Annotated in this window: 94 protein-coding genes, 3 tRNA genes, 4 pseudogenes and 1 riboswitch (1 of these 102 cut by a window edge); of the genes and pseudogenes, 57 read left to right on the top strand and 44 right to left on the bottom strand. The window is 61.1% G+C overall.

All coding sequences use genetic code 11. The features are described from left to right. The 6 genes from QEZ49_RS13000 to QEZ49_RS12975 form a co-directional block, all read right to left on the bottom strand. A protein-coding gene (locus QEZ49_RS13000) for an NAD-dependent formate dehydrogenase (protein WP_280387511.1) crosses the window boundary here: on the bottom strand, positions 1-553 show its start. The gene continues 653 nt to the left of window position 1, outside the view; the window shows 553 of its 1206 coding nt (coding positions 1-553); the start codon lies at positions 551-553; its stop codon lies off the left edge, out of view. Positions 554-858: 305 nt separating this feature from the next. Then, positions 859-1260, bottom strand: coding sequence for a hypothetical protein (locus QEZ49_RS12995; protein ID WP_280387510.1), 402 nt, complete (start codon positions 1258-1260; stop codon positions 859-861). A 230-nt stretch (positions 1261-1490) separates the two neighbouring features. After that, a complete protein-coding gene (locus QEZ49_RS12990) occupies positions 1491-1841 on the bottom strand; it encodes a hypothetical protein (protein WP_280387508.1) in 351 nt (116 codons plus the stop codon). 40 nt (positions 1842-1881) lie between these two features. Then, positions 1882-1957, bottom strand: a tRNA-Ala gene (locus QEZ49_RS12985). Positions 1958-2275: 318 nt separating this feature from the next. Further along, positions 2276-2350, bottom strand: a tRNA-Gly gene (locus tag QEZ49_RS12980). 127 nt (positions 2351-2477) lie between these two features. Continuing rightward, positions 2478-2894 carry a hypothetical protein gene (locus QEZ49_RS12975; protein WP_280387506.1) on the bottom strand — a complete coding sequence of 139 codons (417 nt, stop codon included), beginning with the start codon at positions 2892-2894 and terminating at the stop codon, positions 2478-2480. 257 nt (positions 2895-3151) lie between these two features. On the opposite strand from QEZ49_RS12975, the gene QEZ49_RS12970 reads away from it, so the two are divergent. The 6 genes from QEZ49_RS12970 to QEZ49_RS12945 all read left to right on the top strand — a co-directional run bounded on the left by QEZ49_RS12970 (position 3152) and on the right by QEZ49_RS12945 (position 9863). Then, positions 3152-3697, top strand: coding sequence for a prolyl-tRNA synthetase associated domain-containing protein (locus QEZ49_RS12970; protein ID WP_280387505.1), 546 nt, complete (start codon positions 3152-3154; stop codon positions 3695-3697). 188 nt (positions 3698-3885) lie between these two features. After that, positions 3886-4797, top strand: a complete 912-nt coding sequence (gene trxA, locus QEZ49_RS12965) for a thioredoxin (protein WP_280387503.1) — start codon at positions 3886-3888, stop codon at positions 4795-4797. Positions 4798-4846: 49 nt separating this feature from the next. After that, complete coding sequence (locus QEZ49_RS12960; RefSeq protein ID WP_280387500.1) at positions 4847-5524, top strand: LON peptidase substrate-binding domain-containing protein; 678 nt, start codon at positions 4847-4849, stop codon at positions 5522-5524. 85 nt (positions 5525-5609) lie between these two features. Next, a complete protein-coding gene (locus QEZ49_RS12955) occupies positions 5610-5822 on the top strand; it encodes a Trm112 family protein (protein WP_280388560.1) in 213 nt (70 codons plus the stop codon). Positions 5823-6008: 186 nt separating this feature from the next. Next, entirely contained in the window at positions 6009-8450 is a 2442-nt protein-coding gene (locus QEZ49_RS12950; RefSeq protein ID WP_280387499.1) for an ATP-binding protein, read from the top strand. Between the two features lie 444 nt (positions 8451-8894). Continuing rightward, positions 8895-9863, top strand: coding sequence for a GNAT family N-acyltransferase (locus QEZ49_RS12945; RefSeq protein ID WP_280387497.1), 969 nt, complete (start codon positions 8895-8897; stop codon positions 9861-9863). 59 nt (positions 9864-9922) lie between these two features. Here QEZ49_RS12945 and QEZ49_RS12940 read toward each other — a convergent pair whose 3' ends face one another. Together QEZ49_RS12940 and QEZ49_RS12935 are read right to left on the bottom strand one after the other, a co-directional pair. Then, positions 9923-11803, bottom strand: a complete 1881-nt coding sequence (locus QEZ49_RS12940) for an EAL domain-containing protein (RefSeq protein WP_280387495.1) — start codon at positions 11801-11803, stop codon at positions 9923-9925. Positions 11804-11964: 161 nt separating this feature from the next. After that, complete coding sequence (locus QEZ49_RS12935; RefSeq protein WP_280387493.1) at positions 11965-12774, bottom strand: response regulator; 810 nt, start codon at positions 12772-12774, stop codon at positions 11965-11967. Positions 12775-13321: 547 nt separating this feature from the next. Between QEZ49_RS12935 and QEZ49_RS12930 the strand changes: the two genes are divergently transcribed. Further along, positions 13322-14422, top strand: coding sequence for a HAMP domain-containing sensor histidine kinase (locus tag QEZ49_RS12930; RefSeq protein WP_280387491.1), 1101 nt, complete (start codon positions 13322-13324; stop codon positions 14420-14422). 47 nt (positions 14423-14469) lie between these two features. Here the strand turns inward: QEZ49_RS12930 and QEZ49_RS12925 are convergent, their stop codons facing one another. Then, complete coding sequence (locus QEZ49_RS12925; RefSeq protein ID WP_280387490.1) at positions 14470-16758, bottom strand: NADP-dependent malic enzyme; 2289 nt, start codon at positions 16756-16758, stop codon at positions 14470-14472. A 261-nt stretch (positions 16759-17019) separates the two neighbouring features. Here QEZ49_RS12925 and mutS point away from each other — a divergent pair, with 261 nt between their 5' ends. Together mutS and QEZ49_RS12915 are read left to right on the top strand one after the other, a co-directional pair. Further along, positions 17020-19968, top strand: coding sequence for a DNA mismatch repair protein MutS (mutS, locus tag QEZ49_RS12920; RefSeq protein WP_280387488.1), 2949 nt, complete (start codon positions 17020-17022; stop codon positions 19966-19968). Positions 19969-20055: 87 nt separating this feature from the next. Next, entirely contained in the window at positions 20056-22827 is a 2772-nt protein-coding gene (locus QEZ49_RS12915) for a [protein-PII] uridylyltransferase (protein WP_280387485.1), read from the top strand. 194 nt (positions 22828-23021) lie between these two features. Here QEZ49_RS12915 and QEZ49_RS12910 read toward each other — a convergent pair whose 3' ends face one another. Both QEZ49_RS12910 and QEZ49_RS12905 read right to left on the bottom strand, forming a co-directional pair. Next, positions 23022-24761 carry an OmpA family protein gene (locus QEZ49_RS12910; protein ID WP_280387483.1) on the bottom strand — a complete coding sequence of 580 codons (1740 nt, stop codon included), beginning with the start codon at positions 24759-24761 and terminating at the stop codon, positions 23022-23024. Positions 24762-24878: 117 nt separating this feature from the next. Beyond that, positions 24879-25541: a rhomboid family intramembrane serine protease gene (locus tag QEZ49_RS12905; RefSeq protein WP_280387481.1), complete on the bottom strand. Its 663-nt coding sequence runs from the start codon at positions 25539-25541 to the stop codon at positions 24879-24881. 235 nt (positions 25542-25776) lie between these two features. Between QEZ49_RS12905 and murJ the strand changes: the two genes are divergently transcribed. The 25 genes from murJ (at position 25777) to pnp (ending at position 53026) form a co-directional block, all read left to right on the top strand. Then, positions 25777-27351: a murein biosynthesis integral membrane protein MurJ gene (gene murJ, locus QEZ49_RS12900; protein ID WP_280387479.1), complete on the top strand. Its 1575-nt coding sequence runs from the start codon at positions 25777-25779 to the stop codon at positions 27349-27351. A 139-nt stretch (positions 27352-27490) separates the two neighbouring features. Continuing rightward, positions 27491-28549 (top strand): tryptophan--tRNA ligase, encoded by a 1059-nt coding sequence (gene trpS, locus QEZ49_RS12895; protein WP_280387477.1) that lies wholly within the window; start codon positions 27491-27493, stop codon positions 28547-28549. 135 nt (positions 28550-28684) lie between these two features. Next, positions 28685-29191 carry a universal stress protein gene (locus QEZ49_RS12890; protein ID WP_280387475.1) on the top strand — a complete coding sequence of 169 codons (507 nt, stop codon included), beginning with the start codon at positions 28685-28687 and terminating at the stop codon, positions 29189-29191. A 140-nt stretch (positions 29192-29331) separates the two neighbouring features. Then, the gene (locus QEZ49_RS12885) at positions 29332-29886 is read left to right on the top strand and encodes a NifU family protein (RefSeq protein WP_068462130.1); all 555 of its coding nucleotides are present in this window, start codon (positions 29332-29334) and stop codon (positions 29884-29886) included. A gap of 117 nt (positions 29887-30003) precedes the next feature. Then, the gene (locus QEZ49_RS12880; RefSeq protein ID WP_280387473.1) at positions 30004-30597 is read left to right on the top strand and encodes a malonic semialdehyde reductase; all 594 of its coding nucleotides are present in this window, start codon (positions 30004-30006) and stop codon (positions 30595-30597) included. Between the two features lie 55 nt (positions 30598-30652). After that, positions 30653-31348, top strand: a complete 696-nt coding sequence (gene tsaB, locus QEZ49_RS12875; protein WP_280387471.1) for a tRNA (adenosine(37)-N6)-threonylcarbamoyltransferase complex dimerization subunit type 1 TsaB — start codon at positions 30653-30655, stop codon at positions 31346-31348. 5 nt (positions 31349-31353) lie between these two features. After that, positions 31354-31839: a ribosomal protein S18-alanine N-acetyltransferase gene (gene rimI, locus QEZ49_RS12870; RefSeq protein WP_280387469.1), complete on the top strand. Its 486-nt coding sequence runs from the start codon at positions 31354-31356 to the stop codon at positions 31837-31839. A gap of 144 nt (positions 31840-31983) precedes the next feature. After that, positions 31984-32427 carry a Fur family transcriptional regulator gene (locus tag QEZ49_RS12865; RefSeq protein WP_173954723.1) on the top strand — a complete coding sequence of 148 codons (444 nt, stop codon included), beginning with the start codon at positions 31984-31986 and terminating at the stop codon, positions 32425-32427. 68 nt (positions 32428-32495) lie between these two features. Beyond that, a complete protein-coding gene (locus QEZ49_RS12860; protein WP_280387467.1) occupies positions 32496-33410 on the top strand; it encodes a lysophospholipid acyltransferase family protein in 915 nt (304 codons plus the stop codon). A gap of 182 nt (positions 33411-33592) precedes the next feature. Beyond that, positions 33593-34936 (top strand): tRNA (N6-isopentenyl adenosine(37)-C2)-methylthiotransferase MiaB, encoded by a 1344-nt coding sequence (miaB, locus tag QEZ49_RS12855; RefSeq protein WP_280388559.1) that lies wholly within the window; start codon positions 33593-33595, stop codon positions 34934-34936. 187 nt (positions 34937-35123) lie between these two features. Then, positions 35124-36044, top strand: a complete 921-nt coding sequence (locus QEZ49_RS12850; protein WP_173954760.1) for a PhoH family protein — start codon at positions 35124-35126, stop codon at positions 36042-36044. A 9-nt stretch (positions 36045-36053) separates the two neighbouring features. After that, a complete protein-coding gene (gene ybeY / locus QEZ49_RS12845) occupies positions 36054-36638 on the top strand; it encodes an rRNA maturation RNase YbeY (protein WP_280387466.1) in 585 nt (194 codons plus the stop codon). An 11-nt stretch (positions 36639-36649) separates the two neighbouring features. Beyond that, positions 36650-37762, top strand: coding sequence for a hemolysin family protein (locus tag QEZ49_RS12840; RefSeq protein ID WP_280387465.1), 1113 nt, complete (start codon positions 36650-36652; stop codon positions 37760-37762). Between the two features lie 65 nt (positions 37763-37827). Continuing rightward, entirely contained in the window at positions 37828-39531 is a 1704-nt protein-coding gene (lnt, locus tag QEZ49_RS12835) for an apolipoprotein N-acyltransferase (protein ID WP_348534827.1), read from the top strand. Between the two features lie 144 nt (positions 39532-39675). Continuing rightward, entirely contained in the window at positions 39676-40134 is a 459-nt protein-coding gene (locus QEZ49_RS12830) for a helix-turn-helix transcriptional regulator (protein ID WP_068462145.1), read from the top strand. A gap of 152 nt (positions 40135-40286) precedes the next feature. Next, positions 40287-41495: a methionine adenosyltransferase gene (gene metK / locus QEZ49_RS12825; protein WP_280387461.1), complete on the top strand. Its 1209-nt coding sequence runs from the start codon at positions 40287-40289 to the stop codon at positions 41493-41495. Positions 41496-41756: 261 nt separating this feature from the next. Continuing rightward, a complete protein-coding gene (gene trmB, locus QEZ49_RS12820; protein ID WP_280387459.1) occupies positions 41757-42446 on the top strand; it encodes a tRNA (guanosine(46)-N7)-methyltransferase TrmB in 690 nt (229 codons plus the stop codon). A gap of 245 nt (positions 42447-42691) precedes the next feature. Then, entirely contained in the window at positions 42692-43324 is a 633-nt protein-coding gene (gene rimP, locus QEZ49_RS12815; protein ID WP_068462151.1) for a ribosome maturation factor RimP, read from the top strand. A gap of 4 nt (positions 43325-43328) precedes the next feature. Then, complete coding sequence (nusA, locus tag QEZ49_RS12810; protein WP_280387457.1) at positions 43329-45023, top strand: transcription termination factor NusA; 1695 nt, start codon at positions 43329-43331, stop codon at positions 45021-45023. Between the two features lie 32 nt (positions 45024-45055). After that, positions 45056-45697, top strand: coding sequence for an RNA-binding protein (locus QEZ49_RS12805; protein WP_083509674.1), 642 nt, complete (start codon positions 45056-45058; stop codon positions 45695-45697). A 38-nt stretch (positions 45698-45735) separates the two neighbouring features. Beyond that, entirely contained in the window at positions 45736-48582 is a 2847-nt protein-coding gene (gene infB / locus QEZ49_RS12800; RefSeq protein ID WP_280387454.1) for a translation initiation factor IF-2, read from the top strand. A 175-nt stretch (positions 48583-48757) separates the two neighbouring features. Next, positions 48758-49159, top strand: a complete 402-nt coding sequence (gene rbfA, locus QEZ49_RS12795; protein WP_280387452.1) for a 30S ribosome-binding factor RbfA — start codon at positions 48758-48760, stop codon at positions 49157-49159. Positions 49160-49167: 8 nt separating this feature from the next. Then, positions 49168-50079 (top strand): tRNA pseudouridine(55) synthase TruB, encoded by a 912-nt coding sequence (gene truB / locus QEZ49_RS12790; protein ID WP_280387450.1) that lies wholly within the window; start codon positions 49168-49170, stop codon positions 50077-50079. 206 nt (positions 50080-50285) lie between these two features. Beyond that, a complete protein-coding gene (gene rpsO, locus QEZ49_RS12785) occupies positions 50286-50555 on the top strand; it encodes a 30S ribosomal protein S15 (protein ID WP_068462160.1) in 270 nt (89 codons plus the stop codon). A 260-nt stretch (positions 50556-50815) separates the two neighbouring features. Continuing rightward, positions 50816-53026, top strand: a complete 2211-nt coding sequence (gene pnp / locus QEZ49_RS12780) for a polyribonucleotide nucleotidyltransferase (protein ID WP_280387448.1) — start codon at positions 50816-50818, stop codon at positions 53024-53026. Between the two features lie 357 nt (positions 53027-53383). On the opposite strand, the gene QEZ49_RS12775 is transcribed toward pnp, so the two are convergent. Both QEZ49_RS12775 and QEZ49_RS12770 read right to left on the bottom strand, forming a co-directional pair. After that, on the bottom strand, positions 53384-53833 hold the full coding sequence (locus QEZ49_RS12775; RefSeq protein WP_280387447.1) for a nuclear transport factor 2 family protein: 450 nt from the start codon (positions 53831-53833) through the stop codon (positions 53384-53386). Between the two features lie 311 nt (positions 53834-54144). Next, positions 54145-54495 (bottom strand): hypothetical protein, encoded by a 351-nt coding sequence (locus QEZ49_RS12770; RefSeq protein ID WP_280387446.1) that lies wholly within the window; start codon positions 54493-54495, stop codon positions 54145-54147. A gap of 193 nt (positions 54496-54688) precedes the next feature. Here QEZ49_RS12770 and QEZ49_RS12765 point away from each other — a divergent pair, with 193 nt between their 5' ends. After that, on the top strand, positions 54689-55840 hold the full coding sequence (locus tag QEZ49_RS12765; RefSeq protein ID WP_280387444.1) for a glycerate kinase: 1152 nt from the start codon (positions 54689-54691) through the stop codon (positions 55838-55840). A gap of 116 nt (positions 55841-55956) precedes the next feature. Here QEZ49_RS12765 and aguB read toward each other — a convergent pair whose 3' ends face one another. Continuing rightward, positions 55957-56817 carry an N-carbamoylputrescine amidase gene (aguB, locus tag QEZ49_RS12760; RefSeq protein ID WP_280387441.1) on the bottom strand — a complete coding sequence of 287 codons (861 nt, stop codon included), beginning with the start codon at positions 56815-56817 and terminating at the stop codon, positions 55957-55959. A gap of 1 nt (position 56818) precedes the next feature. Next, entirely contained in the window at positions 56819-57841 is a 1023-nt protein-coding gene (locus tag QEZ49_RS12755; RefSeq protein WP_280387440.1) for an agmatine deiminase family protein, read from the bottom strand. 256 nt (positions 57842-58097) lie between these two features. Between QEZ49_RS12755 and QEZ49_RS12750 the strand changes: the two genes are divergently transcribed. After that, a complete protein-coding gene (locus QEZ49_RS12750) occupies positions 58098-59690 on the top strand; it encodes a Spy/CpxP family protein refolding chaperone (RefSeq protein ID WP_280387438.1) in 1593 nt (530 codons plus the stop codon). A 120-nt stretch (positions 59691-59810) separates the two neighbouring features. Here the strand turns inward: QEZ49_RS12750 and QEZ49_RS12745 are convergent, their stop codons facing one another. From QEZ49_RS12745 to fabA, 4 genes and pseudogenes are all read right to left on the bottom strand, one after another. Further along, positions 59811-60665, bottom strand: a complete 855-nt coding sequence (locus QEZ49_RS12745) for an aspartate/glutamate racemase family protein (RefSeq protein ID WP_280387436.1) — start codon at positions 60663-60665, stop codon at positions 59811-59813. Positions 60666-60707: 42 nt separating this feature from the next. After that, positions 60708-61593: pseudogene (locus QEZ49_RS12740) on the bottom strand (SDR family oxidoreductase). Positions 61594-61726: 133 nt separating this feature from the next. Beyond that, a complete protein-coding gene (gene fabB, locus QEZ49_RS12735; protein WP_280387434.1) occupies positions 61727-62959 on the bottom strand; it encodes a beta-ketoacyl-ACP synthase I in 1233 nt (410 codons plus the stop codon). Positions 62960-63041: 82 nt separating this feature from the next. Next, positions 63042-63584, bottom strand: a complete 543-nt coding sequence (gene fabA, locus QEZ49_RS12730; protein WP_068462184.1) for a 3-hydroxyacyl-[acyl-carrier-protein] dehydratase FabA — start codon at positions 63582-63584, stop codon at positions 63042-63044. A gap of 356 nt (positions 63585-63940) precedes the next feature. Between fabA and irrA the strand changes: the two genes are divergently transcribed. Next, complete coding sequence (irrA, locus tag QEZ49_RS12725; RefSeq protein ID WP_348534826.1) at positions 63941-64378, top strand: iron response transcriptional regulator IrrA; 438 nt, start codon at positions 63941-63943, stop codon at positions 64376-64378. Between the two features lie 172 nt (positions 64379-64550). Here irrA and QEZ49_RS12720 read toward each other — a convergent pair whose 3' ends face one another. Then, positions 64551-65045, bottom strand: coding sequence for an SH3 domain-containing protein (locus QEZ49_RS12720; RefSeq protein WP_280387430.1), 495 nt, complete (start codon positions 65043-65045; stop codon positions 64551-64553). 298 nt (positions 65046-65343) lie between these two features. Between QEZ49_RS12720 and QEZ49_RS12715 the strand changes: the two genes are divergently transcribed. After that, on the top strand, positions 65344-66342 hold the full coding sequence (locus QEZ49_RS12715) for a D-glycerate dehydrogenase (RefSeq protein WP_280387429.1): 999 nt from the start codon (positions 65344-65346) through the stop codon (positions 66340-66342). A 224-nt stretch (positions 66343-66566) separates the two neighbouring features. On the opposite strand, the gene QEZ49_RS12710 is transcribed toward QEZ49_RS12715, so the two are convergent. The 5 genes and pseudogenes from QEZ49_RS12710 to QEZ49_RS17280 form a co-directional block, all read right to left on the bottom strand. Then, positions 66567-67058, bottom strand: coding sequence for a DUF4189 domain-containing protein (locus QEZ49_RS12710; RefSeq protein WP_280387427.1), 492 nt, complete (start codon positions 67056-67058; stop codon positions 66567-66569). Positions 67059-67073: 15 nt separating this feature from the next. Next, positions 67074-67922: a molybdopterin-synthase adenylyltransferase MoeB gene (moeB, locus tag QEZ49_RS12705; protein ID WP_280387425.1), complete on the bottom strand. Its 849-nt coding sequence runs from the start codon at positions 67920-67922 to the stop codon at positions 67074-67076. A gap of 287 nt (positions 67923-68209) precedes the next feature. Next, the gene (locus QEZ49_RS12700) at positions 68210-68359 is read right to left on the bottom strand and encodes a hypothetical protein (RefSeq protein WP_280388592.1); all 150 of its coding nucleotides are present in this window, start codon (positions 68357-68359) and stop codon (positions 68210-68212) included. Next, positions 68298-68714 (bottom strand): substrate-binding domain-containing protein, encoded by a 417-nt coding sequence (locus QEZ49_RS12695; protein ID WP_348534814.1) that lies wholly within the window; start codon positions 68712-68714, stop codon positions 68298-68300. The genes QEZ49_RS12700 and QEZ49_RS12695 overlap by 62 nt, the downstream gene beginning before the upstream one ends. Before the next feature lie 85 nt (positions 68715-68799). Further along, positions 68800-68889 (bottom strand): annotated as a pseudogene (locus QEZ49_RS17280) (hypothetical protein); the annotation flags it as partial. Here QEZ49_RS17280 and QEZ49_RS12685 point away from each other — a divergent pair. Next, positions 68880-69353: a hypothetical protein gene (locus QEZ49_RS12685; RefSeq protein ID WP_280387418.1), complete on the top strand. Its 474-nt coding sequence runs from the start codon at positions 68880-68882 to the stop codon at positions 69351-69353. The pseudogene QEZ49_RS17280 and the gene QEZ49_RS12685 overlap by 10 nt on opposite strands. Positions 69354-69378: 25 nt before the next feature. Here the strand turns inward: QEZ49_RS12685 and QEZ49_RS12680 are convergent, their stop codons facing one another. The 6 genes and pseudogenes from QEZ49_RS12680 to coaBC form a co-directional block, all read right to left on the bottom strand. After that, positions 69379-70113: an MgtC/SapB family protein gene (locus QEZ49_RS12680; protein ID WP_280387417.1), complete on the bottom strand. Its 735-nt coding sequence runs from the start codon at positions 70111-70113 to the stop codon at positions 69379-69381. Positions 70114-70296: 183 nt separating this feature from the next. Then, positions 70297-72435 carry a family 2A encapsulin nanocompartment cargo protein cysteine desulfurase gene (locus QEZ49_RS12675; protein WP_280387415.1) on the bottom strand — a complete coding sequence of 713 codons (2139 nt, stop codon included), beginning with the start codon at positions 72433-72435 and terminating at the stop codon, positions 70297-70299. Further along, positions 72413-73366: a family 2A encapsulin nanocompartment shell protein gene (locus tag QEZ49_RS12670; protein ID WP_280387413.1), complete on the bottom strand. Its 954-nt coding sequence runs from the start codon at positions 73364-73366 to the stop codon at positions 72413-72415. Before QEZ49_RS12670 ends, QEZ49_RS12675 begins: the two co-directional genes overlap by 23 nt. A 353-nt stretch (positions 73367-73719) precedes the next feature. Beyond that, positions 73720-74721 (bottom strand): cysteine synthase A, encoded by a 1002-nt coding sequence (cysK, locus tag QEZ49_RS12665; protein ID WP_280387411.1) that lies wholly within the window; start codon positions 74719-74721, stop codon positions 73720-73722. Between the two features lie 236 nt (positions 74722-74957). Beyond that, positions 74958-75425 (bottom strand): annotated as a pseudogene (dut, locus tag QEZ49_RS12660) (dUTP diphosphatase); the annotation flags it as partial. A gap of 149 nt (positions 75426-75574) precedes the next feature. Further along, on the bottom strand, positions 75575-76813 hold the full coding sequence (coaBC, locus tag QEZ49_RS12655) for a bifunctional phosphopantothenoylcysteine decarboxylase/phosphopantothenate--cysteine ligase CoaBC (protein WP_280387409.1): 1239 nt from the start codon (positions 76811-76813) through the stop codon (positions 75575-75577). Positions 76814-77205: 392 nt separating this feature from the next. Here coaBC and QEZ49_RS12650 point away from each other — a divergent pair, with 392 nt between their 5' ends. From QEZ49_RS12650 to glpD, 4 genes are all read left to right on the top strand, one after another. Continuing rightward, positions 77206-77868, top strand: a complete 663-nt coding sequence (locus QEZ49_RS12650; protein WP_280387406.1) for a tetratricopeptide repeat protein — start codon at positions 77206-77208, stop codon at positions 77866-77868. 326 nt (positions 77869-78194) lie between these two features. Then, positions 78195-78548, top strand: a complete 354-nt coding sequence (locus tag QEZ49_RS12645; RefSeq protein ID WP_280387404.1) for a sodium/substrate symporter small subunit — start codon at positions 78195-78197, stop codon at positions 78546-78548. Between the two features lie 207 nt (positions 78549-78755). Then, entirely contained in the window at positions 78756-80660 is a 1905-nt protein-coding gene (locus QEZ49_RS12640) for a hypothetical protein (RefSeq protein ID WP_280387403.1), read from the top strand. A 24-nt stretch (positions 80661-80684) separates the two neighbouring features. Then, on the top strand, positions 80685-82184 hold the full coding sequence (glpD, locus tag QEZ49_RS12635) for a glycerol-3-phosphate dehydrogenase (protein ID WP_280387401.1): 1500 nt from the start codon (positions 80685-80687) through the stop codon (positions 82182-82184). A 74-nt stretch (positions 82185-82258) separates the two neighbouring features. On the opposite strand, the gene QEZ49_RS12630 is transcribed toward glpD, so the two are convergent. Continuing rightward, a complete protein-coding gene (locus QEZ49_RS12630) occupies positions 82259-84142 on the bottom strand; it encodes an AsmA-like C-terminal region-containing protein (RefSeq protein WP_280387399.1) in 1884 nt (627 codons plus the stop codon). 418 nt (positions 84143-84560) lie between these two features. Here QEZ49_RS12630 and QEZ49_RS12625 point away from each other — a divergent pair, with 418 nt between their 5' ends. Beyond that, positions 84561-85610: a succinylglutamate desuccinylase/aspartoacylase family protein gene (locus QEZ49_RS12625; RefSeq protein ID WP_280387397.1), complete on the top strand. Its 1050-nt coding sequence runs from the start codon at positions 84561-84563 to the stop codon at positions 85608-85610. A 57-nt stretch (positions 85611-85667) separates the two neighbouring features. On the opposite strand, the gene QEZ49_RS12620 is transcribed toward QEZ49_RS12625, so the two are convergent. From QEZ49_RS12620 to QEZ49_RS12605, 4 genes are all read right to left on the bottom strand, one after another. Beyond that, positions 85668-87422 (bottom strand): iron ABC transporter permease, encoded by a 1755-nt coding sequence (locus QEZ49_RS12620; protein ID WP_280387395.1) that lies wholly within the window; start codon positions 87420-87422, stop codon positions 85668-85670. A gap of 165 nt (positions 87423-87587) precedes the next feature. Then, entirely contained in the window at positions 87588-88103 is a 516-nt protein-coding gene (locus tag QEZ49_RS12615) for a hypothetical protein (RefSeq protein WP_068462213.1), read from the bottom strand. Further along, positions 88103-89146, bottom strand: coding sequence for a Fe(3+) ABC transporter substrate-binding protein (locus tag QEZ49_RS12610; protein WP_280387392.1), 1044 nt, complete (start codon positions 89144-89146; stop codon positions 88103-88105). Before QEZ49_RS12610 ends, QEZ49_RS12615 begins: the two co-directional genes overlap by 1 nt. A gap of 146 nt (positions 89147-89292) precedes the next feature. After that, a complete protein-coding gene (locus QEZ49_RS12605; protein ID WP_280387390.1) occupies positions 89293-90561 on the bottom strand; it encodes a HAMP domain-containing sensor histidine kinase in 1269 nt (422 codons plus the stop codon). A 257-nt stretch (positions 90562-90818) separates the two neighbouring features. On the opposite strand from QEZ49_RS12605, the gene QEZ49_RS12600 reads away from it, so the two are divergent. The 4 genes from QEZ49_RS12600 (at position 90819) to QEZ49_RS12585 (ending at position 96147) form a co-directional block, all read left to right on the top strand. Next, positions 90819-91190 (top strand): phasin family protein, encoded by a 372-nt coding sequence (locus QEZ49_RS12600; RefSeq protein ID WP_068462219.1) that lies wholly within the window; start codon positions 90819-90821, stop codon positions 91188-91190. 223 nt (positions 91191-91413) lie between these two features. Next, positions 91414-91490 (top strand) — tRNA-His (locus tag QEZ49_RS12595). Between the two features lie 293 nt (positions 91491-91783). Then, positions 91784-92001: riboswitch (cobalamin riboswitch) on the top strand. A 241-nt stretch (positions 92002-92242) separates the two neighbouring features. Next, positions 92243-94279 carry a TonB-dependent receptor gene (locus QEZ49_RS12590; RefSeq protein WP_280387388.1) on the top strand — a complete coding sequence of 679 codons (2037 nt, stop codon included), beginning with the start codon at positions 92243-92245 and terminating at the stop codon, positions 94277-94279. Between the two features lie 605 nt (positions 94280-94884). Next, on the top strand, positions 94885-96147 hold the full coding sequence (locus QEZ49_RS12585) for an MFS transporter (RefSeq protein WP_280387386.1): 1263 nt from the start codon (positions 94885-94887) through the stop codon (positions 96145-96147). A 55-nt stretch (positions 96148-96202) separates the two neighbouring features. Here the strand turns inward: QEZ49_RS12585 and QEZ49_RS12580 are convergent, their stop codons facing one another. Continuing rightward, a complete protein-coding gene (locus QEZ49_RS12580; protein WP_280387384.1) occupies positions 96203-97786 on the bottom strand; it encodes a glucan biosynthesis protein in 1584 nt (527 codons plus the stop codon). A gap of 368 nt (positions 97787-98154) precedes the next feature. Here QEZ49_RS12580 and QEZ49_RS12575 point away from each other — a divergent pair, with 368 nt between their 5' ends. Next, entirely contained in the window at positions 98155-98406 is a 252-nt protein-coding gene (locus QEZ49_RS12575; RefSeq protein ID WP_280387382.1) for a hypothetical protein, read from the top strand. A 118-nt stretch (positions 98407-98524) separates the two neighbouring features. Here the strand turns inward: QEZ49_RS12575 and QEZ49_RS12570 are convergent, their stop codons facing one another. Then, positions 98525-98851, bottom strand: a complete 327-nt coding sequence (locus tag QEZ49_RS12570) for a hypothetical protein (protein WP_280387380.1) — start codon at positions 98849-98851, stop codon at positions 98525-98527. A gap of 173 nt (positions 98852-99024) precedes the next feature. Next, a complete protein-coding gene (ubiG, locus tag QEZ49_RS12565) occupies positions 99025-99798 on the bottom strand; it encodes a bifunctional 2-polyprenyl-6-hydroxyphenol methylase/3-demethylubiquinol 3-O-methyltransferase UbiG (protein ID WP_280387378.1) in 774 nt (257 codons plus the stop codon). A 209-nt stretch (positions 99799-100007) separates the two neighbouring features. Between ubiG and QEZ49_RS12560 the strand changes: the two genes are divergently transcribed. From QEZ49_RS12560 to QEZ49_RS12535, 6 genes and pseudogenes are all read left to right on the top strand, one after another. Beyond that, positions 100008-101270 (top strand): aspartate kinase, encoded by a 1263-nt coding sequence (locus QEZ49_RS12560; RefSeq protein ID WP_280387376.1) that lies wholly within the window; start codon positions 100008-100010, stop codon positions 101268-101270. Positions 101271-101345: 75 nt separating this feature from the next. Further along, positions 101346-103634, top strand: coding sequence for a phosphoenolpyruvate--protein phosphotransferase (gene ptsP / locus QEZ49_RS12555; RefSeq protein WP_280387374.1), 2289 nt, complete (start codon positions 101346-101348; stop codon positions 103632-103634). A gap of 166 nt (positions 103635-103800) precedes the next feature. Further along, on the top strand, positions 103801-104553 hold the full coding sequence (locus tag QEZ49_RS12550) for a hypothetical protein (RefSeq protein ID WP_280387372.1): 753 nt from the start codon (positions 103801-103803) through the stop codon (positions 104551-104553). A gap of 156 nt (positions 104554-104709) precedes the next feature. After that, the gene (gene prfA / locus QEZ49_RS12545; RefSeq protein WP_280387370.1) at positions 104710-105795 is read left to right on the top strand and encodes a peptide chain release factor 1; all 1086 of its coding nucleotides are present in this window, start codon (positions 104710-104712) and stop codon (positions 105793-105795) included. Continuing rightward, positions 105785-106672: a peptide chain release factor N(5)-glutamine methyltransferase gene (gene prmC / locus QEZ49_RS12540; protein WP_280387368.1), complete on the top strand. Its 888-nt coding sequence runs from the start codon at positions 105785-105787 to the stop codon at positions 106670-106672. Before prfA ends, prmC begins: the two co-directional genes overlap by 11 nt. Before the next feature lie 398 nt (positions 106673-107070). Then, positions 107071-107259: pseudogene (locus QEZ49_RS12535) on the top strand (DUF4167 domain-containing protein); the annotation flags it as partial. Here the strand turns inward: QEZ49_RS12535 and QEZ49_RS12530 are convergent. Next, positions 107254-107655 (bottom strand): hypothetical protein, encoded by a 402-nt coding sequence (locus tag QEZ49_RS12530; protein ID WP_280388591.1) that lies wholly within the window; start codon positions 107653-107655, stop codon positions 107254-107256. The pseudogene QEZ49_RS12535 and the gene QEZ49_RS12530 overlap by 6 nt on opposite strands. Before the next feature lie 33 nt (positions 107656-107688). Here QEZ49_RS12530 and QEZ49_RS12525 point away from each other — a divergent pair, with 33 nt between their 5' ends. After that, the gene (locus QEZ49_RS12525) at positions 107689-108000 is read left to right on the top strand and encodes a hypothetical protein (protein WP_280388590.1); all 312 of its coding nucleotides are present in this window, start codon (positions 107689-107691) and stop codon (positions 107998-108000) included. Between the two features lie 106 nt (positions 108001-108106). Here the strand turns inward: QEZ49_RS12525 and QEZ49_RS12520 are convergent, their stop codons facing one another. Then, on the bottom strand, positions 108107-108874 hold the full coding sequence (locus QEZ49_RS12520; RefSeq protein ID WP_280387366.1) for an MOSC domain-containing protein: 768 nt from the start codon (positions 108872-108874) through the stop codon (positions 108107-108109). Between the two features lie 223 nt (positions 108875-109097). Between QEZ49_RS12520 and clpB the strand changes: the two genes are divergently transcribed. Continuing rightward, the gene (gene clpB / locus QEZ49_RS12515; protein WP_280387365.1) at positions 109098-111695 is read left to right on the top strand and encodes an ATP-dependent chaperone ClpB; all 2598 of its coding nucleotides are present in this window, start codon (positions 109098-109100) and stop codon (positions 111693-111695) included. 136 nt (positions 111696-111831) lie between these two features. Here clpB and QEZ49_RS12510 read toward each other — a convergent pair whose 3' ends face one another. The 3 genes from QEZ49_RS12510 to QEZ49_RS12500 form a co-directional block, all read right to left on the bottom strand. After that, entirely contained in the window at positions 111832-112602 is a 771-nt protein-coding gene (locus QEZ49_RS12510; RefSeq protein ID WP_280387362.1) for an AAA family ATPase, read from the bottom strand. Positions 112603-112838: 236 nt separating this feature from the next. Beyond that, positions 112839-114869 (bottom strand): M23 family metallopeptidase, encoded by a 2031-nt coding sequence (locus QEZ49_RS12505; protein ID WP_280387360.1) that lies wholly within the window; start codon positions 114867-114869, stop codon positions 112839-112841. Positions 114870-114924: 55 nt separating this feature from the next. Then, positions 114925-115287, bottom strand: coding sequence for a hypothetical protein (locus tag QEZ49_RS12500; protein ID WP_280387358.1), 363 nt, complete (start codon positions 115285-115287; stop codon positions 114925-114927). Between the last annotated feature and the right edge of the window lie 56 nt (positions 115288-115343).

Below are 115343 nucleotides of genomic sequence, written 5' to 3'. Positions count from 1 at the left end.
CCACGCAGTCGGCGATATTCCAGCCGCCCTTCTTCACCCATTCATACGACGGAAGATAATTGCGTACGAGCGATAGGATCATCATCACCACATGCTCGGCGACGCTGATTGAGTTTGAATATGTCACCTCCGCAACGGTAACGCCGTTCTTCATCGCGGCATCTAAATCAACGTGATCCGATCCGATGCCTGCGGTGATCGCCAGCTTCAGCTTCTTCGCTTTCTTCAGCCGCTCCTCGGTGAGATACGCAGGCCAGAACGGTTGCGAGATCACGATGTCCGCGTCGGGCAGCTCCTTTTCAAAAACCGAATTGGGGCCGTCCTTGTCCGAAGTCACGATAAACGTGTGCCCCTGATCTTCCAGAAACTTGCGCAGGCCAAGTTCGCCCGAAACGCTGCCTAGCAACTCGCCAGGCTTGAAGTCGATATCCTTCGGCGTCGGCAAGGTCTGCCCGCCCGGATAGTGATCGAGCTTCGGAATGTCGTCGCGGGCATAGGATTTCGGCTGCCCGTCGACGGGATCAGGATAAAGAACGGTGAGTATCTTCGCCATGAGTGCCATCCTCCGAGTTCGGATCTGAGGAAGCGTCTCGTTGCTATGGCTGTGTTCGCCGCAACGCCTGCGGTCCGATGGATGCTGTGAGCGCTTCCAGTAATGCGTGGGTCAAGGCCGACCAGATCACAGGCAAGGGCAGCCGCCCCGCGCATCATTGGACGTATGCAGCCGCACGCGGGAGACAAGTGCTGAGCGTGGCAATTCTACGATGAAGTCGATGGCGATGATTTAATCTGAATGCAGATTATTTGCGGCCATGGCCCCCGGAGGGGAAGTCGCCGGCTCAAAAAGAGAACCAGTTCTCAATGTACGCCCGGCATCGGCTTGCGCACGCGCAGCAGGTTCACCGGTCGCGCCTTTGCGGGCTTTGCCGCAGCGGCTGCCTGTGCTGCGGCGGGGGCTGCAGGCTGCTGTGCACTTCGCCGACGCAGAGACCACCATTTGCGTGCGGCCGGTGTTTCCTTGCTGTTCGATTCAAGGAAGGCGAGCACGGCGCGCACGTGGCCCACGAACTCGTCGCGGCGCGCATCACCGGAGCCATCGCCTTTCAGCATCAGCTTGCGCCAGCGGCCGGTCCATGTGCCGGGAAGTTGCTTGATCCAGCGGTTGGCCGCTTCAACCTTCACAAACGGCTCTTCGCTTTCCTCGGCGGCGTCCAGCACCACGCGCAAAGCAGCGATAACTGCATCGATATTGCCCGCCATCCTGCCCCTCCTCGCCTGACGTTCCCCAGCGGCAGTTTAGCGGCTTTCCAGCGCCAGTACACCGCAAGATGGGTGGGAATCGACGTAACGCACTGCAAATCCGTGTGAAAGTGACTTTTGGGGCGCGCCGGGTTGTCGGCTCGGGCTGGGACAGATCACTGAAGCCATTCAGGCACTGCCGCCAGCCTGCACATGCCGGGCAGATTATTGCGGCGCTCGCGGGATCTCTATCATCGTTGTTGGTATGCGCAGATCGCATGCAGCGCATGTTGCAGCGCGCCGTAGTGGCCAAGCTCAGGTAGCAGATGGCGCTCTGCATTCGGCAGCAGCGTCGCCAGCCGCTCCGACATTATCGGCGGTGTCCAGCTGTCGTGGCCGCCCGGCCAGATTACTGTTGGCGTCTTGACCCGTGTCTGCAGGCTCGACCACGGTTCCACATAGGCCAGAATTTCGCGCCGATAGCCGGCGCTGCCGTTCGCAAAGCATTGATTCAGAATGCCTTCCATCGTGCGCAGAAGCGTTCGAAAAATCAGCCCGCAGGGCTCAGGTCGCAAGGCGACCCGGCGCTTAGCGCCGCCCATATGCGGAGCGCCTTCAGGCGCGTGAGCTATACCAAGAATTTGGTGGAGCCGAGGGGAATCGAACCCCTGACCTCTGCAGTGCGATTGCAGCGCTCTCCCATCTGAGCTACGGCCCCGTTCGTTGGCGGATTTAGGATGTCGCGCCGAATCTTGTCAAGAAAAGCCAAAGCGGCGCAGAGCACCCTCGGCACAGCAGATGACGCGATGCAGGTGCGCGCGTAGCGCTGTTGCATGTGGGAAGCCTCACGCGCTGGTCATGTCAGCATGCAAAAAAGTACGCTCAAGTCTGTGGGAGGGTTCGGCACTGCCCGCTGCGGAGACGCGACACATCTCACAATCACCGCGAGCGCCCGGCGCAGTCAGAACTCACGCGCAGGCCGGCAATCGCCGGGGTATCCCGTCGCGATTTAAACCAGCTTGTGCAGTGAGTTAATTGGAGCGGGCGATGAGATTCGAACTCACGACCCTTACCTTGGCAAGGTAATGCTCTACCCCTGAGCTACGCCCGCTTCCATTTGGGTATCAACGCCGCGAAGTGCAGCGGAGGCCGCGTTATGGCGCAACTCCGCGGGCTTTGCAAGCGTCTTCAACAACACCGGGTGCGACCGGATCGCCCGACGCAATTTTGGCCCATTTTCAGCCCTTTTGGCCGGTGGCGGCGCTGAAATAACCTTGCAGGCGGCACTGGCTATAGCCCGCATCGGCAAACAAACGCTTCACTTCATGCAGGGCTATCTGACGGGTTTCGCCTACGGTTGCCGCGCAGCCCCGTTCCGGCGCGGAGCAGCACATGAGGGCGAAGACATGCCCAAGCCCGTTGGTGTTGGCTGGCTTTGCGGCGCAAGTCGCGGATGAGGCACGGCAGGCGCTCGCCGCTTTTTCCTTGGCTTCATCCTGGGTTGCCCCCCAGACGACCTGCGCGGAATTTTCCAGGTTCGGTGCAAATGCCGCCCAACGCTCCTCAGTGCCCGCGAGTGGAGCTGATCCGAACGCGACAAAGCCCAGCGTGGCGGCAACGGTTATCGGGATGGAGAGAAGGGCACTTCGGCGCATCGGGTTTCCTGCATTCAGGGCAGGCGGATGCTAGGGCCGGCTCAGTCCCGTATCAAGACATCGCTCAACACTATGCTAACTGGATCGGCCAGAGCGTTGAGTTTGCAGGATGGTTTGGCGGTGGAAGGGCGAGCTCCGCGTTATCTGCGGGGCAACGGATGCGCTCTCTTCACCTCTAATATGCAAATGCTGGGCCTATATACTGCCGCATCGCTTTGCCAATCGCTTTCAGATCCTCGCCCTGGCCTCGACAATCCATGACCGATCCAGCAGCAATCACAACCATACAGCCCGCTTCCCGTCAGAAGTTGTTCGAGCGGCTGGCCGAACTCGGCATCGAGACCGTCACGGTTGAGCATCGGCCGCTGTTCACAGTGGCTGACAGCGCCGATCTGGAGCGCGAGCTGCCCGGAGCGCACACCAAGAATCTGTTCCTCAAGGACGATAAAGGTGCGCTGTTTCTGGTGGTCGCCCAATCGACGACAAAAGTCGATCTGAAGGGATTGTCACGGCAACTCGGAGCGGGGCGCTTCAGTTTTGGCAAGCCGGAGCTGCTGCTTGAAGTGCTGGGTGTCACGCCCGGCTCGGTGACGGCGTTCGCGGTGATGAACGATGTTGCGCTCAGGGTCCGCGTGGTGATCGATGCCGCTTTGATGGCGCATGACACCGTCAACTGTCATCCGCTGGAAAACACTGCCACCACCAGCATTGCCCGCGAGGATCTGCTGCGCTTCATGCGTGCGGGTGGGCACCAGTTGACGATTGAGACGTTGAGCCGGATGGAAGATCGCCCGCCGCCGTGAGATGGCTTGGCTGGACAGTATTGGGCAGCTGAGGGAAACGGTGCCGCTTGTAACAGAAGTGGTGCATGCCGATTTGGGGCTTAGTTCCGGCGCTGGCCGCCGTGTGGAATTGAGCCGCTGGTGAAGTTTTTGTATTGAGTTGCGCACTGGTGACAGGCTTACTGACGCGCCGCGAGGAGAAACAAAGTATGGAATTTGATCTGAAGGCGTCGTCCGCAGCTGGCGGCGGTGCCGACATCATCAAAGATTCAACGACGGCGACTTTTGCCAAGGACGTGCTTGAGGCATCGCGCAGCGTTCCTGTCATTGTCGACTTCTGGGCGTCCTGGTGCGGACCCTGCAAGCAGCTCACCCCGATCCTTGAGAAAGTGGTTCGCAGCTACAACGGCAAGGTGCGGCTGGTGAAGGTGAACGTTGATGAGCATCCCGGCATCGCCGGTCAGCTCCGCGTTCAGTCCCTGCCGACGGTCTATGCGTTCCGCGATGGCCGCCCGCTGGATGGGTTTATGGGCGCCCAGCCGGAAAGCGCCGTCAAAGCATTCGTTGAGCGCCTGCTCGGCGCCGACGAGGAAGCCGACATCGCCACCATTCTCGCCACGGCCGAGCAGACGCTTGAGGAAGGCGATGTGCAGGCGGCGGCTGAAATCTATGCGGCGGTGCTGCAGCAGCATAAGGACAACGCCGCTGCGCTGGCCGGTCTTGCGCGCTGCTACCTGCAGACAGGGGATATCGATCGCGCCGATCAGGTGATCGCTCTCGTGCCACAGGCCGAAGCTTCCATCCCCTCTGTGCAGCAGGTGAAGGCCGCGCTGGAGCTGGCTCGCAAGGCTGGCGATTCCGGTGAGCTCGATGCGCTTGTGCAGCGTGTCGAGGCCAATCCCGCTGATCATCAGGCGCGCTTCGATCTCGCGGTGGGGTTAGCCGCGCAGAACAAGAAGGCTGATGCCGTCGAGCATCTGCTTGAACTTGTGCGTCGGGACCGTAAATGGAACGATGAGGCCGCGCGCAAACAGCTCGTACAATTTTTCGAGGCCTGGGGTTTCAAAGACCCTGCGGCAATCGAAGGACGCCGGAGGCTTTCTTCGCTGCTTTTCGCCTGATTGATATTGTCGATGCAAAGCCTCATCGGAGGCGGAAGGATTATGACCTGTGTCACCGACCGATCGTTACCGGCGCCCTGCAGATCTTCCGCCCCGGATCCCTGTTTTCCCGCTGCGAGGTGCCATTCTGTTGCCGCGCGCAACGCTACCGCTGAACGTCTTTGAGCCGCGCTATCTGGAGATGCTGGAAGATGTGATGGCCGGTGATCGCCTGATCGGCATCGTCCAGCCGGCCGTGCCGGGCAGTGACGATGAGGAAAGCCCGCGCGAGATCGTACCGCTGCGTTCCGTTGGATGCGTCGGTCGCGTTACGTCCTATCAGGAGGTCGACAACGGCCGCCTGTCGATCACGCTTACCGGCGTCACGCGCTACGACATCATCGATGAAGCTCTGACCGGTCGGCCGTATCGCGTCATGAGCGTAAGTTATGATCGCTTCGCCAGCGATCTCACCGAAGGCCTGGGCGAGGAGTATGTCGATCGCCCCAATCTGCTGCGCGTGCTGCGGGCTTATCTTGACGCCAACAAGCTGGAGGCAGACTGGGCCGCTATTCAGCGCGCATCCAGCGAGTTTCTCATCAACGCGCTATGCGTCATGTCTCCCTATGGCATGGAAGAAAAGCAGGCGCTGCTTGAGGCTGCAGATTTGAAAAGCCGCGCTGAAGTGCTTGTGGCTCTGGCGGAGATGGAACTTGCCGGTGGCGGCAGCGGCACGACCTTGCAGTAAGGCAACGGCTCACGCCCATGGTGCCGTTGTTCTCCGAGTGAATCATATCAGTTGACGGAAGATAAGGTGCGGTTCCATGTCAGATATCGCCGACAGCTCTGACATCCCGGAGCACAAAGTTGACCGCAAGCTGCTTGAGCTGCTGGTCTGCCCGCTGACGAAGACCCGTCTCGAATATGATGCCGTTGGGCATGAACTGATAAGCCGTGCCGCAGGTCTCGCGTTTCCGATCCGCGATGGCATTCCGCGCATGCGGCTGGAGGATGCGCGCGAACTCGATCAGCCGCATCGCGATTGAGCGTCGTTCAATGTTGTGCTGCGTGCTGCTAGGTGCGCGTCGGCCTGCCAAAGCGGCCACCCTGCCCTCCGCGGGCCTGTTCACTGCGACAGTAGAGCCTTCGGTTAACCAAGCTGCTTCAGCGTTTTGAAACGCGCGCCGTCGGATGCTCGCGCTTGATTGTGGTGGGCGTTCGGGTGCGTTGGCGTGGGCAACAAAGGTTTGCATTCTTCTGGCGCGTCAGATGACCCGCTCGCGCAGAACCGCGTGGGCGAAGCAGCTGGATCGCCTGCGGCCGTCGATGGCGCCGACGCCGTACTGTCCGGGCGTCCGTATCGCGACATAGCTACCGCGCTCACGCCGTCGCAATCTGGCCGTGCCCTCGCATCCGTCTGCGCGCTGTTGATTGCGGGCCTTGGATGCATCGGGCTGATGCTCGCCCTGCTGCCCACTCCGCTCTCCCTGTTGCAAGTCATCGGCGTCCTGGGTGGCGTGCTGACCGGTTGCGGTATTTTCTTCGCCATGCGCTGGGTTGTCGACAAGCGAGCACAGAAGCGGCAGTCTGCGAGCGTCGAAATCAACAGCGATCTTGAATGCCTGCACGATGCGCGCTGGGAATTGAGCGAGAACGAGGCCCGCTACCGTGCGCTGCTCGATACGCAGGAGCAGGCCATCGTCAGGCGCGATGCAAGCGGCAACGTCACGTTTGCCAATCGCGCATTCCGCGAGATGTTTTCCAACGCTGGAGAAGTTGTCGAAGGCCAGCCATTCGCAATCGCCGTGAGTGCCGACGACAGCAGCGCGCCGCTGTTGGCTGCCGATGGCGTGCGCTCCAAGCGCTATCTGCAGCACGCAATCACAGCATCGGGCGCGCGCTGGATCGCATGGGAAGAGCAGGTCGTTACCTCGCCCGACGGCAATGGCGGCTATGAAGTGCAGGGCGTCGGGCGCGACGTCACTGAGCAGCGGCGCTGGGAGATGGATCTGGCGGAGGCGCGCGATCAGGCCGAAGCGGCAAGCCGCGCCAAGAGCCGGTTTCTGGCTGCCGTCAGCCACGAGATCCGCACGCCGATGAACGGCATCATCGGCATGTCGGGGCTGCTGCACGATACGCCGCACACGCCCGAGCAGGAAACTTACATCAAGGCCATCGATCATTCCGCGCGGAATCTGCTGGCGCTGATTGGCGATATCCTCGACTTCTCAAAGATCGAAGCTGGCAAGCTCGTCCTGCTCGAAGCCCCGTTCAACCTGTCCAATTGCGTGCAGGATGCGGTCGAGTTGCTGGCACCGAAGGCACATGAAAAAGGGCTGGAGATCGCCTGGTCCGTAAGCGGTCTTCTGCCGGAGGTGATTGTTGGCGACGAAACACGCGTGCGCCAGATATTGCTCAATCTGCTCTCCAACGCCGTGAAGTTCACCGACAAGGGCGGCGTCAGTGTGCGCGTCATGCCGGTGCCCGGTTCGTCGTTGACCAGCGCCGATATCCCCCTCATCGTTGAAGTGCAGGATACAGGCATCGGCCTCACCGCATCCGAAGCTGAAGCGGTATTTGCCGAGTTCGAGCAAACGGAAGCCGCAGTCCGGCACGGCAAGGGCGGAACAGGGCTCGGTCTGGCAATCTCGATGCAATTGGCCCAGGCGATGGGCGGTGATGTGAGCGTCAGAAGTGAGCCGGGCAATGGCTCGGTGTTCACCGCCAGCCTGCATGTCAAGCGCACGCCGGAGGTGGAGCACGCGCACGCGCTGCAGCCGTTGGATGCTGCCCGTCACCACGACGCGCGCGTGTTGCTGGCGTTCGATCGTTCTCTTGAGCGGCGCGCTCTGTCGGAAGCATTGGGGCAGGTTGGCGTTACCGCTGCGGAGTGCGAGTTTGACGGCGCCATCGCCGCGCTCGAAGCGGCAGCGCACGCGGACGCACCCTTCGATCGCATCATTATCGACGGCAGTGTCGGACCATCGGCCGCCGGCACTTTGTTGGCTGCTGCCCGGGGCTTCAATCGTCAGGGCAAGGTTCTGGGCGCCGTGCTGATCGACGTGCTTACCCGCTCCGACCTGGCCGATTTTCGCGCCCTTGGTTTTGATGCGTACCTCGTCCGGCCTGTGCGCCCGTCGTCCATGCTGATGCATCTCGGCTTGCGTCCGGTGGCCGCCGCGCAGGCCGCAACGCCGCAACTTCCTCTGGCCATTTCTCATGACCAGCATGGCAGCGCAGTGCGCCCGGCCTCGCCCCGGCGTGTGCTGCTGGTTGAGGACAACGAGATCAACGCGCTGCTGGCCAGCCGCGTGCTTGAAAAATGCGCCTGTGATTATGTTTGCGCGCGTAACGGGGCCGAAGCTATCGCTGCTGTGCGTGAAACGCTAAATGGCGAAACCAAAGCCTACGATCTCATTCTAATGGACGTCTTCATGCCGGAGGTTGACGGCATCGAGGCCACCCGCACCATCAAGGCGCTTTATGCCGATTGCCCGTTGCCGGTTGTTTCTCCGCCGGTGGTCGCGTTGACGGCAAACACCTTTGCTGAGGATCAGGCCTGTTATCGCGAGGCCGGGATGGATGATTATCTGGCCAAGCCATTCGATCGCCGCGATCTGGAAGCGTTGCTGGACCGCTGGTTCGGCCAGTTGTCCCTCGCCAGGGCTCAATAACCAGCTCCTGCCGTTTGCCCGCCGATCCATGACAACAATCACGCGCTGGCGGCCGGCTCTCCGAAGGAGAGTCGCCAGCGCTCACCAAAATGCGCCGGCTCCGCGTAGGGGAGTCACCGGTGCAAAAAATAGGTCGGCTGAGCTGGCTGCCATTCTGAAGAATGCGATCTCACCAGCGACTTTGCCGATTGCCCTGCATCCCGGCTATGTCACGGCAAACGCGCAGCAATTTTGGGTCCGGCCGTCATAGCTGCTCTTTTGTCACGGGCAAGCGGACCCTTAGCGCCGTAAGAAAGCCTAAAGTCTGTCATGGAAGCGTGATAGCCACCTGTCGCCATTGGGAAAAATCCATAATGGACTGGTGTGGGGGAAGCCGCGCTTGGCACTTCAAGGCATGCGGCGCGCATCCTATGATGGGGTGTGATTTGAGCGGAGAGACCGAGCATGAAGGATACGGCGCGGCGGATGGCCAGCCGGCTGGCACGTAGCCCCCGACTGCAAGCGGTTCCCGGTGGTCTTTTGGCTCTGCATACGCTGAACGGCGCCAGCGCTACGCCGTTCCGCCTGCGCAAGCAGGACAAGGTCTACGGCAAGATCGGCAATCTTGAGGTCAAGCTCACGCGTCGCTGGCGCGACATCAAGCTGGCGCAGCGTCTGCGCTACAGCGTTTTCTATGAAGAGATGTCCGCCATCCCCACCAAGCGGGCCGAGATGACGCGCCGGGATCAGGATCCCTACGATGCCGTCTGCGATCACCTGCTGGTGGTTGATGGTAACCTGCCGATTGCTAATGAGGCATGGGGCAGTGTTCGCCGGCAGAAGGTCGTCGGCACCTATCGCGTGCTGCGTCAGGAGGTGGCGGAGCGCACGCTGGGCTTCTACACGCAAAGCGAATACGACATCGCGCCGCTGATTGCCGCCCGGCCACATCATCGCTTTATGGAGCTCGGCCGTTCATGCGTGCTGGAGCCCTATCGCAACAAGCGCACGGTTGAACTGCTCTGGCATGGCCTGTGGACGTATGTGCGCGAGCATAAGGTCGATGTGATGATCGGTTGCGCAAGTCTGCCGGGCACCGATCCCGACCAGCACGCCATGGCGCTCAGCTTCCTGCATCAGAACGCGCTGGCCCCGGCTGAATGGCGCTGTGCAGCGCATCCGCATTTGCACGTTCCCATGAACCGGCTGCCTGCCGACCAGATCGACGCTAAGGCCGCGCTGAAGGCGTTGCCGCCGCTCGTAAAGGGTTATCTGCGCCTCGGTGCATTCGTCGGCGATGGCGCCGTTGTTGACCGTCAGTTCGGCACAACCGACGTGCTGATCATTCTCCCCGTTGAGAAAATCGATCCGCGTTATTTCGAGCATTTCGGGGCGCCGACCGAGGTCAAGAGCAGGGTGTCCGTCGACGCTTGACAACCATTCTGCCCGGAATGCCGTCGGAAAAGCAGCCAGTCAGTTTTTCCGGCAGCGCTCTAGGCGTAAATGCTTGGGATGTGCTGGCCATCCGTTGGTGCTGTTGCCGCCGAAAACCGCTGCGCGCACAGTCTCAGTGCGCGCTCCACACCGCTGGCGCGTACCGCTGGGCTGAAGTAAAAGCCCTGCGCCTCGCTGTATCCGGCGTTGCGCACCGTCGTAAGGCACGCGGCTGTCTCCACGCCCTCAGCCACAGAATGCATGTCCAGTTCGCGGGCAAGGTCGGCCACCGATTTCACGATGGTTACGCAGTCGCGATGCTGGGGGATGTCGCGCACGAAGCTTCGGTCCAGCTTGATCTTGCGGAACGGAAAGCTGCGCAGATAGCTCAGCGTTGCAAAGCAGGATCCGAAGTCATCGAGCGAAATCATCACGCCGAGATCGTGCAGTTTGCTCAGCACTTCCTGCGTCCGCGCCCGGTCACGCATCAGAACGGATTCGGTAATTTCAAGCTGTAGCCGCTCGGGCGGCAGGCCCGTCTGCATCAGCACATCGGTGACAATCTCATATATGTCGCCGCACTCAATCTGCACCGCTGAAAGGTTCACAGCCACCTTTGTCGAGGCTGGCCAGTCCAACGCGTCGGTGCATGCCTGCTGAAGTGCCCATTTACCCATGCTCACGATCAGCTTGGTTTCTTCTGCAATCGGGATGAAATCCGCAGGGGCAATCATGCCGCGACTGGGATGCTTCCAGCGCATCAAAGCCTCGCAACACGATACCTCGCCTTTCTGCAGATCAACTATGGGCTGATAGTGCAGCACGAGTTCGGATCGCTCGACGGCGTGTTCAAGCTCTGCGCGTAGCGGGCTTAGCACGGATGCGGGTGTTCCCATGGTCTGCTGGCAAAATACGGCATGCAGGCCGCGGCCGCGTGACTTCGCCTGATAGAGAGCAAGATCAGCGCTGGCGAGAAGCTGCTCTGGCGTCTGTCCGTGCATCGGGGCAAGGGCGATGCCAATGCTGACGTCCGTAAACAGCGAGTGTCCGGCAACCTCATGTGGCAGCCGGATGCGGTCCAGCACGCGCCTTGCCAGTGCTTCGGCCAGTTCGGGTCGGTCCGCACCACATTGCAGGATTGCGAACTCGTCGCCGCCAAGCCGGCCGACTATATCGCCAGCCCGCAGGCAGCTGCGAAGGCGGTCGGCAACGCTCTTCAGGAGCCCGTCACCGACAAGATGGCCAAGCTGGTCGTTGACATCCTTGAAGTGATCAAGATCGAGCCAGAGCAGCGCGAAGCCCTTGCTGGTGTCATAGGTTCTGAACTGCTTCGTCAGGTGTTCGCGAAAGTGAAACCGGTTCGGAATCTCCGTCAGCGTGTCGTGGCGCGCCAGCCATTCGATCTTTTCGTCAGAGCGGCGTTGTGCAGTGATGTCCTCCTGCATATCCACCCAGCCGCCACCGGCAAGCGGGCGATAGCTGACACGGATGACGCGTCCGTCAGCAAGGCGCTGCACCTCTTCGATGTGGCCTTCAATCTGCAGGCGCGCAATGTGATCCTGGATCCATTCCGCAGCGCCTTTTCCAGACGTGTCAGCGCCGGTCGTGCGTTTAAGGTGATAGCGCAGGATTTCGACGAAAGGCGTACCGGGTGCCGTAAGCTCGGGCGGCAGCATGTAAACATCGGCATAGGCCCTGTTGCACACAAGAAGCCGTTGTTCGCTGTCAAACATGGAGAGCCCGCGCCCCATATGATCGATGGCGGCTTCCATGGATGAGTTCAGTCGTTCAAGCTCGCTGTTGCGCTTCAGCAGCTCGGCGAGCTGAGCGTCAAAGCTGGCGCGAAGTCTCGCGATTTGCCGGGGCTCTGCGTTGGAATGGTCTGTATGCGGCCGTTTTTTCGCAGTATCGGCGGCGTTGCGGCGGGAAATGCTTGCCACGGCTCAAAATCCTGTAATGAACAATCTACTCTGATGTACATCAGAGATAGTCTCTACATTGCTAATTGCCCTTCAAAGTTTAGGGTTTTCATCGTCGGTTAGGAAAGATGTATGCGGAGGTAATATTATCGATTGGTAACGGGTGGCGCAGGTTGTTCGCGTCACGCAATTTTGCGCATGTCATCCAGAAAGCATGCGCCACCAACAGGTATCAGGCTGTGCATCCAGTGATTCTCGCCATGCAGATTGTCAGCGGGCCACGTATGTGCCTGCCATCGTGAATAATAGTCGGCGCTGTAGCGCCCGTCAGGCGTTGGAAACCACGATTGTGATTTGCCGCTCGATAGCTGATTGATCAGTTCGTCCGGTGCGCCGCGTGCGTCGGCAGCAGCGATCTGCGCGTCAATCTCGCTGCGATCTGAAATCAGCATGAATGCTTCGTTGCCGGCATCGTCGCGCATGACGACGCCCGGCGGTGTTGTCGAAAGGCAGTATTCTGCCATGTCGAGATCATCGACCGTATTCTGGATCAGATCGCGCGCTGCGGGATCGCTGAACCATGTGCTGCCGCAAAGCTCAAGCGCGTTTGAAATCGGGCGCGATACGTCGCTGAAATACAGCTGTTGCAGCTTTTGAATGGCGTTGCGCAGCGCTTGACTGGCGTTCTGGTCCTGCTTTTGCAGAAAGCAGTCGATAAGCCCGTCATTGAAGGCCTCGACGGCAACTTCCAGCCCGGCTTTGCCGGTCAGCAATATTTTCTTTACCGGCAGATCGCGGATGGCGCGGCAGAACTCCAGTCCATCCATGTCCGGCATGTCGTAGTCAACGATGGCCACCGATATGCGCAGTTGCCTACTCGGGTCGTCGATGATCGATCGCAAACCGGAAACATCAGCACACAGCAATGCATCGGATGGATTGCGCATGGCTGCGCGTAGGCCCGCAGATGGCAGCGCGACGAGATCATACATGCGCGAATAGCAGGGATGTTGTCCCGCCTGGTTAATCAAATGCTCAAGCGCTGCGTCAGTCCGGGAAAAAGTTTGGCACGAAATATCATCGCAGAACTGAAAGACCAGGCTTTCCAAAAACAGCGGATCGTCATCGAGAGCTAGAATTGATGTTGAATGAAAAAATGGCGTCATGGCTCAGGTGTCCAGACCGAATGAAGCACTTTCCGTAAGATGTTCGTACTATGCTTTCGTATCGGATCTGGTACATCCTCGGCTAAAAATTTAGATGCTTCAATTATCAGCACGTTTGTCGCTAATGCCGTTGGCCGGTGCAGCCGCAGTGCGCCGTTCGAAGGTCGCTGTCGAGCGCCATGCAAGTTCTATTGGGCGCGCACTGCTGCATAGCTTTGGCTGCAACTATTTGCGTACTGAGCGAAGCCTTCGTCTTGCGGCGGCCTTCGGGGTGATGGCGTTTCCAGTCGGTTACTTCCTGTACTCGTCTCTGACGCCGCTGCCTCAGCGATCTGTCGGCGTCTGGTTTGCAATGGGCTGGGGATTGAGCGTCATGATCGCAGCGAAAAACCATTGGCCGATTGATATGCGGCGGCATGTGTTGGCGGTGTCCTACGCGGCGCTGCTTTATTGTCTGCCGTTTTTCAGTACGCTCATGCTGCTGATGAATGCCGAGAGCTCTGTGTGGCCGGTCGTGGCCATAGCCAGCCTCATCGTTGCCGTGCAGCTTTATGATGTTCCCAATGGCATTGCCGCTGTTGTCATCGGCGTACTGGCGGCGATGGGTGTGTTTCTCATCGTAACGGATGGCGCGCCGCTTCCGGCTGCTTGGCTAGAGATGCTGCCGGTTTATGGCGCCGTGCTCGCTGCCGCGTTTGCGCTTCGTCACATGCAGGCATCGGAGGTTGCTGAGCGCGAGAATGAGGCGGCTGCGCTTGCCGATCAAGTCGCGCATGAATGCAGAACGCCGCTGGCCGGTATTCGTCTTGAGGCCGATGGCTGCGAGTGGCTTTTGAGCCGGCTACCGGAATCAGCGGCCCGTCAGAAAATTATCGGTTCGATCCGGCGGATGCAGCAGCACGTGACATCGGCCAATTCGGTCATCGACCTCATGCTTGGCAACGCCGGTGACGCGCATTCCGATGGAGACGCGGGTGATCTCCAGCGCATGTCGTCCATCGTGCTCACCGCCGTTGAGCGTTACAGCTTCCGGCCGGATGAGCGTGGCATCGTTCGGATGGAGCTTGAAGAAGATTTCAGCTTCAAGGGGTCGGACCTGTTGATGACGCACGTGCTGTTCAATCTGATGCAGAACGGCTTGCGCGCGATTCGTGAGCGCGCGTTGGAAGGCGAGGATGAGCGCGCGCCTGAACCAAATCTCACCATCGCTCTGAAGCGCGGCGAGAACCGCAACAGCATCATCGTCTCAGATACCGGTCTGGGCATCCCGCCGCAAATCATCGATAGCGTGTTCGCGCCCTATGTGACGACGCAGCGCATTGGCGTCGGAACAGGTCTTGGGCTGTCGTTCTGCCGCATGATCGTTGAGGGTATCGGCGGCACCATCACGTGCAGTTCGCGCGCTAATGGTGGCACGCGTTTCATCATCGACTTGCCGGTGATGAATCACGCGGCGCAATCGGGCGAAGCCTGAGAAGCATCGCCCGATGTCATAGTCTTGGTGCCGAACAGGTTTGCAGGTCAGCCTTTGCGGCCGGCATCATGTGCCGCGATGGCGGCCATGTTGACGATGTCATAGTCCTTGGCGCCAAACTCGCAGATCTGCACCGGGCGGGACAATCCAACCAGTATGGGCCCGATCACCGTTGCGCCACCCAGCTCCTTCAGCATGTTGGTCGAGATCGATGCGGCGTGGAACGCTGGCATCACCAGCACATTGGCCGTGTCCGACAAGCGGCAGAACGGATAATGCCGCATCAGATCGCGGTTCAGCGCAACATCGGCGGCCATGTCGCCATCGAACTCGAAATCAACCTGCCGTTCGCTGAGAATCGCCACGGCTTCGCGCACCTGATCGGAGCGTTCGCCCTTCGGCTGACCAAACGTGGAGTAGGCGAGAAACGCGACGCGCGGTTCCATGCCAAAGCTGCGGGCGGAGCGCGCGGCTTCGGTTGCGATGTTGGCAAGCTGCACCGCGTCCGGCATGTCGTGCACGCTGGTGTCGGCAATCAGTACGGCGCGGCCACGCAGCAGCGCCATCGATGCGCCGATCAGGTGGTGGCCAGGCTCTTCGTCCAGCACGCGGGTGATTTCGTCAAAAACGTTGGTCCAGCTACGCGTCACACCGGTAACGAGTGCGTCCGCCATCCCGTGCGCCACCATCAGCGCGCCGAACACGTTGCGTTCGTTGGTGGCAAGGCGCTGGCAATCACGCTTCAGATAGCCGCGCCGCTGCAGGCGCGCGTAAAGATAGTTGGTGAACTCTTCCACGTGCGTGCTTTTGCGCGTGTCGTAGATCTGGAATTCCGGCCGCAGTGGAATGCCCAGCTCCTTGAAGCGCCGGCGGACCACGGTTTCTGTGCCGATCAGGATCGGTACACCGAAGCCCTCGGTGAAATACGTGTGCGCTGCGCGGATCACCGCTGCTTCTTCGCCTTCGGCAAACACAACCCGCTTCGGATTTGCACGCACCGCGGCGTAGGTCGATTGCAGCCACCCGGCCAGCGGATCGAGGCGCCCGCGCAGTTGCGCAGTGTAAGCATCCATGTCGACGATGGGCCGCCGCGCCACGCCTGAATCCATCGCTGCCTTGGCAACAGCTGTGGCGACGGTAACGATCAGGCGCGGGTCAAACGGTGCCGGAATGATGTACTCCGGACCGAAGCTCGGTTGCCGGCCCGCGTAGGCTGCTGCAACCTGATCGGGAACTTCTGCACGTGCCAGCGCCGCCAGCGCTTCGGCTGCGGCAATCTTCATCGCTTCGTTGATGGTTGAGGCCTGCACGTCCAGAGCGCCACGGAAGATAAACGGGAAGCCCAGCACGTTGTTGATCTGGTTTGGATAGTCGGAGCGGCCCGTCGCTACGATGGCGTCGCTGCGCGCCGCCGCCACTTCTTCCGGCGTGATTTCCGGATCAGGATTGGCCATCGCGAAGATGATCGGCTTCTCCGCCATCGATCGCACCATGTCGGCGGTAACAGCGCCCTTGGCCGACAGGCCGAACAGCACGTCCGCGCCTTCCAGCGCTTCGGCCAATGTGCGCGCCTTGGTGTCCGCCGCGTAGGCGGACTTCCACTGGTTCATGCCTTCCTTGCGGCCCTGATAGACGACGCCCTTGGTGTCGCACAGGATCACGTTGCTCTTGGGGATGCCCATGGCAACGGCGAGTTCAAGGCATGCGATGCCAGCCGCGCCCGCGCCGTTCACCACCAGCTTGCAGTCCTTCAGCTCACGCCCCGTCAGTGCAGCTGCATTGATCAGTCCGGCTGCGCAGATGATGGCGGTGCCGTGCTGGTCGTCGTGGAACACCGGGATGTTCATCAGCTCTTTCAGGCGCTGCTCAATAATGAAGCAGTCCGGCGCCTTGATGTCCTCAAGGTTGATGCCGCCAAATGAGGGGCCAAGGAACCGCACCGAGTTGATGAACTCCTCGGTGTCCTGGGTGTCGACCAGCAGGTCGATGGCGTCGATGTCGGCGAAGCGCTTGAACAGCGCGCCCTTGCCCTCCATCACCGGCTTGGAGGCCAGCGCCCCCAGATTACCGAGACCCAGAATTGCCGTCCCGTTCGAAACCACAGCAACGAGATTGCCTTTGTTCGTGTAGTCATAGGCCGCGTGCGGGTTCTCGGCGATGGCGTGCACGGGTGCCGCAACGCCGGGCGAATAGGCCAGCGACAAGTCCCGCTGTGTCGCCAGCGGCTTTGTCGGTGTGATCTCCAGTTTTCCCGGCTTTCCCTGCGCGTGGAACTGTAGCGCTTCTTGATCGGTGAAATGAACGGCTTCGGCTTTCGGATTACGGGAAGAGCTCATTGGAGAAACTGTGCGTCCTCTGGGGATATTCTGTTGAAAAGCCCCGCACCATAGGCGTGCGGGTGCGCATAAACAATCAAGCCATTGGCTATACTAGGCACGCAGGTTGTGACGAAGCGTAAAGCCGCATCGCTTTGCATGTGAAAGAAACACCTGATTTCATTGCGCCCGGCCGCTTGGGCAGGTACGGCGAACCGTCATGTGGGCGGTCGTGGTCTCCGCCTAAAGACGTAAGGCGATGGATGTGGGGGATGGCCGCCAATGGCCGGTAAAGAAGCACAGGCGAAGCAGCGAACCGGCGCTTACGTGGCAGCCCCCGCCACTGACGACAATTCCGGCTTCGCTGACGATCAGGCTGGCATCGGCGCTGTAGCCGACGCGGCCGCCGGTGATGCTGCTTCCGCTGGGGCAACCGCCTCCGCTGCAACCGGCCAACCGCTCACCACGCCGTCAGCCATTGCCGACGCTTCGCCCTCGATGGCGCAGTTCCTGGAGATCAAGGCTGCGCATCCTGATTGCCTGCTCTGGTATCGCATGGGCGATTTCTACGAGCTGTTCTTTGAGGACGCCGCCATCGCCGCCGCGACGCTCGGCATCGTGCTCACCAAGCGCGGCAAGCATGCGGGGCAGGACATCCCCATGTGCGGCGTGCCCGTGCACCGCGCCGACGAATATCTGCAGCGTCTCATCCGCGCTGGCCATCGCGTCGCCGTGGCGGAGCAACTCGAAGATCCGGCCGAGGCGCGCAAGCGCGGTTCCAAGTCGGTCGTCCGCCGTGACGTCGTGCGGCTGGTCACGCCGGGCACGATCACGGAAGAAGCGCTGCTCGACGCCAAGGTCCGCAACTATCTCACGGCGCTGTTCAGGCCCCCCGTGCAGGCTGTAGCAGGCAGCGGCAGCGCGGGTTCCTACGCGCTTGCTTCCGTCGACATCTCAACCGGTGAGATGGAGGTCGGCGAGATCGCCGCTGCCGATCTGCCGGGCGAACTTGCGCGACTTGCCCCCGGCGAAGTCATCACATCCGACGCAGTGCTCGCCGATGCCGATGTACGCGGCTGGATCGTCCGGCTCGGCGCGGCTGCAACGCCGGTTCCGAACGCATACTTCGACAGCCTCGGCGGTGAAGCGAGCCTCAAAAAGCATCTCAAGGTGGCGGAACTGGGCGGCTTCGGCAGCTTCACCCGTGCTGAGTTGGCCGCGCTCGGCGCCATCTTGAAATACATCGAGCTGACGCAGATGGGCCAGCAGCCCGCGCTGCGCCCGCCGAAGCGTTCCGGTTCCGATTCCATTCTGCTCATCGATGCCGCCAGCCGTGCCAGTCTGGAGCTGGTGCGTTCGGCGTCGGGCGACCGGCAGGGCAGTCTGCTGTCGGCCATCGACCGCACAGTTACCGGCAGCGGCGCGCGTGAACTTGCCGCCCGTCTCGCCAGCCCGCTGCGCGATGTTGCGCGCATCAACGCGCGGCTCGATGCGGTCGGCTATCTCATCGGTCAGGAAACTCTGCGCTCCGATCTGCGTGCTGCGCTCAACGCCGCCCCCGACATCGCCCGTGCCACGTCGCGGCTCAGCTTCGGGCGTGGTTCGCCGCGCGATCTCGCCGCCGTGCGCGATGGCCTAGCCTGTGCCGCCCGCTGCGCCGATCTGCTTGAGAACGAGACTTCCGGCATCGGCTTGCCGGAGGAGCTGCAGCGCATCGCGAGCGAACAGCGCGCGGTGACGCCCGATCTCAGCGCCATGCTCACCGACGCGCTGGTCGAAGATCCACCGCACCTGAAACGCGACGGCAATTTCGTGCGGCCGGGATATCGCACCGAGCTGGACGATGTGCGCCGCCTGAAAGAAGATGGCCGCGGTGTCATAGCCGGTCTGGAAGCGAAATACGTCGAGCAGACCGGCGTTAAATCGCTCAAGGTGCGCCACAACAATATCCTGGGTTATTTCATCGAGGTCACGCAGGGCAACGCCAAGCCGCTGCTTGAAGAGCCGCTCTCATCCGAGTTTCGCCATCGCCAGACGATGGCCAGCGCTGTCCGCTTCACCACCATTGAGCTTAGCGAGATCGAAGGTCGCATCGCATCGGCAAGCGAGCGTGCGCTCAGTCTTGAGCAGGAAATATTTGCCGATCTGGCGCGCGCCATTGAGGCCAGTGTCGATGGCCTCGGACGCATCGCGGCAGCCTTGGCAGAGCTGGACGCCACAGCGGCGCTGGCGGAACTGGCGCGTGAGGAAGATTACGTCCGCCCCGTCGTCGACAATAGTCGCGTGTTCGATATTCGCGGCGGACGCCATCCCGTGGTGGAGCAGGCGCTTCGGGCTGCGAAGGCGGGAGCGTTCATCGAAAACGACTGCGTGTTGTCGGCTGGCGCATCAGCATCGGAAGACGATACAGCGGGGGTCGCGCACGCGCCCGCCACAAGCGAGCACGACGGCAACATCTGGCTCGTCACCGGCCCCAACATGGCGGGCAAATCAACCTTCCTGCGCCAGAACGCGCTCATCGCTGTGCTGGCGCAAATGGGCGCTTACGTTCCCGCCCGCTCCGCCACCATCGGTGCGCTGGACCGCCTGTTCAGCCGTGTCGGCGCCTCGGACGATCTGGCGCGCGGCCGCTCCACATTCATGGTCGAGATGGTCGAGACAGCGGCGATACTCAATCAGGCAAGTGATCGATCTTTAGTCATTCTGGATGAGATCGGGCGCGGCACGGCCACCTTCGATGGCCTGTCGATCGCGTGGGCAACGGTGGAATATCTGCACGATGTGCTGCGCGCACGCGCACTTTTCGCCACCCATTACCACGAGCTTACCGATCTGGCGCGCCGTCTCGCGGGCGTCGTCAATGTCACCATCGACGTGCGCGAATGGCAGGATGATATCGTCTTTCTGCACAAAGTTAAGTCAGGCGCGGCCGACCGCTCCTATGGTATTCAGGTCGCCAAGCTCGCCGGCTTGCCGGAGGGTGTCGTTGGCCGCGCGCGAGAAGTTCTGGCGCTGCTGGAAAAGTCGGAACGCGGGAAGGGCGCGCGCAATGGCGGTCTGGATGACCTGCCGCTGTTTGCAGCAAGCCAGCCCGCAGCGCCGCCGCCTCAGCCCGCCGGTCCCACAGCGTTGGAAATGGCGCTTGATGCCATGCAGCCCGATGAGTTGACGCCACGCGCGGCGCTGGATGCTATCTATCGGCTCAAGGCGCTACGAACGAAGCATTCGTAGAGTGCTTCCGAACTAAGTGAGACGTTAAACAGGCGGGGCGCACGGTAGGGCCGCTTGCAATTGAGAAGGGTCGCTGGCGAAACACGTATGGATACGGCCAACGAACAGACACCAGCGCCCTATTTCGATCCGGCGGCAATGCGCGCCGAGCTTGCCGCCATCCTGCGTGAACACGGCGGCGTCGCCGACAAGGCGCGTAACGCGGTGGTCGAACGGCTAAAGCGCCTCGTTGCCGATGCCCGCGCGCTGGCACGGGCGCAGCTTGAGGTCGGTCATCGCGGCCGCCAGTGCGCCGAGGGGTTGTCGCACTTTCAGGATGAGCTGATCCGTCTGCTCTACGATTACACGGTCGACAACATCTACCGGGCCACCAATCCTTCCGACGCGGAGCGGATGGCTATTGTTGCAACCGGCGGCTACGGGCGCGGTCTGCTGGCGCCGGGGTCGGACATCGATCTGCTGTTTTTGCTGCCCTACAAAAAAACGGCATGGGCTGAGAGCGTCGCCGAATACATTCTCTATGCGCTGTGGGATCTGGGATTCAAGGTCGGGCACGCCACGCGCACCATCGACCAGTGCATCAAGCTCAGCTCCGACATCACCATCCGCACTGCCTTGCTCGACGCCCGCCTGATTTACGGCGACGGTCAACTTTTCGGCGAGTTTGAGGACCGCTTCCACACCGAGGTTGTTGCGGGTACGGCGCGCGCCTTCATAGACGCGAAGATGGCCGAACACGATGCGCGACACCGCGTGGCGGGCGAGAGCCGCTACAAGGTGGAGCCCAACGTCAAGGACGGCAAAGGCGGCTTACGCGATCTGCATACGCTGCATTGGCTGTCGAAATACATTTACGGCCAGGGCGTCGGCGCGATGACCGTCGCGGCTGGAATTTTTCGCCCTTCTGAAGTTGCGACCTATCGGCGGTGCGAAGATTTTCTATGGACGGTGCGCTGCTTCATGCACTTCGGTTCAGGCCGCGCCGAAGAGTTGCTCTCGTTTGACGTGCAGCCATGGATGGCGCGACAACTCGGCTACAATGATCGCGGAGGCCTGCGCGGCGTCGAACGCTTCATGAAGCATTATTTTCTTGTCGCGAAAGATGTGGGCGATCTCACCACCATCCTGTGTTCGGCGCTGGAAATGCAGCAGCTCAAGGGCACGCCGGCAATTGGCAGCTATTTCCGGCCATCGAGCTGGAAGCAGCGCCGTCAGTTGCGCACGCGCACCGATTTCAGGGTTGAGAACGATCGCCTCAATGTATCGGACTCAGATGTATTTCGCCGCGATCCGGTAAATCTCGTACGCTTTTTTTCTGCGGCGCATCTGTCGAATTCATTTCTGCATCCCGATGCGATCCGCCTGCTACGGCAATCGAGGTTGCTGATCGACGACAACCTGCGCAACGACCCGGAAGCCAATCGCATCTTTCTTGAGTTGCTGAGCGGGCATGAAAATCCGGAGATGTCGCTGCGGCGCATGAACGAAGCGGGTGTGCTGGGGCGTTTCGTGCCGGAGTTCGGCCGCGTTGTCGGCATGACGCAGTTCAACATGTATCACAGCTATACGGTTGACGAGCATCTGCTGCGAACGGTCGGCATGCTCGCTGACATCGAACGCGGTGGTGCTGTCGACGAGCTTCCGCTTGCAACCAAGATCATCAGTTCAATCAAGAATCGGCGGGCGCTTTATGTTGCGGCTTTTCTGCACGACATCGGCAAAGGACGCGTTGAAGATCATTCCATCGTCGGCGCCCGCGTCGCGCGCAAGCTGGGGCCGCGCTTTGGTCTCACCGCGGCTGAAACGGAAACCGTTGCGTGGCTGATCGAGCAGCATCTCACCATGAGCAACATCGCGCACAGCCGCGATCTGTCGGATCCAAAAACCATCCGCGATTTTGCCGATGTGGTGCAAAGCCCGGAGCGCCTGAAGCTGCTGTTGCTGCTTACCGTTGCGGATATCCGTGCTGTCGGTCCGGGGGTGTGGAACGGCTGGAAGGGTCAGCTCCTGCGCACCCTCTATCACGAGACTGAACCGCTCGTGGCTGGCGGCCATACACAGATCAAGCGCAGCGAGCGTGTCGCCGAGGCGCAGGATGCGTTGCGGCGCGAATTGACCGACTGGGCGCCGGAGGAGATCGATCGTTACATCGATCAGCACTATCCCGATTACTGGTTGCGCACCGATGCTGAGCATCGCATCGAGCATGCGCGCCTGTTGCGCAAGGCGGAGCAGGAAGGACTGGCCGTCGCCACCGATACGCACACGGATGCGTTCACCGCCATCACCGAGTTGACCGTCGTCGCGCCCAATCATCCGCGATTGCTGGCACTACTGGCGGGTGCATGCGCCGCCACCGGCGCGAACATCGCTGGCGCGCACATCATGACCACGCGCGATGGCCGTGCGCTCGATACCTTCGTTCTCAATCGCGCATTTGAGACCGACGAGGACGAACTGCGCCGTGGTCAACGCATCGGCGCTCTCATCGAGCGGCTGTTGCGCGGCGATGCGTGGCTCGACACACTTTTAGCCGAGCGAGCTGCGCCGCCGCGGCGGGTGCTGGCCTTCACCGTTGAACCCGATGTCATCATCAATAATGCGTTATCTGATAATTACACGGTGGTCGAGGTGGCGGGGCGCGACCGTCCCGGCCTGCTGTATGAGCTGACGAGCACGCTGTCGGATCTGCTGCTCGACATCACATCCGCGCATGTAACTACGTTCGGCGAGAAGGCCGTCGACGTGTTCTACGTTACCGATCTCACCGGCAAGAAGATCGAGCGCGAGGCGAGGCAGGATGCCATCCGCGAACGGCTTATCGCGGTGCTCGACCGTGACGCTGGCGACAGCAAATAGCTTTTTTGTGCGCTCGACGACTGCGCTCCGCACAGCCGGGCGCGTAATTCTAACTACACCGCGTTACTGTTGTTGGAAACCACCAAGCCGTCATGCGAGGCTCCTGCCTCCTCACACCGTCATCCCGACGCAGGTCGGGATCCACGCCAGTGGCCGCATGTGCGTCTGATGCAGTTGGCTGCAACGAAGAAGCTCTAGCGCGAGATGACAAGCTCCACGCGCCGGTCAAGCTGCCATAGGTCGTCCTGGGCAAAGTCCCCGCGCACGACGCCGAGATACGGCTCCGTCTTGCCCTTCGGCACCAGTTCCAGCGACCCTTCATAACCGCCTTCGCGCAGGAACGTGGCCACAGCTTCCAGCCGATCGCGGGAAAGTCGCATGTTGAGTTCGTGCGAGCCCCGTTCGTCAGCATGGCCGGTCAGCGTCACATTCGGAAAGCGTTTGATCTGCAGGTATTCCAACAGCAACCCGGCAGCGCGTCGCCCCTCCGCCGTCAACGTCGACTGATTGTAGACGAAGGTCACCGGCACCGGCACGGAAAGGCTTGTGGCCGCCACGTTGGCGCTGGCCTCTCTGGCCGTTGCGGTGGGCGAAAGATCAGCAGCGGCCACTTCCGTCGCTGGCGCCAATTCGCTGGCGGTCGCGGCGTTCTGCGGCGGCTCGCTGGACAGCGCGGTGGCTGGTGGCAATGCCGCAGCGGAAGCGGCTGCTGCAGGCACCTGCTCCGCGATAGCCGTTGCAGCGCCGTTCGACACAACGGTATCCGGCTGTGATGTCGTCGGTTTCGTGTCGGCATGCTGACCACCAGCGTCCGCCGCCGATGGAGAGGCTTGCGCCGATGATTGCGCCGCGCCGCCACCTGCATCGGCATGATGATCGTGCGCGGCTTCCGCGTGTCTATCGTCGCTGGCCGCATTGCTATCCGATGCCGTCCCGGCCGGTGCATCGGCTTGTGCCTTGGCTGCTTCGTCGGAGCTGTCAGCCGTCTTCGGCATCAACGCCTGTTGCTGTCCCGGCGCGCCAGCAGCATCGGCCCCCGCATCTGCTGGTTCCGCTTGATGCACATGACCGGCATGCGTCTCAGCCTCGCCGTGTGCTTCCTTCGCCGCCTTCGCCTCCGCTTCAGCCTCTGCGCGGGCCTCCGCCACCATGCCTTCCAGGTTCTTCATCTGGTCGGCCTTGACGGCAGCCGCGGCGCCCGATGCGGGTGCGGCAGCGTCGCCCGCGTTTCCGGCTGGCGTAGTGGCGTCGGCAGCTGCCGCATGCTCCGCTGATCCCGCAGTAGCCTGCGCAACTGCCCCAGCATTGCCATTGCCGGCTATGTTCGGAGGCGAAAGCGGCAGTGGCCGCGCTGCCCTGGATGCTTGCGGGTGGTTTGAAGCATCCCCTGCTTCAGCCACCACAGCTCCGTGGTCGCGTTGTTCCGTACCGCCGTCCTGCCGCTCGCCCGCACGAGCCGCTACCCGATCCCGCTCGCTTCCATGCGCCGATCCGCTTTGCGCCGCCTTGAACAGCGCCAGTTTCGCATCGGGGTTGGAAATCGGCTTGTCGATCGTCAGCGCCCACTCGCCGTTCTCGTCAACGTCTGCTGTGCCGATTGCCTCCCCGTCGGCCGTGATCGTCACGCGGCTGTTCGGCTCTCCCGTACCAGCAAACACCGAGGCCCCTTCCGGATCGATGCGCGCGATATCGAATGCGGGCGCATCCCCTGGAGACTTCGCATCGCTTGGCGCCAGCGCCTCCTTCAGGGCTTCCAGATCACTCGCGGGATTCTCCGCTGCCGGTTTCGGCGCGGTTTCCTCGGCAGCCGCTTCCTTTTGCGTCGCCCCGCGCTCAGCCTGTTGCGGCAGCGGATTTACATCGAGCAGCCACACGGCGCCGCCAAACAGCGACAGCAACCCCAGCACCAAAGGAACAACGAACTTCAAAAGCATGGATACATTCCGGCACGGGCCCCCCGGCCCCAGCGGGGCGGAGTGTCCGGCATTTAGGGCCTGTATTCAAGGCCGTCCCATAGGATGCTCAGCCTGAAAGCGACCGCTGACATCGGTTCAGGAAGAGATCTGCCGGTCGCCGGCTCCCCGGAACAGAAACGCCATCAGGAAGCCGGCGAAAAAGCCGCCAACGTGCGCCATGTAGGCGACGCCGCCCATATCCTGAGTAGATTCATCAGTGTAGGCGATCGATCCGACGCCGCTGAAAAGCTGCAGCACGATCCAGAACCCAAGCACCACGATGGCCGGCATCGCCACCACATCGCGCCCGAACAAAACGTTTACCCTGGCGCGCGGGAACATCAGCAGATAGGCGCCCAGAACGCCCGCGATCGCACCCGAGGCGCCAACATTCGGAATGTTCGAGCCCGGCAGCACCAGATACTGGGCGAACGTCGCCGCCAGCCCTGCCACCAGATAGAAAATCAGATACTTGAGATGCCCGAATCGATCCTCGACGTTGTCGCCGAAGATCCACAGGTAAAGCATGTTGCCGCCCAGATGCATCCAGCCGCCGTGCATGAACATGGCGGTGAACAGCGTTGGAATGTTGCCATATGGGTCAGCGGAAAATCGGGCCGGGATAAACGCCCATTGCTGAATGAAGGCGTCGCCTTCTTGCAATTCAAGCAGGAACACCAGCACGTTGATGGCGATCAGGGCATAGGTGACATAGGGCGTCGTGCGCCGTGCAGAATTGTCATCGCCTAACGGGAACATGCAGCCTGCTCCTCCCTGGTTGCCGTCAGGTTGTGCGGTGTCGGGATCGTATGTCAACGGTCCGGCTCGCAAAACGGCGAGATAGCAAGGGCATCATGGCGTCTTTCGACCTAAAGAACGCGGCATCGGGCCTTAGAACAGCCTCGCCATAGCAATAGGCGTTGCGCAGCAGCCTGTTGCCCTGATAGGCCATCTGGCTGTTTGCCCATGGAAACCACGGTACAGCTCGGCGCCGATGAAACTATACCGCTCCTTTGCAACCGTCGGCGGCCTCACCATGGTCAGCCGCGTGTTTGGCTTCATGCGCGATATCGCATTCGCATGGGCCTTCGGTTCCGGCATGGTGGCCGACGCCTTCAACGTGGCGTTCCGCTTTCCCAACCTGTTCCGCCGCCTGTTCGGTGAGGGGGCGTTCAACTCCGCCTTCATTCCGCTGTTCGCCAAGGAGCTGGAGGGCAACGGCAAGGATGAGGCGCGCGCTTTCGCTGAAGAAGCGATGAGCGGTTTGTTCGCGGTGCTGATCGGGCTCACCATCGTCGCCATTCTGACGATGCCGTGGCTCATGTACATCCTGGCGCCGGGCTTCGCGGCAACGCCGGAAAAGTTCGATCTGGCCGTGCTGCTCACGCAGATCGCATTTCCTTATCTGTTGTGCATGTCGTTGGTGGCGCTGTTCTCCGGCGTGCTCAACACGTTCGGCAAGTTCGTTGAAAGCTCGTCGGTCTCGATCGTTCTCAATCTCACCTTGCTGGCGGCGATCTTTATCGGATTTGCGTTGGGATATCAGAACACGCCCGCAGGCGGCATTGTGCAGGCCATCGGTGTTTTCGTTGCGGGCGTGCTGCAGCTCTGGCTGCTGATCGATGGTTTGAGGCGCAACAATTTCACGCTCAAACTGCGCCGTCCGCGCATGACGCCGCGCATGTGGCGCCTCATCAAACTGGGCATTCCCGGCGTGATTGCCGGTGGCGTCACGCAGATCAACATTCTCATCGGCACCATCATCGCTTCGATGCAGGGCGGCGCCGTTTCGCAGCTTTATTATGCCGATCGGCTTTATGAGCTTCCACTCGCCATCGTGGGTATCGCTATCGGTGTGGTGCTGTTGCCGGATGTGTCGCGTCATTTGCGTGCGGGCAATCACGAGGCGGTGCACGATGCGCAGAACCGCTCGTTAGAATTTTCCATGCTGCTGACGTTCCCGGCTGCTGTCGCGTTGGCGGTGGTGCCGCAGCCAATTGTGTCAGCGCTGTTTGAGCGCGGCATGTTCCTCGCCAGCGATACCGCAGCCACATCAGCGCTGCTCGCTGTGTTCGCAATTGGTCTGCCCGGCTTCGTGCTGATCAAGGTGTTCTCGCCGTCATACTTCGCGCGTGAGGACACCAAGACGCCGATGTTCTATGCGATGATCAGCCTGACGGCGAACACGCTCGGCTCCATCGCGCTGTTCTTCCTGTTCCGCTCCTACGGCTGGATGCCCCATCTCGGCATCGCCGTCGCCACCACGCTGGGCGGGCTGCTCAATGCCGGACTACTCTATGCAACACTGGCGCGGCGCGGCGATTTTGTTCTGGATCGGCGCGTCAAGCGCACGCTGCCGCGGATCGTGCTGGCCAGCGTTCTGATGGGTGTCGTGCTGTGGCTGGTCGCCCGTGCGCTCAGCCATCATTTCGGGCCGGATGCCGCCGAATGGTCCCGCTTCCTGGCGCTGTTTGGTGTCGTTGGCGCGGGGCTCGTCACATACGCAGTGGCCGTTTTCCTGACCGGCGCACTCGATCGCCGGCAGCTCCGTAGCTTCATCAAGCGCTGATATCGCAGCCTTTGCTGATGCGGGAGCGCACACGCAGGGCGTCGGCTGCCAGTCCACATCGCGGCTTTCGCGGCCCAAAGCCTTGCGCCTTTGGCCCAGCCGCGCCATAAACCCGCGCGCCAACGCGGAAGGGGCTCTCATGGCATTTAAAGAACGCGTGTTTTCCGGCATGCAACCGACCGGAAGCCTGCGCTTGGGGAACTACCTCGGTGCGATGGTGCAATGGATCGAGATGCAGAAGACGCACGAGTGCATCTATTGCGTCGTGGATTTGCACGCGATCACCGTCAAGCAGGATCCGGCCGAGTTGCGCCAGTCGATCCGCCAGGTGACGGCGGCTTACATTGCGTCGGGCCTCGATCCGCAGAAGAGCATCGTGTTCAATCAGAGCCAGGTGGCCCAGCACGCCGAACTGGCGTGGATCTTCAATTGCGTCGCCCGCCTCGGCTGGCTCAACCGCATGACGCAGTTCAAGGAGAAGGCCGGCAAGGATCGCGAGAACGCGTCCGTCGGCCTCTATGCCTATCCCAATCTGATGGCCGCTGACATTCTCGCCTATCAGGCCACCCACGTGCCGGTGGGCGAGGATCAGAAGCAGCATCTGGAACTCGCGCGCGACATCGCGCAGAAGTTCAACAACGATTTCCGCGATGAGATCATCGCTGCCGGTTATGACGACGGCATCTTTTTCCCGCAGCCCGAGCCCGTCATCACCGGTCCGGCGACGCGCGTCATGAGCCTGCGCGATGGCACGCGCAAGATGTCGAAGTCCGAGCCCTCGGATATGTCGCGCCTCAATCTGATGGATGACGTTGACGTCATCGCCGACAAGATCAAGCGCGCCAAGACCGACATGGAGCCCGCGCCGCCCTCCAGTCTGGAGGAGCTGAAGGCGCGTCCGGAGATCGACAATCTGGTCGGCATCTATGCGGCGCTGGCGGGGATAACCAAGGAAAAGGGCCTCGAAACGCTCATCAGCACCTCGAATGAGGGGCCGAGCATCTTTACGGGCCTTAAACGCGCGTTGACGGAAGTTGCCGTTGAGAAGCTAGGGCCGATCCGCACTGAGGTTCAGCGCCTGATGGCTGACCCGGCCGAGATCGATCGCATCCTGGCCGATGGTTCGCAGCGCGCCCGCACCATCGCGGCTCCCGTCATGGACAAGGTGAAGGATATCGTCGGTTTTGTCCGTTCCTGACGGACAAAGCCGCGACGCTTCTCCACTTTTTGCGGCGTCTCACCTTGCGATTGGAAAAACGCTGCCCACTATTTGCGGTAGCCGCATCGGCATGGCGCTGTTGTGGGCCTCGGAGCAGCATGGCAGCATGCCGGTATGACAGTACAAAAGCGCCGATCCTTTGAGGCTGATCACTTCCGCAAGTTCCTTCTCGTCATCGACGGGAAGCCGGAAGTCGATAGCGCGTTGTATTACGCGGCCAACCGCATGCAGCGTTCGCAAGGCTCGTTGGTGATGCTGTACATCATTGTTCCGCAGGATTTTCAGCACTGGATCAACGTGCGCCAGCAACACGTCGAGGAGGAAACCGCGAAGGCCAAGGCGCTGTTTCGGCTCATGCGGCGCAAGCTCAATATCGCGGGCTATGAGAACATCGCGTGCGAAGAGGTCATCCGCGAGGGCACTGAGGTCGATGAGATCCGCAAGCTGATCGATGAGGACGAAGACATCGCCGTGCTGGTGCTCGGCGCAGCGTCCGAAGCCGCCGGACCTGGCCCGCTGGTATCGTCGCTGGCGACAAGTGGCGCCATGGGCAGCTTCCCGATCCCGATTACAATCGTGCCCGGTACGCTCGCGCTGGAGGATGTGCGCTCGCTGGATTAAAAGGTGGCTTGAGGGCCACTTTGAAATTCCGTGCGGAATAGCTACATTAGAGCAATTCTAAATAGAGGTTTCGTCTCACCAGTCCTGATTTTCGGCCACCAAACGGGGCGGTGAAGGCAAAATGCGGAAAGGCCAAGGCCATGTTCATACAGACCGAAGCGACCCCTAATCCTTCGACGTTGAAGTTCATTCCCGGCAAGGCCGTGCTCGCTGAAGGAACCGCCGATTTCACTGACAAGGGTGAAGCGCTGGCGTCTCCGCTTGCATCGCGCCTGTTCGACATCAAGGGCGTGCGCGGCGTGTTTCTCGGCTCCGATTTCATTTCGGTGACCAAGGGCGACGAGGAATGGCAGCACCTGAAGCCGATGATCCTTGGCGCCATCATGGAGCACTTCATGTCCGGCGCTCCGGTCGTGGCCGAAACGGCGAACGACGATACCGGCACTGCTGCCTACGATCCCGAAGATGAAGCGGTCGTAGCCACGATCAAGGAACTGCTGGAAACGCGTGTACGCCCCGCGGTTGCGCAGGACGGCGGTGACATCACGTTTTCATCGTTCCGCGATGGTGTCGTCTATCTGCATATGCGCGGTGCGTGCGCGGGCTGCCCCAGCTCTACCGCCACGCTGCGCCATGGCATTGAAAACCTGCTCCGGCATTTCTGCCCGGAAGTGCAGGAAGTTCAGGCGGTCTGACGATTTAATTCATCGGGGCCAATCCATCGGCCAGTCCCATGGGATGGATCGACCGACATCACGTGCTCCGCTCCCCCGGGCGGAGCATTCTTTTATGCACACGCAGGAGACTAACGAATGCAAGCGATAAACGATGCCGCGCTGGAGCAGCTCTTTTCGGGTGACGGCGCCCGTTCGCACAACGCCTGGCAGCAAAAAGATGTGCCAGACAGCGTGCTGCATAAGCTAGTCGAACTTGTGAACCTGGGCCCGACCAGCGTGAATTGCGAGCCGGCACGTTTCGTGTTCGTGAAATCGGCTGCTGAGAAAGAGCGTCTGCTGCCGATGCTAAGCTCGGGCAATCGCGTCAAGACACAGCAGGCACCTGTGTGCGCGATCATCGGTTACGATCTCAAGTTCTACGAGCAGTTGCCGCGCCTGTTCCCGCACAAGGACATGCGGCCGCTGTTCACCGGCGCGCCCGATAAGATCGAGGAGAGCGCCTTCCGTAACGGCACGCTGCAGGGCGGCTATTTTATTCTGGCGGCACGCCTGCTCGGGCTGGATGTCGGTCCAATGTCTGGCTTCGATCCTGCTGCCGTGGATGCGGCCTATTTCGCCGGCACCGATATCAAGGCGAATTTCCTCTGCAACCTCGGCTATGGTGAGCCTTCAGCGTTGATGCAGCGCCTGCCTCGCCTGCCGTTCGATGACTGTGCCAAGATAGTCTGACGCAGAGCAAAATCGGATGATGAATCTGTCGCGCTCAACGTATAGGGTGCGGCGTATGATTTTGTTGGCATTCGATACCTGCTTTGATGGCTGCTCGGTCTGCGTTGCCGAGCGGCAGGGCGATCATTTGCGTGTTCTGAGCTCCGCGATGGAGCGCTTCGAGACCGGCCATGCCGCGCGTCTTGTGCCGATGATCGGCGAAGCGGTGCAGCAGGCCGGGATCGATTTCAACGCGATCGGCCATATCGCTGTCACCACCGGCCCCGGCACGTTCACCGGCACCCGCATCGGCATTGCGGCCGCGCGGGCGATCGCGCTGGCTACGGGCGCGCGCACAACCGGCGTTTCCAGCTTGGCTGTGATGGCCGAAGTTGCGCGGCGCGAGATTGACGCTCGCACTCTGGCCGTTGTCGTCGATGCGCGGCGCGGCGAAGTTTATGCGCAACTCTTTGACGCCGAACACGGCGCAGAAAGCGCTTCGCCGCCGCAGTTGCTGTCTGTTGCAGACGCTGCGGAACTGGGCGGTTCCCATCCTGTTGTGTTTGTTGGTTCGGCCGCAGAGCAGCTTGCTGCGAAAGCTGTCGAGCATGGGCGTGATGCACGCGCTGCTTTGCCGGATCTGCTGCCGGATGCAGTGGCGCTGGCACATATTGCCGTTGGCGTTGAGCCTTCGGATGCACCACTTCTGCCCTTCTATCTGCGGCCGCCCGATGCGCGTCCGCAGGAGGGCAAGACGATCGCGAGGGTTTGACCGACATGGCCACGACCGCAACTCCGCTCGACCCAAGAAATCTGAGCCTGTTGTGGGCCAGTCCTGAACGCGCGGAAGAGATAGCAGCATTGCATGGCAAGCTGTTTTCGCCGGGCTGGGATGCCGAGAGCGTCGCAACTTCGATCGAGGATCCGACCTCAGCGTCGTTCATCGCTCAGTTGCGCGATCCGATGCAGATCGTTGGTTTTGTTATCGGTCGCATCACTGCGGATGAGGCGGAAATCATCTCGATCGGTGTCGCGCCGGAATGGCAGCGGCGGGGCATCGCCAAGCGCATGTTGGAGGGGTTGGCTCGAGCTGCGCGCCGCTCCGAGGCAAAGCGGTTGTTTCTGGAAGTTGCCGTCGATAACGAGGCAGCGCTGGAGCTGTATACGGGGCTTGGTTTCGTGTGCGTTGGCGGCCGCAAGGCCTATTATGAGCGTGCCGGCCAGCCGAATGTCGACGCCGCAATTCTGGCGTTGGATCTCTAAGGAGCCCATCGGCGTTGGCCTTGGCAAACAGCGGAACCGTCGCCTGATCTGTGCGGCTGGACGGTCCTGCGTCACTTTCCTATAAGCTTGTTCGAGAAGAAAATTCCCATCCGTGACCGGGTGACAGCGAGCAGGCGCCGTCCTATGGAGCAATCTTCAAGCCATATCGAAAGCGCCCTTGAGCGGCTGTGTGTGGAGCACGGCCTGCGCATGACCGGGCAGCGCCGTGTCATTGCCCGCGTGCTGTCGCAGGCGCACGATCATCCGGACGTCGAAGAAGTCTATCAGCGCGCCAATGCCGTGGATCAGCGGATTTCGCTGTCGACGGTTTATCGCACGTTAAAGCTGTTTGCCGAGCACGGCATTCTGGAACGGCACGACTTCGGGCTCGGGCGTGGACGCTATGAGGAAGCCTCACGCGATCATCATGATCATCTCATCGACATCAATACCGGCACCGTGATTGAGTTTCACAGCGAAGCGATCGAAGCGCTGCAGGAAAAAATTGCGGAGGAGCTGGGCTTCAAGCTGGTCGGACATCGGCTGGAGCTTTTCGGCGAGCGCATCAAGCCTGAGAAGAAGGGCTGATGGTATCATCATTGGTCATTGCAACCGGCGTGATCGGATGTAAGTGACGGCCGTTGACGGAGCGAACAATGGGTGCAATCCGCGGCGCTTCCGTTCTGGCGAGCTTCCTGGCGCTGACGCTGCCGTTGATGCCGGTGCAGGCTCTGCTTGTGCGCAGCGGTTCCAAGCGCGCCCGCACGTTTCCCCATTGGTATCATCGGCAGGTTTGCCGTCTGCTGGGCATACGGCTGCACATCGAGGGTGAGGTCGATCCGCAGCGCCCTGTGCTGCTGATCGCCAATCATTCCACCTGGCTCGACATCCCCGTGCTGTCGGCGGTGGCGCCGCTGTCATTCGTTGCCAAGCGCGAGGTCAGCACGTGGCCGTTTGTGTCGTCGCTGGCGCGGCTACAGCGAACTGTGTTCGTTGATCGCACCCGTCGCACAGCGGTTGGCCAGACGGCTGGCGAGATAACGCAGCGGCTTTCTGCGGGTGACACCATTGTGTTGTTTGCGGAAGGCACCTCCAGCGATGGCAATCGTGTGCTGCCGTTCATGACCTCGCTGTTCGCAGCCGCCAAGCCAGCCGCACGTGATGCGGCGGTCGCAGGCGATGCTGGTGGGGAGCAGGCGGAGCAGGCCGTCGTGCAGACTTTGTCAGCGGTCTACACGCATTTGCACGGCATCCCTGTTGGACGTGAGGGACGCCCGCGCATCGCCTGGTATGGCGACATGGAAATGCGCAGCCATGCCTGGGAGCTGCTGAAGGCGGGGCCGCTGGATGTAACAATTCGGGTCAGCGCTCCGGTGCCGTTAACAAGCTTTGCCGATCGCAAGGAGCTGGCGCGCCACAGTGAGGCCCAGGTAAGGGAAGGCGTGGTACGGATTCTGCGTGGCCGCCCGGCAGACGAGCCGGTGGCAGTGGTCGCGCCGGAAAGCGCTCAATCGGCGGTTCGGAGCCGATTGGCCGATCAGGCCGGGCAAGACGGTCGCAAGTGGACGTGAAGGCCCACGCTTTGTAAGAAGCAGGCTGGCCTTAACGAGGCACAACCGGACACCGCAGCGGCGGTGGCAATGACGGGCGAGCGCGCAGAACGATGAGCAACCAATCGACTATGGCACAGCGCGGGGCGACGCAGGCGGTGAAAGCTACGGCGACACCTGCTGGCGCTGCGGACCCTGATGCCATGGGCAATGCGCGCAAAGTTTATGTGCGCACGTTCGGTTGCCAGATGAACGTCTACGATTCCGAGCGCATGACGGAGGCGCTTTCGGCGCAGGGTTACGCGGAAACGGAAACGCTGGATGATGCCGATCTCGTCATCCTCAATACCTGTCACATCCGCGAGAAGGCCGCCGAGAAGGTCTATTCCGATCTTGGCCGCATCCGGCAGGTGAAGGATGCGCGGGCCGAGGTTGGCAGCGACACGGTCATTGCAGTGGTCGGATGCGTTGCGCAGGCGGAAGGCGCCGAAATCGTGCGTCGCGCGCCGGCGGTCGATCTGGTGGTTGGCCCGCAAAGCTACCACCGTCTGGGCGAACTGATTGCGCGCACGCGGGCTGAAAACCGTGCGCTGGTTGAGACGCAGTTCCCCGAAGAGGAAAAGTTCAACCATCTGCCGCAGCGCGCGCCATCGCGTGGCGTGACGGCATTTCTGACCGTGCAGGAAGGCTGCGATAAGTTCTGCACATTCTGCGTCGTGCCCTACACGCGCGGCATGGAATATTCGCGCGCCGTCGTTGAGGTCGAGAAGGAAGCGCGGGCGCTGGTTGCAGGCGGTGTGCGCGAGGTGACGCTGCTGGGCCAGAACGTCAACGGCTATCATGGCGAAGGGCCGGACAGGCGCACGTATTCGCTGGCCGATCTGGTGCGGCATCTGTCCGGGATCGAGGGGTTGGAGCGGCTGCGCTACACCACTTCTCATCCGCGTGACATGGACGACGATCTGATCGCCGCGCATGGCAATGAGCCAAAGCTGATGCCGTATCTGCATCTGCCGTTCCAGTCCGGCGCCGATCGCATTCTGGCGGCGATGAATCGCAAGCATACGGCGGCCGAATATTCCTCGCTGGTGGCCCGCATCCGCGCCGCGCAACCGGATCTGGCGCTTTCGACTGACATCATCGTTGGATTTCCGGGTGAGACTGACGCGGAATTCCAGGCGACGCTGGATCTCTATTCGCAGATTGGTTTTGCGGCGGCCTATTCCTTCAAGTACAGCCCGCGTCCGGGCACCCCGGCCGAGAAGATGGACCAGCAGGTGCCTGAGGATGTGAAGGCGGAGCGGCTGGCGCGGCTGCAAAAGCTGGTCGAGCAGCAGCAGCAGGCATTCGCGGCCGGATGCGTCGGGCGCACGCTGCCGGTGCTGTTTGAACGCCCCGGACGCCGCCCCGGGCAGTTGATCGGCCGCTCGCCCTATTTGCAGTCGGTCTATGCGGAGGCGCCGGCGGAAATGCTGGGCCGAATCGTACCTGTTGAAATTTCTGGATTTGGCCCCAATAGTTTGAACGGTGTCATACGGCCGGAGTGATGTTCCGGCTACGGTTGGGTCTGTTATGCACTGGCGTCCGGTACGGGCTCCTGTGCTATCCTGATCAAACGATGTGACGATTCGTATTGAACGACGTCTGGAGCGCCTATTGGCAGCATTTCGCGGGAATCCGGTCGCTGGACCGGGGCGGTCACCTAAGGTTCAGGCACCCGCCAACAAGCGTCTTGTGGTCCCATTTGAGGACAACCGACATCTCACTCGATTGTTGGGCGAATTCGATGCCCATCTGGCACTGCTGGAGGACCGTCTCGGGATCGAGGCGCATGCCAACGGCAATCTCGTCACGCTGAGCGGCCCGGAGGCAGCTTGCGAAACCGCCCGTTCGGTTTTGGAGGCTCTCTACAAGCGCGCCGCCAGAGGCGAGCCGATCGGTCCGGGCGATTTCGATGGCCTGATCCGCCATGTGCGCGAGGCCGAGGTTCCGGGCGATGGGCAGGCGCAGATTGCGACGCGCAAGCGCGTCATCAAGGCGCGTACGACCACCCAGACTGAATATATGCGCGCCCTGAACCAATCCGATCTCGTGTTCGGTATCGGTCCTGCCGGCACCGGTAAAACCTATATCGCGGTGGCCTACGCCGCGCATTGCCTCGAACGGGGCATGGTGGAGCGCATTATTCTGTCGCGTCCTGCGGTTGAAGCGGGCGAGCGGCTGGGCTTTCTACCCGGCGATATGCGCGACAAGGTCGATCCCTACCTGCGGCCGCTGTACGACGCACTTTATGACGTGCTGCCGCCCGAAAAGGTGGAGCGCGATCTGGAAAGCGGCACCATCGAGATCGCACCGCTGGCGTTCATGCGCGGCCGTACGCTGACCAATGCCTGCGTCATTCTCGATGAGGCGCAGAACACCACCAGCATGCAGATGAAGATGTTTTTGACCCGTCTGGGCGAGAACTCGAAAATGGTGGTGACGGGTGATCCCAGCCAGATCGACCTGCCGTCCGGCATGAAATCCGGGCTTGAGGAGGCGGTCGGCCTGCTGGACGGTGTCCAGGGCATCGAGGCGGTGCGGTTTACCGGCAAGGACGTGGTTCGCCGCGACCTCGTTGCTCGCATCGTTGAAGCTTACGATCGGCCGAAGTAAAATCCGGCCATGCCAGCTTCAAACTCCAGTTCAACTACTCTGCCCGTTAACCATTCGGGTGAGCCTCAGGCCGAAGAGCCTCCGATAGGTCTTCAGATCGACGTCGTGCACGAAGACGGCGACTGGACCTGCGTGCCCGATGTCGAGGCGCTAGTCGCCCGCTCGGGCGCTGCGCTGGCCGAGCATATGGCCATCGAAAGCGGCGAGGTCTGCCTGGCGTTGTCGAATGATGCGCAGGTGGCAGGCCTCAACGCAGACTATCGCGGCAAGCCAACGCCAACGAACGTGCTGTCTTTCCCAGCTCCGCCGCCGCCTTCTATCGAGGGTGAAGATGCGGCCCCGTTTCTGGGCGACATCATCCTGGCCGTTGAAACTCTGCAGCGTGAGGCGGCCGATCTAAAGATTCCGCTAGAACATCACATGCAGCATCTGGTTGTGCACGGATTGCTGCATTTGCTGGGTTATGATCACCAAACCGACGAGGAAGCCGACGCGATGGAAAGCTTGGAAGTTGAAATTCTTGCGCGCCTTGGAATTGCCAACCCCTATGCTGCGGCAGAGGAACTGGCGGATTCCCGCGAGCAGGGGAGTTGATGCAAAAAGCCATGAGTAACTCCCACTCCCCCAGGGAAGTTTCTGAAAGCGCCACCGCTTCCAGCTCGACCACGGAACCGCAGAGTAGCAGCACGCAGAGCCTGCTGAACACGCTGCTCACCCGCATCGGCCTGCGCTCCCCCAGCCTCCGCGAAATGCTGGAGGCCGATCTCAAGGGCGAGGCAGAAGCTGAGGCCGCGGCGTTCTCCAATGAAGAACGCGAGATGCTGCGCAGGTTGCTGCGCTTCGGCGGTCAGCGCGTCGACGATATCATGGTGCCGCGCGCCGATATCATTGCCCTTGAAGAAAGCGATTCCCTTGCGGAACTGCTGCGCACGTTTGGCGAGGCAGGCGTCTCGCGCATCCCGCTGTTCAGTGAGACGCTGGATGATCCGCGCGGCATGATCCACGTGAAGGATCTGTTCCGCTGGCTTACGCAGGAGGCGGCCAACGACGCCGTCAACTCAGCGATAGCGATTGCTCCGTCAGCATCGGAATTGTCAGCCGAAGCCGCCAGTGCCGACGATAAGGCCCCTGCTCCGGCCAAAAAGAACGGCGACGACAGCAACGCGGAACCGCCGATGCTCGACTTCGGCAGCGTAGATCTCTCGCGGCCGATTACGTCAGCGAAAATCCGTCGCCCGGTGCTGTATGTGCCGCCTTCGATGCCGGCAACCAACCTGCTCATCCGCATGCAGGCGACGCGCATCCACATGGCGCTGGTCGTGGACGAATACGGCGGCACGGACGGCCTCGTCACCATCGAGGATCTGATCGAGCAGATCGTCGGAGAGATCGAGGACGAGCACGATGTGGACGAGGACGATTACATCGTCAGCGAGCCAAAGCTCGGACTTGTCGCCTCGGCGCGCACGCCGGTGAAGGAGCTGGAAAAGCACCTTGGCATCAAGTTGCTGACGCCGGACGAGGAAGAGGACATCGACACTCTGGGCGGCCTGATGTTCTCGCTGCTTGGCCGCGTTCCAGTGCGGGGCGAGCATGTCCGTCATCCCAGCGGCGTTGAGCTCGAGGTGCTGGATGCCGACGCGCGCCGTCTGAAAAAGGTGAAAATCCATCAGCCGCGGGCTTTGGCGGCGCCGCAGCCTAGCGCGGATAAAGGGTGAAGTTGGCAGGGGCGGCTTCAGGACAGGCCCGCCGCGGTTCGCGCGCAAGCGGATTTCCGGCGCGCATTGTCGGCGCGCTGGGGTGGGTGGCTGCCTCGGTCGCCGATCTGCGCGGCTGGCGTCGCGCCGCTTTGCTGCTGGTTGTCGGCGCTATCTCCGCCTTGGCGATGGCGCCGTTCCATGTCGCGGCCGTGCTTTTCATCACGCTGCCTATCCTGGTGTGGTCGGTGGATGGCGTTCAGCCGCCGCAGCCAGACGCATCGCGGTGGCGGCTGTTCCGATCGGCGGCAGCAGCCGGATGGTGGTTCGGGTTCGGTTATTTCCTGGTCGGGCTGTTCTGGATTGGCGAGGCATTCCTCGTCGAAGCTGAAAAATTCGCCTGGCTGCTGCCGTTTGCCGTCGTGATGCTGCCGGCTGGGCTGGCGCTGTTCATGGGCGCGGCCACCGGCTTTGCCCGCCTATTGTGGGGCGGTGGAATCGCCCGCGTGCTGATGCTTGCGGTGGCGCTGGGCGCAACGGAATGGCTGCGTGGCCACATCCTCACGGGCTTCCCCTGGAACGTCATTGGTTATGCGCTCACCTGGCCTGTGCCGTTGATGCAGTCGGCGTCGGTGCTCGGGATCTATGGCCTGACGCTGCTGGCTGTGGTGATTTTTGCCGCGCCGTTGGTGCTTATTGCGGATGCCGCCAAGGCCATTGAGCCATCGCCGTCGGCAACTGCGGCAAGCGCCGGCCGCAGCGCAAATCTGATATCGGCCCGCGCGATCCTTGCAGCTTTGGCAATCGCGGTTGGGCCTATTGCGGTGCTGCATGCGGTCGGTTCATGGCGCCTGGCCGACGCTCCCCCGGCGATGCTTGAGGGGGTGCGCGTGCGCATAGTGCAGGCCAGTGTTCCTCAGCGGGACAAGTGGCGACAGGACAAGCAGCGCGAAATTTTCGACGATCAGCTTTCGCTGTCGCTGACCGGGCCTACCGGCCGCGTCGACAATCTGGCGGGCATTACGCATCTGATCTGGCCCGAAGCGGCGATGCCGTTTCTGCCGCTGGAACACCCCGAGGCGCTGGAAGCTATCGGCTTCATGTTGCCGGATACGCTGCATCTTCTTTCGGGCGCCTTGCGGCTTGCGCGTCCTGAAGGCGGAGCGGAATTGCCGCGCCATGGTGCGGCGGCGCGTGAGGGCTACAACAGCCTGATGGTGTTTGACGGCCACGGAAGTTTACACGCGCTGTATGATAAAATTCATCTGGTACCGTTTGGCGAATACTTGCCAATGCAGCGGCTTTTGGAGAGTATTGGCCTTGAGCAATTGACCCGTTGGCGCGGTGGGTTCTCCGCTGGTCAACAGCCGAGGCCACTGCTGCAGGTTCCAGGGCTGCCGCCGGTTGGTGGGCTGATTTGCTACGAGGCAATCTTTCCTTCGGAGGTCGTGCAAGGGGCAACGCGGCCTGGTTTGCTGGTGAACGTGACCAACGATGGTTGGTTTGGTGACACCACGGGGCCATGGCAACACTTCCATCAAACCCGGGTGCGCGCAGTCGAAGAGGGGCTGCCAATCATCCGGGCGGCCAACAACGGGGTTTCTGCAGTCATCGACCCCCAGGGGCGTGTTGTCGCAATGCTTGGGCTGAATGTGCGCGGCGTTTTGGACAGTAACGTCCCGAAGGCGGCCGCATCCCCAATCTATGCTCGATACGGAGACGGCATATTCGCACTGTTGGCCGCACTCGGTTTTGGCGTTGCTCTTATGCTCAGATTTTCGAAACGTTGATGAGGACAATTTGCTTATTGTTCCGTGGGATGGCAGTAGTCATAAAGCCTTGGGACGTAGGCGGCGCATCTTTGGAATCCGCTGACGTTCGGCACGTCAATGCAGGTGGCCGCTGATCTGATGCGGCCTTGAAGGTAAATGGGAATGTCGAGAGAAAACGGATTGGGCGAGCTCGGGGTTGAGGAGCGCGGTTCGCGTCGTGCCAACCCTGTAGATGTCCACGTTGGTGCGCGGGTCCGCTTGCGCCGTATGCTGCTTGGGATGAGCCAGGAGAAGCTTGGCGAGCATCTGGGCCTGACGTTCCAGCAGATCCAGAAATACGAAAAGGGCATCAACCGGATAGGCGCGAGCCGACTGTTTGACCTTTCTCAGGTGCTGGGTGTTCCGGTGCAGTTCTTTTATGAAGAGCTGGCTGCCGGCGGTGCAGATGCGGTTGCAGGCTTTGGCGAACGTCCCGCCGAAAGCTACGCTGTGGAGTTTCTCGGAAGCCGTGAAGGGCTTGAGTTGAATAAGGCTTTTGCGCGCATCACTGACCCCCGCGTGCGCCGCTCCATCGTCGATCTGGTTCGCGCATTCGCTGGCGAAACCGTTCAGGCTGAATAAGCAAATCAATATCTTCTAGCTGGATGTTCAGTGTCCTGCTGGTTGGGGCATGGTTGCGCCACGTCCGCCCACGTCCCTTGACCCGTCTGGAAAAGCTTGAGACAAACCCAGCGTTTTAAGTAGACGCCGCCGAAGCACACGAGGGGCCCGGATTGTCACGCCAATCATATCTCTTCACCAGCAGATCTGTATCCGAGGGACATCCGGACAAGGTTTGTGATCGCATTTCCGACGAGATCGTTGATCTGTTCTTCCGGGAAGGGCCGAAGGCAGGCATCGATCCGTGGGCGATCCGCGCTGCGTGTGAAACGCTCGCGACCACGAACAAGGTTGTGATCGCTGGCGAAACCCGTGGCCCTGAGACGGTCACCAAGGATTGGATTGCGCACGTTGCGCGCATGGCGATCCGTGACATCGGCTATGAGCAGGACGGCTTCCACTGGGACAAGGCAGACATCGAAGTTCTGCTGCATCCCCAGTCAGCTGACATTGCCGCTGGCGTCGATGCGCTGCAGCCGGGCGACAACAAGGAAGAAGGCGCGGGCGATCAGGGCATCATGTTCGGTTATGCCTGCAACGAAACGCCGGAACTGATGCCGGCGCCGATCTACTACGCGCACAATATCCTGCGTGATCTTGCGGCCGCCCGTCACAAGAAGGAAGGTGACGCAGCGCTGCTCGGGCCTGACTCCAAGAGCCAGGTTACGGTGCGCTACGAGAACGGCAAGCCCGTCGGCGTAACGCAGATCGTGGTCTCGCATCAGCACATCAAGGAGGATCTTTCCTCCAGGCAGATCCGCGAGATTATTGAGCCTTACGTTCGCAAGGCGCTGCCGGCTGAGTGGATCTCGAAGGACACCGTCTGGCACATCAACCCGACCGGCAAGTTCTTCATCGGTGGTCCGGATGGCGACAGCGGCCTGACCGGGCGCAAGATCATCGTCGACACTTACGGCGGCGCTGCGCCCCATGGCGGCGGTGCGTTCTCGGGTAAGGATTCCACCAAGGTGGACCGTTCGGCGGCCTATGCAGCGCGCTATCTGGCCAAGAACGTGATTGCGGCAGGCCTTGCTGATCGCTGCACCATTCAGCTGTCGTATGCGATCGGCGTTGCCAAGCCACTGTCGATCTATGTCGACACGCACGGCACTGGCAAGGTCGATGAGGCTCAGCTCGAAAAGGTGCTTGGCGAGGTGATGGATCTGTCGCCGCGCGGTATTCGCACGCATCTGGATCTCAACAAGCCTATCTATGCGCGGACTTCTGCCTACGGTCACTTCGGCCGTGCGCCGGAAGCCGATGGTGGTTTCTCCTGGGAGAAGACCGACCTGGTTGATGCGATCAAGAAGGCGGTTGCCTGATCTTACGCTTGCAGACGGTGGCGGTCAGCCGCCGCCGTCTCTACTTGCTTTGCATTGATTTGCAGTGCTCTGGTTTGAAGAGCATGCGCGGCGGTACAGGATTGGCGCACTTCGCCCGGAGTGCTGCCGGAAAAGCGGGAACCGATTTTCCGACCAGCAGCACGACAAAACAACATCTGGAGCCGTTCCGCGATTCAACGAAACGCTGAAAGGCTCTAGGTTTCCGCTGCCGATTAACCCCACACTCTTCGGAGCAAAACGTTGACCCGTCCGGAGCACGAGTTGCGTTCGTTCGGCCGTCGACGCGGCCGTACACTCAGCGCGCGTCAGCAGCATCTGCTGGACGAAGTGCTGCCGAAACTGGCCCTTCCTTTGGCCGATGCCGCACCTGAACCGATCGGGCAACTGTTCCCGCACGCGCCTCAGGATGTGTGGCTTGAGATCGGATTTGGCGGCGGTGAGCATCTCATCTGGCAGGCTCAGGCGAATGCCGATGTGGGCCTGATCGGCTGCGAAGTGTTCGAGGAAGGCGTCGTCAAGGTTCTGTCGGCTGTCGATACGCTCGGCCTGCGCAATGTCCGGGTCAGCGACGAGGACGCGCGCGCGGTGTTGAGATGGCTGCCGCCCGCAAGCCTCGCACGTGCGTTCATCCTGTTTCCCGATCCGTGGCCGAAGCGCAAGCACGTGAAGCGTCGGCTGATCAATCCCGCGCTGCTGGACGAGCTGGCTCGTGCCATGCGTCCCGGTGCAGAGCTGCGCATCGCCACCGACATCGGTGATTATCTGCGCACCATCTTGATGGCGTTCCGAGGCCATGCCGGCTTCCGATGGCTGGCGGACACTCCCGACGACTGGCGGGTGCGTGGCGATGACTGGCCGCAGACGCGTTATGAGGCGAAAGCCGTGCGTGAGGGGCGCCGACGCTATTTCCTGCGTTTTCGGCGGGTGTGACAAGAGCGTCAGGCAACGACTGGCGCGTAAATCATTGTTTATTAAAGAGTAAGCACTATCTGGGGGTAGCTACCTGAGAAGTGAGGCGCGGGTTGCAGGCTGACGATTCGTCCCCACTTGCAAGCTAGCCTGTGATCCCGTAGTATCCGCACGCTCATGATCATCTTGACTGTCAGGAGTGGGCCCGCCGGGTCCGCTCTTTTTGTATTGCGCTGACGGTACAGCGAAGCTGCCCGGTTAACACATTGAAAACAAACGATAGTGACAAGGCCGTTGCAACGGATCGCTTCTTTTCGGAGAGCGGGTCTGCTGCGCGTATCGCCGAACTGATCGAACCGGCGCTTGAAGGCGCGGGTTTCCGGCTCGTGCGTGTCAGCATCACGGGGCAGGACGGCAATACAGTTCAGATCATGGCTGAGCGCCCGGACGGGTCGATGACGATCGATGACTGCGAGACAATCTCGAAGGAGGTCTCGCCGCTTCTTGACGTGCACGATCCGATCGATGGCGCGTATCGGCTGGAAGTTTCTTCGCCCGGCATTGATCGCCCACTCGTGCGCCCTTCCGACTTCGAGGACTGGGCCGGCCATGAGGCCAAGATCGAGCTGAAGGAGCTGATCGACGGGCGCAAGCGTTTCCGTGGCTTCCTCGAAGGGTTCGAGGACGGCGAGGTGCGCATCGAAGTGGATCTGGGCGCTGCCGGCAAGTTCGCTGAGCACACCGGCAAGGCTGTCATCGGTATTCCTGTCAACCTGATCGACGAAGCTCGACTGATGTTGACCGACGATTTGATCCGCGAGGCTCTGAGCCGCGCAAAAAAAGGTAAGGCACTCTCCGATGGCGCAGAAGCGCCGGTGACGGAGTCCGAGGAGGAATAAGACCATGTCTATGGCTGGTGTCAGCGCAAACAGGCTGGAGCTGCTGCAGATCGCCGAAGCGGTTGCGCGCGAGAAATCGATCGATCGCAAGATCGTTATCGAGGCGATGGAAGACGCCATCCAGAAGGCTGCCAAATCGCGTTACGGCGCTGAGAACGATATCCGTTGCGAGATCGATCCGAAGACCGGCGAAGCCCGCCTTTCGCGCGTGCTTGCAGTGGTTGAGGTTGTTGAGAACGACTCCACCGAGATCAACCTTGAGGATGCGCAGCGCCGCAACGGGGACGCCCAGATCGGCGACCTTATTGCTGAGCCGCTGCCGCCGCTGGATTTCGGCCGCGTTGCTGCACAGAACGCCAAGCAGGTGATCGTGCAGAAGGTGCGCGAAGCCGAGCGTGAGCGTCACTTCAATGAATACAAGGATCGCATTGGCGAGATCGTCAACGGCACGGTGAAGCGTGTCGAATACGGCAACGTCATCGTCGATCTTGGCCGCGCTGAAGGCATCATCCGGCGCGATGAGATGATCCCGCGCGAGAACGTGCGCTACGGCGACCGTATCCGCGCTTATATCTATGACGTGCGCCGCGAGCCGCGCGGCCCGCAGATCTTCCTGTCGCGCGCCCGGCCTGAGTTCATGTCCAAGCTGTTCGCGCAGGAAGTGCCGGAAATCTATGACGGCGTGGTGGAGATCAAGTCCGTCGCCCGCGATCCGGGTAGCCGCGCTAAGATCGCGGTTATCTCCAAGGACAGCTCTATCGATCCCGTCGGTGCGTGCGTCGGTATGCGCGGCAGCCGCGTGCAGGCCGTTGTGAACGAGCTGCAGGGCGAGAAGGTCGATATCATCCAGTGGAATCCGGAAGCGGCGAGCTTCATCGTGAACGCTCTTGCTCCGGCTGAAGTGACCAAGGTTGTTCTCGACGAAGACTCCAACCGCATTGAAGTGGTTGTGCCCGAGAGCCAGCTGTCGCTTGCGATTGGCCGCCGCGGCCAGAACGTGCGTCTGGCTTCGAACCTGACCGGCTGGGATATCGACATCCTGACCGAGCAGGAAGAGTCCGAGCGCCGCCAGAAGGAATTCGCCGAGCGGTCCAACATGCTGATGGACGCCCTCGACGTTGACGAGGTGATCGCACAGCTTCTCGTCACCGAAGGTTTCTCGTCGATTGAAGAGGTCGCATACGTCGACCTTGAAGAGATTGCTAATATCGAAGGCTTCGACGAGCATACGGCCAACGAGATCCAGACACGTGCGCGCGAGTTCCTGGAGAAGCAGGAAGCTGATCGTGATGCGCGCCGCCGTGAGCTTGGCGTCGACGACGAGATTGCCAAGGTCAGCGGTGTCACCACCGCCATGATGGTGGCGATGGGCGAGAATGGCATCAAGACCCTTGAGGATCTGGCCGACTGCGCAACCGATGATCTGATCGGATGGACGGAGCGCAAGAAGGACAAGGATTCCGAGCCGGTGCGTCACAAGGGCGTGCTCGACAGCTTCGATGTCGGCCGCAAGGAAGCGGAAGACATGATCATGTCGGCCCGCGTTCTGGCTGGTTGGATTTCGGCTGAGGATCTGCAGCCTGAAGTCGTTGATGAGCCGGTTGAGGGCGAAGAATTTGCTGAGGGCGAGGCTGACGCGGAAGACGCAGCCGAAGCCGTGGCCGATGGTTCCGGTGACACCACCGGCGCCGAAAGCTGATTTGAGATGCAGGCCGGGAAAGGAGCAGCGGATTGGGTTCGAAGGCGCTCAAAGATGCGGACGATGACGAGGTGCGGGGTTCGCTCCGCCGTTGTGTCGCCACGCGCCGTGAGCTTGCTCCGGACGATCTGATCCGCTTTGTTGCTGACCCGGCGGGTGAAATCGTACCCGACGTGGCCTGCAAGCTCCCCGGTCGCGGGGTATGGGTTGCCTGCGAACGCGACGCAGTTCGTTCTGCGGTCAAATCAAACGCGTTCGCCAAGGGCCTGAAGCGGCAGGTGAAAGCGGCAGAAGACCTGCCGGAGCGCATCGACGCGCTGTTTGAGGCGCGGCTGGTGAGTGCGTTGTCCCTTGCAAATAAGGCGGGGCTGGTTGTCACGGGGGCCGAAAAGGTCGAGAAGCTGTTGGATAGTGGGCGTGCCGTGGCGATTTTGCACGGTAGCGATGGCACCGCAGAAGGCCGGCGAAAGCTTGACCGCAAGTATTCGGCCATCCAACGGGATAAGGAAAAGCCTTCAACCATTGTTGATTGGCTCACCATCGAACAATTGAGCTTGGCCATGGGGCGGTCAAATGTGGTACATGCTGGCCTCATACAAGGCGGAGCCACGAAAACGTTTCTTGGCCAGGCTGAGCGCTTGAGGCGCTATCGGTCTGGCTTAAACGTATCCTGAAGGCAGGATGCGGATCTTCGGAGTCGAACGAGCACAGCATGACAGAAACCAAGGACACCTCCGACAAGACCCTCCAGGGAGGCGGGCGCAAGCCACTGTCCCTGCAGCGGACGGTCGAGAGCGGCCATGTCCGGCAGAATTTTAGCCACGGCCGTTCCAAGTCGGTTGTCGTCGAAAAGCGCAAGACGCGTAAGCTGGCTGGTCCGGCCGAGGCGGGGGGCACTTCGCCCGTACCAGCCTCTGAGACTACGCCTCCGCCGCGCAGGCCGGCCCGTGCTGAAAGTGCTCCGGCTGCTGATCGCTCCTCACAGGGACGTGGTCTCTCGAACGAGGAGCGCGATGCCCGGACTCGTGCCCTGGCCGCAGCCCGTGAGCGCGATGACCGTGAGCGTGAGGAAGCTGAGCATCGCGCCGAAGAAGAGCGCAAGGCAGCTGCCGCGCGTGCCGCTGCTGCAGCCGCAGCTCCGCCGCCGCCACCCGCCGCACCGGTAGAGCCGGAAGCGAAGGCGCCCGCTGCTGCGCCCGCACCGGCCCCAGCTCCCGCGCCCGCCCCAGCTCCGGCTGCAAGAGCAGAACCTGCCCGTGCGCCCGATCGCCGTGGTGGTGCGCCGTCATCTTCGTCTGGCACATCGCAGGGTTACGCAGGCCGCGGGCCTGCGGGATCTGGCGGTGGTCGTCCTCCGCGTCCGGCATCGGATCGCGGTGGCGACCGTGGGGATCGTGGTGACCGTGATCATTCGGCACCGCGTCAGCGCGCGTCGTATAACCCCGCGCTGCAACCGCGCGAGGGCGGACGTCCGCGTGAGCTCGATCTGCCGCTGCATTCGCGAGCGAAGCCGGCCGAGGTATCGCAGCCGGAAGTTACGAAGCCGCGCGTCAATCGCGTTGCACCGCCGCCGCAGAAGAATGACGATGACGAAAATCGTGGTGCCAAGGGCGGCAATCGCAATAGCAAGCCCGGTGTCCGCACGCCTGCCGTCAAGCCGGACGAGAAGCGCGAGCGCGTCAAGCTGACGATCAACAACGCCTTCGACGAGAAGCAGCGTGAGCGTTCGCTCGCCTCGCTGCGTCGTAAGCGCGAGCGCGAAAAGCTCAAGGCGATGGGCATTTCGCAGGCGCGCGAGAAGATCGTGCGTGAGGTTGTGATCCCGGAAGTGATCACAATTCAGGAACTCGCCAACCGCATGACCGAGCGTGCCGTCGACGTCATCAAGTATTTGATGAAAGAAGGCGCGATGCACAAAATCAACGATGTGATCGATGCCGATACGGCCGAGATCATCGTGCAGGAGTTTGGGCATACGCCGCGTCGCGTTTCGGAAGCTGACGTTGAAACCGGCTTTATCGGCGAAAAGGACGATGAAGGTGTAATGGAGTCGCGTGCTCCTGTTGTCACCATCATGGGCCACGTCGACCACGGGAAGACATCGCTGCTCGATGCTATTCGTCAGGCCAACGTCGTGTCCGGTGAAGCAGGTGGCATCACCCAGCACATCGGCGCCTATCAGGTGACGACGCCGTCCGGCGAGAAGGTGACCTTCATCGATACGCCGGGCCACGAGGCGTTCACCGCCATGCGTGCGCGTGGTGCGAAGGTGACCGACATCGTCGTGCTGGTGGTAGCTGCGGATGACGGCGTGATGCCGCAAACGGTGGAAGCCATCAACCATGCCAAGGCGGCGGGTGTGCCGATCATCGTGGCGGTCAACAAGATCGACAAGCCGCAGGCTGATCCGACCCGTGTGAAGACCGAGCTGCTGCAACACGAGATCGTCGTGGAAAGCCTCTCGGGTGACACGCTGGATGTTGAAGTTTCGGCGCTCAAGCGCACGAACCTCGACAAGCTGCTTGAGGCCATCCATCTGCAGGCGGAAATTCTCGACCTCAAGGCCAACCCCGATCGCTCGGCGGAAGGCATTGTCGTCGAAGCCAAGCTGGAACGCGGCCGTGGCCCTGTGGGCACCGTGCTAGTTCAGCGCGGCTCGCTGAAGGTTGGCGACATCGTTGTGGCCGGTACGGCTTGGGGGCGTGTGCGCGCGCTCATCAATGACCGTGGCGCCAATACGGTTGCGGCCGGTCCGTCGGTTCCGGTTGAGATCCTGGGCTTCGACTCCGCTCCGGAAGCTGGCGATCAGTTCGCTGTCGTCGAGAACGAAGGCCGCGCCCGCGAGATCACCGATTACCGTGTCCGCAAGCGCCGCGATGCGCTCGGCTCGGCTGGCTCTGCCCGCACGCTTGAGCAGATGATGCAGCAGCTTAAGGAAGCTGGCCGCAAGGACTTCACGCTGCTTGTAAAGGGTGACGTGCAGGGCTCGGTTGAAGCTATCGCCGGTTCGCTGCGCAAGCTCGGAACGGATGAAGTCGCTGCGCAGATCGTCCACTCCGGCGTCGGTGGTATCACCGAGTCCGACGTGGCGCTTGCCAGTGCCTCGAAGGCTGTCATCGTGGGCTTCAACGTCCGCGCCAATGCCCAGGCCAAGGCGCTCGCTGAGCGTGATGGCATTGAGATCCGCTATTACAACATCATCTACGACCTGATCGATGACGTGAAAGCGGCGATGTCCGGCCTGCTGGAGCCGACCATCCGCGAGATCTATCTGGGCAAGGCTCAGATCCTCGAAGTCTTCAACATCACGAAGACGGGCAAGGTTGCCGGTTGCCGCATCACCGAAGGTAAGGTGGAGCGCGGCGCGAAGGTGCGTCTCATCCGCGATGACGTGGTGATCCACGAGGGTACCCTCTCGACGCTGCGTCGTTTCAAGGACGAGGTGAAGGAAGTGCCGGCCGGTCAGGAATGCGGTATGGCGTTCTCCAGCTACCAGGATATGCGCGCTGGCGATCAGATCGAATGCTTCACCATCGAGAAGGTGCAGCGCACGCTCTGACGATAGATATTTCTTCCCGTCCGCTTTAGCGGGCGGGAAGAGTTTGAAAGGCTAGGCTGGCAACCGTCATCGGTGCCGAGCCGGCTTCGTGGCCTGTGCCCGTACAATGGGAGCACAGGCATTTTGTTCGATGCCAGTGGCGGTTCAACCCCGTCATGGCAATGGATTCTCTCAAGTGACAAGATCCAAGAAATCGGCGTCGTCCGCGGCGCCAACGCAACGTCAGCTTCGCGTGGGCGAACTCATTCGGCACAAGCTGGCGGAGATGCTTTCGCGCAGTGAAGTGCAGGACGACGTCATCGCCGGGCATGTGATCACCGTGCCGCAGGTGCGCTTGTCGCCGGATCTCAAGCTCGCGACCGTCTACATCGTGACGTTGGGTGACAGCGGCACCGATGAGGTCATCGCTGCGTTGAACCGGAACAAGAAATACATTCGCGGCGAAGTTGCCCGGTCGGTGAACCTGAAGTTCGCCCCTGACCTGCGTTTCCGCCGCGACGAAACCTTCGAGGAAGCGTGCCGCATTGATGCACTGCTTGCCAGCCAGAAGGTTCGACAGGACGTAGACAAGGACTGATCCCTCGCATGGCGCGACGTAAAAAAGGCAACCCGGTGCATGGCTGGGTGGTGCTGGACAAACCTATCGGCATGACGTCAACGCAGGCCGTTGGCGCGGTCCGCCGTCTGTTCGGTGCGCAGAAGGCTGGGCATGCGGGTACGCTCGATCCGCTGGCAACCGGCATTCTGCCGATCGCGCTTGGCGAAGCGACGAAGACCGTGCCGTTCGCTGTCGATGGCGAAAAATCGTATCGGTTTTCGGTACGTTTCGGCGCCGAGACTGATACCGACGACGCAGAAGGCAAGGTCGTCCGCACGTCTGACGTGCTGCCGACACCGGCCGAGATCGAAGACATCCTTGAAGACTTCATCGGCGAGATCAGCCAGGTGCCGCCGGCGTTCTCCGCTATCAAGATCAACGGCAACCGTGCCTACGATCTTGCGCGCAGCGGCGAGCAGGTGGTGCTGGAAGCGCGTACGATCGTGGTCGATGACCTGCGTCTGATTGCAATGGCGGATGAAGCAACCGCCGTGCTGGAAGCAGACTGCGGCAAGGGCACTTATGTTCGTGCGCTGGCTCGGGACATGGGCCGCATGCTGGGCAGTGCGGGGCATGTCGTGGCGTTGCGCCGGACCAGAGTCGGCGGCTTCGACGAAGAAATCGCAATCCCCCTGGTTGAGCTGGCTGAAGCTGCCGAGCAGGGCGATGTGATGAGCTATCTGCAACCCGTAGAGGCGGCGCTGGACGAGATCCTGGGGCTGAGCATGAGCCAGAACGATGCGGCAAATCTGTCGCGCGGGCAGGCTGTGCTGGTGCGCGGGCGTGACGCGCCGGTGATGACCGGAGCCGCCTGGGCTCACTTCAAAGGCCGCATTCTTGCCTTGGGCGAGTTGGAAAAGGGCGAGTTCCGTCCGACCCGCGTGTTCAACTTCGGCTGAGGCCGTGAAAGAAGATCCGGTGGGGACAGAATGCAACCACCGGTTAACGAGTAAGGCAACGTACGCGTCGGTTTTGTGCTCGCCCGAGCGCCCGGCTCGTGTATAAGACGCCCACCTAATTGCGACCCTGCTGGACGACATCCCGGCAGTGGCCGCAGCCCGAGGGTTTGGCCCTCATTTTTCACTTCCAACTGAAAGGATGCCCGATGTCGATTACTCCTGAGCGCAAGAGCGCGCTCATCCAGGAAAACGCTATCAAGGCCAACGATACCGGTTCGCCTGAGGTGCAGATTGCGATCCTCACGGCTCGCATCAATCACCTCACTGAGCACTTCAAGACGCACAAGAAAGACAACCATTCGCGTCGCGGTCTGCTCAAGATGGTCGGTCTGCGCCGTCAGCTTCTCGACTATGTGAAGCGCAAGAACGTGCAGCGCTACCAGAGCATCATCGAAAAGCACGGCATCCGCCGCTAACGACAGGCGCGCGGATAGCTGTGTTCCCCTAAAAATTCGGCTATCCGCCGCAACCCCTGGATCCCGCCGCATTCGTTACGGATGCCAAGCGGGTCTGGGGTTTTTGTTTGAAAGTTCTAATCAGAAATCGGCGCTTACGCTTTTCTGAGCCATGACGAAGAGGCAATGAGCCTCCCGACCGGCCTGATGCCGGAGCATAGCGCAGCCGTCAATCCGGTCGGTTGTGCAACGTCACGAGACGAGAGAAAGAAAGAACGATCATGTTCGATATCCATCGTGTAGAAATCGACTGGGGTGGCCGCAAGCTGACGCTTGAGACCGGGCGGATGGCGCGTCAGGCAGACGCTGCTGTGTATGCTCAGTATGGCGAAACCAGCGTTCTAGCGACCGTTGTTGCCGCCAAGTCGCCGAAGCCCGGCATCGACTTCTTCCCCCTTACCGTGAACTATCAGGAGAAGACCTACGCTGCGGGCAAGATCCCCGGCGGCTTCTTCAAGCGCGAAGGCCGTCCCTCCGAGAAGGAGACGCTGACCTCGCGCCTCATCGACCGTCCGATCCGTCCGCTCTTCGTTGAGGGCTTCAAGAACGAGACGCAGGTCGTCATCACCGTGCTTTCGCACGACATGGAGAACGATCCCGACATCCTGGGTCTGGTCGCGGCTTCCGCTGCGCTGACTCTGTCAGGTGTGCCGTTCCTCGGCCCGATTGGTGCCGCCCGTGTTGGCCTCATCGGCAACGAGTTCGTTCTGAACCCGATGCTTGACGAGATGTCTGAAAGCACACTGGATCTCGTCATCGCCGGCACCCATGACGCCGTGATGATGGTTGAATCGGAAGCCAAGGAGCTTTCCGAGAAGCAGATGCTTGAAGCGGTGATGTTCGGCCACAACCACTTCCAGCCGGTTATCCAGGCGATCATCAAGCTGGCCGAAAAGGCCGCGAAAGAGCCGTGGGATATCAAGCTTCCGGACTCGCAGAAGTATGCTGCGAAGGTGCGCGAGCTGGCCGAGGCCGATCTGCGCGCCGCGTTCTCCACCAAGGAGAAGCAGAAGCGTTACGAGCTGAAGGCTGAGGCTAAGGCCAAGGTCAAGGCTGGCATCGAGATCCCCGACGATCCGAATGAGCAGGTGCTGCTGTCCGACACGTTCAAGGCGCTGGAAAGCGAGATCGTGCGCGGCGACATCGTGAAGACCGGGCGCCGCATCGACGGCCGCGATCTGAAGACCGTGCGTCCGATCGTTTCGGATGTGCATGTTCTTCCGCGCACGCACGGTTCGGCGCTGTTCACGCGTGGTGAGACGCAGGCACTGGTTGTCGCCACCCTCGGCACCGGCGAAGACGAGCAGTTCATCGATGCGCTTGAAGGCACCCGCAAAGAGCGCTTCATGCTGCACTATAACTTCCCTCCCTACTCGGTGGGTGAGACCGGCCGCATGGGTTCGCCGGGCCGTCGCGAGATTGGTCACGGCAAGCTTGCCTGGCGCGCCATCCATCCGGCCATGCCGGAGCAGGAAGCATTCCCGTACACGATCCGCGTCGTTTCGGAGATCACCGAGTCTAACGGTTCGTCATCGATGGCCACGGTTTGCGGCACGTCGCTGGCTCTGATGGACGCGGGCGTTCCGATGAAGTCGCCGGTGGCTGGCATCGCCATGGGCCTCATCAAGGAAGGCGAGGACTTCGCGGTTCTGTCCGACATCCTTGGCGATGAGGATCACCTCGGCGACATGGACTTCAAGGTAGCCGGTACCGAAAACGGTATCACTGCGCTGCAGATGGACATCAAGATCACCGGCATCACCGAAGAGATCATGCGTGTTGCGCTCGATCAGGCGCGCGATGGCCGCATGCACATTCTTGGTGAGATGGGCAAGGCACTGGGCACCGCCCGCACCGAACTGGGCGAGCATGCTCCGCGCATCGAAACCATCAAGATCCCGACCGACAAGATCCGTGAAGTGATCGGTTCGGGCGGTTCTGTGATCCGCGAGATCGTTGCTGAATCCGGCGCCAAGATCGACATCGAAGACGACGGCACGGTGAAGGTGGCTGCGTCGAAGCGTGAATCGATCGAGGCAGCACTGAAGCGCATCAAGGAGATCGCTTCGGAGCCGGAAGTCGGCACGATCTACAAGGGCAAGGTCGTCAAGATCATGGACTTCGGCGCCTTCGTGAACTTCTTCGGCGCAAAGGACGGTCTGGTTCACATTTCGCAGCTGTCTCAGGGTCGTCCGGAGACTGTCGGCGAAGTGGTGAAGGAAGGCCAGGAAGTCTACGTGAAGCTGCTCGGCTTCGATGAGCGCGGCAAGACCCGCCTGTCGATGAAGATCATCGATCAGACCACGGGCCAGGAAATTCCGCGCGCTGAGGGCGAAGAGCCGGAGCCGGAGATGTCCGCTACGCGTCCGCCGCGCCGCGACCGTGAAGGCGGTGGTGGTCGCGACCGTCGTCCGCGTCGCGATAACGGCTAGAGTGCTTCCGGAAAAGTGGGAACCGGTTTTCCGGTAAGAAGCACGAAAAACAAACGGCTAGAGTCTTTCCGCGATTCAACAAAACGCTGAATGGCTCTAGTGCATGATTGCTTTTGCTGGTCAGTTTTGAAGATCTAACGGCTTCAGAACTGACCACGCAAAAAACAAAAAGCGGCGGGGGATTTTTGCCCGCGCTTTCTGAATTCGGCAAAGGCCTCGTCTCGTACGGGACCTTTCGCTTTTTTGTCTGTTGCTTCAGTTGGAAATTGGTTGGCGCGCGCTTGATATCTCAGGGCGTCGGCGCTGGTTCTCACATCTGTGTTGCTGGAGCCCCGGTCCGGTGACCGAGAAGGAGTATCAGCAGGCGGACATCAGTACGCGGTCGATGATCTCATCCTGCGAAACGATGTGCCAGAACGTCCGCATCCGAGCGGCATCGTGGTATTCGCGCATGTGGGCGATCTTGTTGCCCCGGTAGGTAACTTCCTGGCGGAAAGTGCCGGTCAGCGTGTGCCGCGTGACGCGGTGCTTGATGAAGCCCTGGATGGTGGCTCGTCCGATGTTGTCATCGCCAAAGCGGAAAAAATCGACGACGGACATGCTTTCGGCGGCTCCGCTGATCCGTTCGAGCATATGCCGGAAATTTTCGCGTCCATTGATGATCAAAGGGGTATCGCCGGTGCTGCTGGCGTTAGAATAGTAGATGAGGTCGTCGGTGTAGCAGTTGAGGACGCCTTCTATATCGCCCTCACTCCAGGCAGCGTGTGCCGCATACAATGTTAGCCTGGCCTGATAGGTATCCAGCATCGTGCCCTCCCTTCGCCAGCAGGCAAATATAAGCTGTTTGCGACCGTCAGCCCACACACACTGTTAAAGCCTGCACCCTAGCGTGCGCCGCGCTTGCTCTCTAAGGTTGTAGAATGTGCCCGTTTTGTTTCAAATGGCAAGTCTCGTATCAGCCGAACGTTGCAGGACAAACATATCGGGGTGCGGGGAGTTGATCCACATTTATATTGTTGCAATTCAATGCAAAATATCGATTAGCCGATGGTTAATCTGGCGCAGACAATTTGCGGCGTCAGCATTTTGTACCATTATGTCGCGCACAACCTATGGCTTCAAACCGCATCGATTTGTTCTACGGACGTAACCTGTTTTGGCATTGCGGCGCTGGTATCGCCATTGGGCCAAAGGGCAGTGGCGTTACGGACGGAGCCTTGCCCCTCTACGGTCACTTCGGAAAAGCCGGCAGCCTCCAGTTTCGAGGCGATCATGGCGTTGCTGGCGAGGCTTTCCAGCATCCCTAGGCTGAGGGTGGCACGGTAGCGGCAGCCTTGACGTACGGTAAAATTGGCCACGGTTGTATCCTTGTTGCGAACTGGGCTGGGCGGATTGTACGACGACTTGATAAACTGAGAGAAACTTGCAGGCGCCTGCGGCGGATGCTGCCGGCCTTGGCTGTAACGCATGACATTCCTGCTTGCAGTTTACCCAGGACTGAACAATCAATTTGTTCGCCTTAACTATGTGCCATGATGGCGCCCAGCCCGGGTGCTGGAAGAAAGCAACTTTAAGCAGCCGCGCGACACAGTGCGGGCTTCCCACCACACCCTCTCGCCCATTAGCCGTTGGCGCGCGAGCGTCCGTCAGAAGAAGTGCCATATGAAGATCGTCATTGCCCCGGATTCCTTCAAAGAAAGCCTTTCCTCGCTTGAAGTGGCGAGCGAGATCGAAGCCGGTCTCAAGAGGGTCTGGCCGGACGCAACCTATGTGAAGGTGCCGATGGCCGATGGCGGCGAAGGCACGGTTCAGTCGCTCGTCGATGCGACGGGCGGCGAGATCGTCAAGGTTGAGGTGTGCGGTCCGCTGGGGGCGCCGGTGCTGGCGTCCTATGGCTTGCTGGGCAACGGCAAGACGGCTGTCATCGAAATGGCAGAGGCTTCCGGTTTGCCGCTGGTGCCGCGCGACCAGCGCGACCCTCTGAAGGCCACGACGTTCGGCACCGGGCAGCTGATTGCGGATGCAATCGACCGCGGCGTGGACGAGATCATTCTCGGCATTGGCGGGTCGGCCACCAACGATGGTGGCGCGGGCCTCGCGCAGGCGCTGGGTGTTCGCTTCGTCAACTTCGGCGGCACAATCATTCCGGACCTGATCGCGGGCGGTGACCTCGACAAGATCCAGGCGGTGGACATGTCCACCATCAATCCGGGGCTGGCGAAGGTTCGCATCAACGTTGCGTGCGACGTCACCAATCCGCTGTGTGGCGAGACCGGGGCTTCGCGCGTTTACGGACCGCAGAAGGGTGCTACGCCGGAAATGGTGGAGCAGCTCGACGGCAATCTTCAGCACTTCGCCAATGTCATCAAGCGTTCCGTTGGTGTTGACGTGGCTGACCGCGCTGGCGCGGGTGCAGGCGGCGGCATCGGTGCGGGGCTGATGGCGTTCACCAACGCAACGCTGAAGCGCGGTGTAGAACTTGTAGTCGCGGCGACGCGTCTTGAGCAGCACATGAAAGGCGCTTCGCTGGCGTTCACGGGCGAAGGCCGCGTCGATTTCCAGACAGCGTTCGGCAAGACGCCATCGGGCGTTGCAAACGCAGCCGGCAAGCATGGCGTGCCCGTGATTGCCATCGGTGGTGGTCTGTCAGATGACGCGCGCGGAATTTTCGAGCATGGCATCGCCGGACTTGAAGCGGCGACGGCTAACGTGATGACGCTGGATACTGCGATCGAGAAGACGCGCCAGAATCTTCAGAATGCGGCTGAGCGTTCAGCGCGCCTCATCGCCATCGGTCAGCAGATGGCGAAGTGATGCTTTGTCTTCTGCCTTCCGTGCGGAAGTGGGCGGAGCACACACAGTATCGAACACAAAATTTCGGGCCCTGAATGGGCCCGATTTTTTTGGTGCTGACGTGTGAGTGCATCAGATCAGATGATGCTTTTTTCATAGAGCTCGGTGCGGCGATCACGGAAGAAGCCCCAATCGGCGCGATAGCTCTGGATCTCATCGAGGTCGAACGTGTGCACAAGCACGCCTTCGGTATCGCGCCCCAGCTCCGCAACGATCTCGCCGCGATGGTCGGCGATGAACGAATGGCCGTAGAAGCGCTGCTCCGCGCCCTCGTTCTCTTCCAGCCCGATGCGGTTGGCGGCCACAATGGGAATGGCATTCGAAACCGCATGGCCTTGCATCGCGCGCTGCCACTGCAGGTGCGTGTCGAGGCTGGTGTCGTAGGGCTCAGAGCCGATCGCGGTTGGGTAGAACAGCACTTCTGCGCCGGCCAGCGCCATCGCGCGCGCACATTCCGGGAACCACTGATCCCAGCAGATGCCGACGCCAATGTTGCCCGCACGCGTTTTCCAGGCCTTGAAGCCAGTGTCGCCGGGCCGGAAGTAATACTTCTCCTGATAGCCGGGGCCATCAGGAATGTGGCTCTTGCGATAGACGCCGAGGATGCTTCCGTCGGTGTCGGCAATGGCAATGCTGTTGTAATAGCGCGGGCCGTCCTTCTCGAAGAACGACACGGGGATCACGATGACGAGGTCAGCGGCCAGCTTGCGCATCGCGATCACGCACGGATGCTCTTCCGTTGCGAACGCGGTCTCGAACCATTTCGGGTTCTGCCGTGTGCAGAAGTAGATGCCCTGAAACAGTTCAGGCGGTAGCACGACCTGCGCGCCTTCAGCCGCTGCCGCACGCACGAACTTTTCCGTGCGCGCGATGTTGTCGGCGACATCGTTGCCGAAGTGAGTCTGGACGGCGGCGACGGTGATGGTGCGATTGGCCATTTTATCGTGGTTCCTGCTGAGTGATGCAGTGGAAGGAGCCGCCGCCTGCGGTGCCGCAACCGAGCAAGCCCTTCGAGGATACGCCGATTACCTTGTGGTCGGGGAACACGCCCCGCAAAGCTTCAAGCGCCGCTTCCTGCGTTGAGGTTCCATACACCGGCACGATGACAAGTCCGTTGGCGATGATGAAGTTCATGTGCGAAGCGGGCGAGATTTCGCCGAGCGCGTTACGATAGAGGCCGACGCCCGGAACGCGGGTAACTTCCAGCGTGCGGCCGCATGCATCCGTTGCAGCTTCCAGCGATGCAGCGATGGCATCCAGCGTTTCGCGGTTGGGATCGTCATCGCCGGCCGGCGCCTGACACACGACGCGGCCGGGGCCAACAAAGCGCGCGATGTTGTCGATGTGGCCGTCGGTGTGATCGTTGTGCAGGCCCTCGTCGATCCAGATCACCTTGCGGGCGTTGAAGGCTTGCGCCAACGCGGCCTCCGCCTGCTCCTTGGACCAGCCGTTGCGGTTCGGGTTCAGCAGTGTCTGCCGCGTGGTGAGGATTGTGCCCTCGCCATCATGATCGACGGCACCACCTTCAAGCACGAAGTCGAAGCGGCGCACCGGCGCTTCGGCGATGCGCGCGATGTCGTCGCCCACGGTAGCGTCATCGGGCAGGTCGTATTTGCCGCCCCAGCTGTTGGTGGCGAAGCGGAGTGCGACGGGGCCGATGTCGGAACGCGAAAAGATTGGTCCGGTATCGCGCAGCCAGATGTCGCCATACCGCGCCTGAATGATGTCGGCCGTGCCGCCCAGCACAGCTCGCGCCGATGCTTCGGCCTCGACGCCATTGACCAGCAGGCGCACGGTGTTTGTCTCAGCGAGCGCACGCACCAGCTCCGCAACGTCGCGACGGGGGGACTCAAGATCCCCGTTCCACTCATCGGCGTTGGCCGGCCAGGCGGTCCATACCGCTTTCAGAAGTGCCCACTCCGGCGGAACGGTGACGGTGGTGTTTAGGTCGTCTGGCTGCATCATAACTTCCTGTTGTCGGTCCGTAGTGCGTTGGCACGATCAATAACCGCCACGGCGCCCGATAGGGAGCGTCATATCGTGCCGCAGCGTCACCATTGCAAATGACGCTGTCACATACCCGGATAACTCGCTTCTCAATGCTTTATTTGCCGTCCTGCAACGTTCCTGCGGGCGTTGGGGGCCCATTACGAGTTGCTGTGTATCCATGCGTTATCGGGCGCTGGCCTGAAAATAGCTTATTTCCCGGAGGGAACTCATGGTTCGCGGCTCAATTATTGCGCTGGCGGCAAGCATTTCCGTGGGCGCGCTGGTAACGGCGACCGATTCACAGGCGCGCGGTTTCGGTGGCGGAGGCCATTTTGGTGGGTTTGGCGGTGGCGGCCATTTCGGCGGCCGGGCCGACTTTGGCCGCATGGGCGGCGGTTTCCGTCCCGAGTTTCATCCGGAGTTCCGGCCGGAAATGCACTCCGCTCCGCGCATGGAGCATCGCGACATCGACAGCGACCATGCACGGGATGATCGGCGCGATGTTCGCGACCGTGACCAGCACCGCGCGGACGACCATCGCCCGGACCATGACCATCATCGGCCGGATGACCATGCAGGCGATCACCGTCCGGCCGACCACATCGGTGACCATCGTCCCGATGACCACGCCGCAGACCGCGCCCTAGACCGGCACGATCTGAACCGCGATCTGGCGCACCGGGATGATCTGAACCATCACTGGAACAACTGGAACCGTCCGGTGAACTGGGGCCGCTGGGATCACAATGGCTTCTGGAACAACCATTGGAACGCGCGCAACTTCAACTGCTTCAACTGCCGTTGGGGGTGGGCTGGCCCGGTATTCTGGCCGTTTGCGCTGGGTGACATGTGGTCGTTCGCGTGGTGGCCATACGCTGCAACGGCGCCGTTCTGGAACTACAACGTCGACTACATCATGGGCGGTCTGTTCTGGCCGAATGGCGCCTATGCCTGGCCGAGCGGCGGTTATGGTGCAACGGCCTGGACCAACACCGATAGCAGCTACACCTATGCGCAATCTTCGCATCAGGACATCTACAGCGCCGGCCCGTCAAACAGTGCGGCGGCCGCGCCGAGCGATGCTTCGGATGCCTCGGGAGCGGGCTCATCGGTTGCAGCTGATGGCGGTGACAGCAACGACAACAGCAACGTAGCTCCAAGCCAGAGCGCTGATCTGTCGACGTGCAGCGGCTTTGCCCCGGGTGTATCGGGCCTGCCGATTGCGCAGATCAAGTCGAGCGTGAAGCCCACCGGTGCGCAGCTTGCAGACCTGAAGGCGCTGGAAGCGGCATCTGATCAGGCCGGCAACGTGCTGGGCAATTCATGCCCGAAGTCGCCACCGTTGACTCCGGTCGGCCGCCTTGATGCGCTGCAAAAGCGTCTCGATGCGATGGTGCAGGGCATCGATCTGGTGCGCGGTCCGTTGGCACGCTTCGATGCTTCGCTGACAGCCGAACAGCGTCAGGCGCTTGATGCTCTGGGCGGTGACAAGGCGGCCAGCCCGGCTGCGCTGTGCTCCAACCAGAACGAAGCGTTCGTGAACGTGCCGACGCAGGAGATCATCGCAACGGTTGATCCAAACGACGCGCAGAAGGCGGCGCTCGACAAGCTGGATGCGGTTTCGGCCAAGGCGGCAGCGATGCTTCAGGAGACTTGCCCGGCGCAGGTTCCAGCCACAACGGAAGCGCGTCTCGACGCGATGGGCAAGCGTCTCAAGGCAACCGTCACGGCGATGAACGAAGTGCGGCCCGCGCTGTCTGGCTTCTATGACTCGCTGAGCGACGAGCAGAAGGCCCGCTTCAACACCATGCCGGGCAATTGATCGGCGGCACGCTGTTGAATGGATGAAATGCAGCCGGTGGAGCGCACAGCTTCACTGGCTGTTTTCGTTTCTTTGGGCTGAGCGAAGCGATAGTCGGCAGCGCGCAACGCAGCGAACCGATCAGGCTTTCGTTTTCGAGCAGGTGAAGGCGGCGACTTCCGGCCAGAACACCTGCGCGCGCGCGCTGATCTCATCTGGGTTGCCGGAGGTGAGAAGCGTCAGGCGGCCACCGGGATCACCCGCAGTGAAACGCGTATGCCGCGCCAGATAATCCTCAAGGCTGTCAGCGACGACTTCCGGCTGCGAAAGAATGCGCGTGAACGGCGGCAGATGGCGGCGGAACAAGTGTTCCACCAGCGGAAAGTGTGTGCAACCCAGAATGGCGCGATGCGGAGGAATGCCATCGGTTTGGGCTAGCAGTCCGCGCACGCCTTCCTCGACCAGTTGCTCCAGCTCGGCCTCGGGCGCTTCGTGCTCGATGGCACCGGCAAGACGCGAGCACACCTGCTGCACCACCGTCACTTTCGGGCAGCGCTTGCGGATCTCCTCCGGGTAGACATCCGAGGAGATGGTGCGCGTGGTCCCGAATACGCCGATGACGTCAGTGTTGTATTTCTGGGGATATTGCGGCGCCGACACTGCCCACGGCGTCTGCGTGGCGGCTTCAACGGTTGGAGCGACGATGCCAAGCACGTTGTGTTCGCGCCATTGGCTGGTGGGCAGCCATGTCTGCTGCAGATGTCGGGCGGCCACCGCGGTTGCAGTATTGCAGCCCAATAACACCAGCTTGCAGCCTTCGGCGAACAGCGCTTCCACGCTGGCGCGCGTCAGATCGATGACTTCCGCCGATGAGCGGTCGCCATAGGGGACGTTGGCGTGGTCCCCGAGATATATGAAGGACTTATCCGGGAAGCGGCTGACGAGTGCCCGTAGCACCGTCAACCCGCCCAGACCTGAGTCGAAGACGCCGATCATGCGCGTGTGTGATCCGGCAATTGCACGGCGTCAAGAGACTGCTTATTCGGCAGCGTTGCGGCCACCGGATTCGGCATCGAAGTGCTTCAGCGCATCGAGGCTCGGCATCGACACGATGTGAGTATCCGCAGTCGACGTAGTGGATCTCGCCTGTGACCGCGCCGACGACAGGTCGGACAGCAGGTACAGCGCCGATCCGCCGACCTCGTTCGAGGCTGACGGCGTGCGACGCAGCGGCGAGTTGCTCTTTCTGGATAGTTGAAGATCTACGCGCGCATCGGAGACACCGGCGCCGGACAGCGTACGCATCGGACCAGCGGACAGGCCGTTGACGCGGATGCCCTGCGGACCGTAGGTCGGCTGGCGAGGTAGCGCACGCTGAAGCCTCGAGCGCCAGCCTTGGCGACGCCCATGACGTTGTAGTTCGGCACCGACGCGGATGGCGCCACCGTAGCGTCAGGCGTCAGCAGCGAGCCGCCGTCGTTCATCAATGGCAGCCGCGCGCTTGGCGACCTCGGTGAAGGAGAAGCACGAGATCACCATCGTGCTGCACGAAGTTCTCGCGCGTGGTGTCGGCGTAGCGGCCCTTGAAAGCTCGTTCGTGATCGGAGAAGCCGATGCGCGTGCACCACGAAGTCGATGCCGCCCCACTTTTCGGTGACGCGTCTCGAAGGCGACAGCGATCAAGCGCTGTCCAGATCGAGCACGTTGCACGGCTCAAGGATCTCAGCGCCGATGGACTGCGCGAGTGGCAGGGCGCGGCGGCCGAATGCGCCGTCCTGATAGGTGAATGCGAGCTCGGCGCCATGGCTCGGCGAGACTACGGTGCGATGCCCCAGGCGATCGAATGGTCGTTCGCGACGCCCATGATCAGTCCGCGCTTGCCTGCCATGATGGGGCCGGGATTGGCGAAGTCGATTGCGGTCATGGGGGTTCCTGTCGTTCCATTACATGCGGATCGGCGAATCCGTCCGCTACTTGGATCATGATCGTGCTTGCGCGCTTATCTGGCTCTTCCGGTTTGCGCGTCTCATATGGACTGCCGGAAGATTATAGCCGTTCTAGCTTGGCAGGCGGCGGAAAACGAGGGTGGCATTAGTACCGCCGAAGCCAAAACTGTTCGACATCACACAATTAAGGCTAACGTTATCCATGCGCTGACGCACGATTGGAACATCTGCCAGTGCCGGATCGATCTCTTCGATGTTGGCGCTTTCGCAGATGAAACCGTTGTTTAGCATCAGCAACGAGAAGATCGCCTCCTGCACGCCGACTGCTCCGAGCGAATGCCCGGTCAGCGATTTCGTCGCGGCGATGTAAGGGATCTCGTCCTTGAATACCTGACGGATGGCTTCTATCTCGCGCAGGTCGCCGATGGGCGTGCCGGTGCCGTGCGGATTGATGTAGTCGATCTTTTCCGCGATGCCCTTGCCGTCGAGACCCTTCAGCGCCGACTGCATGCAGCGCACCGCGCCTTCGCCGGATGGCGCAACCATGTCGAAGCCGTCCGATGTGGCGCCGTAGCCGATAACCTCACCGTAGATCCGCGCGCCGCGCGCTTTTGCGTGCTCAAGCTCTTCAAGCACGACAACACCGGCACCACCGGCAATCACGAAGCCGTCGCGGTCCTTGTCATAGGCGCGGCTGGCTTTGGCTGGCGTATCGTTGAAGCGGGAAGACATTGCGCCCATGCTGTCGAACAGCACTGACAGCGTCCAATCCAGTTCCTCGCAGCCGCCGGCAAACATCACATCCTGCTTGCCCCACTGAATGAGTTCAGCGGCATTGCCGATGCAGTGGGCGGATGTGGAACAGGCGGACGAGATGGAATAGTTCACGCCCTTGATCTGGAAGCTCGTTGCCAGCGCGGCCGAGGGACCCGAGCACATGGCTTTCGGCACTTCGAACGGGCCGACCTTCTTGGGATCTTTTTCGCGCGTTACGTCGGCTGCCTGCACGATGGCGCGCGTCGACGGACCACCCGAGCCCATGATGATGCCGGTGCGCTCGTTGATGACGTCGGCTTCTTCCAGCCCTGCGTCACGAATCGCCTGATCCATCGCGACATAGTTCCAGCCCACGCCATCGCTCATGAAGCGGCGCGGCTTGCGCGGCACCTGCGATTCCCAATCGATGTTGGGCGCGCCGTGCACCTGGCAACGGAAGCCCAGCTCGGCGTACTTGTCAGCGCGCACAATGCCGGATTTTCCTTCGCGCAGGGAGGCGAGCACCTCTTGGCTATTGTTTCCGATCGAGGAAACGATGCCCATTCCCGTGACGACGACACGTCTCATCCGCACATCCTCTTGCGCCCGGCGCTCATGACGCCCGCCGGCAATTTTCTTCGGCGGAAGCGAGCACGAAACGGCACCAAGATCAAGAACTGACCGGGGCTGTCGTTTCGCCGCTCTCAAACAGGCCGACGCGCAGATCGGTAGCTGTGTAAATCACTTGGCCATCGGCTTTCATGACACCATCGGCAATGGCGAGCTTCAGCTTGCGCAGGATCACGCGCTTCATGTCGATGACATATTCGATGCGGCCCGTGGTCGGCACCACCATGCCGGTGAACTTCACTTCGCCGACACCAAGCGCCCGGCCACGTCCCGGCGCGCCAAGCCATCCAAGGAAAAAGCCGGTCATCTGCCACAGGGCATCAAGGCCGAGGCAGCCGGGCATCACCGGATCGCCTTCGAAGTGGCAGCGGAAGAACCAGTCGAGGTTGGGATTTCCTGCAACCTGAAGTTCGGCAGCGATCTGGCCTTTGCCGTGCTGACCGCCGTTTTCCGAAACAAGGCTAATGCGGTCGAACATCAGCATTGGCGGCAAGGGTAGCTGGGCGTTGCCGGCCCCGAACAGTTCTCCGCGCCCGCAGGCAAGCAGATCCTCATATTCGAAGCTCGTGCGGCGTTCTGTCATGATTTCTTGGCCCAGTCTCTATTCTCAGCGAGCGCCCATAAGGGTGCTTAATCGAAGGCTGCCAGCAGGCACACGTTGTGCTCATCCGCAACCCGGTGGGGGTTCCTAACACAGTCATCTTGGCTTCAAAAGGGCGCCGGCAGCCCCGGTCAGGTTGGGAGAGGCGATGTGCGCACATATCTGACGTTCTGCCGTGTTGCAGGCTGGCGGTGGTCTGACTATACTACACCAGTAATGTTAGCTTGAGCCGACGTCGCCTGCGGTGAGACGCGGTCAGATCAAGCCCCATCAGACAGGCTGCGCATGTTTTCGTGGCCCATCAATTTGGCATCTGGCGCAAGCGAATGACCGATAGAATGACACACTCGCATAGTCACCCGGAGGGTAAGCCCTCCCGTGGTGGCGTTGCTCAGGTTCTCCGCAAGGCAGGACTGCGGCCGACGCGTCAGCGTATGGCACTTGGCAGTCTGCTGTTTGAGGGCGAGGACCGCCACGTAAGCGCAGAATCTCTGCACGCTGAAGCTACGGCTGCTGGACAGCACGTCTCGCTGGCCACCGTTTACAACACGCTGCATCAGTTCAAGCGTGCTGGCTTGGTGCGCGAACTGGCGATTAACGGCGCCAAGGCGTACTTTGACACCAACACCTCGAACCATAATCACTTTTTCCACGAGGAAGAGGGTGAGCTGCACGATATTCCGGGCCATGCGATCCGCGTGGACGGCGTGCCGGAGCCGCCCGAGGGTATGCGCATCACGCATATCGATGTGGTCATTCGCCTGAAGAAGGCCTGAGCCACTTCGACGTTGGTTTGAATTATTCGAATAAGAAAATGGCCGCATCAGCGGCCGTTTTTGTTTGTGGGGTTGCGAGAGCGCCGCGTGTCGGGAGGGCTAGCTTGCGCAGCTGAGCTGTAAAGCTGAGGCGCCCGTTTGCGGAAGTCTTCTGGCTGAATAGGGCGGCGCTTTATTTCAGCACTTCGCCTTCATAGACGCCCCAAAGCTTTTTCTGCTCGATATAGCCCTGATACTTATCGATATTCACTAAGCACCAGCGGCTGTCGCAGCTCACCAGGTTGGCAATCACCCCGGCTTCAATCATGGCGACGGCAGCGGAGCGCTCGCTATCGTTTCGGTGCAGCGCAATCTTGGGTGCCTTCTGTCCTTGCTTGATTTCCCACGGCAGCACCAGGGCGGTGCGGCGCCCGGACAGAAACGATTGCAGCACCCAGCCCGCTGAACCGTCGGCGTCGCGCACCTGGCGCCAACTTTCGAACTCGCGGACGACTTCTAGCGGCAAGCCAGCGCGGCGATAAACCCATGCGGTTGGGTAGTCCGTTCCCGGACCCTGCCGCATGTTGACCCGATCGGATTTCAGGCTGACGAAACGGGGCAATGGCAGGCCGCTGCCAGTTGAAAGGCTGGACCCTGCTGGCTGGGCCAGGGCGCCTGCTGCGGTCACGGCTAGCACACCGACCCCGGCCGCCGCCAAAAACAAGCAAACTCGCCATAGCGCAAAAAACGCCCGCATGCCTATTCCTTGCCTCTTTGGTGACAGCTTTTCCGCCTAGATCGCCCGGCACCGATATGAAACTGTGAAGGCAATGTGATGCGATTGCAGTAGAAAGAAAATCCCGCACTTTGTCATCGCAATGGCGTTCTGTTAGACCTGCCTGAGCAGGGGGCCATTCGGAGCTGGTTCCTAGCGTGCTTTCCCTGAACAATTCCCTGAATATTCAAGAGACAACAGCGATCCCCCAATGCCGAACAGCGCCCGAAAACCCATCGTCATTGTAACGCGCAAGCTACCGGATGTCGTCGAGACCCGCATGCGTGAGCTGTTCGATGCACGGCTCAACGTTGACGATCAGCCGATGAGCCAAGGCCAGATCACCGAGGCGCTCAAAATCGCCGATGTTCTGGTGCCGACTGTCACGGATCGGATAGACCGCGCGGTTATCTCGCAGGCCGGGCCGCAGTTGCGCCTGATCGCGAACTTCGGCACCGGCGTCGACAACATCGATCTCGACACCGCCCGCAACCGGGGCATCACCGTCACCAACACGCCAGGCGTGCTGACGGAAGATACCGCCGACATGACGATGGCGTTGATCTTGGCGGTGCCGCGTCGGCTGGCCGAGGGTGCGGCCTACCTCAAGGAGCACCACGCCGGTTGGACGGGCTGGTCGCCGACCTGGATGCTGGGCCACCGTATCTATGGCAAGCGTCTTGGCATCATCGGAATGGGCCGCATCGGTCAGGCCGTGGCGCGCCGCGCGAAGGCGTTCGGACTGCAGATCCATTATCACAATCGGCGCCGCGTTTCGCAGGATGTCGAGCGCGAGCTTGAGGCAACCTACTGGGAAAGCCTCGATCAGATGCTGACCCGCGTTGATATCGTTTCGGTCAACTGCCCGCATACGCCCGGCACCTACCACCTGCTGTCGGCGCGGCGGCTGCGTCTGTTGAAGCCGTCGGCTTATGTCGTTAACACCTCGCGCGGCGAAGTGATCGACGAGAACGAGCTGGCCCGGCTGATCGAAGCAGGCGCGATTGCAGGCGCGGGTTTGGACGTGTTCGAGAACGAACCGGCCGTCAATCCGAAGATCCTCAACTCGGATCGCGTCGTGGCGCTGCCGCATATGAGTTCGGCGACCGTTGAGGGTCGCATCGACATGGGCGAGAAGGTCATCATCAACATCAAGACCTTCCTTGATGGCCACGCGCCGCCGGACCGTGTGCATCCGGCCATGTTCTGAGCCACAGTTTCGGTTGAGATTATTTGGGGCGCTCCCGTGAGGGGCGCCCTTATTGCATCCGAGATCACATCAACTGCGCACGCGAGTTGTCGACGAGCGCTTGGCGCCATCTTGCAGGGCGGGTCTGCGGGCAGGGTAGCGGCATCGCATCGAGAGCCGCTGGCCGTTTTCGAGTGATCGCAAAACGCGCTGCGTTGGTGGCGTGACGCGCACCGTGCCGAGTTTCAGGGCGCCTTGGCGGTTGCTGAATCCAGCCGCCCATCGCCGCAAACAGTTGTCCGAAGCTGACAGGAACCGCGCGCGCGACGGTTTTTATTGCAGCGGTCGAGGGCCACACGTTCGGCTTCGCGCGGGGTCAAGCCGCCGCCGGAGTAGGTGACCTTGCGCTGCTTGGAAACGCGCCCGGACGCAATTGCGGCACACACTTCGCCACGGAAGCTGACGGCCTCGCAATTGCCGCGCCCCATGTCCGCGCATTCGGCACGCACTTTTTCTTCCGCTTCCAGTCGCGATCCGATCTTCCAAACTGCGAAAAAGGAGCCGTCGGGCGTAAACGCAATGGCGCCGTACTCGAGCGTGTCGTCGGAGGGCGCGGGAGCTACAGACATCTGCTGTTGCTCAGGCTGCGCGTGCGCCTCGCGATACTCGGGCAAGAGGAGAAGCAGGGCTGCGATAAGGGCAATATACACGGTACGCAATGTCCAAATGTGGAACATGAAAGCGGTATCCTGTCATGCCGCGCATGTCGAGTTGCGATTCGCCGCCGCTGCATGAATTGATAGATCGGTTATCGAAGGGTTGACGCCGCTGATGGCATTTTCCGGATCCCAGCCCACCGAAACGCTTTCGAAGCGTGCGGCAAGTGCATCATAGATTAGCAGCCGACCGGCGAGCGTGGTGCCCAATCCGAGGATTTCCTTAAGTACCTCTGTTGCCTGCAAAGTACCGATGACACCGACAACGGCGCCCAACACTCCTACGTCGGAGCAGTTCGGGCCTTCGTTCGCTGGCGGCGGCTCCGGAAACAGGCAGCGGTAGCTTGGGAAAGGTGTGTCGTCAGGGCCGCTCAGGTGTGGCTTGAAGGTCGACACGTATCCGTCGAACGGACCAACAGCGCCAAAAACGAGGGTGCGTTTGGCCAGATAGCAGGCATCTGACACAAGGTAACGTGTTGCGGCATTGTCAGACCCATCGGCGACAATGTCGTAGCGGGAGATGATGTCCAGCGCGTTGGTAGCATCGAGCCGCATGTTCAGCGGTTCAACTGTAATGTGCGGATTGATGGCCGCCATCGCTGCCGCTGCGCTGTTTACCTTGGGAGCGCCGACGCTGGCGGTGGTGTGGGCGATCTGGCGCTGCAGGTTATCGAGCGAGACGTGATCGTCATCGATAATGCCAATTGTGCCGACGCCCGCCGCGGCAAGGCAAAGCGCTAGCGGCGAGCCGAGGCCGCCTGCTCCGACCAGCAGAACACGGGCGCGCTTTCCAGCGCCTCGCTGTCCCTGGCCGCCAACTTCCTTGAGGACCAGATGTCTTTTGTATCGCTCGATCTCCGTTGCGGAGAGTGAAACGGAAGTCATGTTTTCTGTGCCGTGCCGTTTGAGTGCCAAGCCGAAGCACCATGGTGATGCTTCATGGCCGTTCGGTGCGCGTCTGATTTCACTGACGGGCAGCTTAGCCAAATTGGCCGCTTGCGCCACCGATGCCGACTAACAGCGGCACCGTGCAATAAACATGGTTATGGCGCGGGCGTTTTACGAACGTCGAAAAAGCGATGCTGCTGAAAATAAAAGAGCCCCGGATGCGGGTGCATCCGGGGCAAGTTTGGGTAGCTAGGGGAAAAGCGCTAGGGAAAGCCTGGGTAGAACTACTGTTTGCCGATAGTGATGGTGTCGTAGATGCCGCCGTCAGCGAAATGCTTCTTCTGCACCGCCTCCCAGCCGCCCAGCAGTTCCTCAACCGAGAAGGTTTCGATCGGCGGGAACTTGGCGGCGTTTGCCTTCAGAACACTCGGCATCGCGGGGCCGCAGATCGTGCTTGGCGATGATTTCCTGCCCAGCTGGCGAGTACAGGAAGTCGATGTAGGCCTTGGCCAGTTCGCGACTGCTGCGGCGATCGACAACCGAGTTCACGATTGCAACCGGAGGCTCGGCGATGATGCTAGCCTTGGGATAGACAACTTCAAATTTGTCGGCACCGATCTCACGGCCGATCAGCGCAGCCTCATTTTCAAATGTAACGAGCACGTCGCCCTTGTCGCGCTGGGTGAATGTCGTCGTTGCGCCACGTCCACCACCATCGAGAAACCGGCGCGCTGGCGAACAGTTTGGCGACGAAATCCTGCGCGCGCCTCTTCGCTGCCTGTCTTGCACCGAGCATCGCCCCATGCGGCGAGATATGTGAGCGGCCATTGCCCGATGTCTTCGGGTTGGGCAAGATCACTTCGATGCCGGGCTTGGCTAGATCATCCCAATCCTTGATCTGCTTGGGACTGCCCTTGCGAACCAGAAAACCGAGGTTGTCGCGAGGGCGAAGCGTTGTTAGCAAATCCCGGCGCGCCAGTCGGCATCGACAACGCCAGCCTTGGCCAGAATGTCGATATCGGGCGCCTGATTGAAGGTTACGACATCGGCCTCAAGGCCGTTGGCAACCGGCGTGAGCTGCCTGCTTGGTCGATCTCGCCGTGGGACTGGTTGACGGGCAACGTCTTTGCCGGGCGGCTTTTCTCCGCCGCGATGAATGCCGCGGCTGATGTCTTTGTAGAGCTCGCGCGAAACATCGTAGGAGGCGTTGAGCAGGGTTTTCTGGTCATCTGCGAAGACAGCACCCGCGCCTGCAATCAGCGCAACAGCAGCAATAACGGCGGTTCTGACAGGCTTGACGCGGTGGTCAGCCAAGATGGTTCGTGCAAGCATTTATCCCTCCAGCCCGATCTCGGATTGCTAGCTAGCCGAACGCAGGCGAAGGGCGGAACGAAGAAAAATAGCTGTGCTTATGACGGCGCCGGATGATGCGCCGAGGTTGAACGGTGAGGTTTCATTCTCCGGTCATCGACAGGCGAAATTCCAGAACCGCTGGCATGCTGGCAAGGGTTCGCACTAGGCGCTGGGGCGCATCAGCGTCCTCCGAATAGATCAACATGCGATATTCGAACATCGTTCCCGATGCGATCAGCCGATAGCTGATCTTGGAAATGGTAAAGCCGTGATGATCGAGCAAGCCCCGCAGCTCAGATTCGGGCAGGATGGAATCGCGCGCAAAGCGGATGACATTGTAGGCCGAGGTGCGCGTCGTCAGCCAGCCTTCGACGTATCGGAAGACTGCCAGTACGATCAGTGTCGCGATGGTGGCGAGCACCGCCGGGAAATAAAACCCGATGCCGAACATGATGCCGATGGCGGCGGTGATCCAGATCGAAGCCGCCGTCGTCAGTCCGCGAACGGTGAAGCGCTCCTTGAAGATCACGCCGGCGCCCAGAAAGCCGATGCCGGTCGCGATGCCCTGCGCAACGCGTGTCGGATCAGCGCGAACGGTTTCACGCGCGATCGTTTCCAGCCACTCGTCCTGATACAGCGTAATGAGCATCAGCAAGGCCGATGCAAGGCACACGAGCGCGTGCGTGCGGAAGCCCGCAGGGCGTCCGTGAATGGAGCGCTCCAAGCCAATCAGGCTGCCGGCGAGCAGGGCCGAGCCAAGATGCAGCATTATTTCCGGGTAGTGATCGGGCATGTCGCGCCCCGTACGGTGACAATCGATAGGTGCGACGCGCATGGAGATACGCCCGCACAGAACGCAATGCGTTTGCGGGGAAAACGCCAATGGGCGATGAAAGTTCAATTGGGGGATTAGTGGCGCGCGGTGCTCCGTCGCCGTGATCTGTCAAGCGGTGCGTGTGCAGTGGTTATGTTGAGGAAGGAACGGCGGGCGCATGCGTATCGCCCGCCGTTCGATGTTTTAGCGCCGGGCGCGGCTGGCCTGAAGGCGCTGCAGCACCGCGATCAACGCATCGACGTCGTCAGTGGTGTTGTAAAGCGCCAGCGAGGGACGCACGGTAGCTTCCAGTCCGAAGCGGCGCAGGATCGGCTGCGCGCAGTGGTGGCCAGCGCGCACAGCGATGCCCTCCTGCGCCAGCGCCTTGCCGACTTCTTCAACACGCCACCCATCCAGAACGAACGATGCGACGCCGGCCTTTTCCGTTGCGGTGCCGATGATGCGCAGCCCCGGAACGGTCAGCAGCCCGCGCGTCAGATACTCCAGCAGTTCGTGCTCATAAGCAGCGATGTTCGACATGCCGATGCGCGACAGATAATCGATCGCGGCGCCGAGGCCGACAGCGTCCGCAATGTTGCCGGTTCCAGCTTCAAAGCGCGCAGGAGCGCCATGGAACGTTGTCTTTTCGAACGTGACATCGCTGATCATGTTGCCGCCGCCCTGCCATGGCGGCATCGCCTCCAGTATGCTGGGACGACCGTAAACAGCGCCGATGCCGGTGGGTGCAAACATCTTGTGTCCCGAGAACACGAAGAAGTCCGCGTCCAGCGCCTGCACATCGATGGGCATGTGCGAGACCGACTGCGCACCGTCAACGATGGCAATGGCGCCGTGGCGATGGGCGATGGCGACCATGTCGGCAACGGGCGTCACCGTGCCCAGTGCATTCGATACCTGACTGAACGAAGCAACGCGCGTACGCGGCGTGAAGAGCTTTTCAAACTCCGCCAGGATGACCTGCCCGCTATCATCAACCGGCGCGACCTTGAGGATCGCTCCTTTCGCGGCGGCAAGTTGCTGCCATGGAACAATGTTGGCGTGGTGCTCGAGATGCGAGATGACTATCTCATCACCCTCGCTGACATTCCGTCCGCCCCACGCCTTGGCGATCAGATTGATGCCCTCGGTTGTGCCGCGGACAAAGATGATGCTGTCCGGCGATGGCGCGTTGATAAAGGTGCGCACCTTGGCGCGCGCATCTTCATAGGCATCGGTTGAGCGAGCAGCCAGCGTGTGCGCCGCGCGATGGATGTTGGAATTTTCGTGCGCGTAATAATAAGCCAGCCGGTCGATAACGCTCTGGGGCTTCTGCGTCGTCGCGCCGTTATCAAGCCAGACAAGCGGCTTGCCGTTGACCTGCTCGCGCAGGATCGGGAAGTCCCGGCGGATGGCCCGCGGATCGAATGGGCGCACGCCCGATATGGCCTGTGGTGATCCCGCAACGGCAGACTGATGCTGGTAGCCGAGTGCGTTCAGATCCAGCGCGCTGACATCAAGCGGAGAAGCGCTGTAAGCGTATGCGAACGGTGTGCCTGATGCGGGTGTAGACGCAGACTTTGCAGCAGGCGTTGCGCCATTGCCCGACTTCGGGGCGGGATCGAATGGCGCTGCCGTCGAGCGGTCAAGGAATGCAAAGCTGTTGTCGGGGGATGCAGCGCCATAAGCCGGTCCCGTCAGCGTGTCGTTGCCATATGAAAGATCGCCGTCATCAAATTCGGGCACGAGCGCGAGCGTGCCGCCAAGAGAAAGCGGCACGGCTGCGTAGTCGAGCTCGTTGGTCGCGGGCCGCGATGGTGCGGGAGCACCTGACGTTGGCCGTGCGGGCGCCGCTGCACCTGTGCCTGGTGTGTTCTGCGGTGATCGCGAAAATGACGGCAGCTCAAGCGTATCCAGGCCCGGGCCTGTTGGGCTGCCGCTGGCAAGCGCCGGTGCGGATTGAAGCTGCTGCGGATTACGCAACGCGGGCTCGGCGGCAAACACATGTGCTGATGGCTGCGCTGCTCCCGACTCCGGAATAGGCAGCGCTGGCCGCCCGGGGTTCTGGTTCGGCGTCAGCGGCGGATGCAGCGTTGGCGTGCCGGGAACGGAGTTATAGGCAGGCTCCGATGCAAACACGTGCGCCGATGGCAGCGCCGCGCCTGGTCCCGGATAGGGACTTGCTGGCGGCGTTGCATACAACGCGTTAGCCAGACGGGCAATCGCCGCCACGTCTGGCACGGCGGTGGGCGGTGCAGATTGCACCGCGTCACCTGCGACGGATGGCGTCGCGTTTTCTGCCGTATCGGCCACGGCGCTCACTTCACTTCGCTGCGGGGTAGTCATGGTACTTGCCCACCTCAACATCATCCAGAACGCCCAATGCATCTTCCGTGTGAACGGCAAGCGAGCAGTAGAGCGAGATCAGGTATGATGCGATTGCGCGCCGATCGATGCCCATGAAGCGGACCGAAAGGCTGGGAGCAACTTCGCCGGGAACGCCGGGCTGGAACAGGCCGACGACGCCCTGCTTCTTCTCACCGGTGCGCAGCAGCAGGAATTTGGACTTTCCTTCCGGCGTCAGCGGAACCTTATCCGACGGTACGAGCGGGATGCCGCGCCAGGTGAGGAATGGTGAGCCGAACAGATTGACGGTGGGCGGCGGTACGCCACGGCGGGTGCATTCGCGACCGAAGGCGGCGATGCCACGCGGATGCGCCAGGAAGAAAGACGGCTCTTTCCAGACCTTCGCGATAAGCTCGTCGAGATCGTCAGGCGTCGGAGCGCCGCTGCGCGCAGTAATACGCATTGACGGCGCGGTGTTGGCGAGCAGACCATATTCCTTGTTGTTGATCAGCTCGCTTTCCTGCCGCTCCTTCACCTTCTCGATCAGCAGGCGCAACTGCTCCTGAATCTGATCGAATGGATGGCTGTAAAGGTCGGATACGCGGGTTTGAACGTCGAGCACCGTGGTGACCGCATTCAGAAAATATTCGCGCGGCTGTTCTTCATAGTCGACGAATGTCTCTGGCAGGTCCGGGTCGCTGTCCCGTGGCGGACTGCACTGCACGTCCAGGGTGGAGCTTGCAGTTGCGCCGCGCGTTTCCTTCACCTTGTTGAGGCGGTAGATGCCGGCTTCGACCGGTGTCCAGGGCAGGAAGGGAATGAGCCAGCGCGGCGTAATTCCACCCCATTGCGCCCGCGTCTTGGTGGCGTTGGCTAATTGCCTTGCCGCCCCTTCTGCCAGTGTTCCGCGACCCGCGCCTTCCTCAGCCATGGAGAAACCTTTCTTGCACACGTTGGCTCGCACGCTGCCCTGCGGGCAGCGCGGCATATGCGGGCCTTTTGTTTTTGGTCCGCATTTGGATGTATGAAGTTTTGCGACTTAGCGTCTGAAGGCGGGTTTATATTCTAATATTGGGGCTCGCAATAGAAATAAGCATTCCCAAAATAGATTTGGTTCATTATCACGGAGTTTCGTTCGTTTAATCGAAATTCTATTTTTCAAAGGCTGTTATATTGTCGTTTTGTGTGGGGTTGTTCGTTTTCCTGAATGTAGTGTTGCCAGCAAAAAGGCGACCCCTTTTCGGAGCCGCCTTTTTTGAAGAGTAGCGCTGTTCAGACGATCGATCAGGCGGGCTTTGTCGGATCAAGGAACAGATCACTGGTGTAATACCGTTCGGCTGACGAAGGCGCGACGGTGACGATCGTCTTGCCGGCGAACTCGGGGCGTTCGGCGATCGACAGAGCAGCTGCCACATTGGCGCCCGTCGAAATGCCACCCGGAATACCCTCAACCTTCGCCACCAGGCGCGAAACCTCGAACGCCTGCTCACTCGATACGGTAACGATCTCGTCGATCAGACCGGTGTCGAGAATGGACGGAATGAAGCCTGCGCCGATGCCCTGAATCTTGTGCGGGCCGCGTGGCTGGCCGGAAAGAACCGGGCTGGTCGATGGTTCAACCGCGATGATCTTGAGGCCCGGCTTGCGTGGCTTCAGCGCGCGGCCGACGCCGGTAAGCGTGCCGCCAGTGCCGACGCCAAGCACGATCGCATCGACATTGCCGTTGGTGTCGTTCCAGATCTCTTCCGCAGTCGTCTTTTCGTGAACCAGCGGATTTGCCGGATTGTCGAACTGCCCGGGAATGATGGCGCCAGGGATGGTCTTGGCAAGCTCGGCAGCGCGTTCGACCGCTGCAGGCATGCCGCCAGCTCCCGGTGTCAGCTCAAGTTCGGCGCCAAGGTGCGAAAGGATCTTGCGGCGCTCAAGCGACATCGTCTCGGGCATCACGAGGATCAGTCGATAGCCGCGAGCCGCAGCAACGAACGCAAGGCCGATGCCTGTGTTGCCTGACGTCGGTTCGATCAACACGGTGCGACCGGGCGTGATGCGGCCTTCCGCTTCGAGCGCATCAATCATCGCCACGCCGATACGATCTTTCACGGACGAAAGCGGATTGAAGAATTCAAGCTTGAGCAGAATGTCCGCTTTCACCTTTGCGGCGTTCGCTATCTTGGATAGCCGCACGAGCGGCGTGTGGCCGATCGTTTCTGCGATTGAATCATAAACGCGCCCGCGTCCCCACGATTGCGTTGCAGCCAGTGTTTTGAACTCGGTGGTGTTGGTCATCGAGGAGCCTTCTGATTGAGCAGTATCGGCTGATCCGCAGGGTGCACGGATCAAATGCCTCAGCTTCATCTTCTCACGTTGAGTGATTGGCTCGGGCTGTCAAGTCGCGCATCCGATCACCGATTGCGGGTACGGGCTTTGCTTGAACCTGATTTTTTTGGCGCCGCAGCGAGAGGAGGGATAGCTTTCTTTTTATCGCGTGATTTGCGTAATGTTGCTTTTTGTTTTGCGATTGTCTTTCCGGTGGAGCCAAAACCACCATCGCCGCGCGCCGTATTTGAAATGGTTTTAACTTCGACCAGCGTCGCCTGCAGAACAGCTGCGATGACCATCTGCGCAATGCGATCGCCGCGCCGTATTTCGAACGGTGCCTGGCCAAGGTTGGCGAGAATGACGCCAACCTCACCGCGATAGTCGCTATCTACAGTGCCGGGGCTATTGAGAACCGTGACGCCGTTTTTAAGCGCCAACCCTGAGCGCGGGCGCACCTGCGCCTCGTAACCCAGCGGCAGCTCTATCGTCAGGCCAGTCGGCACCAAGGCACGCGCGCCCGGAGCCAGCGTCACAGGATGGGCGACATCGATGGCCGCGAGCAAATCCATGCCCGCTGCGCCGGAGGTTTGATACGCAGGCAGAGGCAGGCCTTTGCCATGTTCAAGTTGAACCACGCGCACATTCACCTTCGCCGCCCGTCTTGCAGCCAACGATTTCTTTCGCGTCGATTGCGCCGGTGTCGCTGCTGGAGTGGTTGCTCTCGTCAATTTGTCGGGCGCGGATACGCGTGCCGGCTTTGTGGTGCGGACGGCAGTCTTGCGCACGGCGGCAGCTTTGGATGCAGGCTTGTGCTTCGATGTCATTCCGCTACCGACGCCTTTGAATTGAAATGCTCTGCGATGTGCGCCATCAGCCGCGCGGCCACCTCGTCCTTGCTCAGTGTTGGCCAATCCTCGACGCTGTGTGCAGTAACAAGATGGACGGTATTGCCGTCACCGCCGAACACGCCGCGAGCAGGCGATACATCGTTGGCGACGATCCAGTCCGCCCCCTTGGTCTGACGTTTGCGCGTGGCTTCCGCAACAACGTTTTCCGTCTCGGCTGCAAAGCCGATGACCAGGGCCGGACGCCCTTCGGTGCGATTGCCAACACCTGCAAGGATGTCCGGATTTTCGGTGAGTTCGAGTTGAGGTTTGCCGCCGGATGACTTTTTGATCTTGGCGTCCTTTGGCGCGGCATTGCGCCAGTCAGCAACCGCAGCGGCGAAGATCGCGACATCGGCGGGCAGCGCGGAAGCAACGGCTTGCGCCATTTCCTGCGCCGTTTCGATATGCACCACATTGATGCCGGCGGGATCGGCCAGTGCAACAGGGCCGGTCACAAGCGTGACGTTAGCGCCAAGCGCGGCTGCGGCGCGTGCGATCGCGTGTCCCTGTTTGCCGGAGGAGCGATTGGCGATGTAGCGCACGGGGTCGATCGGTTCGTGCGTCGGGCCGCTGGTTACGAGCACATGCTTGCCAGCAAGCGGAGCGCCGAGCGCGCCTGGTGCGTTGTCGGCGTTCAGCAGGCGCGACGCTGCAGCAATGATCTCGGGCACCTCGGCGAGACGTCCAGACCCCGCTTCATTGCTCTCGGCCATCTCGCCAACATTGGGGCCGATAAAATGGATACCGTCATTGAGCAGCTGCGTGACGTTGCGTCGGGTCGCGGCGTGCATCCACATGCGCGGGTTCATGGCCGGTGCCACCAGCACGGGCTTGTCCGTGGCCATCAGAACAGTAGAGGCAAGATCGTCGGCATGACCGCCAGCCATCTTGGCCAGCAGATCGGCGGTAGCAGGCGCGACGATGATGAGGTCGGCCTCGCGCGACAGGCGGATGTGGCCGATCTCCTGTTCGGCGTTGAGATCGAACAGGCTGGTAAGCACCGGGCCATTGCTGAGCGCGCCAACGGAAAGCGGCGTGATGAATTCGGTGGCGGCTTTAGTCATCACCGCGCGCACACTGGCGCCCTCATCACGCAGACGGCGGATGAGTTCGAGGCATTTGTAAGCGGCAATGCCGCCGCCGATTATCAGTAGTATTCGCCGCTGTTTCACGTGGGACGCTCACCTTTGGGAAGGCGTTAAGGCTAACACGCTGCCGGCGGAAAATGGGTTAAGGGGCAGGCAGCGCGGCAGAGGTAATGCCTCATTAGCATGCGGAACGGTGAACCGCGATTGCTGGGCTGGAACATGCCGAAGGATGAGGGCGTTAGGGCCGCGGCCTGCAGTATTTTTTTGATGCCGCTCGGGATGAATTAGGCCAACCTTGCCGAACTGCTGCACGGAAAATATCGGCCCCCGGCGGTATTGCGATCGTGGGGCTGGTATGGCCTCAAGATTTTTGATGGGCCGGGGCTAGCGATGGTCCGCTCAGTGCCCAACATACGCTGGGGCTCAACATAAGCGTGGCCGTGTGTGGATCGATCCGGTGCGAATGGGGAGAGACTATGGTGCGCGTCAGTCGTGCTGCTGCGATGCTGCTGGCAAGCTTTGCCGTCGCGGTGACCGTGTCTGTAGCGGCCCCAGCGGGAGTAGCCGCTTCTAACGCGAAGGTTGACTGCCACAGCGAGGATAATGAGCGCCGCATTCAGGGCTGCTCGATCCTTATCGAAACGCCCGGCTTGCCCAGCGATGAGCTCAGCCTCGCCTATGCGATGCGTGCGCTGGCGTATTCGCTCGTCGGACATTTCGACAAAGGCCTGCAGGATTATGATGCGGCGCTTGCGATAACGCCGGATTTTCCGCTGGCGCTGAATAATCGCGCTTGGTCCTACTACAAGCTGGACCGGGCAGCGGAGGGTGTCGCTGATGTTGAGCGGGCGCTGAAGCTGGCGCCAGACAGCCCGTCCGCGCTCGATACTCGGGCGCACATTCGCCAGTCCCTCGGCCAGAGCGAGGCCGCCTACGAAGACTACAATCTCGCGATGCGGCTGGGCGGCAAGAGCATGGTAAAGATGTATCAGTGCGGGCTGAAGGCCCACGGGCTGTACTTCGGCGCGGTGGACGGTGAGCGGTCTGAAACGCTCCAAAAGGCCCTGCGTGCCTGCTCCGGCATGCGCCAATGTGATCCCCTGCCAGCCGACGCCGAGTGCCTGCCCGAGGTTTCCTGAGCCGGTTGACAAAGGCTCGAAATGTTCGCTGTACAAGCTCCTGCTTTACATCAGCGATTCATCCCCAACCCATGGCTTGACGCAGGTCGTTTGGTCGCACATGGTGCGGCCGCTGGCGAATCCTCGGACCATTCTGTCAGTCCTGAAAAAATAAAAGGTCCAAGTCTAGGGAGCTATCCCGAGGGGCGGGGGGATGCGGATACGTATCGCCCCGCCTTTTGCGTTTTTGCAGCCATCGATTGCGGGGCGATGCTGGGTGGGCCGCCGCAAATCGAGATTTCCATCCGCTGCTATAGACACGCGCCACGACGCTGTCGCAAACGGTGTTGAAGTTGCCACTAGCGGTGCGCGCACCGCGCGTTGTGCGGGGGATCGTGGTGCAGGACAAGCCGGTTTCCGAAAGCGATGCGCCCGGCAATGTCGGAGCGGTTGAATGCGTGCAGGGGCAATCAACTCCGGCGGAAAATTCCGCACGCGCCGCGCGCCTGCCGCTATTTGCGCTGTGTATGTGGGCAGCGCTCGCATTTCTGGTGCCCAGCTTTGTGCAAGCGCTGAATCTGGTCGACGTGCTGGCGTTTCCGCTGGGCTATTTCATGGCGGCGCAAGGCATCCTGCTTGGTCTCCTGCTCGTGGCGTGGGGATCGGCTCGCTGGCAAAATCGCCGTGCCACTAGACCATGATCGCTTCGGATCCTATCAGTTCGAAGCGTGAATCATCGGTCTTGAGAAACTTCTATGATCGCTTCGGATCCTATCAGTCCGAGGCGTGAAGCATCGGTCCCATCGAAGAGCTAGAGCCGCATCGCGATGCAAAGAAAAGCGATCGTGCACTAAGATACGGAGGCGCGCGCTGAGATGGTGTCTGGCCCGGTCGAAAAGCAAGCCGCTGTGTCTGGCCGCTGCGGCCTGCTTTTCGCGATCTTGCTGCTTGTCGCCATTGCAGGCGCTTCCGCGTGGAAGTGGGCCACCGGCTCGGGGCTGTTTCCGTCGGAGAGCGAGAGTGGCTATTGGGCGCTGGGCCTCGTGCTTGTTGCCCTGCTCGCCTGGTATGCCCGCTCGGCTTCAACCGCTGCGGTCGCTCCGTCCAATGCCGCTGCTGGGATGGCGATTGGCGCCACGGTAGTTTCTGGTGCGTTCTTTCTCGGTCTCACCGGCGCGGTGTTCGTGTCTGGTCACGACGGGCTCGCCTACTGCATCGGCCTGGCGGCGGGCATCCTTCTGTTGCAGCTCGTTATTGCGCCACGCTTCTCGCAGTCAGGGGCGACATCGCTGCCTGATCTGTTTGCCCGCAGGCTGCCGGGCCGCGGCGTGCAGATCGCCCTTACGCTCGCAACGGCGGTGGCCATGGTCGCGCTGCTGGCCGCCCAATTGATGGCGGCGGGTCTGGTTGGCTCGCGTCTGCTGGGGCTGGCGTATCTTCCAGCCACCGCGATCGCGGCGGTCTTCGTGCTGCTTTGCTTTATCGTCCGTGGCGCTGTTGGACAGCGCTGGTGCGACGGCGCGCTACTGGCGCTGATGATCTTTGCGCTGCTGGTGCCGCTGGTCGTCCTGTCGATGGTATGGTTCGGGCTTCCGGTGCCGCAGATCGCATATGCCAACGTGCTTTGGCAGGTGCAGGGCCTTGAGGAGATGCTGCTCGAGAGCGACCTTGCCGACCCTGCTTTTCTGCGGCCGATGATGTCGCCGTTTGTGGCGCTGACACCGACAAACTTTCTCGGGCTTGTGCTCGGGGTGGCGCTCGGCGTTGCGGTTCTGCCGGTGCTGTTCGGGTTGCTTCCGGCAAAGGACGCTTCTGGCACGCGGGCGCGATCCTCGGCGCTGTGGGCGTTAGCGTTCGCCGTACTGCTGCTGACCCTCATTCCCGCCGCAGCAGCGTTCGCCAGGTTTGCGCTGACCAACCTGATCGCCGAACGCACGCCTCTGGCTGATTTGCCGGACTGGATTTTCACTTATGGGCGCCTCGATCTGCTGCACATCTGCGGGCGGGCGGCAACCGATGCCGCAACCGTAGCCGCAGCATGTTCCGAGCTGCCGGATTTCACCGGCTCGCTCAGCTTGCAGGATGTGGTGATCGATGCCGATGCGGTGCTGCTTGCACTGCCGGAGATGACCGGCTTTGCGCCCGGCGCTCTTGGTGTGTTGGGCATGGTTGCCATGGCGGCCGCGCTTGTAAGCGCCAACGCCGCCCTGCGCGCAATCACGCGCGCATTTGTCGATGGCGCGGATGATGGCAGGGACGATGCAGGCGGCCCAGCCGCAGGTCAGCGGGCGCTGTCGCTGCTGGTTGCAATGGCTGCACTTGCGTTGGCGTTCGCGGTGGCGTCGGCCCGATCCGCAGCGGTTATCGAAGTTGCCGCCTGGGCTCTGGTGATGCTGGCGGCTGCGGTTTTTGTGCCGCTGCTGGCGCTGCTCTGGTGGCGGCGCACGACTGCATCAGGCGCAATCGCCGCCATCGTCGTCGGGCTGGCGGTTTCGGGTGGCTATCTCGTCGCCAACCAGCATTTTCCTGCGTACTTCTACGAGATGAGCGATGGCCTGTTGCGCGGTGGCGTGACAGCGGAGCGGGATGAGTATTTCGCTGAGCTGAAAGAGGCGTGGCAGGACGCAGAGCCGGGCGAAGCCAAAGACGTGGCGTGGGCAGAGCTGAACGCCCACGCGCGATCCGTCGTCGGGATATGGGGCATCAACAACCTTGGCTCGGCATTGCTTGCTGTGCCGGCGTCGCTGCTGGCATTGATTGTGGTGTCGCTGCTCACAGCGCCTTTCCGCCGCCGCGAAACAGCAGAAGTATAGCCGCTCACCGTGCTAAGCTCGGCCATGGTCTACGACATTGCGATTGCGGGTGGCGGTATCAACGGCGCGGGCATTGCAGCCGACGCAGCCGGCCGCGGTCTGTCGGTGCTGCTGGTCGAGAAAGACGATCTGGCCAGCGCAACATCATCGGCAAGCTCAAAACTGATCCACGGCGGCTTGCGCTATCTGGAACACTATGAGTTTCGGCTGGTGCGCGAGGCGCTGCAGGAGCGCGAGGTGCTGCTGGCGAACGCCGGACACATCGTCTGGCCGCAGCGGTTCGTGCTGCCCCGGGTGCAAGGTGGCAGGTCCGGACTGATGCTGCGCGCTGGGCTGTTCCTGTATGACAATCTGGGCGCGCGCCAGCGCATCCCGGGATCGGCGTCGCTTGATCTGCGGCATGACGCGGCCGGCCATCCGTTGCGCAAGGACATTGAACGCGGCTTTGCCTGTTGGGATTGCCGGATGGACGATGCGCGCCTTGTGGTTTTCAACGCGATGGCCGCTCAGCAGCGCGGTGCTGTTATCGCGACGCGCACCGCGCTGCAGTCGGCCCGCGCAGAGAACGGCATCTGGCGGCTTGATCTCAAAGGTTCCGGCGCTGTGCAGGAGGCTTCGGCGCGTGTTCTGGTCAACGCGGCAGGGCCGTGGGTCGATGGCGTCGACGGTTTAGTGCATGCAGCGGGTGAGACATCGCATCCCAAGATGAATGCGTTGCGTCTGGTAAAGGGCAGCCACATCGTCGTGCCGCGCATTCCGGGCGCCGACGACGCGTATCTGTTTCAGAACAGCGACGGGCGTGTTGTTTTCACTATTCCGTACGAGGAGCGCTTCACGCTGATCGGCACAACGGATGTCGACTACAGCGGCGATCCGCGCACCGTCGTCATCAGCGACGCAGAGATCGATTATTTGCTGGAACTGGTGCGGCGCTATTTTTCACGGCCGCCTGAACGCAGCGATATTGTCTGGAGTTTTGCGGGCGTGCGACCGCTATATGGCGAACATGCTGGCGGCAGCGCTTCCGCTGTTACGCGCGACTATCACCTTGAGGTCAGTCAGTCTCGCGGCGCGCCTTTGCTTACGGTGCTCGGCGGCAAGCTGACCACGTATCGCCGGCTGGCAGAAGCGGCGATGGATATGCTGGGCCCGCACTTTCCGGGAATGGGTCCGAAATGGACGGCTTCCACGCCATTGCCCGGCGGCGCGCTCGGCGCAGATGGTCTTGCGGGTTTTGTGCTGGACCTTGGCCGCCGGTATCCCGGTTTTGATGCAGCGTTTCTTGGCCGTCTGGCGCGGCGCTATGGCAGTCTGACGGATACTGTTCTCGCCGGGGCAAAGGACAAGGCCGATCTTGGCGCCGATTTCGGTGCGGGTCTGACTGAGCGCGAAGTTGTCTATCTGCGCGATCACGAATGGGCTCAAACGCCCGAGGATGTGCTCTGGCGGCGTACCAAGTGCGGGCTGCACATGAACGATGTGGACCGTACGGCAGCGGCGGATGCGATTGCGCGCATCCTGTGATGTGTTGTGATGTGACGTGTTGGTTGGTGATGGCGCTGTTGCTGCAAGTACCGCTGTAACGCATGGGCCGAATGTTAGCCGGGCGGGATCGCTTGCGTTGCCGGTGCTTTTGTATCGCTCTCGCCTGAGCCCTGCGGCTGTGCGGGCGATGGCGAAGCGGGCGTGACATGTGCTTCCACCACCGGCGTGGACCAGGGGCCTTTCACCGTCACGATGTTGGTTGGCGCAGGCGCGCGCGTTTCCACCGATCCTGTAACGGCGGTGGCCTGCGATGCATCTTGCACGGGTGCATCACTGACGGCGAATTTGAGAGCGACGGTGCCGTTCAGAACATCGATTGCGCCTTCGGTGTTCAGCGCCCTCGGGCCGGAAACCGCATTGGCCGATTGCGTGCGAATTACGCCGCCGGAAACGGTGAAGCGTGCATCGAGCCTGTCGACCGCGATCGCACGTGCGTAGATTTCCTTCCAGGCGTCGTCCGGCAGCGGGTTATCAGCCGTGGTGGCGGTCAGCCTGTTGACGTCAATACCAACGCGACCACCTTCGATCAGCACGACGTTGAACTTGCCATCCAGCGAGTGCAGCAACGCTTCGCCGGTGTTGCCGCTGGTCGTGATGTCAGCATCGAGAATGCCACGCCCTTGAATTGAGGGGTGTCCAAAGATCGCCAGCAGCGGGCGCCCGAGATCGACGGTGTCGAACTTTGCCTGCACCGCGTATCGCGGATTAGCTCCTTCAAGGTCGATCCGCACCTGTCCGCTGGCGCGTGTGCCGTCGGCGAATTCCAGCTCGGCGATGTCAGCGAGGACTTTGCTGTCACGCACCGAAAGCGTTACGGCGCTGCGCCCGATGGTCAGCGATGCCAGAGACTGTGCAAGGCTGTCGGCTGAGATGCGCAAATCGGCGTCGACATCCGGGATGTGCGGGAAATCCAGATTGTCGGCGCTGCGCAGTGCCTCCAGCAGGCTTTCATCGCTGGTGAATGGCTTGATGTCCTTGAAATAAGGATTGAGGTCGAGCGTCTTGAAACCCAACGTGCCTTCAACAAGCGGTTGCGCTGTTGTGAAGTTGAGGCCGAGCGTACCTACGGCGCTGTTGCCGTCGAGGTCGATGCTGGCATTTTGAAACGCAATGTTGCGGCCGGACCATTCCATCTGGCCTTTGGCGCGGAACGGACCAAAGCCGTTGCCTTCATTCCATTCGATGCCGAGCCAGCTTGTCAGCGCACGCAGGTTGGTAACCTGCACGGCAGTTTGCGGGGCGGTCAATCTGGGGTTTTCGCCCAGGAGCAGATTGCCTTCCACCGACGCGGTGATCGGTGCGGAATTGATGGCTGCGCGCAGCGGCCTTGAAATGCCCTGCGCGTCAAGCGCTGCACCCAAGGTGGTATCAAACTCTAACCGTTCGCCACGCAGGTCGAAGCTGCCCTTGGCATGGATGGTGCCGTTGGCATCGCGCGATACGATAGCGGTGAAATCCTTGAGGTCGATCTGCGGGCTGTTTTCCATCCGGATCTGGATGACGCTCTTGCGTACGACCAGCCCGTCAAACTGCATGCCCTGCAGCGCCTGCACAAGTGGCGCGACGACGTCTCCTGCATTGTCTGTTGTGTGATGCTGCTGAAGGGTCGGGCTGCGCGGAACGAAATCGACAGTGAACGTCGCGTATTCCAGCGTGAGCTGCGGGCCGCTGCCGGTTAGCAGCATCGCAATGACCTGACCGCCGCGTGCAAGTCCGGTGCGCGTAGGCGGAATGGACAACGTGCCTTCAGCGACATCGATAACCGGCGCCGACAGAAGGCGCACAGGCGCGCTCAGGCTGTAGGTATTCGGCGACGCGGCCAAAACGGCTCCGCTCTGCAGCGTGATGCGATGGTAGCGATCAATGGCGATCAGTGGAGCAGCAATCAGTACGATGAGGAGCGAGAACAGCGCGATGATCCGCGTATAGCCTCGCATCCTTTGCGTCGGGCGCTCCATGTACTTTTGCCGCCTCAGCACGCGTCAACCACCGTGAACAAGGGAAAATACGACGAAGGCTCCAGCTTTGGGCTGTGAACCTCGATACCTAAGCGGGTGCCAACAGTCTTAAAGAAGCGACCTGAGGCGTGCAAGACGCCATGGACGATATAGTGCGACCGGCACCGCTATTTGCTTAATTCCAGAGGCGTCTTTCTATACCCGCAATGCTGCTAAGGCGAGCAGTGCCGCCTCGCTTCCCACGCTTTTCAACCTTGTGCGTGAAGAATGTGGATGAGTTATAAAACACTTGGTTTTGCTGTTGCATCGTAGCTGGCACTTGGCTCCGCATGGTTGCGTGCGGATGTTCGCTCGTGCACCTTGCGCCTGAATTTTGCGCAATTGATTGAACGGGAGCATGCCGGTGAGGCAGCCATTTGTTATGGGCGGCGTGGCTGTTCTGCCGGGTGAGCGGCGGCTCGTGGATCTGCCGCTTTCGAAGCTTTCTAATCATGCGCCTGTCACATTGCCGGTGCAGGTTCTGCACGGCGCGCAGCCTGGCCCCACGGTATTTGTATCGGCTGCCATACACGGCGATGAGCTCAACGGTGTTGAGATCATTCGTCGGCTTTTACGCACGCTTGATCCGCGCAGCATCAACGGAACGCTGCTTTGCGTGCCGGTGGTGAACGTGTTCGGGTTTATCAGCCGGTCGCGCTATCTGCCGGATCGGCGTGATCTCAATCGCTCGTTTCCTGGCTCTGCGAACGGCTCGTTAGCCGCACGGCTGGCGCATCTGTTTCTCACCGAAATTGTCAAGCGTTCGCAGGTGGGCATTGATCTGCACACGGCATCCAGCCATCGCGTCAACCTGCCCCAGATCCGCTGCGTGTTTCGCAAGCGTCCACGGGTGTTGGAGCTTGCGCACGCGTTCGGTGCCGAAGTGATGGTGGAAAGTCCGGAGCGTCCCGGATCGCTGCGTGAAGCCGCACGCGCTGTTGGCGTCGACGTGCTGACCTATGAGGGTGGCGAGGGCTTGCGCTTTGATGAGTTCGCTATCCGCGCAGGGGTCGAAGGGATCACCGGCGTGATGCAGCAGATGGAAATGCTGCATGCGTCCGATGAGGCTGAAGCATGCGCGTCTACAGCGCGGCATGTGCCGGTGCACATCAATACATCGAGCTGGCTACGCGCGCCGGAGGGTGGTGTTTTCCGCACCACAAAGCGCATCGGTGACGGGGTTAGTCTGGGTGAACTCGTGGGCCACGTTGCAAATCCCTACGAAGATGCTGCGGTTGAAGTGCGCTCATCCCATCGTGGCATCATCATTGGCCGAACCACGTTGCCCATCGTCAACATGGGCGATGCGCTGATGAACATAGGTTGGTCAGAGGATGTTGGAGAGCGTGCCTCGCCGGAGCGTTTGGCCGAGCCGATCTGGATTGAAGATGAAGATCTGCAGGACTGATTTACGATCGTCCTGCGGCTGCAATCTTCGCGCGGCTTCACTGCAGCCGATAGCGCCTCAACGGCTTGAGCCAGCGCGACCGCCAGCAATCGCCTCATGCAGCAACAGCACCGGAATGAGCCCCACAAGCACGATCGTGAGTGAGCCGACCGAAGCCAGCTCCAATTGCTCCAGCGAAGCAAGATTATAGACGTGCGTCGCCAGCGTTTCGAAATTGAACGGCCGCAGCAGCAGCGTTGCGGGCAGTTCTTTCATGCCGTCGACGAACACCAGCAACGCAGCGGCGCCAATGGGCGGAATGAGCAGCGGCAGGTGGATGCGCCAGAGCACGGAGAACGAGTTCTGGCCCAGCGTGCGCGCCGCCGCATCGAGGTTGGTGGAGATGCGTCCCAGCCCGGCATCGATCGGGGCGAGTCCGACCGCCAGAAAGCGAATGACATAGGCCAGCGTCAGCGCGAACAGCGAGCCCGACAGCAGCAGGCCGGTTGAGACGCCGAACGTCGCGCGCATGAAATCATCGACACGGTTATCGAACGCCGCCAGCGGTATCAGCAGTCCAATAGCTAGCACCGTACCGGGAATGGCATAACCGAGCGCTGCGACGCGTCCGGCTGTACGCACGAAACCGCTGCCGACGATACGCGTGGCGTAAGCCAGAGTCAGTGCAACGATGACAGCAATCGCAGCAGCCATCGCGGATAAAAACAGGCTGTTGAGAGCAGCGTCCAGAAACCCGCTCGAAATGGCTTCTGAGGTGTGTTTGATGGCGTCGGGCGCGATCACCGCCACCGGCACGACGAAGCCCAGCACGAACGGAATTGCGGTGAACAGCGCCGCGCACCAGCCTTTGGCTCCGGTGAGTTCGTGGAACGGAATGGCGCGGTAACGGCCGGTGGTGTTGTGGCTGCGTGCGCCGCGACGGCTGGCGCGTTCGATGGCGAACAGCATCACGACCAGCATCAGCATCACGGTGGCAAGCTGCGCCGCGCCGCCAATGTTGGAGCGGTGCAGCCATGTTGCGTAGATGGTGGCGGACAGCGAGTCGATGCCAAGATACTGCACCGCGCCGAGGTCGTTTAGGCATTCCATGATGACGAGTGCAACGCCCGCAGCGATGGCAGGTCGGGCAATCGGCAGGGCGACGGAAAAGAACGTGGCGATTGGTGAGCGCCCGAGTGTGCGGGCAACTTCGAGCACGCATACCGATTGCTGCGCAAAGCTGGAGCGCGCGGTGAGATAGACATAGGGATACAGCACCGACGCCATCACCAGCACGCCACCGCCAAGCGAGCGGATTTGCGGAAACCAGTAATCGTGCACGGTGGCGAAGCCAAATGTCGTGCGCAGGTATGTCTGCACCGGACCGGCATAATCGAGCAGCTCAGCGTAACAGTAGGCCGCGATGTAGGTGGGCACGGCGAGTGGCAGCACCAGCAGTCGGTCCAGCATCTCGCGGCCGGGAAAGCGGTACATCGTTATCAGCCATGCAGCGCCTGTTCCGGCGATCAAGCATGCGGTGGCCACGCCTCCGGCAAGTACTGCCGTGCTCATCAGCGAGTGTGGCAGCACCGTTGAAACCAGATGCGGCCAGATGTTCTCGGTGGGTGTCAGCGCCAGCACGATGATGGTGACGATGGGCAGGCTGATCAGGGCCAGAATGAGCGCGGTGATGAGCGTCCACGCTGGCGCAGCGGTGCGGGTACCACGCCTGTTTCGCACGGCCGAAAGCCACGCGCCCATCGCACCGCTAAGCGGCGACAGGCGCTGCACCGAAATTGCCGGATCTGTTGGCTGAGAATTGTGCGCGCTCATTGCCAGCACCATAGGCCGGATTGCGTGATTTGTCCGGGGCCGGTCGGAAGCAGCTGCATCGATCTCATTAAAGGAAAAACGCGGAGCAAAGAAAAAGCCGGAGCGAGTTTCGAGGTGATCGAACCGGCTCCGGCTTTTTATATCGTCACTGGTCGTTGGCGGCCATCAGCAGAGGCTGCGCGGGCTCGGCACTACGAGGCCAGCGCCCATGAAGGCTGTGCCCGGAGATAGCAGCTGGCCGGCATCGCGCAGGCAGCGTGCGAAGCTGTCGGCGCCTTCGATGGCTTCCTCGACGTCGTCGCTGCCCAGCAAGGCAATCGCGCAGGCCTTGAAGGCCGGGCAGGTGCTGTGCTGGCAGGCAGCAACCATCGAAATAGCCAGACACTCGTCGCGGCAGAAACGGGCGCATTGCGCGGGGAAGACCTCGATGCGGCGCTCGGCAGTGTCCTGCACGGCGCGCACCCAGCATGCCAGCTCCGTCATCAGCGGCTTTGCAGCGCGAGGTCCCACGGCTTTGGAGAACTCGTGCCAGGCAACTTCCCAGCAGCCGATGTCGCTGGTCTGAAAGCCCTGCAGCCAACAGCGGAAGCCGACGCCGACAAGGCGCTCGGCGGCGGGAAACATGGCTGCGGCGGGGATGGCAGTATCCCGGCCCAGCTTGAAGGTATCGATCTCAGACATCAGTTGGTCCCCTGATCGAACTGTACGCGGTCGACAAGTTCAGATGCTTTCTTGCGCAGCTTCGCGATATCGGAGAGCGGCAGCGGATCGGCCTTCAAGGGCCCCCAGCTCTGCACGAGCTCCGAAGCCGGAATGCCTTCCACCACCGGATATTCTCCGTTGGCTTCGGCATAGATCTTCTGGGCTTCCGGCGAAACGAAAAATTCCATCAGCTTCTGCGCATTGTCCTTGTTGGGAGCGTGCGCTGCCATAGCAACGCCCGAGACGTTGACATGGGTTCCACGGTCGTCGGCATTTGGAAACACAATGCGCACTGCCTCGGCCCACTCGCGGGTCTCCGGCTTGTTCATCATCGCGCGCATGTAATAGGTGTTGCCGATCGCGATATCGCACAGCCCGGCTTTCACATCGCGTACGGCTTCGCGATCACCACCGGCGGGCTTGCGGCCAAGATTGTCCTTGAGGCCACGCAGCCACTTCTCGGCTTCTGCTTCGCCGTGATGAGCGATCATCGAAGCGATGAGGGCGATATTATATGTGTGCTGGCCGGAGCGGATGCAGACCTTGCCGCGCCATTTCGGATCAGCCAGTTCCTCATAGGTGAACTTGTCCTGCTTCACGCGATCCTTGGACGCGTAAACAACGCGCGCGCGCCGCGTCAGACCGAACCACTGGTTCTGGTCGTCGCGCCATGCGGCGGGGATGGACTTGTTCAGAATCTCGGAGTTGACCGGCTGCGTAACGCCTGCCTCAACAGCCTGAACGAGCAGGCCGGAGTCATTACTTAGGATAAGATCGGCGGGGCTGTTTTTGCCCTCGGCCTGAATGCGCTCGATAAGGCCTTTCGGCGTGAAAACGGCATTGACCTTGATGCCGGTTTCCTTGGTGAACTGGTCGAGCAGCGGTTTGATGAGACCGGGCTCGCGGAAGGAATAGATATTGACCTCGCCATCGGCATGGCCGGTGGCGGCAAATGCGAAGCTCGAAACGGCGACGGCTGTGGCGCACACAGCGTGACGCAGGAAAGCCTTGGTGGACCGCATGAGAAACTCCAATAAGCGGGGTTCAAGGCCCCGGTATCGGTGGATACGACGGGCGAGTGGCGATGCCCGCTAAGCGATCATCCCTAACGTGGCGCGAAGTGTGCCGTCAACAAAAGTGCTTGAAATGCCAATAGATTAGAAATCGTCTAATTCGAAGTAGTGGCGGGCGGCACGATGCGGTCGCGTGGAAAAACCAGAGCGACTGCCGTGCCTTCGCCGGTTGCACTGTCGATTTCGAGCCTGGCGCCGTTGGCTTCGGCGAGACTGCGTGCCAGCGGCAATCCGATGCCGAGCCCGCCTGTGGTGCTGGGCTTGGGCTCCTGAGGCACGCTGGCTTTCAATACGGCTTCGATCTGCTCCGATGTCATCCCGGAGCCGGTGTCCTGCACGGCAATAAAGATGGAGCGGTTGAAGCCGAGGCCGGTGACGACGCGGACGTCGCCGTCGCGCGGTGTAAACTTGATCGCATTCGACAGCAGGTTGAAAAGCACCTGCTTGATCGCGGTAGCATCGCCCCGCACCAGCGGAAGCTGATTGTGGAACTCGACCGACAGCTTCAGCCCGGCTTCTTCAGCCAGCGGGCGAACAGCAGAAACCGAGCTGTTGGCCATTGCGTTGAGATCGATCTCCGTCATTTCCGGCGCGGCGGACGACTGATCGGCGATATCGCCTCCCAGCAGACGGCTTATCAGCGCCAGGGCGTGGCGGGCGTTGTCGTGGATGTCCGAGCTGTAATCGCGGTAGCGCTCGTTCTCCAGCGCGCCGAAGCGCTCATCGCGCATGATTTCGGCGGCCGCAGCTATGGCGCTCAAGGGGGTGCGCAGCTCGTGGGCGAGTTTTGAAACCCGCGCCTTGCGTTCGATCTCGGCAGCGGATGCACTGGCCGCATTTTCATCATCTGCGTCGGCCGGCAGGGGCTCCGATCGTGCCCCTGCAAAGCCATTCCGGATCGCGTTGGCGATTTTCGATAGCGTTGCGGCATCGTCCGGGTTTGGGGCTGAGGCTGAGGGCAGGGGGCTCAGAGGCGCGGTGAGGGCCGCTTCGCCGTCTTCATCTCCATCCGCGCCGAGGGCTTCTTGCTTTCGGGCCGGTGTCGCCGTCTTGTTTGAGCTGCCCGAGGTGGCGATGCTCACCAGCACGAGTTCTGGCGGCGTTGATGTGTCGAGGTTTTCAGGTAAGGCTGCGACGTCGCACAGCAGGCTTTCCGCGCCATAGGCGGTCCAGAACACGAGCGGTTCACGGCGGCCACCATCGAGTGTTTCGCGGATCATGGCGCGCAGGCGCACAAGTCCGGGCATGGCGGCGTCGAGTGTTCCGGAAGCTGCGTCGGGACGCAGGCCAAGGCGAGCGGCGCCAGCGGCGTTGGCGGCAAGAACGCGGCCGCGTGCAGGGTCGATGATCCATGCCGGATCCAATCGGCCTGCCAGTGCTCTGGCCGGGTCTGCTGCTAGGTTAGGTCTCAGAGCGTGCTCGCCATCTGTGGACATCGAAAATACCAAATGCTTCAAATCTGTTAGCGCGCCGCGCCGCTTGCGTCCATCTGCATGCAGCTACACCGACGCGTATCCCACACGCATTTCGCGATCATGCAATAAAAGAACGCGCTATATTCGTGTTTGGCCGGGATCATGTGTCCGGCCCTATAACCATACCGGCCAGGGAGAAGCCCCCAATGTCCGACAAGCCGCAATTTGAGTTTCCTGAGGCGGTTCGAGAGCTTGCCGAGCGCAACGTCGAGCAGGCCCGCACTGCCTATAACCAATTCATTGATATGGCGCGCAAGGTTCAGGACACACTGGCGACATCGCAGGGCGCCGTGACTTCCAGTGCGGCAGAAATGCAGTCTCAGATTGCGAAATTTGCCGAGCAGAATATCCAGGCCAGTTTTTCCTTCGCCACGGATCTGTCGCGGGCCCGCGATCTTAAGGAATACATGGAAATTCAACAGCGTTACGCGCAAAAGCAGATGCAGACCTTCGCCCATCAGGCCCATGTTCTTGGCCGGCTGGTCAGTGAAGCGGCGCAAAAAGCGCAAGGTCGCTGAGGCAGCACCAGATTGGTGCCGGGCGGGGCGAGAGGCCCTTCGTCTGCGCCGTTTCGATGCAATTTCATCGCGGATCTTGCTTCCGGGCGCCGGTCGCTGTATTGCACGGCCTCCTTACGTCAAAGTGCTCAGCCTGCTAGGGTCACATTGCGGCCCCGATGGGCAGTCTCGATGGATTGACTTTCAGGCTCGTGCTGACGTAAGTCCCTGATGTTAAATGTGTGCCGCCTTAGCTCAGTTGGTTAGAGCGCTAGATTGTGGATCTAGAGGTCCCCGGTTCGAGCCCGGGAGGTGGTACCATCAACACAATGACCTCCCTTCAGATTGTTTCGCGCTGAATAGCGCTTTGGCGTTTGCCCCCACAGTCGCGATGCGGCTGTCAGTCTGGTGGTTCGCGCGCGATATCCCCTTTTCAGCTTTGGTTTTGTTGAAGGTTCCGGCGGCATCCGAATGCTTTGCCGCGCTTCCGGTTGGACGAGATGATCGTCTGGCGGCAACCTACTCTTGCGTGATTCGCGTTGCTCTTCAGTAACACTCCAGAGTCGCGCAAGCCGCGACATGGGCTTTCGCGTTGACTTTGTGGCGACGTTGAGGCGCTCTAAAGAGGTGACGGTTTCGCTGTACGCGCCTTGTGTGCGGCGATGAAAAGGGAACACGGTGAGGCTCGTCCGATGCCGTGGCTGCTCCCGCAACTGTAAGCGGTTAGTTCTTTTCGCAAATGCCACTGCCGGCTCGCGTTGAGCCAGTGGGAAGGCCGGAAAGAATGTCTGAGCCGTGAGCCAGGAGACCTGCCGCCACAAGTCGCCCATCCTCCATGCGGGACGCTTGGTGGAACGGTCAACCGTAGTGGCGACTGATGTGTAACCGAAGGGGCCCACGTCAGCATGTCTAGCTACGGTGTCATCATCCGACACTGATGAATTGAGACGGTTCCGGCCGCAGTGGGCCGCAGCTTGTGCTGCGGCTGCAGGAGGCTGTTGTTTCAGTGCGTCGTAGTTTGCGTGTGTGATGTTGAGCTCCCCGAGGCTCAGTTCTGCGTAACGGGGGCTATTATGTATTTGCGTTGGTCACGGCGGCATTCCGCCCAGTCTATTCATGCGCGGTTGCTCGCGCTTACGGTTTCTGTCGTCGCCGTCGCTGGAGCGACTGGGGCAAACGCTCAGTCGGCGGATGACTTTGCGGCTAGCGAGCTGCCGCCGCTTGAGGTCGAAACCTCTCAGAAAAAGAAGGTCGTCAAGAAGCGGCCGAATGCTGAGCCGCAGGTTCCGGTGGCGCAGGCGAGCGGTTCGAGCGCGGGCACGACCGATGCTACGGTATCGCATACCGCAAACAACACGCCGACCGACGCCGCCAAGGTCGGCTCGTCCGTGGTGGTGTTGACGGAGAAGGATCTCAACGCCCAGTCCAAAATCTACCTGAAGGATTACCTCCAGCAGGTGACGGGTGTGAACTTCAGCCAGAATGGCCCGCCCGGCACGATGACCCGTATCAGCGTGCGCGGTGTTTCGATGAAGTACGTGAAGATGCTGGTAGACGGCATCGACGTCAGCGATCCTTCCGGTACGACTACGGTCACACACTTCGAGCATCTGATGGTCGGAGACGTTTCGCGGATCGAGGTGCTGAAGGGCTCGCAGAGCACGCTTTACGGCGGGGATGCCATCGGCGGCGTTATCAGCATACAGACCAAGGCAGCGACGAAGCCTGGCTTCTTCCAGAGCGGCAGTGCGGAATACGGCACTTACAACACCTATAACGGCAATTACACCGCCGGATACGCCACTACTGACGGCAGTAATATTGCGCTTTCGGTGCAGGGCGTGAACACCGACGGCTTCTCGGCGTATGCGCGCGGCACGGAAGACGATGGCTATCGCAACCTTACGCTCTCGGGCCGTGGAACATACCGCGTTTCCGATGCTGTCTCGCTGTTCTTTGCCGGCCGCACCACCGATGCCCGGTACCATTATGATGGTGGCTTCCCGCTGCAGGACGCAGACAACTACGGCGATTTCGCGCAGCATGCCGGTCGCGCTGGAATGGAAGTGTCACTGTTGGGTGGAGCGTTCGTCAACACCTTCGCCATTCAGGGCATGACCGTCACGCGAGATCTTTATGAAGGTGGAACAGACTCGTTCTACGACGGCGACCGCATCAAAGGTGAATACAAGGGCGTGCTTTCAATCAACGAGCGGCTGGCGTTTCTCGCTGGCGCAGATTGGGAGCGCACCAGCATCAGCAACAGCAACATCACCTACAGCCCGTCGGCCGACATTGCCGGTGTCTATGCTCAGTTGATGATGGAGCCGATTGACGGCCTACTGCTGACCGGTGGCGGTCGCGTTGATGAGCACAGCGAATTCGGGCGCTTTAACACTTACCGTCTCACCGGCGCCTATCAGCTTCCGGGCACCGAAACCAAGTTCCGCGGCTCTCTCGCCACCGGCTTCCGCGCTCCGGCGTTGGATGAAATGTTCGGCCTGTATCCAGGGATACCTTATTACGGCAACACTGCGCTGACGCCTGAAGAAAGCAAGAGCTGGGATGTCGGAATCGATCAGGGCTTCCAGCGGGGGCGTTACCTGCTGAGCGCAACGTACTTCGAGATCGATACCGAGAACGCGATCATTTATGATTGGACGGGCTGCACTGCCGCTGTGCCGTGCATGGTCAACGTTCCGGGCATTACCAACCGTCGTGGCGTCGAGTTGAGTGCAGCAGCGCAGGTAACCGATTATCTGGCGGTCTCAGCGGGCTACACATACACCGATACGGAAATTCCATCAGGTGCGCGCCTGCCATTCGTGCCCAAGCACAGCCTCGTGCTCGGTCTGGATGTGAAGCCGATCGATAAGGTCGAGCTAAATGTCGTTGGTCAGTACGTCGCTAACACGTTCCAGAGCGCGACAGTGAATCTCGACGATTATTTTCTGCTTAGTGCGAAGGCTTCGTACGAGTTCACGCCCGGCTGGAAGGCCTACGTGCGCGGCGAGAACCTGCTCGACGAGAAGTATCAAACTATCGCCAACTACGGCACCGCCGGCCTGACCGTTTTCGGTGGTATCCAGATGGCGATGCCAGCCAACTGATCTGCGCGTCGTTCAGCCGGCGCTGCGACGTTAGTGGCGCTGGTATCGCCTTGCGATAGATCGCCAAGCGATCCGCTACCCCTACCCACTTCGAGGATCCCGCCCTCGAAACCCCCGGAGCGCGTTGCCCAGATTTGGGTGGCGCGCTCCAACGCTTTTGGGCCTGCCTGATTGGCGGCGCGTGTGGTTCTGTTGATGCATGCCACTGCATGCGCCGACGACAGGACGCGATCCGCCGCTGCCGTTTCAGGGTAGAAGTACGTTTGACCTGTGCCGCGGCAGGGTCTCCGCGTGCAGTTGGCTCTTGTTGCGCTTCAAGCGATCTCGTGCCGCAGGAGCATGCCAAGCTCATCCTACGGCCGAAGCTATGGTGAACAGTCCTGCGTCATGCAGGATGCGCCGGCTTCTTTAGTGCACCCGCTCCGCCGTTCCCATCATCGTCGCCTTGGAGACTAGGCATAAGCCTGCTCCGCGCCGCCTCTCCCGTCACGCTCTGTTAAGCCAGCGTCGAACTGCGGTATCGACCGCAGCAGCAGGCTGGAATATAGGAACGCAGCCCGCCGACCGTTCCGGCCGCGCGGCGCGGAGGTCCGCGTCGAACGCCCATGCGTGCACTCACAGAAAATCCGCTGCTGCGGTATCCGAATTTTGCGCTGCTGTTGTTAGGCCGCTTCCTGTCGTCCGTGGCCATGCTGACGCAAAGCGTCACGCTGGGGTGGCAGGTTTATTCCATCGCGCGCCTCGAACATACGGTCGCCTACTCATCATTTCTCGTCGGCATGATCGGGCTGGTACAATTCGTACCGATGTTCGCGTTTGTGCTGCTCGCGGGAGAAACAGCAGACCGGTATGATCGCCGCAAGATCCTCATCGCGTGCTGTCTTCTGCAGGTGTTCTGCTCGGCCAGCCTGGCATTCATCGCGACATCATCCGAGCCAAGCCTGATCGCAATCTTCGCGGTCGCTGCGCTGTTCGGGGTGGCGCGCGCCTTCACCATGCCGGCCGGCGCATCGCTAGGGCCCATGCTGGTGCCGCGCGAGATCCTGCCACGTGCGATCGGCTGGAACACGCTGGGCATGCAGATGGGAATGGTGCTTGGCCCATGGCTTGGCGGTGTACTGTCTGCAATCTCGGTGCCGCTGTCCTATGCCACCGCTGCCACGCTGTATGCCTGCGCCACGGTTGCCATCACATGCATCCGGGGCAACACAAAGCCGGATCATCAGGGTGGCAAGCGCCTCAAGCTGATACTCGAAGGCATTTCGTACGTGTGGTCGAACAAGATTGTGTTCGGTGCCATTTCGCTGGACCTGTTCGCGGTGCTGCTGGGCGGAGTCACCGCGCTGCTGCCGGTGTTCGCACGTGATGTTCTGCATATCGGCGCGGATGGTTTCGGCATGTTGCGTTCAGCCCCGGCGATCGGTGGCGGATTGATGGCGCTGACGCTGAGCACGCGACCGGTCCAGCGCAACGCTGGCTTCTGGATGTTGGTCGCCGTTGCGGTTTATGGCGCGGCGACGATCGTGTTCGCGCTGTCGTCCTGGCTGTGGCTGTCGATGGTGGCGCTGGCAATTCTGGGCGCGGCCGATGCGGTTTCGGTGTTCGTGCGTCAAACGCTTATTCAGATTGTGACGCCGGATCCGATGCGCGGGCGCGTCACCGCAGTTTCAAGTCTGTTCATCAGCGCCTCAAATGAGTTGGGCGAGTTTGAAAGCGGCGTTGCGGCGCGTTTCCTGGGGCCAGTCGGCGCGGCGATATTCGGTGGCGTAGGGTCGATTGCGCTGACCGGCATATGGGGCAGATGGTTTCCTGCGCTGCGCAATGCGCATCTCGACACCGCCCGGACGGAAATGCCTGCCCGGAAGTGAACCGGACAGGCATGTTTGTAAATCGTCAGCTTGGTGCTCTTGTGCTGTGCCGCGTTTATGCCGGTGCCGCGTTTGGCAGCCACTGATAGAGCCACGTCTCCGAAAGCGTCTCATCGCCCAGTCGGAGGAAGCAACGCAGGTCGACAGGCTCGTCGCCCTCGGCCGTAAGGTCGAACAGCGCGCGCCAACGGTCGGTGCCGACAACCTTGATGACATAGGCGTTATCTACGGAGCCGCGCGAGGGCGTAACCACGGGCGTGATGTCAAAGCGCTGCTCCATGTTGGAGAGCGGGCCGCCGACGAAATCGATGACGAACTTGCGCTTGTGCTGATCTTCCGCGCGGCGCTGACCGGGAACGCCGCCAGCGCCGTTATACGTGGCGACAACGCGACCGATGTTTACCGGCGGATTGGGTTCGTCGTTCGCCCAATGCAGCTTGTATTCGTAGCGCAGTTCGGTGCCCGTTCGCACGGGCTCCCTCGGTACCCAGTAAGCGACGATGTTATCGTGGATCTCATCGTCGGTCGGAATCTCGACAAGCTGCACCGCGCCTTCACCCCACGGGCCGACAGGCTCGACCCAGATGCCGGGGCGCTTGTTGTAGAATGCGCCGTCGTCCTGATAGCGCTCAAAGTCGCGGTCGCGCTGCATAAGGCCGAAGCCTTTGGGCGAATTATCGAGGAACGAATTGGTCCGCACCTGCCTTGTATTGATAAGGGGGCGCCAGATGTGTTCGCCAGTGCCGGTCCAGATCGCGAGGCCGTCGCTGTCATGAATTTCGGGCCGCCAGTCGGTGGCAAAGCGCAGCTCGTTTTCGCCGTACCAGTACATGCTGGTAAGCGGTGCAATGCCGACGCGGTCGATGTCGGTGCGTGCAAAAAGGTCGGCGGTTACCGTGACCACTGGCACGCGGCCCTTGGTGGCTTCGAAGCGGTAGGCGCCGGCAATGCTGGGGCCGTCAAGCAGCGCGTAAACGACGAATGGCGATGCTTCGTCCTTCGCTTCCTCCAGCCAGAATTCGGTGAAGCGTGGAAACTCTTCCGCCTGCGGCATGGCGGTGTTGATGGCGATGCCGCGTGCAGAAGCACCGTACTGATCGTCTTCGCCCGATGAGCGGAAGTAGCTTGCGCCCTGGAACGCCAGCCAGTCAGTTTCCTGGCCGCGGCCGTTCATGACGCGAAAGCCTGAAAAGCCAAGATCGGCGGGCAGCTTTTCAGCGAACTTCGGATCTTTGTAATCGAAGCTGTCGGCGGAAAAGATGATTTCGCGAGACTGACTGTCGCTGAGCTGGTTAAGCCGCACAGGCAGGGAATTGTACATGTCGACATGAAACAGCCGCACCGGGAAAGATCCGGGGCCGGTCGGCCACAGCTCGCGATCGCCGCGGAAGCGGATTTTCTGCGCGGCGTCGAAATCGATGCTGGCGACGATCTCAGCGGCGGCGGGTGGCGCTACGTATGGCTTTGCAGCCAGTTCCTTTGCGCGTGAGCGGAGTGCTTCGAAGCTGAAGGGCTCGGCATCGCCCAGTCGTGAAATAGGCGGCGGCTCGGCATAGGCAGGGCTCAAACCGGCAATCGCCAGCGTCAGGGCCCAGGGCCCTCCCGTGGCAAGCAGTTCCCGGCGGCTTACGGTCGGCATTGCGTCACCTGTTGCTTTTGTTGAATTCGTTCTGAAGCAGCGCGTGTAGGGAGTGCGAGCGACTTAGGCGCTATCTCGATGGCAGGACATGAGATGGGTGTCGTGGCGGATTGTTGTCAACGCGAGGCTCCATTCTTCACCACCCGGCTATTCGCAGAATGCGGATAATTCGCGTTAACCCGTTGGCGTTCCCAAGGCAGCCTACTGACCTGCCATTTTAACGCCACTGCCCGCCGGAAACCGGATGCAACCGCTGGGCGTTATGCCGTGGTGGCTGTGCCGCTCTCAGTCGGGCGGCAGCTCAATGCAGGAGTTTTGTCAGTATGGCAACGAAAGTTCAGCGGACCTCTAAAGATGGCGGTAAAGCCATGCCTGATCATGCCCCGGATGGCTCCAAGCACGCGGTGGATCGCAAGCAGGATCGCGGTTCCGCGCGGCGCCTCATCAAGGGCAACGACGGCGATGCCCGAATGCTGGCGGGCACCAAAAAGCCGACGGGCCAGAAATCGGCCTCGGCGCGTGAAACAGACAGGGATCTTGACGAGGCTTTGGAGCAGACTTTCCCGGCCAGCGATCCGGTCTCGTTCGAAAGTACGCTGGTTCCTGGCAGCCGGCGGTGAAAGTGTTTTTTATGGCGCTCGGCGATTCCGCTGCGTGGAGCCGGGTGCCGAGCGCGCAGAAATCCTTCGCCAGACGCGAGATGCGCTCACACAGCCTTGCAGGCAGATTTCTCGGGCTTTAGCGGGGCTCTTCTTCAGCGCCGATTTGCGTGTAGGCCTTGCCGGTGACCGGGTCACGCCCGCCGCGATATTCGTAATCGCGTCCGCCAGAGGCGGTCGAAGCAGGCGCGCGCGGACTTACCGGAGCAGGACGATAGGCTCCTCCAGCCGGTTGCGAACTCGCATCCCATTCGTTTTCAGCGCCGACCTGATGCGGTGCCTCGTAGCTCTGGGCTGGACGCGGCGGCGCTACGCTTTGCGTCGTCAGTGATGGCGCTGTAGCCGAGCTACAACCAACGAGGCCGAGAGCGAGCGCACACAGCGACGCGCACGCCGCAAGCGTCAATGAAAATTTATGTTGGTCAGTGCTTTGCAATGCGAGGCTCGCACTTTGATTTAGCATCATGCGAAGCGGATGCAGATGAATCGGGTTCCGCAGTCAGAAGCGCGGATCGAATGGGAGCTTGCAGGTCATCCCGTTGCTTGAGCTAGGGAATATGCTGATTCTTAGCCGCCGAGTCAGCCCCGAGGCTTCGACGAAGCTGCAATGTAGTTGACGTCGGTGTCGTTTCCGAGACGCCAAGTGTCTGACATCACATCATAGATAATGCCGGAACAGTCCGGATCGTTGCATCCCGCCTGGGTAAGAAATTGTCCCAGTTCGCCGGTCGTTACGAAGCGGTTCCAGTCGTGGGTGCCCCGTGGCAGCCAGCCGAGCACATATTCCGCGGCGACGATCGCCAGCGCATACGACTTCCAGTTGCGGTTCAGCGTTGAGAAAATGAGCATACCGCCCGGGCGCACGGTTTCGGCGATGCTGCGCACGAATGCGGCCGGGTCCGGAACGTGCTCAATGACTTCCATACAAACTGCTGCGTCGAACTGCGCCCCCGAAGCTGCCAGCTCTTCTATCGAGGTGGTACGATAGTCGATATCGAGGCCCTGAGAGGCGGAGTGAGCGCGCGCCACGGCGATGGAATCGGTCGTTGGGTCGATGGCTGTGACAGTGGCGCCAAGGCGGGAAAGCGGCTCCGATACCAGCCCGCCACCGCATCCTACATCCACGATGCGCAAGCCCACCAAAGGCTTAAGGCCCTTATCCGTAACGAAAAAATGGCGCAGCAGGTGGTCGCGAATGAAGCCAAGCCGGGCCGGCCCCTGATCGTGCAGGGGCTTTAGACGGCCCTTGGTGTCCCACCATTCGGCCGCCAGCCTACCGAACCGTTCGACCTCGACGGGGTCGAGATTGGGGGCGGCGTTGGGGGGCTCAGGTGTGTTCGTGGCGCTCTGCATGGGCCGATACCGTAGGGTGCGCAACAGAAAGTCAAGCCGCTGCGTATTGCGGTTGCGGCGCGATGTCGTTAAGAGAACGCCCGTAAACGGGATTCCTGCTCACCGCAGGCTGTTTGCGCCGAATTCTGGACCGGCCGTGCATTCGTGCGTCCGGCACCTCGTCACCCTAATCCTGGCAACTTTAGCGAAGGCCGCACAGCGGGAAGCGCATGGCTGTTGTTGTGATGAAGTTTGGCGGCACGTCGGTTGCCAACGTCGAGCGCATCCGCAATGTCGCGCGCCACGTGAAGCGCGAGGTGGACGCCGGCAACAAGGTTTGCGTGGTGGTTTCCGCCATGTCCGGCGTAACGAATCAGCTCGTTGCCTACGTGCGCGAAGCCTCCCTGTTGCACGATGCGCGCGAATACGATGCCGTCGTCGCCACGGGTGAGCAGGTCACCGCCGGACTTCTCGCCATTGTGCTGCAGTCGATGGGGCTACAGGCGCGCTCGTGGCAGGGTTGGCAGGTGCCGATCACGGCCAGTGCCGCGCACGGTTCCGCCCGCATCACTGGCATTGATGGCGCCGAGATTCTCCGTCGTTTTGAGAACGATGAAGTGGCAGTCGTCACCGGCTTCCAAGGCATCGAGCCAGAGCGTCAGCGCGTTGCAACGCTTGGCCGAGGCGGCTCGGACACCAGCGCCGTGGCCATGGCCGTCGCGCTGAAGGCTGACGTCTGCGACATCTATACCGACGTCGATGGCGTCTACACCACCGATCCGCGCATCGTCGCCAAGGCCAAGCGCCTGCCCAAGATTTCCTATGAGGAGATGCTGGAAATGGCGTCCCTCGGTTCGAAGGTTCTACAGACGCGCTCGGTCGAACTTGCGATGAACCATCGGATGCGCGTGCGTGTCCTTTCCAGCTTCGTAGCGCCGGAAGCGATGGCCCCGGTGCGTCTGGGCCAACTTGAAGACATCGGCACTGTTGTTTGCGATGAGGATGAGATCGTGGAAAGCCAGGTCGTCAGCGGCATTGCCTACGTCAAGGACGAGGCCAAGGTGACGCTCATCAAGGTCGAGGATAAGCCCGGCATCGCCGCGCGCATCTTTGGTCCGCTCGCGGATGCGAACATCAACGTCGATATGATTGTGCAGAGCGTCACGCCTGACGGCAAGCACACCGACATGACCTTTACAGTGCAGGCGACCGAGCTGCCGCGCACTCTCGAAACGCTAAAAGCGGCGAAATCCGAGATTGGCGAGTTCGAAATCCAGAGCTCGGCCGATGTTGCCAAAATTTCGGTCATCGGCATTGGTATGCGCAGCCATGCTGGCGTTGCCGCCCTGATGTTTAAGGCCCTTTCAGACAAGGGTATCAATATTTTGGCGATTACGACCTCAGAGATCAAAATCAGCGTTCTTATCGACGCGGCATACGCCGAGCTTGCCGTTAGGACGCTTCACTCTATTTATGGTCTCGACGCAGACTGAACGCGGACACTACCCCCCGCGTAAGGTCGAGCATTCGGCCGCCCCACGTGGCGGTCCCATCCGGGTGGCACGACCATGCAAAGGCGAGGCGACGAGCCACGAGCACTGACATCCGAGCCGGCACTGCGTGTGATCATGCGGCGCCTGCGCGAGATCATGTCTCAGCCGGGTGATGGTCAGGAACGTCTCAACAAGATCGTGAAGCAGATTGCCGGCGTCATGGTCGCCGAGGTCTGCTCGATTTATCTCAAGCGTCAGGACGGTTCTCTGGAACTGTTCGCGAGTGAGGGCCTCAATCCCGACGCTGTGCACGTTGTGCGCATGAAGCGTGGCGAGGGTCTCGTTGGCCGTTGCGCTGAGCTGAACATCACGGTCAACGAGCCGGAGGCTTCGAGCCATCCGTCATTCTCGTATCGACCGGAAACCGGCGAAGAGATCTATCACTCGCTGCTGGCGGTGCCGATCGCGCGCTCCGGCCAGGTGCTCGGCGTTCTCGTCGTGCAGAACCGCACCCAGAAGGAATACTCCGACGAGGATGTCGAGGTGCTGCAGGCCACCGCGATGGTGGTTGCCGAGCACCTGGTGTCCGGTGCTGTAGCCGGTGCGGGCACCGCGATTGAGATTGAGCGCTCACTGTCGACCGTGATCCAGGGCGAGCGCATGGCGGAGGGCATCGCCCTTGGCCACGTTGTGCTGCACGAGCCGCGCATCGTCGTCACGCACCTGATGGCGGAAGATCCAGAGGCTGAGTTGCTGCGTCTGGAAACAGCCATCGCATCGCTGCGCGCATCGCTGGACGAGATGTTCGATCATGAACACTTGTCGGCTGCGGGCGAGCATCGCGACGTGCTGGAAGCCTACCGCATGTTTGCGCATGACAAGGGCTGGGAGCGGCGCCTGCGTGAGGCGGTTGATGGTGGCCTGACGGCTGAGGCGGCAGTCGAGCGCGTGCAGAATTCAATTCGCGCGCGCATGCTGCGGCAGAACGATGCCTATTGGCGCGAGCGCCAGCGCGATCTGGATGATCTGTCGGACAGGCTGCTGCGCATTCTTGCTGGCCGCATCACAAGCGCGGACGAACCTTCGGCGTTGCCACCCGATACCATCCTGGTGGCGCGCACGATGGGGCCGGCGGAACTGCTGGATTATGATCGGCGGCGCTTGCGCGGTCTGATCGTAGAAGACGGCAGCGGGCAGAGCCATGTGGCTATTGTCGCCAAGGCGCTCGGTATTGCGGCGGTCGGTCAGGCGCGTGGCATAGTCGAGCGTGTAAGCGCGGGCGATGCTGCAATCGTCGATGCGATGAGTGGCCAGGTGCATCTGCGTCCGTCGAGCGACGTGATTGCAGCTTACTCGGACAAGGTGCGCTTTCTGGCACGGCGGCAGCGGCAGTATCGCGCGCTGCGTGATGTTCCGGCGGTGACGAGGGATGGCGTCAAGGTCAACCTGAACATCAATGCCGGTCTGCTGGTGGACATGCCGCATCTGAAGGATGCAGGCGCCGACGGCGTGGGGCTGTTCCGCACCGAGCTGCTGTTCATGCTGTCCAACAGCTTGCCAAAGGTTGAGCGGCAGGCCGATTCCTATCGGGCGATCCTAGCCCGCGCGGATGGCAGGCCAGTGGTGTTCCGCACGCTCGATATCGGCGGCGACAAGGTGCTGCACTATCTGCGGCAGCCGAAGGAAGAAAACCCCGCGATGGGCTGGCGCGCGGTGCGCATGGGGCTCGATCGCCCGGCGCTGCTGCGAACCCAGGTGCGTGCATTGCTACGTGCTGCGGCCGGGCAAGAGCTGCGCATCATGATCCCGATGGTGTCATCGGCCGCGGAAATGGACGCGGTTCATGCGCTCATCAGCAAGGAACGCGAGATACTGATGCAGCGCGGCCACGAGCTGCCGGAAAAACTGCTGGTGGGCGCAATGATCGAAGTGCCCTGCCTGTTGTTTGAGCTCGACGAGTTGATGCCGCGCGTCGACTTCGTCTCCGTCGGCAGCAACGACATGATGCAGTTTCTGTTTGCGGCCGATCGCACCAACGCGCGTGTTGGCAGTCGCTTCGATCCGCTGACGCCGGCACCGCTGCGCGCATTGAAGATGCTTGCGCAGACGACGCAAAAGCACGGTGTTCCGCTGACATTGTGCGGAGAAATGGCGGGCCGTCCGATTGAAGCAATGGCTTTGATTGCGCTTGGCTTCCGTTCGCTGTCGATGGCGCCTGCGTCTATCGGTCCCGTCAAGTCGATGATCCTTAGCCTCGACACCACGCGCGTGTCGAAACTTGTGGATGAACTTGTCGTGGCGGGCGTGCAAAACATACGCGAACACCTTGATACTTTCGCGAAATCCGAAGGCGTTGATGTCTAATTTTTAGACGCGCTCTACCTTTGACAACGGCGCGCTTTTCCCGGACGATGGCTGCCGGGGTAAGCTTCAGTTTTTGATTGGTAGTGCGTTGGTCATGCGTGAGGGCAACAGGCCGGCTCGACACTATTCCGCTGCGCATCAGCATACGCATTCGTATGCAGCGCAAGTGTCGCCACAGGTGCAGCCTGCACCGCAATTTCAAATCCATCAGGTGGCCGCAGAGGTCGCGCACTTCTTTCAGGATCTGCGCGCGGCATTGCGTATGACACCAGCACAAGCTGCGCAGGCGCTGTCGACGCGTGTCGATATCGTTGTGGCGTTCGAGGTTGCAAAGGTTGCGGCGCTGCCGCCGTGGCCGGAGACGTGCCGCATCGTGCGCACGTACGCCAGCTATGCTGGCCTCGATCCTCGGCCGGTGTTGCATTCGCTTGAGCAGCTGTTCCACGCGATGCCGCGCACGCCCGCGCCTGAGAAGCGCGGCGGGGCCGGATTTTCAAAAATGGCAAACGGTGGTGGTCAGGGCACGTCGATGCTCAGGGCTATCTCCAGCACTTTGAACGGCGGTTCGCTCAAGCCTTCGAACCTGCTGAAGCCGTTCAAGGCTGTCAGTTCCGGGCGCGCCGCTCGCACAGTGCGATCCGCCGGGCATATGGTCGATCGCCAGGCGGGGCGCCCTGGCATGGCGCTGTTTGTGGTGACGAGCGTTGTCGCGTCGGTGGCACTTGTGACGCAGACGTCGGTTCTGGAAGCTGCCGTGGCGCAGCTGCCTTCGCCGGTGAAGCGGATGGTCCAGGGTGCGCAGAACTACATGATTGTGCAGTTTTCGCCGGTCCGAGATGGCCTGCGCTGGATAGACGTGCCAGATCCGCGCACCCGCCGGGGTGACAAATTGCAGACAGCCGAGCGGCAATCGGATTAGATGCGCCGCGCCGTTGGCGCGGGCCGGGTTCGGTCATAGACTTCCCAGCCAATACATTCGCCAGCGCGCTCGATTGGGCGTCCGCTGGCTTCGTTGCTGGCGCAACGCTGTTGTCGTGCTGACGACGTCGCTGCATTTTCAAAAACGATCGAGAGCATGGCAGGCATCGCACAAGACAAGCTTGAGAGGATGATCGGGCGCTGGGCCGCGATACAGGCGGAGCTGAACGCGGGCGTCAATCAGGCGACCTATGCGAAGCTGACGAAGGAGTTCGCCGCGCTCAATCCTGTCGTTGCGATCATCGAGCAACTTCGCGCCGCAGAGAAAGAGCGCGCTGATCTTGAAGCGCTGATCAAGGATGCGGGTTCGGATCGCGAGATGGCGGCGATGGCCCGTGACGATCTTGAAGCGCTGGGGCCGCGCATTGAAGAGCTGGAGCAGAAGCTCAAGATTGAGTTGCTGCCGAAGGATGCCGCCGACGAGCGGAGCGCCATTCTTGAAGTGCGCGCCGGAACCGGTGGCGATGAAGCGGCGCTGTTCGCTGCGGATCTTTTCCGCATGTACAACCGATTTGCTGAAATCCACGGCTGGAAGGTGGAGATCATCTCCATCTCCGAGAACGATCTTGGCGGCTACAAGGAAATCATCGCCTCGGTTGCAGGCGAGGGCGTTTTTGCGCGGATGAAGTTTGAATCCGGCGTGCATCGCGTGCAGCGCATTCCGGAGACGGAAACCGGTGGGCGCATCCACACCTCCGCGGCGACGGTTGCGGTACTGCCGGAGGTTGAAGAGGTCGACATCGATATCCGGCCGGAAGACATCCGCATCGATACGATGCGCGCGGGTGGTGCCGGTGGTCAGCACGTCAACAAGACGGATTCGGCCGTCCGCATGACCCATTTGCCGACCGGTATCATGGTGGTTTCCGCCGAGAAGTCGCAGCATCAGAACCGGCGTCTGGCGATGCAGGTGCTGCGCTCGCGGATTTATGAGCTTGAACGCGAGAAGGTCGACAGCGCGCGTGCTGAAGCCCGCAAGGGACAGGTCGGCTCGGGTGATCGCTCGCAGCGCATCCGCACCTACAACTTTCCGCAGGGGCGGGTTACTGACCATCGCATCAACCTGACCCTGCACAAGTTGGATGCTGTTCTGGAGGGGCCGGGGCTGAATGAGCTGGTCGATGCCTTGATCACCGACTTCCAGGCCAGCCAGCTTGCGGATCTGGAGCGAAATGCCTCCTGACCGTCCATCCGCCATTACATTGGGTGATGCCGTACGCGAGACGCAGCGTCAGCTGAAGGCGGCCGGGATTGAGGAGGCTGGACGCGAGGCGCGGTTGATCGTGGCCAGCGTGTGTGGGCTGCCGACATCCGAAATCATCGTGCGGCCGGAGCGGTCTCTGAGTGCTAACGAGCAGCAGCGGCTTGCCGACATGGTTGCGCGGCGCAGTGCGCGGGAGCCCATATCGCGCATTCTGGGTGAGCGCGAATTCTACGGTCGGCCGTTCAAGCTGTCGGCGGCGACGCTGGATCCGAGGCCCGATAGCGAGACGCTGATCGATGCCGCGTTGGAATTGGTCAGTCGCGAGCATTGGGCCGGGCGGCAGATTCGTATTCTCGATATCGGAACCGGCACCGGATGCCTGCTGCTGACTTTGCTGGCTGAACTGCCGAACGCGACCGGCCTGGGGACGGATATCAGCGCCGAGGCTCTCAAAACCGCTGCGGCTAATGCCGAGGCGCTGGGGCTGGGCGAGCGGGCGAGCTTTGCGCAGCACGATGTGCTGGAAGGCGTGAACGGGCCTTTCGACCTCGTTATCAGTAACCCTCCATATATTGAGACGGGGGTGATTGCGGGGCTGGACCCTGAAGTGCAGCGGTTCGATCCCATGGCCGCGCTTGATGGCGGGCCTGATGGCCTTGAGATTTATCGGCGCATTGCCAGCGAATTGGGGCGGATACTGACCGGTCGGGTCATTCTGGAGGTAGGGGCGGGGCAAGCGGACGCTGTGGCTTCAGTGTTTCAGCAAGCGTTCGTTAAGACACGCCAGGCAGAAGTACGCCGGTATGACGACCTTGGAGGGCACACACGCTGTGTGGCCATCAGGCTACAGACATAAAAGTCGCAAAAGAAAAAGGTTTGAAACGGCCGGGTTCCGCGCTAGTCTTCAATTACAGCCGATTGATATCGTGCATCTCGCTTCTTTTATCGAAGTCAGATTGATTGCACGAACTGGGATTTGCGAAGCACGGGGATCCGCAAAAGAAGCGCGGCACCTATTGCTCCCGCTGAAACGGCAATCGCTAGCCGCTTGGCGTGAAACGCCCCCTTGATCGGAAGTAGCGACTGCCAAGTTTTGAGCGTCACGGGATAGAGTCACACGCGCGCGCATGAGCGCCCGTTAGAAACTGGCCAAAGATTGCGTGTCAGCGCCTGCTTTACAGCGATAGATCCACGAGAACGCTGTCAGCAGGGCGTGCACGGTTTTTCGTTGCATCACGACCGAGAACGGAGCCAATGAGGCAAGGACAGCAGAATCGCAGGGGCCGCGGGCGTAGTAACCGTAAGGGCGGGCAAAGCCCACTCACACGCAGCTTCGAGAGCACGGGTCCGGACGTAAAAATCCGTGGCACCCCATCCCACATCGCCGAAAAGTATATGTCACTGGCGCGCGATGCGACGTCCTCCGGCGATCCGGTTTTAGCCGAGAATTATCTGCAACACGCAGAGCACTATAATCGCATCATCATGGCCGTCCGCGAACAGCAGATCAGCCAGGGTGGTGGCGATCTCAATGGCGGCATCGCTCAGCATCGTCCCTTCAATGATATCGAGGGCGATGACTACGGTGACGACGATGGCGACGATGATTTCGCGCCAGTGCACCAGAGCCAGCACCAGCATCAAAGCCAGCCCCGTCATAATGATCAGCCGCGTATGGATGGGCCCCGTCACGATGGCGGCCAGCGGCATGACCGTTTCCGTGCTCGCAATAATAATGGCGAGCACCGCAACAACGGCCGTGGGCACGATCGGGGGGATCGCGGTGATCGCATGGATCGCTCCGACCGTGGTGATCGCGGAGACCGTGGCGATCGTCATGATCGGGGGGATCGCGTAGAGCGGTCCGACCGCATGGATCGTGGTGACCGGCCAGATCGTGGCGATCGGATGGACCGGCCGGAGCGTATCGAGCGTGCCGAACGTCCTCAGCCGCGTATGCGCCCGATGGAGCCGCGCCCGGTAGAGCAGGTTGAAGGCATGGGGCAGCAGCCCCCGGCTGAGGTGCAGCCGCCGCAACCGGCTTCGCGTCGCGGGTTCTCTTCGCAGGAGCATGAGCAGCCGGAATTTCTGCGCCGTCCGGTGCGCCGTCCGCGCCGTGAGGCAGCCGCTGCTGCGCCGGAAGCTGTCGCTCCGGCAGTGGATGAAGCCGCCGACCAGGACTGATCTCAGTCAGACGATTTTCAATGAAGCCGCTCTGCGAAAGCAGGGCGGCTTTTTTGTTTTACGTTTGGGCGGTCATTGGTCGGCTTCCCCATGACGCTCTCGGCGTTCACAGGATGAGCGGGTCACCCGCTTTGATCGTGCCGTCGGCTGTGACGCGGGCATAGATGCCGAAGTCCGTGTGGCCGAAGGAGCGTTGAAGCGTAGCGGGAATCGCCATGTCCCGCTGTCCGCTGCCTGGATCGACATCCGTCGCCGCGCAACGTTGCGTGCGCTTGAATGGCTCCAGCCGTACATCGCCAATGACAAGCGGCTTTCCGATCCAGCCGAATTCAGACCAGGGCTCCGCGCCATCGACGATGACGTTGGGGCGGAAGCGCAATGGATCGACTGGCCGGCCGATGATGCGCTCCAGTTCCCGTACGGATGCCAGGTTGACGATGTGCAGGCATTTGGCGGCAACGTCTGAAAAGCTGTGGCCGGGTGCAGAGACAATGCGGGGCGGGCCGCGCAGATCGGCCTGCATGTAGGCGGCAAAGAACTGCTCGATCATGCGGCGGCCCAGCGGCGTTGCGAGGTTGCCGCGCGCCACCTGCTTGCCGGCACGGAAGACGGTGAGGCTGTGATCGGTTTCGTCGAAGCGCGTTGTGAGAGTAGCCAGCCGCTCATTGCGCATCAGCATGAGGAAGTTTGTCTTCGGCACATGGGCGGGCTGCTCGGGATCAAAGCGGCCGGGACCATTCTCGATAGCGTAGGCGCGATCGAAGGGCGCTGTGCCGCCCGCTTGCAAGGGCACCTCGGCAAGCGCTTCCGGGGACAGCCCTTTGATGGGGTAGCGATAAAGACCGACGACCGCAGGTGTGTTCGGAATGTCCATAACAATCCAATCGCCGATGCAACTTTTGTTGGCGGTGTCTGAAGTGCACGAAGCGAGGCTTTCACCTCTTTTGTGCAGTTTCGACCACCCTATATCACGTGTTGGAAAGGATTACGGACGATCCTGCCGCATGCCGGAGGCCCGTCCGCGTTCCTGAGTTTCCTGACGTTGAAGGTTCCGGCTCCGCGCCATATCGGGCGGATCGGTACGCCGAGGAGGGACTATGAATTTCGAAATGTTCACCGATCGCGCCCGCGGCTTCGTGCAGGCTGCGCAAAATCTTGCCCTGCGCGAGGGGCACCAGCAGTTTTCACCCGATCATCTGTTGAAGGTTCTGCTGGATGACAATGAAGGCCTTGCTGCGGGGCTGATCCGCAAGGCGGGTGGCGATCCGAAGGCGGCGCTGAACGCGGTCGAGGCACAGCTTGCAAAGCGGCCGAAGGTTTCCGGCGGTGGTTCGGGCCAGCTGTATATGGCGTCCGAACTGGCACGCGTGTTCGACGCGGCTGAGAAGATCGCTGAGAAGGCGGGCGACAAGTATGTGACCGCCGAGCGTCTGCTGCTGGCTCTCGCGCTGGAGAAGGATACCGACGCGGCGAAGATCCTCGCCGATGCAGGCGTCACGGCGCAGGGCCTCAACACCGCCATCAACGATCTGCGCAAGGGCCGCACTGCTGATACCGCATCGGCCGAGCAGGGCTATGACGCGCTGAAGCGTTATGCGCGCGATCTGACGGAAGCGGCCGCTGCGGGCAAGATCGATCCGGTCATCGGCCGCGACGAAGAAATCCGCCGCACGATTCAGGTGCTGTCGCGTCGCTCCAAGAACAATCCGGTGCTGATCGGTGAGCCGGGCGTGGGCAAGACGGCGATCGCCGAAGGCCTCGCGCAGCGCATCGTTAAGGGCGATGTGCCCGACAGCCTGAAGGACAAGAAGCTGCTGGCGCTGGACATGGGTTCGCTCATTGCCGGTGCGAAGTATCGTGGCGAGTTCGAAGAGCGGCTGAAGGCCGTGCTGGGCGAAGTGGAAGCCGACGGCGGGCGCATCATCCTGTTCATCGATGAGCTGCACACCATTGTCGGCGCCGGCAAGACTGAAGGCTCGATGGATGCCGGCAACCTGCTGAAGCCAGCGCTGGCGCGCGGTGAGCTGCACTGCGTTGGTGCAACGACGCTGGATGAATATCGCAAGCACATCGAGAAGGACGCTGCGCTGGCGCGGCGTTTCCAGCCGGTGTTCGTTTCCGAGCCGACGGTGGAAGACACCATCTCGATTCTGCGCGGCATCAAGGAGAAGTACGAACTGCATCACGGCGTGCGCATCACCGACAGCGCGCTGGTGGCTGCGGCTACGCTTTCCAATCGATATATCACCGACCGCTTCCTGCCGGACAAGGCGATCGACCTCGTCGACGAGGCTGCCTCGCGCCTCAAGATGCAGATCGATTCAAAGCCGGAAGAGCTGGACCGCATCGATCGCGAGCTGATGCAGCTCAAGATCGAGCGCGAAGCCTTGAAGAAGGAGAGCGATGCGGCGTCGAAGGATCGGCTTGCCAATCTGGAGAAGGAGATTGCCGACCTCGAAGAGGAGAGCAAGCTGCTGACCCAGAACTGGGAGGCCGAGCGCGAAAAGCTTGGCAGCGCCCAGAAGCTGAAGGAAGAGCTGGATCAGGCGCGCACCGAACTTGAGAAGGCGCAGCGTCGCGGCGATCTGCAGCGCGCGGGCGAGCTTGCCTATGGCACGATCCCCGAGCTGGAGAAGAAGCTGCTGAAGATGGAAGACGAGGAAGCGAAGGGTGGCATGGTCGAAGAGGCGGTGACGCCGGACCAGATCGCCAGCATCGTTTCCCGTTGGACCGGCATTCCTGTCGACCGCATGCTGGAAGGCGAGCGCGAGAAGCTGCTGAAGATGGAAGATGCGCTGGCAAAGCGTGTCGTCGGTCAGCGCGAAGCCGTGGATGCGGTTTCAACCGCGGTGCGCCGTGCGCGCGCTGGGCTGCAGGATCCGAACCGTCCGATTGGTTCGTTCATGTTCCTCGGGCCCACGGGTGTCGGCAAGACGGAGCTTTCCAAGGCGCTGGCTGCGTTCCTGTTCGACGACGACAACGCGATCATCCGCATCGACATGTCGGAGTTCATGGAGAAGCACTCGGTTGCTCGTCTCATCGGCGCGCCTCCGGGATATGTCGGCTATGAGGAAGGCGGCTCGCTGACGGAAGCGGTGCGGCGTCGGCCCTATCAGGTGATCCTGTTCGACGAGATCGAAAAGGCGCACCCCGATGTGTTCAACGTGCTGCTGCAGGTGCTGGACGATGGCCGTCTGACCGATGGCCAGGGCCGCACGGTGGACTTCCGCAACACGATCATCATCCTGACGTCGAACCTTGGTGCGGAATTCCTCGTCAACCAGAAGGAAGGCGAGGATACCGATCTGGTCCGCGATCTAGTGATGGGCGAAGTGCGGCAGAAGTTCCGGCCGGAGTTCCTGAACCGGTTGGATGACATCATCCTGTTCCATCGCCTGCAGCGTTCGGAGATGGGGCGGATCGTGGATATCCAGATGGAGCGTCTGCGCAAGCTGCTGGCCGATCGCAAGATCACCATCGACATGGACGACGCGGCACGCACCTGGCTTGCGAACCGCGGTTACGATCCGGCCTATGGTGCGCGTCCGCTGAAGCGCGTCATCCAGCGTCATGTGCAGAATCCGCTCGCCGAGCAGATTCTCGCCGGACGCATCAAGGATGGCGAGGCGGTACACCTGACGGTGCGCGATGGTGAGCTGGAAATGAACGGCGAGCCTGCCAGGGCTGCGGCCTGACATATATAAATTCTCTCGGGCTGAACTGAGAGACGGGCGGCGCTGGGTCAATGATCCGGCGCCGCTTGCGTTTGTGCAGCGGCTATGAGGAGCAGCGGGCGACGATTTTTACTCGACGTAGCGTTGCTGTTAGTCGTCAGTCGTCGAGGGTGCTTGCGAGAAAGCCCTCGGGGTCTTCGCAGAACGAAGCGAGCAGACGGAAGTGATCCGTATCCTCAAGGCGTGTTGGTGCGATTCCATATTTTGTAATTTGCATTAGGCGCGCACCGGGGCAGGCCATCAGCAGCGGCGAGTGCGTTGCCATTATCACCTGAATGTTGGTGGCGTCCTGCATCCGCCGCAGCAGTTTTAGAAACTCAAGCTGCCGCGCTGGCGACAGTGCTGACTCTGGCTCGTCGAAAAAGTAGATGCCCTGATAACTGCAGCGCTCTTTGAAGAAGCGCAAAAATCCTTCGCCGTGTGAGTGCGAGAGGAAATCCGGTGGTAGCGCATTGGCGTCGAGCGCAGCCTCATCGAGATAACGGGCGACAGAAAAGAAGCTCTCGGCTTTGAAGAACCAGCCGTTGGTTATCTTCGGACGCCACGCTGCACGGAGCGCTGCCGCAAGTTCACCGCCACTCGCTTCCACAGCGCCGCTGTGATCGACAGGGCGATAGCCTTTGCCACCACCGGCGTCATCGTATCCGGCGAGAGCTGCTATGCCTTCGATAAGGGTTGATTTGCCGACACCGTTCTCGCCGACAAAAATGGTGACGGGCGCAGTGAACTCAAGCTCAAGGCCGTCGCGCAGCAACGGTATGCAGTAGGGATAGGATTTGGGATCGGGCACGCGATCCTCGTCGAGCCATATGCGCAGAAGATATGGCGCGGGCATGTTAACGCCGCTGTTACGAGCTCGTTTTGCCATCTGGCTGCAACTCTCCCGGCTTCGCTTCATCGAAGCATAGCCAAACATTGCCGCCGGGCGTGCGCGAAAAGTACTTGGAGTAAATTGATGAGCTCGGGCGCTCGCACGTTGACGCCGCTGTTACCAGCTCGGCGGCAGGCTCTCCGTAGAAGAGTAGTCGCCGAGCGCTATAAAAGTTGTTGTTCGCTCGGCGGCCGGCTCCCCGCAGGGGAGTCGCCGAGCGCTATAAAAATTTTTTATTTGCTGGCGGTCATGACCGGAGCGAGATGGCGCAGTTCGTCGATGCGCTGGCGCTCTTTCTGATATTCGGCCAGCACGCGGCCGGAAAGCTCGCGTTCGCGCGGCACCTGAATGGCCAGCGGATCGACAAAGCGCGAATTGATCAGCACTTCGTAATGAAGGTGCGGACCGGAGGCGAGACCGGTGGCGCCAACATAGCCGATGATCTCGCCCTGGCGCACCTTGTCGCCGGCTTTGATGCCTTTGCGGAAGCGCAGCATATGACCGTAGGCGGTGTGATAACCGTTGGGATGGCGAATGCGCACATAGTTGCCGTACTGGCCCTTGCGTCCGGCCTCTTCGATCACGCCACCGCCCGCGGCCAGAATTGGCGTTCCCGGAGAAGTCGCCCAGTCTACGCCGGTGTGCATCCGCCGCTCATTGAGAAGCGGATGGAAGCGCATACCGAAACCCGAAGCAAGGCGAACGTCGCCGCGTACCGGGCGCCGCATAAGGAACTGCCGAGAGTTGTTTCCGTTCTCGTCGTAATAGTCGACGACGCCATCCGGCGTCCTGAAGCGGTAATAGCGGTTGGTCTCACCGCCGCTGGTGATTGCGGTGTAAAGCAGCTCACCGGGCGGACTGTCAGCCTTCGCATTGTCCTTCATGTCAAAGAAGAACTCGATCGTGTCGCCGGGGCGCAGTCGGCGGCGGAAATCCGTTTGCGAAGCGTGCACCTTCATCAGCTTCATGATCGTGTCGTCAGGCACTTCCTGCAGCAGGCCGGCATAATAGACCGAAGCATAGACGCTGGAGGTGGAGGCGCGGTCGTTATTGTCGAGCGCGGCGTTGGCGATTTCCTGATCGATCGTGGACGATTTGCTGGCGACGAACTCACCGGCGGAGTTGCGTGTGACGGTGACGAGGTGATCGTGGCCGCCAGAGAATATGCTGAAGCGCGCAGGCTCCTTGCGATCCGGTTTCGTGAGAGATGGGATTAGCGTGATCCGCACTTCCTGGCCGGGTTCGAGATTGGACTGCGGAAAGATGTTGCGGGCGGCCTCGATCATGCCGCGCGCCTGCCAGTTGTCTGCGCCGGCATTTTTCAAAATCGAACGCAGGCTGTCGTTGGTGCCGACGCGAACGACCTGCGTCTCCCGGCCTTCAAGATCCGCGAGCGGGTCTTCATCAGGCTGGGCCGGCTTGACCAGTACAGTGGTGTTGGGCAGCGAGGCATAGGAGCCGTCTGAATCCATCGGCATGCCGTCCTGGCCGTTGCCGCGCCTGGTCTCCGCCTCCGCTCCTGCGCGGATCATCTCAGCTTCAACTTCGGCAGCGAGCGCGGTCTCCACGTGCTCGGCGATTTCGGTCTCGTCGAGCTCCTGCCCGTCATCATCGGGAAGGATGCCGCCGAGCAGCTCGATGACACGGACGTTGACGTTGCCGAGATTTGCCGTCTCGGTCTCGTCGTCCTCACCGGGGTTGACGGTCTGGGTGGCGTAAAGCTTCAGCGGATTAAACGGCGGAATTTTATCCTGGTAGTCCGACGGGACAGCGGCCAGGCGCGCAACGATGCGGGCGTATGGCTTGGCATGGATGTACTCGCGGCCGAGGCGGCGCTGCTTGACGGATTCATTGACGAGATAGCGGACGGTGACGGCGCCGCTGGTCACATTGAGCTTGTCGCCCTTGGGTGCCGCCCACTTCAAACCATCGCTGGTGCGCACAAACGGCATCTCGCGATCGATCAGATTGGCTTCGCCTACCTCGGTCAGGCCGGGGAGGAAACCGCCGCGCGCGTCGCGCTTGTCTATGGAGCCGTAGATAACGACCAGAATGGAGACCGCGCCCACTGTTCCGGCAAGGCACGTGCTTATCAGCCAGCGGAAGCGGCCGGCGCGGCGCCCGTCGGCGTGGTCGGTCTCGTAGAGATCCTTAAAGGAGCTAGCGGCCCGCCCCCTATAGAGTTGGGGTAGACCGTTCTCCCGCTTGTTGGCGGCGAGAGCTCCAAACCGTCCCTGAGGTGAGTAGCGGCGGCGGTCAACCACTGTCCGTGCAACCTTCCCAATGCAGATAACTGCGGGAATGGATCCCCACAGCCGGTCAGATCATGCGCTCGGCCCGCTGATTTGGCGAGCCAGGCACCTCCCGGAAGCCCTCATTGAACAGGGAGAGCAGGGTGACAAGACGGAATTTACCATGTGCCCCCCGGAAGATCACCCATAAGCCCAATGAAACCGGGCTTCCTGATGGCGCGAGCACATGGCAAAACTGAACAACCAAAACTTTTTTCGACAGACCCTGTGGTTTTGTCAAAAAAAGGTCTTGCGTCCCGCGTTCATTGCCCCTAGATATCGCCTCGTCAGCGACACACACCGGCCCGCCGGTCACGAGGCGCTCGTCGTCTTGGGGATCAGGAAGGTTGGCATTGCGTTGTTGAGAAAATTTCGGGCTGGGGGTTGACAACGGTTACCGTTGTTATTAAATCAACAGTCTTGGCGATGCGGTTTCACGCTTCGCCG

Source organism: Hyphomicrobium sp. D-2, from assembly GCF_029872155.1.
GTDB lineage: Bacteria > Pseudomonadota > Alphaproteobacteria > Rhizobiales > Hyphomicrobiaceae > Hyphomicrobium_A.
The sequence above is the reverse complement of the archived record's forward strand: the minus strand, read 5'-3'. Positions and strand labels throughout refer to the sequence as shown.

What these genes read in the sequence shown, in the direction of transcription:
- QEZ49_RS12905 (WP_280387481.1), bottom strand. Translation starts at nt 25,541, where the DNA reads ATGTTCCCGTTAGGCGATGACAATTCTGCACGGCGCACGACGCCCTAT.
- rimI (WP_280387469.1), top strand. Translation starts at nt 31,354, where the DNA reads ATGGCCACGACCGCAACTCCGCTCGACCCAAGAAATCTGAGCCTGTTG.
- QEZ49_RS12865 (WP_173954723.1), top strand. Translation starts at nt 31,984, where the DNA reads ATGGAGCAATCTTCAAGCCATATCGAAAGCGCCCTTGAGCGGCTGTGT.
- QEZ49_RS12775 (WP_280387447.1), bottom strand. Translation starts at nt 53,833, where the DNA reads ATGCTGGATACCTATCAGGCCAGGCTAACATTGTATGCGGCACACGCT.
- QEZ49_RS12575 (WP_280387382.1), top strand. Translation starts at nt 98,155, where the DNA reads ATGCCTGATCATGCCCCGGATGGCTCCAAGCACGCGGTGGATCGCAAG.
- pnp (WP_280387448.1), top strand. Translation starts at nt 50,816, where the DNA reads ATGTTCGATATCCATCGTGTAGAAATCGACTGGGGTGGCCGCAAGCTG.
- QEZ49_RS12700 (WP_280388592.1), bottom strand. Translation starts at nt 68,359, where the DNA reads ATGCCGAGTGTTCTGAAGGCAAACGCCGCCAAGTTCCCGCCGATCGAA.
- QEZ49_RS12975 (WP_280387506.1), bottom strand. Translation starts at nt 2,894, where the DNA reads ATGCGCCGAAGTGCCCTTCTCTCCATCCCGATAACCGTTGCCGCCACG.
- QEZ49_RS12840 (WP_280387465.1), top strand. Translation starts at nt 36,650, where the DNA reads ATGAGTAACTCCCACTCCCCCAGGGAAGTTTCTGAAAGCGCCACCGCT.
- QEZ49_RS12590 (WP_280387388.1), top strand. Translation starts at nt 92,243, where the DNA reads ATGTATTTGCGTTGGTCACGGCGGCATTCCGCCCAGTCTATTCATGCG.
- QEZ49_RS12915 (WP_280387485.1), top strand. Translation starts at nt 20,056, where the DNA reads ATGGATACGGCCAACGAACAGACACCAGCGCCCTATTTCGATCCGGCG.
- QEZ49_RS12755 (WP_280387440.1), bottom strand. Translation starts at nt 57,841, where the DNA reads ATGCAGCCAGACGACCTAAACACCACCGTCACCGTTCCGCCGGAGTGG.
- QEZ49_RS12745 (WP_280387436.1), bottom strand. Translation starts at nt 60,665, where the DNA reads ATGATCGGCGTCTTCGACTCAGGTCTGGGCGGGTTGACGGTGCTACGG.
- trxA (WP_280387503.1), top strand. Translation starts at nt 3,886, where the DNA reads ATGGAATTTGATCTGAAGGCGTCGTCCGCAGCTGGCGGCGGTGCCGAC.
- QEZ49_RS12935 (WP_280387493.1), bottom strand. Translation starts at nt 12,774, where the DNA reads ATGTATGATCTCGTCGCGCTGCCATCTGCGGGCCTACGCGCAGCCATG.
- ubiG (WP_280387378.1), bottom strand. Translation starts at nt 99,798, where the DNA reads ATGCAGAGCGCCACGAACACACCTGAGCCCCCCAACGCCGCCCCCAAT.
- QEZ49_RS12650 (WP_280387406.1), top strand. Translation starts at nt 77,206, where the DNA reads ATGGTGCGCGTCAGTCGTGCTGCTGCGATGCTGCTGGCAAGCTTTGCC.
- glpD (WP_280387401.1), top strand. Translation starts at nt 80,685, where the DNA reads ATGGTCTACGACATTGCGATTGCGGGTGGCGGTATCAACGGCGCGGGC.
- QEZ49_RS12615 (WP_068462213.1), bottom strand. Translation starts at nt 88,103, where the DNA reads ATGTCTGAGATCGATACCTTCAAGCTGGGCCGGGATACTGCCATCCCC.
- prfA (WP_280387370.1), top strand. Translation starts at nt 104,710, where the DNA reads ATGGCAGGCATCGCACAAGACAAGCTTGAGAGGATGATCGGGCGCTGG.
- QEZ49_RS12770 (WP_280387446.1), bottom strand. Translation starts at nt 54,495, where the DNA reads ATGCGTTACAGCCAAGGCCGGCAGCATCCGCCGCAGGCGCCTGCAAGT.
- QEZ49_RS12970 (WP_280387505.1), top strand. Translation starts at nt 3,152, where the DNA reads ATGACCGATCCAGCAGCAATCACAACCATACAGCCCGCTTCCCGTCAG.
- clpB (WP_280387365.1), top strand. Translation starts at nt 109,098, where the DNA reads ATGAATTTCGAAATGTTCACCGATCGCGCCCGCGGCTTCGTGCAGGCT.
- QEZ49_RS12715 (WP_280387429.1), top strand. Translation starts at nt 65,344, where the DNA reads ATGCCGAACAGCGCCCGAAAACCCATCGTCATTGTAACGCGCAAGCTA.
- ybeY (WP_280387466.1), top strand. Translation starts at nt 36,054, where the DNA reads ATGCCAGCTTCAAACTCCAGTTCAACTACTCTGCCCGTTAACCATTCG.
- QEZ49_RS12585 (WP_280387386.1), top strand. Translation starts at nt 94,885, where the DNA reads ATGCGTGCACTCACAGAAAATCCGCTGCTGCGGTATCCGAATTTTGCG.
- QEZ49_RS12610 (WP_280387392.1), bottom strand. Translation starts at nt 89,146, where the DNA reads ATGCGGTCCACCAAGGCTTTCCTGCGTCACGCTGTGTGCGCCACAGCC.
- QEZ49_RS12945 (WP_280387497.1), top strand. Translation starts at nt 8,895, where the DNA reads ATGAAGGATACGGCGCGGCGGATGGCCAGCCGGCTGGCACGTAGCCCC.
- rpsO (WP_068462160.1), top strand. Translation starts at nt 50,286, where the DNA reads ATGTCGATTACTCCTGAGCGCAAGAGCGCGCTCATCCAGGAAAACGCT.
- QEZ49_RS12990 (WP_280387508.1), bottom strand. Translation starts at nt 1,841, where the DNA reads ATGGGCGGCGCTAAGCGCCGGGTCGCCTTGCGACCTGAGCCCTGCGGG.
- QEZ49_RS12890 (WP_280387475.1), top strand. Translation starts at nt 28,685, where the DNA reads ATGACAGTACAAAAGCGCCGATCCTTTGAGGCTGATCACTTCCGCAAG.
- fabB (WP_280387434.1), bottom strand. Translation starts at nt 62,959, where the DNA reads ATGAGACGTGTCGTCGTCACGGGAATGGGCATCGTTTCCTCGATCGGA.
- QEZ49_RS12750 (WP_280387438.1), top strand. Translation starts at nt 58,098, where the DNA reads ATGGTTCGCGGCTCAATTATTGCGCTGGCGGCAAGCATTTCCGTGGGC.
- QEZ49_RS12525 (WP_280388590.1), top strand. Translation starts at nt 107,689, where the DNA reads ATGGATCGTGGTGACCGGCCAGATCGTGGCGATCGGATGGACCGGCCG.
- fabA (WP_068462184.1), bottom strand. Translation starts at nt 63,584, where the DNA reads ATGACAGAACGCCGCACGAGCTTCGAATATGAGGATCTGCTTGCCTGC.
- QEZ49_RS12670 (WP_280387413.1), bottom strand. Translation starts at nt 73,366, where the DNA reads ATGGCTGAGGAAGGCGCGGGTCGCGGAACACTGGCAGAAGGGGCGGCA.
- QEZ49_RS12860 (WP_280387467.1), top strand. Translation starts at nt 32,496, where the DNA reads ATGGGTGCAATCCGCGGCGCTTCCGTTCTGGCGAGCTTCCTGGCGCTG.
- QEZ49_RS12680 (WP_280387417.1), bottom strand. Translation starts at nt 70,113, where the DNA reads ATGCGCGTCGCACCTATCGATTGTCACCGTACGGGGCGCGACATGCCC.
- murJ (WP_280387479.1), top strand. Translation starts at nt 25,777, where the DNA reads ATGAAACTATACCGCTCCTTTGCAACCGTCGGCGGCCTCACCATGGTC.
- QEZ49_RS12620 (WP_280387395.1), bottom strand. Translation starts at nt 87,422, where the DNA reads ATGAGCGCGCACAATTCTCAGCCAACAGATCCGGCAATTTCGGTGCAG.
- QEZ49_RS12630 (WP_280387399.1), bottom strand. Translation starts at nt 84,142, where the DNA reads ATGCGAGGCTATACGCGGATCATCGCGCTGTTCTCGCTCCTCATCGTA.
- QEZ49_RS12560 (WP_280387376.1), top strand. Translation starts at nt 100,008, where the DNA reads ATGGCTGTTGTTGTGATGAAGTTTGGCGGCACGTCGGTTGCCAACGTC.
- QEZ49_RS12995 (WP_280387510.1), bottom strand. Translation starts at nt 1,260, where the DNA reads ATGGCGGGCAATATCGATGCAGTTATCGCTGCTTTGCGCGTGGTGCTG.
- infB (WP_280387454.1), top strand. Translation starts at nt 45,736, where the DNA reads ATGACAGAAACCAAGGACACCTCCGACAAGACCCTCCAGGGAGGCGGG.
- QEZ49_RS12765 (WP_280387444.1), top strand. Translation starts at nt 54,689, where the DNA reads ATGAAGATCGTCATTGCCCCGGATTCCTTCAAAGAAAGCCTTTCCTCG.
- QEZ49_RS12530 (WP_280388591.1), bottom strand. Translation starts at nt 107,655, where the DNA reads ATGACGATCGCCACGGTCTCCGCGATCACCACGGTCGGAGCGATCCAT.
- ptsP (WP_280387374.1), top strand. Translation starts at nt 101,346, where the DNA reads ATGCAAAGGCGAGGCGACGAGCCACGAGCACTGACATCCGAGCCGGCA.
- truB (WP_280387450.1), top strand. Translation starts at nt 49,168, where the DNA reads ATGGCGCGACGTAAAAAAGGCAACCCGGTGCATGGCTGGGTGGTGCTG.
- QEZ49_RS12625 (WP_280387397.1), top strand. Translation starts at nt 84,561, where the DNA reads ATGCCGGTGAGGCAGCCATTTGTTATGGGCGGCGTGGCTGTTCTGCCG.
- irrA (WP_348534826.1), top strand. Translation starts at nt 63,941, where the DNA reads ATGACACACTCGCATAGTCACCCGGAGGGTAAGCCCTCCCGTGGTGGC.
- QEZ49_RS12675 (WP_280387415.1), bottom strand. Translation starts at nt 72,435, where the DNA reads ATGACTACCCCGCAGCGAAGTGAAGTGAGCGCCGTGGCCGATACGGCA.
- tsaB (WP_280387471.1), top strand. Translation starts at nt 30,653, where the DNA reads ATGATTTTGTTGGCATTCGATACCTGCTTTGATGGCTGCTCGGTCTGC.
- QEZ49_RS12510 (WP_280387362.1), bottom strand. Translation starts at nt 112,602, where the DNA reads ATGGCAAAACGAGCTCGTAACAGCGGCGTTAACATGCCCGCGCCATAT.
- nusA (WP_280387457.1), top strand. Translation starts at nt 43,329, where the DNA reads ATGTCTATGGCTGGTGTCAGCGCAAACAGGCTGGAGCTGCTGCAGATC.
- QEZ49_RS12710 (WP_280387427.1), bottom strand. Translation starts at nt 67,058, where the DNA reads ATGTTCCACATTTGGACATTGCGTACCGTGTATATTGCCCTTATCGCA.
- QEZ49_RS12880 (WP_280387473.1), top strand. Translation starts at nt 30,004, where the DNA reads ATGCAAGCGATAAACGATGCCGCGCTGGAGCAGCTCTTTTCGGGTGAC.
- moeB (WP_280387425.1), bottom strand. Translation starts at nt 67,922, where the DNA reads ATGACTTCCGTTTCACTCTCCGCAACGGAGATCGAGCGATACAAAAGA.
- QEZ49_RS12520 (WP_280387366.1), bottom strand. Translation starts at nt 108,874, where the DNA reads ATGGACATTCCGAACACACCTGCGGTCGTCGGTCTTTATCGCTACCCC.
- trpS (WP_280387477.1), top strand. Translation starts at nt 27,491, where the DNA reads ATGGCATTTAAAGAACGCGTGTTTTCCGGCATGCAACCGACCGGAAGC.
- QEZ49_RS12885 (WP_068462130.1), top strand. Translation starts at nt 29,332, where the DNA reads ATGTTCATACAGACCGAAGCGACCCCTAATCCTTCGACGTTGAAGTTC.
- QEZ49_RS12580 (WP_280387384.1), bottom strand. Translation starts at nt 97,786, where the DNA reads ATGCCGACCGTAAGCCGCCGGGAACTGCTTGCCACGGGAGGGCCCTGG.
- aguB (WP_280387441.1), bottom strand. Translation starts at nt 56,817, where the DNA reads ATGGCCAATCGCACCATCACCGTCGCCGCCGTCCAGACTCACTTCGGC.
- QEZ49_RS12930 (WP_280387491.1), top strand. Translation starts at nt 13,322, where the DNA reads ATGATCGCAGCGAAAAACCATTGGCCGATTGATATGCGGCGGCATGTG.
- QEZ49_RS12830 (WP_068462145.1), top strand. Translation starts at nt 39,676, where the DNA reads ATGTCGAGAGAAAACGGATTGGGCGAGCTCGGGGTTGAGGAGCGCGGT.
- QEZ49_RS12600 (WP_068462219.1), top strand. Translation starts at nt 90,819, where the DNA reads ATGTCCGACAAGCCGCAATTTGAGTTTCCTGAGGCGGTTCGAGAGCTT.
- mutS (WP_280387488.1), top strand. Translation starts at nt 17,020, where the DNA reads ATGGCCGGTAAAGAAGCACAGGCGAAGCAGCGAACCGGCGCTTACGTG.
- prmC (WP_280387368.1), top strand. Translation starts at nt 105,785, where the DNA reads ATGCCTCCTGACCGTCCATCCGCCATTACATTGGGTGATGCCGTACGC.
- QEZ49_RS12925 (WP_280387490.1), bottom strand. Translation starts at nt 16,758, where the DNA reads ATGAGCTCTTCCCGTAATCCGAAAGCCGAAGCCGTTCATTTCACCGAT.
- miaB (WP_280388559.1), top strand. Translation starts at nt 33,593, where the DNA reads ATGGGCAATGCGCGCAAAGTTTATGTGCGCACGTTCGGTTGCCAGATG.
- QEZ49_RS12910 (WP_280387483.1), bottom strand. Translation starts at nt 24,761, where the DNA reads ATGCTTTTGAAGTTCGTTGTTCCTTTGGTGCTGGGGTTGCTGTCGCTG.
- cysK (WP_280387411.1), bottom strand. Translation starts at nt 74,721, where the DNA reads ATGACCAACACCACCGAGTTCAAAACACTGGCTGCAACGCAATCGTGG.